This window comes from Paenibacillus sp. FSL R7-0204 (assembly GCF_038002225.1).
GTDB lineage: Bacteria > Bacillota > Bacilli > Paenibacillales > Paenibacillaceae > Paenibacillus_AQ.
The window spans coordinates 1,268,774-1,384,116 of the sequence record NZ_JBBOCA010000001.1; the positions used below are offsets into that span (position 1 = coordinate 1,268,774).

The following is a 115,343-nucleotide window of genomic DNA, read 5'->3' on the forward strand; positions in this document are numbered from 1 at the left end:
GCCTTACAGCCCATTACCGGGTCATTGCCCCGGATCTGCGCGGGCACGGGGCTTCGGATGCTCCGCTTGGAGCCTATACCATCGAGCAGATGGCTGATGATGTGCTGTCGCTGCTGAATGCCTTGGAGATTCCGGAATGTTATCTGCTGGGACATTCGCTCGGAGGCTATATTACCCTGTCGTTTGCCCAGCGCCATGCCTCCCGGTTGAAGGGCTTCGGGCTGATTCATTCCTCCGGTTATCCGGACAGTGAAGAAGCCAAGGAGAACCGGCTGAAGAGCGTCACCATGATCCAGAGCGAAGGCATTTTTGCTTTTGTGGATCAGCTGGTGCCTGGACTCTTTGCCCCTGGAGCGGACCCCCGGCTGCTGGAACGTGCCAAGGAGATTGGCTATAAGACTCCGCCGCAAGGCGCGGTTGGCGCATCCTTGGCGATGCGGGAGCGCCCGGACCGCCGCGATGTGATCTCGGCAACGGCGCTGCCGGTGCTGCTGGTTGCGGGAGCAGAGGATTCGAAGGTGACACCGGAGCGTACCTTCACCTCAGACAACCGGAACATCACCAAGGTGACGTTGCCGGGTGTAGGCCACATGGGCATGTTCGAAGCACCGGAGCAACTGGCGAAGATTATTAAGGATTTCGTTCAGGCCCCTGTGCAGAAGTAAATTATATCAGGCAATAGGGACAGAAGGCAGCACTTCCGCTCTCCGGCGGGTGCTGCCTTCTGTTTGCTGTGCAAATTTATATATTTTATTGAAACTTACGGATAGCCGGAACGCACAGCACCAGGGCAACACAGGAGAGGCCCAGGCCGGAAAAAATAATAATGGTCGGCACTCCTCCGATCCGGTCGGCCAGCCAGCCGACTAAGATATATCCGACCGGCAGCAGGGCGAAGGACCCGAACATATCCAGACTGGCTACCCGTCCGAAGGCTTCCTTCGGAACAAGCTCCTGCAGGCTGATCTCCCAGATCAGCCCGAAGATCATTAGTCCGAAGCCTTCTACGGCAAATAAGGTGACAGCTGCTGCCGGAGTGCCTGCGAACGGGAGCAGCAGCAGAGCAGCCCCACTGATCATGGCGCCGCCGTAAGCCAGGATGCCGCGGTGATACCATTTCGCCCGCAGGCCGTACAGCAGGCCGGCCGCTATGGCCCCGACACCGGAGAACGTAACGGCCAGGCCATAGAGATAAGGAGGCCAGCCGTGATGGACCTTGAACAGCCAGGGAAGAAGGACGCTGATTACGCCCGTATAACATATATTGACGAAGCAGAAGGCGAGAATTGTAATCCAGAGCCAGGGCTGGCTGCGCAGAACATGTATTCCTTCGGCGAAATCCTGCCTCCAGTGCGGAGCGGGAGAGGTCCCGGCAGCAGGCTTAGCCGGGATGTCAGTCTCAGTGGCAGCAGACTGCAGCCGGGTCATCATCATCCTGCGCAGATAGACCAGGCAGATGAGGGAGATAAGATAGGTGAAGGCATCAATTCCGAAGCCGAAGCCCGCGGACAGGTGGGTAATCAGCAGTCCCCCTAACGCGGGACCGATCAGCCGCACGGACTGGGTTGTGATCTGAGTTAAAGAATTCGCTGCTACGCGGATATCCGGAGTGAATACGGTAGCGCGGACGGCAGCGTAGGCGGGCTGGAATAAGCCGTCCAGCAGGCCGTAGCAGGCAACAAGTCCATAGAGCAACGGAATGCTCAGCACTCCGGTCAAGGACAGCACAGCAGTCGTAATCATAACGATGAACCGGGCAATATCGGCCAGCATCATAATCCGTACACGGTCGTAGCGGTCGACAATATGTCCGGATACCGGCAGCATGATTACATTAGGCAGCATGTAGGCGGCCATGACCATCCCCATAATGGTGGTGGAGCCGGTCAGGGAATAGACCAGGACAGGCAGGATAACCATGGTTACCGAGCTGCCCAAAAAAGAAACTAAATGTCCCAGCCACAGGTAAGGAAAGGCGCGGGATTGCCGGAAAGGGGCGGCGAAGCCCTCAAGCGGATGATGCTTCGGTTGTCCGGAAGGGCCAGCGGTGCTCATCTATTAATGTGCCTCCTCTTCCGGCTGCGCAGCAGCATCGGCAGACTGCAGACGGCCCAGCATCACTTCCACACCGTATTCGTCCCCTTCCGTTACCTTGGACTCCCAGGCGGTAATCAGCTCCAGCAGCTCCTGGTGGAATTCCGCAAGCTCCTGAGGAGAGAGAGTAAGTCTGGTATTGAAATGCCGGGTCTGGTCTTCTTCGCGGAAGTGAAGGCTGCGAAGCGCCTCCGAGTGGAACATCGTACCTTTGGAACGGTAAAATTTCTGGATGATTCCTCCTGCGGCTTCTGTACGGACAAGCTCCAGCAGACCGCCCTCATAGAGCTTGACGATATGGTAATGAATATTACCCGGAGTCTTGTTCAGCTTCTCCGCAACCTGCTTGGATGTAAGCGGCTCTGCCGACAGCGTGTGCATAATCTTAATCCGTAAGGCGCTCTCCAGCAGCTTATCCTGTTCCGGCGTAACGTTCAAAATCCGGTTGCTTGACTGCAGATCCGGTTGACCTGAAACGGCTGCTGTGATGGAGTCTTGCGTGTTGCCGGTTGGCTTGGTCATCAATAAACCTCCTATGTAGGGTCCGTATTAACATGTATACAGTCTGTATCCAATTCGGATCTGCTAAATAGTTCAATCTGCAATACAGATTGGGTAACTGAATTATAGTTCATCATTATAGTGTGGTCAAGACTTAACTCCGCACAGTGGCGCCGGAGAGACGAGTGGTTTAACCCTCAGTTGACAGAATTCTCCCATCTTCTTTAAGTGGGGGATGAATGGAAACGGTCTAATCTACATGGATTCTAACCGCCTAAGATGCTATAATTAAAGTATTCAGTCGTATCTTGGAAAGGTCAGTGAAGTTAATGAAATTAGATTCAAATAACCATTCAGTGTTCTCCCTTCACTTTCACCTTATTCTAGTCATCAAGTATCGTAGGAAAGTCATTACAGATCCCATATCCGAACGTCTGAAAGAGATATTTGCATCCATTCAGCCTACTTACAATGTGACTTTGCAGGAATGGAATCATGACAGGGATCACGTTCATATCCTAATGAAAGCTCATCCTAATACCGACATTTCTAAATTTCTCAACGCTTATAAAAGTGCATCATCTAGGTTGATCAAGAAGGAGTTTCCTACCCTCCGAACATCACTTTGGAAAGAGGCCTTTTGGTCACGCTCCTATTGCTTGCTTACCACGGGTGAAGCGCCAATAGACGTCATTCAAAAATACATCGAAACCCAAGGGGTGAAAGGGTGATCGCCATTGCTGAAAGCCTACAAATACCGTATCTATCCAAGCCATGGGCAACAACACTACTTCGCTAAAGTGTTCGGATGCGTTCGCTTCATCTACAACAGAATGCTTGCAGATAAAATTGAACATTACAAGCAAACGGAAACGATGCTGAGGAATACACCCGCACAATACAAAAAGGAATTCGACTGGCTGAAAGAAGTCGATAGCCTTGCCTTAGCGAATGCACAACTGAATTTAGACAAGGCTTATCAGAATTTTTTTCGGGACCAGAAAACGGGATTTCCTAAATTCAAGAGCAAGAAGACGAGTAATCATCGCTTCACAACGAATAACCAAAATGGAACCGTGGCTATAGAGGATGGATATCTTAAGATTCCAAAGCTAAAAACGGGTATTAAAATCAAGCTGCACCGCCCATTCGTGGGACTGATCAAATCATGCACGATTTCAAAAACACCAACGGGAAAGTATTATGCTTCCGTATTGGTTGAAACGGATATCGTCCAGTTGCCCAAAATGCATACGAAGATTGGCGTTGATCTTGGGCTGAAAGACTTTGCTGTGACTTCAAATGGCGAAATCATATCCAATCCTAAATACTTGCGTACGTCTGAAAAGCGATTAGCGAAGCTGCAAAAGGATGTATCGCGGAAGAAGAAGGGAAGCCATAACCGTCATAAGGCTAGGCTGAAAGCTGCCAAGTTACATGAAAAAATAGCGAATCAGCGTAAAGACTTCTTGCATAAAACGTCTGCCAAAATGATAAACGAAAACCAAGTTATCGTGATGGAAGACTTACGTGTAAAGAATATGATGCAGAATCACAAACTTGCAAAAGCGATTAGCGAGGTATCTTGGCGTATGTTCCGTTCGATGCTTGAATATAAGGCTCAATGGTATGGCAGAGAGCTTATTATTGCCCCTAAGCACTATGCAAGCAGTCAGCTTTGCTCCTGTTGCGGTTATAAGAACGCAGAGGTGAAGAACCTCGCCTTGCGGGAGTGGACTTGTCCAGAATGTAACGTGCATCATGATCGCGATGTAAACGCTGCTCAAAACCTACTCAAACTAGCCATGTGATATGGCAATGATTGGGCTAGGGACTAGCCTTTGAGCTTGGGTAAACTTGGAGCAGTAGCTTCATTGACCAAGAAGCCGCCACCTCTTAGGTGGATGGTAGTTCACGATGAGTCCAACAGCAAGCAGAGGATACAGAAGAGAAGCAACTGCGTAACGAAAGGAGCACGGGTATGTTCCGGAGGGATTATATTGTACGGATGATTGAGGATATGACAGCTATGGTCGCCAAAGTAATGACCCTGAAGCAGGATAAAAAAACAACGGAAGCCCTGTGGGAAGTGGATGAGCTGCTGATGCGGAATTTTCGCCTGAATTCGCGTCTGCTTAATTCGTTGTCCGTAGAGGATATTATTGATATGTTTCGTCTTGGAGGGGTGCTTGAGGCTGACAAGCTGCAAGGGGTAGCCCGGCTGCTGAAGGAGGAAGGCGGGATTTACGCGGCCAAAGGAGACCGGGATGCAGCCCTGTTCAGGGCGATGCGTTCCCTGCATTTATTCATCTATGCCGGTCTTCATGGTGCGGACCGTGAGCTGCTGAACATGACGGAAGAGGTCAATGAGCTGCTGGAGGAAGTGGAGCCGTACCGCCTTCCCGCCAAGACCGAACGCCTCTTGATGGCTTACCACGAATCCCGGGGACATTACGCTAAGGCGGAGAACAGTCTCTACCGGCTCTGGGAGCAGGGGGAGAATGTAGCGGAGGAAGGCCGGGAGCTGTACGGACGGCTGCTGCTTTTAAAGCCGGAGCAGTTAGCCCAGGGCAGTCTTCCGCTAGAGGAAGTGCAGCAGGGCATGGAAGAATGGAGCAAGCTTAAGGTTAATGCTATAATGTAACGATATTCGGGAGACAACGTGCTCTATTTTATAAACCGGAAAGTGAGATGTACCCATTTGGAAGCTTTGAAGGAATTGATCGAGCAAGTGATGAGCGGCCGCACTCTGATTACGGCTACACTAAGCCAGCTGCGCAGCAAGGGCGATGCCCCCTACAATAAAGTGCAGGTCAAGCCTGTTGAGTTAAAAGGGAAGCTGCATTATCAGTTTGCCTATTATATCGGCCCTAAGGTGGAGCACCGCAACATTCCCGCAGAGGATGCCGCTGAAGAGATGCTCTCTTTGCTGAGGGACACCTTCCGCCAAGGTCTGCTGTGTACTGCCAGTGCCGACTATCAGGTGCTGATCAGCAAGAAATACAAGGTATCGATTCTGACCAAATCAGCCAGCAAGCAGGAAGTGCCGGATCTGGCCCATAACCGCCGGAAGCAGTATGTACTGGATGAGGGCGAGCCGGTGCCGTTCCTGGTCGAGCTTGGCATTATGAACAGCGAGGGCAAGGTGCTGGCCAAGAAATATGATAAGTTCCGCCAGATCAACCGGTTCCTGGAGATGGTTCAGGATGTGCTGGGCGATCTGCCGGCAGGCCGGCCGCTGACGATTGTGGATTTTGGCTGCGGCAAGTCTTATTTGACCTTCGCCTTGTACCATTATCTCGCCGTCCGCGAGCAGCGGGAGCTGAATATTGTCGGCCTTGACCTTAAGGCGGATGTCATTGCGCACTGCGATGCGCTGGCTGCTAAGCTGGGCTATGACCGGCTGAAGTTCCTGGTGGGCGATATCGCCGACTATAATGAGCTGGATCAGGTGGATATGGTAGTCACGCTGCATGCTTGTGATACCGCCACCGATGCTGCACTGGAGAAGGCCGTGCGCTGGGGCGCATCGGTAATCCTCTCGGTGCCCTGCTGCCAGCATGAGCTGTTCGCACAGGTAGAGAGTGAGGTGCTGAATCCGCTGCTGTCACACGGCATCCTGAAGGAGCGGTTCTCGGCGCTCGCCACCGATGCAATCCGGGCGAAGCTGCTGGACCTGATGGGCTACCGCAGCCAGCTGCTGGAATTCATCGATATGGAGCACACCCCGAAGAACATCCTGATCCGCGCCGTCCGCAGCGACAGCGGTGACCAGGCCGCCAAATGGCGCGAATACACCGCATTCCGCGATTTCCTCGGTGCCAAGCCTTACCTGGAACGCGTCTGCTCCGACCTGCTGCCCGCCGGCAGTACAGAAGTTTAATTCATGTGTTGAATAGTTTAGGGTATGACAGACCGGCCGCTTCCTGATGGGGGCGGCTGTTTTTTGTGGTTTCTGCGTTTGGTGGAATCAGGTGCACAAGTGCTCTTCATTTGTGCATTTGAGCTAACTCGGGTGGATTAGCCGCCTCTTCTGTTTTCCGGTAAATATGGGCAGACTGTTAAGCATCATGAGCAATAGGAGATTTAGGATGCGGGTGAACAGGTATGGACGGCAAAGTGATTGGTTGGTTACTTTGGTTTGCGGGTTGGCGTTATTAGCAGCGGGGACGGCGGCCTGTGTGCTGAGAGGGTTCTTTTTCACCGGAGAGATGTATTTGTTCCTGACGGTGTGGTTTGGCTTGTGCGGAGTCTTGCTGGGATTGGTAGTTATCTATATGGCGACTGGTAGAGGGGCGCAAGTAGAGGAGCAGCCTGAACGTAGAAAGCATATTCGGGAGTTGGCTGGCAGTATAGGTGGAGGGAGGGGGCTGGCTGTCTGGGGGTTACTCAGCGCTTGTGTGCTACTCTGTCTCTTATATGCTATCCAGGCATTAGGCAGACCCGTATCCGCTCAAGGAACTGTGAATGAAATGCTGCGCTCAGGCTTCTACACTAGCTTTATTGCTCTCGCTTTGCTGGCGGCGCGAACCCGCCGGGGAGTAACTCTTCTTGCAGCAGTGTGGCATCTGCTTGGAATCACTATTAGTTTGTCGGCCCTTTTGGCGGTCTGCGGAGGTCTGCCAATTCCTTATGCGGTGGCGTATACCCAATCGCCGGGAGTCAGTGCCACTGGTGCTAGGCTGGCCGGGCTGCTTCAGTATCCGAATGCCTTTGGTGCGGTGATGGCCGTGTATTTACTGGAACGGCTGTTTGCAGCCGCTTATAGCTTCGGGTCTGGAGATTCTGGGAAAGCAGCGGATGGGGAGAAGAACGGTGCGTTTGGAGGCGTGGCTGTAGGCGGAGTAGATAAGGGAGGTGCAGGCAGCAGTGCGGTGCGTGCGAGTGTCAGTGGAGCGGGTGAGGTAGGGGCAGGAGGTGTGGGTGTGGACAATAATGCTGAGCGTATGGGCGTCAGGGGAGCGGGTGAGATAGATGCAGAAGATACGGGTGCGGGCAAAAGTTCGGAGCGAACGGGGGGCAGCAGAGCGGGGGAAGAAGGTACAGGAGATGCCGGCATCAATTGGAAGCGGACCGGAACCAGGTCCGCTTTGCACTGGCTAAGAGCGGCGCGCCTGCTGCCGCTCTTCCCGTACGCCGCCGCGCTGCTGCTCAGCGAGTCGCGCGGCGCATGGCTGGCTGCGGCTGCCGCCGGTGCCGCAGCCCTTCTCCTGAAGCGGCAACTGTTCGTGCCGCTACTAATCACCGGCGCCGCCCCCGTTGCCGCGGCGGCGCTGCTCTACCGCCAGCTGGCCCGCTCCGGGCTGGCGGCAGAGCCCTTGCCCGGCCTGCTGCTGCTGGCCGGGCTCTGGGCCGGCGCGTGGCTGGCCGGCCTATGGCTGCACCGCCGCAGCTGCCATGCGGCGGGCGGGGACCGCGCCGCCCTGCTGGCGCTGGCGGCGGCGGGCTGGACGGCGGCGGCCAGCGCCGTCCTGCTGCTGGTACGCGCGCGGATCACCGGGCCGTCACCGACGGCCGCCGCGCGCGGGCTGTTCTACCGCGACGCCTGGAAGCTCGCGGCAGAAGCGCCCTGGCTGGGGCGCGGGGGCGAGACCTGGCGGCATATGTATCTTGCCGCCCAGTCCCGCCCCTACGTGGGCAGCCAGGTGCACAGCGGTTACCTCGACATCCTGCTGAACCTCGGGATGGCGGGTCTGGCTGCGGTTCTCCTGCTGCTCCTGGCCGCAGGAGGGCTGGTATTCAAGGCGTCACCAAGGCTGCTTCCGCCCTTGCTCGTGATCATGCTGCATAGCGCAGCCGATTTCGACTTGAGCTATGGACTGGTCTGGTTGCTGCTGCTCCTGTTGCCCGCCTGGGCATTTGCCGAAGCAAATAGCCTGACTATTAGGAAGGTTGACTCTCCAGCTCTGCATGACTCCCGTTGGCAGCGCAGCAAGCTGACTGACCAGTGAAGGAAGCGGCCGCGCCGATTATGGGTTTATGCAGGCATAACTGTTGTCTGCGGGCTGACCCTCCTGTGCAGCGTTTTTTCCTTCCAGGCCATGAAAGGGGCTGCCCTATTCAAGCAGGCGGTCAGAGAGAAAGATCCTGCCGTACGAATTACACTGCTGCAGCAATCACTGAGATGGAATCCGAGAGAGCCGCAGACTGCGGTTGCTTTATCGCGACTGCTTTCACAGAAGCAGGGGGTTGATCTGTTGTTGCGAAGCCTGTCATTCTCTCCGGGGGATGTTGCTCTGCATGGGGAGCTTGCGGCAAGTTATCTGCGGGGCGGTAATCCTGGAGAAGCGCTGTACTGGGTCCGCCGCAGTCAACAGACGGATCACTTTAATGCTGCGGGGCGGCTTACTGCCTTAAGAGGAATGCTTGAGATGGGGCAACGCAGCTTGGCAGAGGGAGACAGACGTATAGCGGCGGACAGCGCGGCGGCGGGACTAGAGTTACTGCGGCAGTACAGCCTGCTGACCACCAAGGAGCAGGACAGAGGACCGCAGCATAATGACCGTAACTTCACCCTACTTCCGCAGAGCGAAGGGATCTACTTTCAGTTAATCCATTTACAGTCCCAGGCGGTGCTTAGCTCCAACGACACCAACGACAGATAAGACGCACCTCAGAGTGGAATTCGGGGCTTGGTAGCCGCTGGGGTGAACATATCAGCATAATAACCGCAACTTTACCCTAATACGGTCCATCACTGGAATCTCTCTTATTAGCCTGCCTCCCGACTAATCTCAGGCTTTAACACGCCTCGAGATCAGCCATGAGTACACAATAGGGAGAATAATCATGATTACCAGAGCGGTGATGATCATGCTGATCGACAGCGTAACGGGCATGAAGGCCGCAAGCACAATTAGCAGACCGCCGCTCACCCACATCCTTCCGGAGAAGCGGTGGGTTCTCCGCCATACGGCAGGGTCATGCAGCGTCCAAGGCGTGCGGACTCCCGTGAAATAATTATCCCTGATCTGCGGCAGGAAATTTCCGATTACAGCCAGCAGCAGCCCTATGCTTACAGTAGCCCATTTTCCGGCAGGAAATTGCACATCCAGCCCATAACTGACCGACAGGACAAGGGCGGCATCACAGATGACGGCAACGGTGAGACGGACCATTTTGTAAGCGCCCGGGAACTTATTGTAATTCTCTCCCTTGGGGTCAACATTGCGAATGAACTGCGTAGCGAGCGGAAAAATCAAGCCCATAAAAGAGAACAAGGCAATAACCGAACCCTTGCTCCAGTAAGTATTGACCTTGCCGGTTATACTGAATTGGGCGGGCAGCTGATCCGGCAGCCTGCCGTAATTCACCAGCGCATAGCCCAGTGAGAGAAACCCAAGAATGACAACCAGCGTATCCTGCCATTTCCATGTGAAATTCTTCATCAAGATTCATCCTCCGTATGTTTAATAGTGCCCGGACCACTTTTCCCCTTGGCCCGCAAGCCCTTTGGGTTAGCATCCGCCTGAACCTCCGGTTTGCTGTCCGTACTGCCCTTGCCTTTACCCGTCAATTCGAGGAACCAGCCAAGCACCTCTTCAAGTACCGTGGAGTCCAGAGAATAGACGATGAATTGCCCGTTACGTTCGTCCTGCACCAGCCCCGCGTGCTTCAGCGCATTGAGGTGGTGAGAGATGCTGGGCTTCGTCATATTGAAAAAATCGGCGATTTCCCCGGCCGTCCGGTCCTTTTCACGCAGCAGCCGGAGAATTTGTCTCCGGGTCGGGTCGGCGAGCGCTTTGAACGATTCATTCAACTCTATATCCTCCTTTCGATATTTAAATAATTATCTAAATATATAATATGACTCGATTCCAATCTTTGTCAATACAGAAACTCACATCTGTTTCAGGAGGGGGTTGTTCATATTCCTTAAGTAGAAGTCGTAAGCCTGCATATGCTAGAATAGGCTAGGAGAAGCTGGATACATAGAGCGGTTAAGCAGATGGGTTCTGCCAGCAGAATACCAGGCTATTACGCCATACGGGAGGAGACCTGCAGTGCACTTTATATCTGATGTCATTTCACAATTGTTTGAATGGATTCAGTCTTTGGGCTACTTCGGGATTATGATCGGGCTCATGATTGAAGTCATTCCAAGTGAGATTGTCCTGGCTTTTGGCGGCTATTTGGTCTCACAAGGCGATATTAACTTTTTTGGCGCGGTGCTGTTCGGTACCGTCGGGGGAGTGATCGCCCAGATCTTTGTTTATTGGATTGGCCGTTATGGCGGCAGACCTGTGCTGGAGAAGTACGGCAAGTACATTTTTATCTCCAAAAAGCATATTGACCACTCCGAAGAATGGTTTCAAAAGTATGGGACCGGTGTGATTTTCACAGCCCGCTTTATCCCGGTTGTCCGTCATGCCATCTCGGTTCCGGCTGGTATTTCCCGCATGCCGCTGGGCAAATTCACTTTACTGACAACCCTTGCAGTCATTCCGTGGAGCGCGTTGTTTGTCTATCTGGGATATACGCTTGGGGACAAGTGGAAGACCATTGATGAGGTCGCAGCCAAGTACACTCATGAGATTCTTCTTGGCGCTATTGCGGTAATTATTCTGTATTTCCTGTTCAAGTGGTACAAATCCAAAAAGAAGGGTAGTGCAGTATGAAGCAGAATGTAGCATCCAAATTTGGCCAAGGCCTGACTCCGCGCCAGTTCGTGGAAGCCATGACGAAGAATCAGCAGGCTTTTGAATCCTGGTATGAGAAGTTCGCCTGGGAAGACGAGAGTGACCGCGAATATTTCGAGAGCCTGAATCACCGTGATGATCTGCGTGTGCTGATTCTGGCTGCGGACTGGTGCGGAGATGTGGTCCGCAATGTCCCGGTGGTCTTCCGGATTCTGGAGACTGCGGGCATCAAGACGGAAGTGCTGATTCTCGAAGAGAACCAGGAGCTGATGGACAACTTCCTGACCATGGGCGGCCGTTCCGTTCCCATCGTGATTTTTGCGGATACCGGAGGTTATGTACTGGGGCAGTGGGGACCGCGTCCGGAGCATGTCCAGACCCTGATGAGAGAATTCAAACGGGAGAACCCGGACCGCGAAGCAGCGGACTATGACAGCAAAATTACCGAAGTGCGCAAAGCAATGGGGCAAGCCTACGGAGAAGGAACGGAATCACACGCAGTTATCGCCAAAGAGCTGCGCAGTCTGATCTCCGGATTCTAATGCCGATGCTTAATATTCGTTCTTATAATCTGGGGGCACTCCAGACCAATGCCTATCTTCTGACGGGGGCAGACCCTAAGCGCGGTGTCATCATTGATCCGGGTGCTAATCCAGCGGGTCTTCTCCGGGCTGCTGAGGGTATGGAGATTGAAGCGATTCTGCTGACGCATGCCCATTTCGACCATATTGCCGGGCTGCACGAGGTCCGCAAAGCCAAGAAGTGCCCGGTCTATATCCATCCGCTGGAGAGCGAATGGCTGGGCAGCCCGAAGCTGAACGGCTCCTTAATGTGGCCTGATACTACGCCTCCCATCAGCACAGATCCGGCAGAATACGATTTGGCGGAAGGCCAGATTCTCAAGCTGCTCGGCCTTTCTTTCCGTGTGCTGCATACGCCGGGACATTCGCCGGGCAGCGTCAGCTTTTTATGCGGGAATGATTTGTTCGCCGGCGATGTCTTGTTCAAAATGGGAGTAGGACGTACCGATCTTCCGGGCGGCAGAGAAGGGGATCTGATTGACTCGATCCGCGGTAAGCTTTACCGGCTGGATGAGGAAGTGAGAGTGTTCCCCGGACATGGTCCGCGAACCTCAATCGGCTATGAGAAGCTTCACAACCCTTATGTCCCGATGTAAGAGGACGCCAAAGCCGTTCCGTTTGCCGTGTAACGACATCCTCTGGCCGGATTTGACACAAACCGGGAAATTAGAGGTAGACAAGCCCAGGCCAGATTGTTACAATATGGTTAATTAAATGTAACATTTACCTCGCGAAGCACGCAGACTGTGGAATAATCCCGGTTTGCGTTCTTTTTTTTGCCTATAGATATGAATTTTTAGGGGGAAGCAGAATGAAGGATAATATGCGTTGCCAGTTGGATTATGGGGAATTGGAAGCGAAAGATTCATTGATAGCGGAGCGGAATGAAGTGAATGATCTGGACGGGAAGAGTGATACTAAGTATACGCTGTTCTGGAGCTTTCCCGGAGGCAAGGGGGCAATTCAGCCATGGAGACGCAGACTGTGGGAGCTGCAGAATAATTCTGACTCGGAATGAACGATAACTATTACATAGACGTATTACAGGTGTGACAAAAGAGATAAGGGGAGGGGCTATGGGCGACAGGACGCTGGAGATGATCAGCCAGGCACAGCAGGGTGACGCTGCTGCACTGGCCGTGCTGCTGCGGGAGCATTATCCCTTCCTGTACAAGTATCTGATCAAAGCGACGCTTGACCCTTTGCTTGCGGAAGAGATTGCTCAGGATACGATGGTCAGATGCATGGAAAAGATCGGGAGCTATAACGGGACCTCGGCATTCTCTTCATGGCTGATTACCATTGGCAGCCGGTTGTACATTGACCGTAAGCGGCGCTGGAGCCGGGAGGCACAGTGGCGGGAGAGACAGATGCAGGAGCAGGGTAACCGCAGTTTACGCTGGAGCTTTGAGAGCCGGAATATGGAGTGGAGTGAAGTGCTTGATGCCTTGTCGCGTCTATCCTCTGCGCACAGAATGGCTGTACTGCTGAAGCATTATTACGGATACAGCTACGATGAGATCGGGGAGATGCTGGAGATCCCTTCCGGAACGGTCAAATCACGGGTAGCTGCCGGACTGGGTCAACTGCGAAAGGAGCTGAATGAGGATGAGGTTTAAGAGTGACGAGGAGCTGCTGGGTAAGCTGTCCGCAGAGCTGGATCATCTGGATATGCTCTATGCCGATATTACTCCGCCCTCCCTGCCGGAGCTGGAGCAGCTAATTGCCGGGGAAGCTGTGCGCCGGAGGAAGCGGCGCCGTAAGGAACTGCTGCTATTCCTTTTGGTGGCTCTTGTAATGGTTACCATAGTGATTTCTATTCTAAGCACGGCGCCGGTGCTGTACTGGAGTCTGCAGGCGGTGTTCATCCTGAGTGCACTCGGCAGCCTGGGAGCAGCGCGGATCAGACACGGGCGGGAGGAATCATAAGCGTGAAGAAGCTGCAGGAGATACCTATTTGGCTTTGGATGATTCTTGCAGCCGTACTGCTGCTGCAGGGAACCTGGTTGTTCCGTGATGCCAGGGACAGGGGTCAGGGGATGAAGGCCTGGTTCTGGGGAATCTGGGGACTTACAGGGGCACCTTCACCGGCAGTGTGTTACCTGCTGTTTGTAGTTCTTCCAGATAAGCGCAAACGGAAGGCCGGAAGGAGCCGCTGAGACAATTGTCCATTGCCCGGGAGATAAGGAGGATAAGGTTATGAAGGATTTGAATTGGGGATTGATTGCTCCGCTGCTTGCACTGCAGGTAGTGCTGGCAATAATCGGTCTGATTTCACTGAGCAAGACAGAGCAGGTACGCGGACCGAAATGGATGTGGGTTCTGTTCTTGATATGTGGCAACCTGCTGGGCAGCGTGGCTTATTTCACACTGGGAAGGAAAGAATTCTAATGCCGCTGCTTGAGGTCAAGGATCTTCACAAGAGCTTTAAGGGGCATCCCTCGGTGAATGGCATCAGCTTTGGAATTGAAGCAGGACGCTGTGTCGCGCTGCTCGGACCCAATGGAGCCGGGAAGACTACAACGCTGCGTATGCTTGCCGGTCTTCTGCCGCAGACTGCCGGAACGATTACTTTTGACGGGTTTCCGGGGACGGATTACCGCCGGCAACTGGGTTATCTGCCGCAAGCCCCGGCTTTTTACAACTGGATGAGCGGGCACGAATATATCCTATTTTCCGCCAGGATGAGCGGCATGAGTGCACGGGAAGCGGCGGTGGCATCGGGCGTTGTGCTGGAGCGTGTGGGACTAGGCTCTGCTGCACGGCGGCGGATTGGCGGATATTCCGGGGGGATGAAGCAGCGCCTCGGGCTGGGCCAGGCCCTGGTACACCGACCGCGCCTGCTTCTGCTGGATGAGCCTGTCTCCGCGCTTGATCCTATCGGACGCCGGGAAGTCATGGAGCTGCTTAGGGACATCCGGGAGGAGACAACCGTTATTTTCTCCACGCATGTGCTGCATGATGCGGAAGAGATATGCGATGATGTCGTATTAATGAACCAGGGGACTATAGCCGTTCAAGGAACCTTGTCCAGTCTCCGCGCAGAATACAGTCTGCCGGTAATCCGACTCACTACAGGGAAGGAAGATTCGGCTATCCGCTGGTTAGAAGGGCTTAGACACAGGGATTTTATCGAAGAAGCGCTAATTTCGGATGGCAAGGCCGTGTTCAATGTCACAGATGTAGCACTCGCCCGCCGGATGCTTTTGCAGGAAGCTGTGGAGCTGGATATTCCGCTGCTGCAATTTGAAGCAGGCTCATCGACGCTGGAGGACCTGTTTATGAAGGTGGTGGGAACATGAGGAAGCTTTGGGCTCTATATTTGAAGGAGATGCTGGAGAATGTGCGCAGCTATAAGCTGATATGGGTTCCCGTGGTATTTATTGTTCTGGGAATTATGCAGCCGCTGGTCAGCTTTTATATGGCGGATATCCTGGCGTTCTCTTCCAATGTTCCGGCTGGATTGATGGAGAATATGGAGAGACCGGCCGCGTCCTCTGTAATGGCTCAGGCCTTGGGCCAGTATGGAACAATTGGAATGCTGATTCTGGTGCTGGGAACGATGAACAGCCTGGCAGGAGAGCGCAGCAGCGGCACCTCCGAGCTGTTAATGGCGAAGCCGGTCTCCTCTATATCCGTTGTTGCGGCCAAATGGACCGCGAACTTCACGGTGCTGGTTATTGCCACTGGGCTGGGGGCAGCGGGAGCGGCTTATTATACAGTACAGCTTATGGGAGCTTTATCCTGGCAGGATGTGATTGTAGCGTCCGGACTGTATGCGCTGTGGCTGCTTTGTGCGGTGTCGCTTACGCTGCTTTTCAGTGCCTGGCTGCGCGGTCCTGCTGCTGCCGGCCTAACTCTCCTGCTGGCAGCGGTCATGAGTCTCGTCCATGGCCTGTTGCCAGTTAAGCTGAACTGGATGCCTGCTGCTTTGCCCGGAATGTCTGCCGGTGTACTTGCAGATGGAGGCACCGGAGTGAGCTTGGCACCGATTGTCTCCGCCGTGCTCCTGATTATGATTTGTATTGTCGGTGCCTCACTACTGGCTGGAAGGAATAAATTGCCAGTCTAGCAAGCTTTGCAATAAGAAAGCGATCTTTCATGAATTTTCAGAGTGTTTTCTGCGGAAATTCATCGTACAATCATCCTGCTGCTGGACAGCTCTATCTTTTTTTAGTAGACTGTTGAAACAAGCAGAACCATGATAGATTTTGGTCAGGAGGTAGGATGATGCTGCGTTTAGGAGAGAAGATTGTCATTGTCGCAGACGCTTTTGAGCAGAGTCTTCCTATCGGAGACTATGGCTACCTGATTGCTTACGACCGCAATCCTGATAATGCGTTTGATTATGTCATTCGTGTTCCCGAAGCTAATCGCAATTTCTATGTTACGGCAGAGGATATTGAGGCCGAAGAGCAATTGCTGGTAGCAGAAGCCGAGAGGGCCACGCACGAAGCACTGATAGATTATGCACTGTCAACGTACAACGAGAAGCTGTTCCATCACCTGATGAACGGCGAAGAAGTTGAAGTGGAAGAGATAGAGACAACCTCCCAAGAAAGTTTGTCCCAGGCGGATTTCATCAAGCAGGTGAATCTTCGCGCTTGGATTTAAGTAAGAGCCGGCGAATGCCGGCTTTTTTGTTTAGGAAATTATGATTTTCTTATGTTGTGGACAAGGGTGTGTCTAAATCCTGCCCAACGTACAACAATCTAGAGTGCCGCCCCGCCAACACAGGAATTCTACATACTTACTCTCCATATATCCCCCTCAATCGACAAGCGCATTGAATTGTAAGGCCGTCTACCCTATAATTAAAAACGTTATCCGGGCGCTTTAGCCCTTTAAACAGGAGGGATATCCATTATGAGCATCACCGTCAAAGATGTGCAGCATGTGGCCAAGCTGGCCCGCCTGCAATTAAGCCCGGAAGAAGAGGCTACCTTCACCGAACAAATGAATGCTATTTTACAATATGCCGAGAAGTTGAATGAGCTGGATACTGAGAATGTTCCGCCGACCACCCATGTGCTGCAGGTCAGCAATGTGATGCGTGACGATGTGGTGAAGGAGAGCTTGACCCAGGAGGCGGCTCTGCTTAACGCACCGGAAGACGAAGAAGGACATTTCAAGGTTCCCGCTGTTCTGGAATAACCCCTATACCTGAGAGGAGGAAGCAAGTTGAGCCTGTTTCAATACCGATTACCTGAAGTACATAACATGCTGAACACCAAAGCGGTCTCGGTCAGTGAGTTGACCGAAGATTCGTTGTCCGTCATTGCGGAGCGTGACAGTAAGGTTCATGCTTTTTTGACACTAAATGAAGAGGGAGCCCGTGCCAAGGCGCGCGAGCTTGATGACAAGCTGGCATCCGGGACTGCCCGCGGTCTGCTCTTCGGACTGCCCGCCGGTATTAAGGATAATATCGTGACCCAAGGTCTGCGCACCACCTGTGCCAGCCAATTTCTCACCAATTTCCAGCCTGTCTATGATGCGACCGTAGTCTCCAAGCTGCGTCAGGCCGATGCCGTCACTATAGGCAAGCTGAACATGGACGAGTTCGCCATGGGCGGGTCCAATGAGAATTCCAGCTTCGGCGCTGTACGCAATCCATGGGATCTGGAGCGTGTTCCAGGCGGTTCGAGCGGCGGTTCGGCAGCAGCGGTTGCAGCCGGGGAAGTCTTCTTCACCCTCGGCTCAGACACAGGCGGCTCCATCCGCCAGCCAGCCTCCTATTGCGGAGTAGTCGGCCTCAAGCCTACGTATGGCCTGGTCTCCCGTTACGGCCTGGTCGCTTTTGCTTCCTCCCTGGATCAGATCGGTCCGATTACCCGTACCGTGGAGGATTCCGCATATGTCCTGCAGGCAATTGCCGGTTACGATGCCCAGGATTCCACTTCAGCTAAGGTTAACATACCTGATTATCTGAACTCGCTGACCGGCGACATCTCGGGTCTGCGGATTGCCGTACCTAAGGAATATCTGGGTGAAGGTGTGGATGCCCAGGTCCGTGAATCGGTGCTCTCAGCGCTCAAAGTGCTGGAAGGCCTTGGCGCAGTGTGGGAAGAGGTTTCACTTCCGCATACAGAATATGCTGTAGCCGCGTATTATCTGCTCTCCTCCTCGGAGGCTTCCTCCAATCTGGCCCGTTTTGACGGTGTCCGTTACGGAGTGCGAGTGGATGATGGGGGCGGATTACTGGATCTGTACCATAACTCCCGCAGCCAGGGCTTCGGCCCTGAAGTCAAACGCCGGATCATGCTTGGCACCTACGCGCTCAGCTCCGGATATTATGATGCCTATTATTTGAAGGCACAGAAGGTCCGCACCTTGATTAAGCAGGATTTCGACGAAGTATTCCGCAAGTACGATGTTGTCATCGGGCCGACTGCGCCAACCACAGCCTTCAAGCTGGGCTCGCAGACCGAAGATCCGCTGACCATGTATCTGAATGATATCCTTACCATTCCTGTCAGCCTGGCCGGTATTCCTGCCATCAGCATTCCTTGCGGCTTCGCGGAAGGCCTGCCTGTCGGCCTGCAGATTATCGGCAAGGAGTTTGATGAGAGTACGGTGCTGCGCGTTGCGCATGCCTTTGAACAACATACAGAGCATCACAAGGCCCGCCCGCAACTGTAGCTTGAAGTAGTTGACCATAAACTTTTAAGGGATGAGATTATCTATGTCTAAATATGAAACGGTCATCGGGCTGGAAGTTCATGTGGAGCTTCATACCAAGTCCAAAATCTTCTGCGGCTGCTCGACTGAATTCGGCGCGCCGCCTAATACGCACACCTGTCCGGTCTGTCTTGGTCACCCCGGTGTACTGCCGGTGCTGAACCGCCAAGCGGTGGAGTATGCCATGAAAGCGGCAATGGCCCTGAACTGTACGATCGGCGATGTCAGCAAGTTCGACCGCAAAAACTATTTTTACCCAGATTCCCCGAAGGCCTACCAGATCTCGCAATATGATCAGCCTATCGGCCTCGGCGGCTGGATTGATATTGAAGTGAACGGCGAGACCAAGCGGATCGGGATCACCCGTCTTCATCTGGAAGAGGATGCCGGTAAGCTGACTCATGTGGATGGAGGCTTCGCTTCGCTCGTTGACTTCAACCGTGTGGGGACGCCGCTGATTGAGATTGTCTCTGAGCCTGATCTGCGTTCACCGGAGGAAGCGCGTGCTTACCTGGAGAAGATCCGCGCCATTATGCAGTACTGCGATGTGTCCGATGTGAAGATGGAGGAAGGCTCCATGCGTTGTGATGCTAACATCAGTCTGCGGCCAGTAGGCCAGGAAGAATTCGGTATCCGTGCGGAGCTGAAGAACATGAACTCCTTCCGCGGGGTGCTGCGCGGGCTGGAGTACGAGCAGTTCCGCCAGGGAGAGATCCTGGATGACGGAGGAGTCGTTGTACAAGAGACCCGCCGCTGGGATGAAGCCGGAGGCAAGACCTTGTCCATGCGCGGCAAGGAGGAAGCCCATGATTACCGTTATTTCCCGGACCCGGATCTGATTGTGCTGCACATTGGAGAAGACTGGAAGGAAGCGATCCGCTCTACGATCCCTGAGTTGCCGGATGCCCGGCAGGCCCGGTACAGCGAGGAGTTTGGTCTGACTGCCTATGATGCCGGAGTGCTCACCTCCTCCAAGCCGCTTGCGGACTTCTTCGAAGGCAGTCTTGCCTTCACGCAGGATGCCAAGGCTGTCGCCAACTGGATGATGGGCGATCTGCTGGGGTATTTGAACAGCAATAATCTGGAGTTATCCCAGCTGAAGATTACGCCGCAGGGACTGGGCGAGATGATCGGCCTGATCGCAGGCGGAACCATCAGCAGCAAAATCGCCAAAACAGTATTCAAAGAAATGCTGGAGAGCGGGAAGCTGCCGGCGGTAATTGTGGAAGAGCAAGGCCTCGTTCAGATCAGTGATGAAGGGGCAATCAAGCGAATCGTTGAGGAAGTGGTCGCGGCCAATCCGCAATCGGTCGAGGACTACAAGGCAGGTAAGCAAAAAGCCATCGGCTTCCTTGTAGGACAGGTCATGAAGGCGAGCAAAGGGAAGGCTAACCCGGGTCTTGCGAACACTCTGCTCGCAGAAGTGCTGAACAGATAGACTGCTTTTGGGTAATAGATCATAGAATCTTGGGCACAGGGCTTGTCGGCAACGGCAGGCTCTGTGCAGTATATAAGGGGAATGTACGGATGGATACAATCGTTAAGCTGAATCTGCAGGATGAGTTCCTACTTGATGAGCTGTGGAGCCTTCAGCATAAGGCGTACCGCCTGGAGGCAGAGATCATAGGGTTTCGGGACATACCGCCGCTGCTGGAGACGAGGGACATGCTCAGCCGGGTTACAGAGGAGTTCTACGGCTGCTTTAATGAGACGGAGGAGCTGCTCGGCGCTGTTGCAGTCATAGAGGAGTCTCCCGGCAAGCTAACGGTTACCCGGATGATGGTCAGCCCGGACCATTTCCGCCAAGGCGTGGCCGGAAGACTGTTGGAATTTATCTTTGCCCGTTATGCGGAGATGGAGCAGTTTATCGTATCTACGGGGAAGCTGAATCTTCCGGCAGTGACGCTCTATACCAAGCACGGGTTCATTCCTGCCGGGTCCGAAGAGGTGGTTCCGGGAGTTGAGCTGCTGGAGCTCCACCGGACAGGCAGGCTGAAATGACAAGTGCATACCACTTTAGAAAGGAGGAGTACCGAGAATGAATTCCGGTCATCAGAATCATGAGGAGCTTCCCGTGCGGGAGGAAGAGAACGAGGCAGGCATGCCGCTGTCTGAAGCAGACGGAGAAATGAAAACCCCCTACATCCCTCCCCGTCCCAAGCGCCGTCCGCGTAAACGTAAATTTATAGCCGGCCTGCTTGCTGCAGTGCTTCCCGGCACGGGACATCTCTACCTCGGGCTGCTCCGCAAAGGGATTTCAGTCATTTTCCTTATTGTGTTGGATATAGTGGCACTGCTGTATTTCTCATCTATCGGGATGCAAATTAATGTACCGCTGCTGATTTTGCTGGGGCTGCTGATCCCGGTACTATACTTCTATAATGTGTTTGACGCGCTACAGACCGCAGACCGGATTCTGCGTTTTCCTGAAGAGCAGGATCCTGAAGAGCTGGAGACCATGAGTGCCGGTACAACCTCAAGACGCCGGCTAAGGATCAGCGAGCCGGGGATTTCCTTTGGCCTGCTGCTGCTTATCGGCGGGGCGCTGCTCTTTCTTTTCCAGCAAAAGCCGCCTTGGCTTCGCGTATTCATTGAGACCTCTGCCGGTGCTGCCGCCTCCGTGGTGCTGATAGGTCTTGGCCTGCTTATGGGAATCAGAGAGATGGCCAGGGACTCCATAGCGCGTCAGGACAAGGATCGGAAGAAGCGGCGGATCGGCAGATATACGGCCTCAGTAACACTGGCTGCTGTCGGAATCCTGCTTCTCCTGGACTGGCGCGATGGAACAGATTATATGATGCTGCTGCTCAAATGGTGGCCCATCATTCCGGTATTATGGGGAGTAGAGTATCTGCTGATCTATATTCTTTTCCGCCGTCTGAAGCAGAACGGTACTGCCGGAAGGGCGCGGATGGATCTGCGGGGATTGTTCTCTGCGGTAATACTGGCTGCATGTGTGTTTATCGTAACCGAGCAGGAGCACTATCTGCATTTGTGGAATAAGGTGAGTCTTAACCTGACCGTGGCGGCGGTCGATTACGGGGAAGCGGAAGGAAGCTCTTATCAGAAGGCTCCGCTGATGGTTCCGGTCGAACTGAACACCTCCAAGGTCAATATTGACGCTATTAATGGAGACATTCTCATTCACCGGGCTGCTGTGGAGGATATCGAGATTACGGCAACCGTATGGGTAGACCAGTTGGACGGGGTACTGGCTGAATCCATAGCCGATCAGTCTTTTGTCGAGGTGACAGAGGGCACAACGATCAAGATTACACCCCAGAGTAAGGCGTACGGTGAATCCGGCAAACGCCAGCCGCGGATCAACCTCGATATCTCCCTGCCGGAAGACCGGCGGTTTGACTTGAGTGTCCGTACAATGAATGGCGGAATTACCCTGCAGAATGTGGAAGCCATTGCCGACATCTCGCTGGAGACCGGGAACGGGGAGTTGATCCTGCACCGCATTTATGGAAATGTAAAAGGTAAAACCTTGAACGGAGCGGTGCGTGCCAGAGATGTCCTGGGCAACGTGGAGCTGGGGACAAGCGGAGGAGATATGGGGGCATGGGACGTCAGAGGAGCCCTGAAGCTGTCAACGGCGGTCGGCAACATCACGGCATACGACAGCGGGGATGCGCTGGATCTGTCCACAAAGAACGGCAATGTGGAGGTCTCCGGAGCGAGAGCCAAGCTGCATGCCGAATCGCTGAACGGCCGGATCAGCATCCGCTCCGGGGATTTCGGGGGAGACTGGGATATTTACAGTGCAGTGGGGGATATTGAATTGTTTCTGCCGCTAACGGGTAATTATACGGTGGAGGGCTCCAGCGGCTATGGAGATATCGTAACAGACATGCCAGGACTCGTGATTGATAAAAAAGTGCTTTCCGGCCAGATCGGAACCGGCGAATTCAAGCTGCGAGTAGACGGAAACAGCAATTTAAATGTGAGCAAATATTGAAATAACGAATTTTTATTATATAATAATCAATATAATGTAATGACTTCATTGACAACGCTGAAAGCACAGTCATACAATTAGATTAGAATTATTATTAAGTTGTATAATCAAAGGCGGTGGCATGGATGGGTAGTGGCGTACAGCATGCATTGGAGCAACTCAAGACAACCGGTGTCCGTATTACGCCTCAGCGTCATGCGATTCTAACGTATCTGATGGAAGCGATGAATCATCCTACGGCAGACGATATTTACCGGGCACTTGAGCCTCAGTTTCCGAGTATGAGTGTGGCAACTGTGTATAACAATCTTAAGATGTTCATGGAAGCAGGTATGGTCCGTGAGCTGACCTACGGTGATAATTCCAGCCGTTTCGACGCCAATGTATCTGATCATTATCATGTTATCTGCCAGGAATGCGGCAAGATTGAGGATTTCAGCTATTCTACTCTTCATGAGGTAGAGCTGCAGGCCGAACAGGCCACAGGCTTCAAGATTCATGGATTGCGAATGGAGCTGTACGGTGTGTGCAAAGGCTGCGGCGAGAAGCAGCACTGAATGGAATAATACTTATAAGCGTGTATGGTCCGAAGCGGATTCTGCACGCTTTTTTGTATAGATAGAGAATCGAGCTGTTACAAAAATACAAACCTTCCAAGAGATTCGCGCAACCAAGCTCGCCTGCATGGCGTATACTTAACAGAAGTGTTGCCTGCTTTTAAAATTCAACGAATGGTTTGGAGGACCTATTTTGGACAGAAGACAGAGACAAAGACGCGTCACGAAGCGTGGAAGTCTTACTCGCCGCTTATTGGGACTTGTCATCATAGCCGCCGCAGCCTTTTGGGTTGTTTATTATGTACTGCCGAACCGCCAGCATCTGGACCCGGACTGGAAGGGGCTGGACAAGCCGATTTTTGTGAAGGGACAGCTTACCGGCTATTCAGCATCGGGTACGGGGGACGGACTGCTTTTACCGCTGCCTTTTTTGCAGGAATATGTAGATCCTTCTATCCGTTATGAAAAAGAGAGCAAATCAGTTATCCTCTCAACGGACAGCAGTCTGTTGTACATGCAGGAGGAATCCAAGGCCGCAGCTCTGAACAATGAACCTCTGCAGCTTCGCCTTGCTCCCGAGGTTAAAGATAAAGTGACCTATCTTCCGGCTGATACACTGGAGAATCTGTACGGCTTCGAGATCGAAGAGGATACAGCTAGTGGTGCGGTGCTGCTTATGACTGCGGGAGAATCGGTGCCGCTTGGCAAGGTAAAGGGCAAAGAAGGCGGGAAAACGAAAGCCCTGCGCAGTGAACCTTCAGTGCATGCACCGATTTTTGCCGATATGAATCCTGGCGATGTTGTACGGATCTGGAAAACGGACACCAAGGACTGGGTATACGCTCAGCTTGATAATGGTTATTCGGGCTACGTCCAGGCAGATGATATTACCGAAGATGGTACCCGAACTGTAGAGAAAAAGCCCGAAACGCCTACACGTGCGCAGCGCAGCTGGAAGGACAAGCCGGTTAATATGTTCTGGGAAGCTGTGTACGAACGTAAGCCGAATCCGGCCAAATTTGCAGCCTTGCCTGGAATTAATGTGGTTAGCCCCACCTGGTTCAGCATTATTGATGTGAAGGGGAATGTGCGCAGCCAGGCGGACCGCTCTTATGTGGATTGGGCGCATAATCGGGGGATAGAGGTATGGGGGCTGCTTAGCAACAGCTTTGAACCCGACTTGACTACTGGAGCCTTATCTACGTATGACAATCGGATGAATGCCATTGTGCAGATGCTTAAGTATGCAGACCTCTATAACTTAGATGGGATTAATATCGATTTCGAGAATGTGTACACCAAGGATGGACCGAACGTAACGCAGTTCATGCGGGAACTGAAGCCGATGGCCCAGAGCCGGAATCTGATTGTCTCTATTGACGTAACACCGAAGTCCAAAAGCGAGATGTGGTCCCTGTTCCTCGACCGCCCGGCGCTTGCCGCCGTATCCGACTTCCTGGTTGTAATGGCCTATGACGAGCACTGGGCAGCCAGTCCGGTTGCAGGATCAGTAGCCTCTCTACCATGGGTTAAGACCTCTATGAACCGGATTATCGAGGAGGATAAGGTGCCGTCAGAGAAGCTGATTCTGGGAGTGCCGCTCTATACGCGGATCTGGACGGAAGCCACCGAGAAGGGCAAGACCAAAGTAAGCTCCAAGGCCGTCAGCATGAATGCGGTTAAGGAGATCATTGCCGAGAAGAAGCTGACACCGGTATTCGATAAGGAAGCCGGACAGAACTACGTGGAGTATAAGGAAGATGATGTTCTCCGCAAAATCTGGATCGAGGACAGCACCTCGCTCACAGCCAGGGTAGAGCTGGCCCAGTCCTTGAAGCTGGGCGGAGTAGCCGCCTGGAACCGGAGCTTCGCCAGTCCGGAGGCATGGGAAGCATTGAAGGGAATTGCGGAATAGCGATATTTGGTACTTCTGAATAATTATAAAAAGGTGTTGTCCTATTAGGACAACACCTTTTTATGTACAGAAGGCAAGAGTGCTTGTATCTTTACATGTGTTTCATGCTGCTGCATATTAATCGAAGTTAGATGATTGCAGTAAACGCTACTAAGATAGGGTTATTGCTTAAGCTGATGGGCTTCAAGCTCTTCGGCAGAAATGGTAGCTTGTGCAGGGTCCATGGTGAGGATGGTGTGGCAGAACATGCAGCGGTCAGTTTTGCCCAGCATTTTGGTCAGCTTATGGCACTCCGGACATTCCACCTGAACCGCACTGGTTGAGAGCATGCCCGCCCAGAAATAAATAGCCAGACTGGCCATCATGGAGACGAGTCCAATGACAAGACCGACAGCAGCAACGACTTTGCCGGCAGATCCCCAGAATACAATACCTGCAGTTCCCATAATCATGAGACCCATACCAAGCATGGTCAGAAGCAGTCCCCAGGTGCGAAAAGCATTGATTTTGGCCGATTTAAATTTCATGAGTATGATCTCCTAACTGAAATATAGTTCGGTTGTTCAGGAGGAACTGGCATGAATATGTAGAATAAGCTTATGTATAGAGATTATAACTGAAGGATGCAAAATCGCCAAATTTGATGGAGGGAAGTATGGAACTGTCCAATTTGACCCTATTAAGCGGGGAGACATTTGAGGAGAATGTTCTGGGAGCCGTTGCTTGGCGGCAAAGAGGGGATGCCACGTTTCAAAGTGCGCTGTTGCATGATTTTGATATGGTGGTCCTTCTGCTGCACGAGGAACAGGAGACGGAACGAATCATAACCCATAGCATTGCCGGTGATAAGCGGACACAATCGGTGCATGTAGGTCTGTCTGCACTGGAACGTGCTGTCATGGCCGGGGATAACAACGAGCTTCTGAGCAGCCTGATATCTGGAGAGGTACTCTGGGACCCGAAGGGGATCTTGGCGGAGATGCGCAAGCAGCTCATTCAGTTTGAGGGCCCGCTCAAAGAACGGGTGCTGTTTATGGAATTCGCCCGTTTTTTACATATGTATATTAAGTCCAAGCGGTATATTGAAGCAGGCTGTACCATGGATGCCTATAATTGCGTACTCATTGCCTTGTATCATTGGGCGCGCATTGAAGTGAGTGAAGCGGGGTATTTCCCGGAACCGGCAGTATGGGGGCAGGTGAAAAATCTGAACTCACCGGTCCATAAGCTATATGAAGAATTGACTATCAGCACAGAGACGCTGGACCAGAGGATCGAGCTTATCCTGCTTGCCTGTGAATTTGCCCTCATGTCAAAAATGGAGGATTGCTGTACCATGCTGCTTCATATCCTGGGCAGCCGTAAGGAGGCGTGGAGTATTAAAGAGCTTCTGCAGCATTCGGGGCTCAGCCCGCTCCAGGCAGAATTGCCGCTTGTGCTTCGCAAGCTGGTGTCCCGTTCATTAATTCGGGAGATCGCCTCGTGGGCAGTTGAAGCCGGGGATGGTCATGCCATTCGTTATACCCTTTAAAGGGCCCCCGCAAAGTACCTGAGTCATCACCTACGCTAAAGCCTCACTTTGTGGGGTTATTTTATTTGTCCAGGTTTGCAGAAGAGCTGAAAGGGAACTGAATATTTAGGGTTGACTAGGGTGCAGTTCTTATGATAAATTATAACTCGTCCCTCTGACATAACGATGCGCAGCAATGCAGTCGTAAATCAGCCGAAAAAAGAAATTAAAAAAAAGGTTGACTAAAACGAGGGCGCTGTGATATATTATAAAGGTCGCTGCTGAGACAAAAAACGGCGACGAAAGATGAACTTGATCTTTGAAAACTGAACAACGAGTGAGTACCTGGAAATCACTTCGGTGAGATCCAAATTAGAGAATGTAACAATTCTCGTCAGATGTTTCAAAATGAGCAATCGCTCTTTCTAAATACCAATTTGGAGAGTTTGATCCTGGCTCAGGACGAACGCTGGCGGCATGCCTAATACATGCAAGTCGAGCGGAGTCTGAGAGGAAGCTTGCTTCCTTTCAGATTTAGCGGCGGACGGGTGAGTAACACGTAGGCAACCTGCCCTCAAGCCTGGGATAACTACCGGAAACGGTAGCTAATACCGGATAATTTCTTTTTTCTCCTGAGGAGAGAATGAAAGGCGGAGCAATCTGCTGCTTGGGGATGGGCCTGCGGCGCATTAGCTAGTTGGTGGGGTAACGGCCCACCAAGGCGACGATGCGTAGCCGACCTGAGAGGGTGAACGGCCACACTGGGACTGAGACACGGCCCAGACTCCTACGGGAGGCAGCAGTAGGGAATCTTCCGCAATGGGCGCAAGCCTGACGGAGCAATGCCGCGTGAGTGATGAAGGTTTTCGGATCGTAAAGCTCTGTTGCCAGGGAAGAACGTCCGGTAGAGTAACTGCTGCCGGAGTGACGGTACCTGAGAAGAAAGCCCCGGCTAACTACGTGCCAGCAGCCGCGGTAATACGTAGGGGGCAAGCGTTGTCCGGAATTATTGGGCGTAAAGCGCGCGCAGGCGGTTATTTAAGTCTGGTGTTTAAACCTTGGGCTCAACCTGAGGTCGCACTGGAAACTGGGTGACTTGAGTACAGAAGAGGAAAGTGGAATTCCACGTGTAGCGGTGAAATGCGTAGATATGTGGAGGAACACCAGTGGCGAAGGCGACTTTCTGGGCTGTAACTGACGCTGAGGCGCGAAAGCGTGGGGAGCAAACAGGATTAGATACCCTGGTAGTCCACGCCGTAAACGATGAGTGCTAGGTGTTAGGGGTTTCGATACCCTTGGTGCCGAAGTTAACACAGTAAGCACTCCGCCTGGGGAGTACGGTCGCAAGACTGAAACTCAAAGGAATTGACGGGGACCCGCACAAGCAGTGGAGTATGTGGTTTAATTCGAAGCAACGCGAAGAACCTTACCAGGTCTTGACATCCAACTAACGAAGCAGAGATGCATCAGGTGCCCTTCGGGGAAAGTTGAGACAGGTGGTGCATGGTTGTCGTCAGCTCGTGTCGTGAGATGTTGGGTTAAGTCCCGCAACGAGCGCAACCCTTGACTTTAGTTGCCAGCAGGTTGAGCTGGGCACTCTAGAGTGACTGCCGGTGACAAACCGGAGGAAGGTGGGGATGACGTCAAATCATCATGCCCCTTATGACCTGGGCTACACACGTACTACAATGGCCGGTACAACGGGAAGCGAAGCCGCGAGGTGGAGCCAATCCCAGCAAAGCCGGTCTCAGTTCGGATTGCAGGCTGCAACTCGCCTGCATGAAGTCGGAATTGCTAGTAATCGCGGATCAGCATGCCGCGGTGAATACGTTCCCGGGTCTTGTACACACCGCCCGTCACACCACGAGAGTTTACAACACCCGAAGTCGGTGGGGTAACCCGCAAGGGAGCCAGCCGCCGAAGGTGGGGTAGATGATTGGGGTGAAGTCGTAACAAGGTAGCCGTATCGGAAGGTGCGGCTGGATCACCTCCTTTCTATGGAGAATCGTCTTCTGCAATGAAGACATTCAAATCTTAAATCTAGCCTGTCGGCTAGTTACTCACTCGTTGGTCAGTTTTGAGAGCTCAAACTCTCAACCGGCTGTAACTTCGATCGTCACTGTTGTGATCGACCCGAACTTACAGCAACTTGATCCTTGAAAACTGGATACCGAAACGAATTTGCGTTTTAGAACATTCCTTTAAGCTGAACTTGTGTAAACAAGTTTCAATATTTTAGTGATGCTAAGTGAAGGTTTTTGATTGTGCAAACAAGCAAAACACCGGAACGTTGGTTAAGCTATTAAGAGCACACGGAGGATGCCTAGGCGCCAGGAGCCGACGAAGGACGTGGCGAACAACGAAACTGCCTCGGGGAGCTGTAAGCAAGCTTTGATCCGGGGGTGTCCGAATGGGGAAACCCAGCTGTGGTAATTCGCAGTTACTCGTATCTGAATACATAGGATACGCAGAGGCAGACCAGGGGAACTGAAACATCTAAGTACCCTGAGGAAGAGAAAACAATAGTGATTCCGTCAGTAGCGGCGAGCGAACGCGGAACAGCCTAAACCAAGGGGCTTGCCTCTTGGGGTTGTGGGACGTCTCACATGGAGTTACAAAGGAATATGGTAGGCGAAGAGGTCTGGAAAGGCCCGCGATAGAGGTAAAAGCCCTGTAGCCTAAACTGTGTTCTCTCCGAGACGGATCCCGAGTAGTGCGGGGCACGTGAAACCCCGTATGAATCCAGCAGGACCATCTGCTAAGGCTAAATACTACCTGGCGACCGATAGTGAAACAGTACCGTGAGGGAAAGGTGAAAAGCACCCCGGAAGGGGAGTGAAATAGAACCTGAAACCGTGTGCTTACAAAAAGTCAGAGCCCTCTTTATGGGTGATGGCGTGCCTTTTGTAGAATGAACCGGCGAGTTACGTTTAACATGCAAGGTTAAGGTGAGAAGCCGGAGCCGCAGCGAAAGCGAGTCTGAATAGGGCGACTAAGTATGTGGACGTAGACCCGAAACCGTGTGATCTACCCCTGTCCAGGGTGAAGGTGCGGTAACACGCACTGGAGGCCCGAACCCACGCATGTTGAAAAATGCGGGGATGAGGTGGGGGTAGCGGAGAAATTCCAATCGAACTCGGAGATAGCTGGTTCTCCCCGAAATAGCTTTAGGGCTAGCCTCGGTGAATGGAGTGGTGGAGGTAGAGCACTGATTGGGTGCGGGGCCCGCAAGGGTTACCAAGCTCAGTCAAACTCCGAATGCCATTAACTTCTTGCCGGGAGTCAGACAGTGAGTGCTAAGATCCATTGTCAAAAGGGAAACAGCCCAGACCATCAGCTAAGGTCCCCAAGTGTGTGTTAAGTGGGAAAGGATGTGGAGTTGCACAGACAACCAGGATGTTGGCTTAGAAGCAGCCACCATTGAAAGAGTGCGTAATAGCTCACTGGTCGAGTGACTCTGCGCCGAAAATGTAACGGGGCTAAACACACCACCGAAGCTATGGCTAGATGCGTTGCATCTGGGGTAGGGGAGCGTTGTGTAGGGGTTGAAGGTGTACCGTAAGGAGCGCTGGACACTACACAAGTGAGAATGCCGGTATGAGTAACGAAAAGATCAGTGAGAATCTGATCCGCCGAAAGCCCAAGGTTTCCTGAGGAAGGCTCGTCCGCTCAGGGTAAGTCGGGACCTAAGGCGAGGCCGAAAGGCGTAGTCGAAGGACAACAGTTTGAAATTACTGTACCACCGTAATCCGCTATGAGCGATGGGGTGACGCAGGAGGGTAGTGACGCGGACTGATGGATGTCCGTCTAAGCAGTGAGGCTGGTGTGTAGGCAAATCCGCACATCATAAGGCTGGGCTGTGATGGGGAGCGAAAATTACAGTAGCGAAGGTCATGATCTCACACTGCCAAGAAAAGCCTCTAGTCAGGAGAAGGTGCCCGTACCGCAAACCGACACAGGTAGGCGAGAAGAGAATTCTAAGGCGCGCGGAAGAACTCTCGTTAAGGAACTCGGCAAAATGACCCCGTAACTTCGGGAGAAGGGGTGCCTCGGTAGGGTGAATAGCCCGAGGGGGCCGCAGTGAAAAGGCCCAAGCGACTGTTTAGCAAAAACACAGGTCTGTGCGAAGCCGCAAGGCGAAGTATACGGGCTGACGCCTGCCCGGTGCTGGAAGGTTAAGGGGAGCGGTTAGGAGCAATCCGAAGCTGTGAACCGAAGCCCCAGTAAACGGCGGCCGTAACTATAACGGTCCTAAGGTAGCGAAATTCCTTGTCAGGTAAATTCTGACCCGCACGAATGGCGTAACGACTTGGGCGCTGTCTCAACGAGAGATCCGGTGAAATTTTAATACCTGTGAAGATGCAGGTTACCCGCGACAAGACGGAAAGACCCCATGGAGCTTTACTGCAGCTTGATATTGAATTTGGGTACGATCTGTACAGGATAGGTGGGAGCCGTGGAGGCAGGAGCGCAAGCTTCTGCGGAGGCGCCGTTGGGATACCACCCTGATCGTATCTAGGTTCTAACCTAGTGCCCTCATCGGGTACGGGGACCGTGTCAGGCGGGCAGTTTGACTGGGGCGGTCGCCTCCTAAAGAGTAACGGAGGCGTTCAAAGGTTCCCTCAGAATGGTTGGAAATCATTCGCAGAGTGCAAAGGCATAAGGGAGCTTGACTGCGAGACCTACAAGTCGAGCAGGGACGAAAGTCGGACTTAGTGATCCGGTGGTACCGCATGGAAGGGCCATCGCTCAACGGATAAAAGCTACCCTGGGGATAACAGGCTTATCTCCCCCAAGAGTCCACATCGACGGGGAGGTTTGGCACCTCGATGTCGGCTCATCGCATCCTGGGGCTGAAGTAGGTCCCAAGGGTTGGGCTGTTCGCCCATTAAAGCGGTACGCGAGCTGGGTTCAGAACGTCGTGAGACAGTTCGGTCCCTATCTGTCGTGGGCGCAGGAAATTTGAGAGGAGCTGTCCTTAGTACGAGAGGACCGGGATGGACGTACCGCTGGTGCATCAGTTGTTCCGCCAGGAGCATGGCTGAGTAGCTACGTACGGACGGGATAAGCGCTGAAAGCATCTAAGCGTGAAGCCCCCCTCAAGATGAGATTTCCCAATTAGTAAGACCCCTTGAAGACGACGAGGTAGATAGGTTGGAGGTGGAAGTGCAGCAATGCATGGAGCTGACCAATACTAATCGGTCGAGGGCTTATCCAAACTCTACAACGCAGATTCGTTTCGGATTCAGTTTTCAGGCGATCAAGCCTGGCATGTATATTCCCTGATAGCTCAGTTGGTAGAGCACTCGACTGTTAATCGAGTTGTCACAGGTTCGAGTCCTGTTCGGGGAGCCATATGGAGAGGTGTCCGAGTTTGGCCGAAGGAGCACGATTGGAAATCGTGTAGGCGCCACAAGCGTCTCGAGGGTTCGAATCCCTCTCTCTCCGTAGCATTACTTCTCTGCAAAGGGATGAGAACCCTCAGTGGTTCGTTGGAGCATAGGCTTCGTTAGCACTGCTTCGCAATCTCGTAACGAAGTGAAGAGTATCCCTCTCTCTCCGTAGCATTACTTCTCACTGAAGTTTTTACACAGCATGGCTCGTTGGTCAAGGGGTTAAGACACCTCCCTTTCACGGAGGTAACATGGGTTCGAATCCCATACGAGTCATATATGGAGGCTTAGCTCAGCTGGGAGAGCATCTGCCTTACAAGCAGAGGGTCGGGGGTTCGAACCCCTCAGCCTCCACCATCTATCTTAACCGAATAGATTTTGTACAATGACGCGGGGTGGAGCAGCCCGGTAGCTCGTCGGGCTCATAACCCGAAGGCCGCAGGTTCAAATCCTGCCCCCGCAATTTATCCCCACAAAGTGAAGAGATGCTCTGTAGCATATTCCGAATACTTTCCGGGGACCCCAAAGTGCCAAACATGGAACCGTGGTGTAGTTGGCCTAACATGCCTGCCTGTCACGCAGGAGATCGCGGGTTCGAATCCCGTCGGTTCCGCCATTTTTACCAAAACATTTATATGGCTCGGTAGCTCAGTCGGTAGAGCAAAGGACTGAAAATCCTTGTGTCGGGGGTTCGATTCCCTCCCGCGCCACCATATACAACTTAATATGCCGGTGTAGCTCAATTGGTAGAGCAACTGACTTGTAATCAGTAGGTTGGGGGTTCAAGTCCTCTCGCCGGCACCATCCGTGGAGGCTTAGCGAAGTGGCCAAACGCATCAGACTGTAAATCTGCTCACGTACGTGTTCGGTGGTTCGAATCCATCAGCCTCCACCATTTTTTAGGGGCATAGTTTAAAGGTAGAACAACGGTCTCCAAAACCGTTGGTGTGGGTTCAATTCCTGCTGCCCCTGCCAAGTAATTTCATATAAAAGAATCATATGGCGACCGTGGCGAAGGGGTTAACGCACCGGATTGTGGTTCCGGCATTCGTGGGTTCGAGACCCATCGGTCGCCCCATTTTCTTTTATAAGAATTACATAGGAATACAACTTAAAAGCTTCACATGGCGACCGTGGCGAAGGGGTTAACGCACCGGATTGTGGTTCCGGCATTCGTGGGTTCGAGACCCATCGGTCGCCCCATTTTCTTTTAAAAAATATATTGGGGATTAGCCAAGCGGTAAGGCAACGGACTTTGACTCCGTCATTCATAGGTTCGATTCCTATATCCCCAGCCATTATATGCGGACGTGGCTCAGCGGTAGAGCATCGCCTTGCCAAGGCGAGGGTCGCGGGTTCGATTCCCGTCGTCCGCTCCATTTCATGTGGTGCCATAGCCAAGTGGTAAGGCAAAGCTCTGCAAAAGCTTTATCCCCAGTTCAAATCTGGGTGGCACCTCCATTATTTTTCTGGAAATTATATATGTATACGCCGGCGTGGCGGAATGGCAGACGCGCTCGACTCAAAATCGAGTGGGAAACCGTGGAGGTTCGAGTCCTCTCGCCGGTATAATTTTAGTAAGAACAGCCCATTAGATGAAAAGTCTAATGGGCTGTTCTTATTTTTCCGAATCATTTCCGCTACCGCAAAAATTCCTCCAGTCGCCAGTTCCGCCGGCCGGTCAAGGATAACGAGCGCCACCGGGAGTTCCTTGGCTTCGACCCTAGCAAGACAACACTGCGTGATTTTAGTTTATCCAGACGCCCCCAAATACAAGTTCACCCAATGGGAAGGCAGTTACACACCCCAAACGAATTACTACACGGTAATGTCTCCACACCAGCGAATGATTCCTTCTTTTATGATTTGAATTGGATTGGGATCGGATAGAGAAATCGCCCAGGCAATATGTCCATCCGGCCGAATAAGCGCCGTGTGGACGTCGTTCCAATCCGCATCAGCCTCAGCTAAAGAGGCATGTACAACTTGAAGGTTGCTATACGTTTCCCATTGACCGCTATTCTGTTCATTAGAATGGAAATGCAACAGAAGAAAAGTACCTTTGTGCAGGAGTGGATAGGAGTTAATTAATTGCCCGTCTTTCAGCTTTAAGCTTAGATCTTTGAAACGTTTCCCGTTTAAAGGATGGGAACGCGCTTCAGCGCCGGGTGCATAATGTACGTCCAGGGCGGAAATTTGTGCAGCGATTTGATAATTAGCCTCCGGTATTTGAATCAGATTAGCCAGCATGCTTCGCAGTTCCGTGATGAGAGGCGTCACGTCCAGAAGCAGGGTTTGGACCTCGGTATTCCGGAGCAAGGCCGTATTCCATGGAAAACGTTCGGCATGATAACTGTCTAATAGCCAGTCTGGAGCCCAGCCTTTGATTGCTCCTGCAAGCTTCCAGCCTAGGTTCATCGCTTCTTGTAAGCCGACGTTCATTCCCTGTCCACCAGCGGGAAAATGAATATGCGCCGAATCTCCCGCCAAGAACAATCGACCATTCCGATAGCGTCCCGCTTGCCGTGTAGCATTTCCAAATCGGGACATCCATTTCACATCGTTCAATCCCAGGTCGCTTCCAGTCGTACGGATGAGCGATGAACGAAACTCTTCCAATGTAACGCTCTCATCCTTGGAGACGTTTCGTCTCTCCATATCGATCATCAAGACTCGATAGATATGATCATCTATTGGAATGATGCTGACCAATCCTTGTTCTGTAATTCGGGATATGACACTCATAGGAGCCAAATCAGATAGAACGGCATCCCCCAGAATAGCCGTGAAGGTGGCATCTGTACCTTCAAAGGATATATTTGCGTGTTTGCGAACCAAGCTTCTGGCTCCATCCGTACCTACCACATAAGCTGATCTTAACGTTGTTTCTCCGTGCGGTCCCGCGATCTTAACGTTGACCCCATTCTCATCCTGATGCACAGACAGAGCCTCAACCTCTCTCAAGACCTCCGCGCCAAGACTAAGAGTCCAGTCCTCCAGCACCTTCTCAGTCTCACTCTGCGGTAAAAAGACGGTATGATTGGAAGAAGAATCCAACACCGAGAAATTCAAAGGAGTTTCTAATCCTGCGAAATGTCCTCTCGAAAGTAAGCGGCCTTGCTTGATTAATTTTGATTTCACTCCACGCATATCTAATATTTCAAGCGTGCGTGGATGTACGGTAAGCGCACGTGAATATGGGGTTGTCTCCTTTAGTCGCTCAATGACGCATACCTTTACACCGGCTAAGGCCAATTCTCCAGCCAACATCATGCCGACAGGACCGCCACCGATCAGGATGACTTCATATTTCATATTTATAACCTCTTTTCTTATACATTATGGGAAGATCACGATAGCGTCTATTTCGATAAGCCATTCAGGATCGGCTAGTGCTTGAACGCCTATATAGGTACTTGCTGTCTTCGGCCAGTTAGGGCCAAACACATGAAATCCGGCGTCAAAAATAATCGAAATCAAATCCGGGCAGTGGTTAACGACAAAAATATTCATTTTTGCAATGCACAAGGGATCCGCTTGCACGGCTTCCAATGCATACTTAAGATTGGTGAACACTTGAATCGCTTGCGCGTAATAGTCCCCTGAACCGATCAATGCTCCTGATTCATCTACAGAAACCTGACCTGAGATGAAAGCCAGTTTGGAGGCAGTAGTTACCACGACATGAGAAATTACAGATGTAACCTTGTCCGTCAATATCTTCGGATTCACAATTTCCATAGGCAGGTAGGCTCCATTCCCATATTTATAAATCTTCTCTTGAAAAGTGGTCAAGTATTTCCAGTAAACCTCCTTCATCAATTATTGTTTCGTTGGAACCTTTTTTACTGCCTGTTAAAACAAGTGTGATGAAAATTATATTCTACTTTTGTTTCATATGAAACAATATAAGTTTACTTTGTTGCTATTTGTCCTGTCAACCCTAATATCAATAAGTGTATGAATATTGTTTCACAGAGAACAATCTATGATATAATAAAAAAAACAAATTGAGGAGCCAGTATAATCATGGATACTGCCAGTAAGAACAAAACCGCCATTCATGAATTTTTCGTTCAGTTTCTTGAGCAAAAAGAGCAATATGAAGCCCGAATAACTGCCACATACCTGGAGGATATCCGGAAACATATTGAATCGGAATTCAGCTTGAATATGACGGAACTGCACATCATTGCGTGCATCGGTGAGCAGGAGCCGATCAATCTCACTTCCATCGCGGAGAGAATAAATTTAAGCAAAGGAAATACCTCCAAGATCGCAAATAAATTACTAAAGGCAGGTTGGGTTCGAAAAGCCCAGCTCAACGACAACAAAAAGGAAGTGTATTTTCGGCTAACGTCTGTCGGCAAAAAGCTATTTGCTGCTCATGATGAGCTTCATGCGAAGGAAAAGCAAAGAATGTACGAATTTTTGGGGAAATATAACGAAAGCGAGCTTGAATTTATTAAACGCTTGTTTGGAGATATGGTTGACTTCTATCGCTAACGTACTTCTCATCTGAGCATAAAGGGGTTAACTTTCCGGGTACAAGAGCTCAATAATCATAAAGCAGCTTAGTATTCATTCGATTTGAAAAAAAACGAGTCTATGCTACTATCAGAAAGCGAGATTGCAGTAAACCTGGGTGGTACCGCGAAACAATCCCCTTTCGTCCCTGTATGAGCTGACCGCTGTCAGTTCGATGTCTACAGCCATGAATGCCCCTCCAGCCTAATAGATGGGGGAATGGTACGACAATCTTTTAATTTTTTGCGCGCTGGTCATTCGCCAAACCCACAAATTGATTTCTGGCCGCACCTAGACCAATGATACCGAGTAGGGCAGAAGCGCCAAGCAAAATCAGGAGTGGAGTACTCCAACTATGAGTGGCGTCATGCAAGTATCCAATCAGCGCTGGGCCAATGGCTGCCAGCAGATATCCTATGGATTGGGCCATGCCCGATAATTCTGCCGCTTGATGAGCACTTTGGGTGCGCAAGCCGAAGAACATCATAGACAAGCCAAAGGCAAAGCCCGCTCCAATTCCCAGAATAATCACCCACAACAGAAGCAGTTGGATACTGCTATAGAGCAGCCCAAGTGTTCCGATCAAAAGCAGGATTGTTGTAATGATCACTAATGAACGTTGGTTAGACATACGCCCTGCCATAACAGGAACGATAAATGCAAAGGGGAGGGAAGCCATAATCAGAACCGAGAGAAACCAGCCGGATTGACTCGAACTGATGCCTTGTTCTTTTAGGATTTCAGGGAGCCAGGCTACCAGCACATAGAAAATAGCTGATTGTATTCCCATAAACAGAGTCACCTGCCAAGCTAATGGGGAACGCCATATTTTAACCTGATGGTTCTTACCTGTGCTGTTACCACTAATGGCGGGTTTCGTTGGAGTCTTGAGCAGCGGTATCCAAAATAGAATGGAGATGAAGCTAAGTATTCCCCATACTCCCAGGGCACCTTGCCAGTTCATACCTGCTCCCACAGCTAAGGGAATACTAATACCGGAAGCAATTGCCCCGCATAGATTCATGGAAACCGAATAGACCCCTGTCATAGTCCCCATTTGCTGTGGAAATTCGCGTTTAATCAGGCTGGGAAGTAATACATTACATATAGTAATAGCAAATCCTAGAATTGCGGTTCCAACATATAAAGTTGCTGCACCGGATAAGGACCGAACAGCAATACCGATGACTAAAAAAATAAGAGAAATCAGGATAATTCGTTCTACACCATATTTCCGTCCTAATTTGGGTACAAAAGGTGATAATGAGGCAAATGCAATTAGTGGAACTGTTGTAATCAGGCCTGCTAAAGTATTAGAAATGTGCACGTTGTCCCGAATAAGACTGACCAATGGTCCCACCGATGTGAGGGGGGCGCGCAAATTCGCTGCGATGAAAATAATTCCTACGACCATGAACCAGAGTGTCGCTTGCTTCCGAATACCGGTATTGGATATTCCATCTTGCTTGTTTAACAATTGTTCCGGTGAACTCATAGATGTTCCTCCTGTGTACGGGCTTTGTCAATGTATAAACGAACAGCCTCCTCCGCTTGATGACCATTCTGATCAGCAATGGCTTGATAGAGCAGGGCGTGAGAGTCGAGATAAAAATCCACGTTTTTGAGATCCTTCATTTCCAAAATCATGTTTTGCAGCGCCTCGGAAATGTGATTGTACAAATTCGCCATTAGTTGGTTATGTGAAGCGGCTATCACCATTTTGTGAAACTCCACATCCCAGTGGGCGTAAGCTTCAAAATCTTGCTGAACGGCTGCTTGTCTGCACTGGTCAAGGCATGTGCGAAGTGCCGCCAGATCTTCTTCGTCTCTCCTGAGCGCAGCCAGGGCAGCCGCCTCTCTTTCTAATGCATACCGGACCTCCAGGCTCTCGAACTTATCGGTATGCTCAATTACTTTTCTAATCACTGACCCCAAAACACTGGAGGAGCAGACATAAGTCCCATCCCCTTGTCTGGTCTTGAGCAGACCCGCATAGGTTAGAGCCCGAATCGCTTCCCTTAGGGAGATGTGATTTGGAGTTTCAAAATCATTCTAAAGGTCACCTTTACGAGCAATATATCCGAATGCTGCATTTGAACGAATTATATACAGAACATGAAATTAACGTGTTTCGGGAGCAAGCCCAAAAGCTTCAGATTGATATACTCTCCAATAATATTACCAGTGTACACGTCATTGATTGCATTGGTGATCATGAGCCAATCAATCATACCGGAATTACCAAAAGAATGAATTTGTCCAAAGCAAGTATTACAAATATTAGTTCAAAGTTATTGGAGATGGGTTTCATTGTGAGAAGTCAAATGAACAACAACCGGAAGGAAAGTTATTTCAGTCTAACAGATAAGGGAAGACAGGTTTATCAACTGCACCAAAAGATGCATCAAGAGAAAGAAGAGGGCTTCTACCAATTCATTGATTCTTATTCAGAGGCTGAGTTACAGACGATCGGAAAATTCATGAGTGATTTGTTAGCACGTGCTGAAAAACACTATGGAAAGGGAGCTAGCGAGAATGACGACACGACAGATTGAGATGGAAGGAAGCATAGGCCGATGAAGAAGAAAAATCCGGACCTATCAGAGTTAGATCAGATTGCCAGGGAAAAAAGGAAGGTTCAATTTTACCTCAGATTGATGTTGGGATTGGGCTCAAGCTGTGGTGTGATGGTACCTATTGAACCTTTTTTTACGACTTTAAATGAGCTTTCCGCTAAAGAGGCCGCACTTTTACAAGCAGCAAAAGATCAACCGGATCATTCAGAATGAAAATGAATGTTGGCAAAAGAGCAGAGAAGCGGCCCGCAAAAAAGAGGGACCGCTTCATTTTTTATGATTTATAATTCCTCGGAGTAAAATGCTTTGGATACTGCCTCTGTGGCTTTATCAATAAAAGCTGCAACTTTACTGGGGCTTTCCTTCAGGCCACTGCTCACCCACTTTTTAATAATGGCTATAGTGCCATGAGCGGTAAACGTATACCAGGACTCAAATAATTGTGGATCAAAATATTTTAATTCCTGCTTCCATCGCTCAATCGTTAAATCGTGACTGATATACAGGATCCTTTCTAATAATTCTTTATCACCATGCTCGGAGAACAGAACCTCACATATCGTTTTATTCGCTTTTATATACTTACATAATTCATAAGATAGCTTTTGAGGGTTGGAAGAATTAATCCCAAGCTGCTTAATTTCTTCGTAAAGATCATTTTCGATCGTTGCAAGAAGCTCAAACTGATTCGCATAGTGTGAATAAAAGGTGTTGCGGTTAATCCCTGCTTCTCTGCAAATGTCGGTCACTGTAACTTTATTGATAGACCGTTCTGTCAACAGCTTCAACAGGCTTTCTTTGATCACCATTTTTGTATATCTCACTCTGTGATCTGTTTTTTTGTCTTCCATATTATCCTCCCAATTTAAAATAATAAAATAGTAAATGAACAAATCTAATGTGATTTGTATGATAACTAACATATCTCAATCGAACAGCCTGTTGTTTAAGTAACACAGTGAAATTATAATTTACTTGAACGTTCAATTCAAATTCAACTTAAATGGAGGTAAAATATGGGTGATATAACTGTCGTACCTGTATGGATAATTCAAGATATTAGCGTCTTGATTGCTGCTGTTCTAATGGTTTTTTATATCCTTGATAAGGAAACGCATCCCAAAACAGTTCTGCTGCAATTTCTTGGTTTTGTATTTTTTTACGCCGCTGTTTTTGAAATTACTGCTTCATCGCTTGGGGAAGGGTTCTACGCCTACGGGCGGAGTATTTTGATGTTATTTAATATACCGATTACTGTTCCTATTATTGAGTTTCTGATTATTTATTCCACTTTACGTGTTCTGAAGTCTGTAAATATACCTTCCTGGACGAAACCGTTTATTACGGGATTGAGCGCTATGGTGTTTGACTTTTCACTCGACCCGGTGGCCGTTAAACAGATTTATGAGACCTTGGATGGAACCATTGCCAGATGGACGTATTATCCGCTGGCCGGTGAACCTCAAATCTATGGGGAACCGGTGATGAATTTTACAGGATGGATTTATATAGCGGGGTATTGGACCGTCTTTATTCTGATAGGGGAATGGTGGCATAAAAAGAAAGGCTACAGTAAAACCGTTGGTTACATCTATCCGTTTCTGGCGGCCCTTGCATCATTGGCTTGTATGTTCTCACCGTTATCTAACTTCTTTAATTATATGGGGCCGTTCTTTGAAAGAACCTCTAATATGCAATGGGTGATGTTGATTGCACTTTCTGTAATTACAGTCGGAGTTTTAGCATTAACGTTTACAAAGTTCTGGGACCGGAAGATTAATTATTCAATCACTCCGAAAAAAGACTTTCCGATCATGTTTACCTTCCTGGGATTCCCCCTGGTTAACACTATATTTTGCCTTATAGGAGGTTTCACGGAAGTCTTGTGGCTGGTCGTTCTGGCTCAGATCATATTAATGGTAGCCTGGATCGGAATTTATAGGATGGGTAAAAAAGCAAGACCAATCGCGAGGTAGTTAAAGAAAACAGAAAACACCGCCAGACTTTAGACCTCTTTTGGTCTGAAGCTGGCGGTGTTTTTTGAAATTCTGTAAATAACGGTCGCAGAGAAGGAAGGACAATAATTTAATAAACAGCAATTACATAATTATTGGGACTAGTCGGGTAGGTTGCGGCGGTTATATCAATGTTACAAGTCGAACCCGGCTGTATTATAATGTCATATACATAGAGTCCGGGTTGCTGTGACATAGGGTGTATTCTCCCTGAACCAGTAAAATTAATGTACGAAGGATAATGATTTGCCCCCGAGCTGTTAACAGTTAGTTGATATCCCCGGGCGTACGGACTACTATTAGTAATTTTGAATGACTCTGTTGCTCCAGGAGCTAATGTACGATAAGAGCTATAGCCCGAATCTATTTGAGTAAAGGACGCGGCGGCAACAATCTCAGCCGATGTATCCGCAGATTCAGTAGCAGCATTAACATTTGACGGGATCAACAGTGAACCAAAAATAATAGAAGCGCTTAATAATGCGATATAACTTTTCTTTAGCTTGTTAATAACCATTATTATGTTCCTCCCAAGTATTTATAGTAGACTGGCCAGTCTCTACTAATACCATACCATAATTTACAAAATTTTGAAACTGGATATCAAATTCAAATTGTGACAAAATAACATGTAATGTAATAAATAAGCACCAAATAAAGATTCTTAGAATTAATGAATACAAAAAACTCGCAAGAACCTTGAATTTACAAGGATTTTTGCGAGTTTTAGCATTTTTCATTTTATAGTGAGTCTAGTTTCCAATCTCTATTACTATTCAGGCCATACCTTAAGGCAGCACATTCCCTGCTGCGCGGTAAATCTCGTACCATTCCTCACGGCTGAGGGTGATGCTTGAGGCCTTGGCGATGTCGAGCAGGCGTGCGGTGTTGGTGGTGCCGACAATCGGCTGCATTTTGGCCGGATGGCGAAGCAGCCAGGCGGTCGCGATGGCGGTATCGGTTACCTCTTTTTCTGCGGCAAGGCGGTTAATCACTTCATTCACCTTAGGGAATTTCTCGTTGCCGAGGAATACGCCCTCGAAGAAGCCATATTGGAATGGCGACCAGGGCTGGATGGTCATATCATGCAGGCGGCTGTATTCCAGGATTCCGCCATCGTGGACTACAGAACCCGCATTGGTCATGTTGACGTTGAAGCCGGCATCTATCATGCCGGTAACCATGATGCTGAGCTGAAGCTGATTGAACAGGAGGGGCTGCTTAACGTTCTTTTTCAATAGTTCAATCTGTAGCGGGTTCTGGTTGCTGACACCGAAATGCTTGACCAGCCCTCTGCGTTCAAGATCATCGAAGGCTTCCGCCACTTCTTCCGGCTCCATCAGGGTGTCGGGGCGGTGGAGGAGAAGGACATCTACATAATCAGTCTGCAACCGCTTCAGGCTGTTCTCTACTGAACTCACAATATGCTCTTTGGAGAAGTCGAAGAAGCCGTTACGGATGCCGCATTTGGCCTGAATCATCAGCCGGTCGCGCATGCCGGGATTTGCTGCCAGTACGTTACCGAATACTTCCTCTGCCTGACCGCCGGCATAAATATCTGCATGGTCGAAAAAGTCTATGCCCACCTCAAGGGCGCTGTGGATATGGACTTCAGCCTCTTTGGGGGACAGATCCGCGATCCGCATACAGCCGAGTGAAATCTCGGATACCTCAAGAGCACCGTTAGCGACATTAATTCTTTTTACCATTAATTATTCACTCCTTAAATGAAGGTATAGTGTAAGCTTAGACCTTAGAGTTAGGTGTAAGTCAATAGAATCATAGAGTGGCTGTTCATAGAAACGGATTGGTGTTACCTTTACATATAGGTGAAGCCAGCCATGGTTGGCAGAAAGGAGCTGCACGATGGGATACAGTATCAAAACCATAGCACAAAAAAGCGGACTGAGCCAATATACGCTGCGTTACTATGAACGGGAAGGGGTATTGCCGGTTGTGGGCAGGGATGCCAATGGCAACCGTTGCTTCAATGACGAGGATCTGGAACTGATCTCGTTAATCTGCTGCCTGAAGGATACCGGCATGGCTATCGCTGATATTAAGCAATTCATCGCGCTCTCTCAGGAAGGCAGAGAAGCCTTGCCTGACCAGCGCAGGCTGCTGCAGGAGCATAAACAGCATATTGATGAGAAGATCAAGTTCTTTCAGAGTTTTGCCCGGAAGATTGACCATAAGATCTCTTATTTTGCATCATTGGAGAATGAAGCGAAAGCCTCCGGAAATCACAAAACCACCTGAAAAGTAAGTTATCTGCACCGAAGTTGTGATCCTGCTCTGGGAGCCCGGGCAAACTTTGGGTAGAATAAGGAACAGATTCACTTCAAGAAGATGAAGGAGGACACTATAATGTCAGGCAATGAACCAAGTCTGGATTGGCTAAGTGATGTATCTGTATTTAAGGTGAACCGGTTGGAAGCGCATTCGGATCACCGCTATTATAAAACGATGGAGGAAGCGGAGAGACAAGCTCCCATGGCGCTGCGCCACTCTCTGAACGGAGACTGGAAATTCAGTTATGCGGTGAATGCGGCAGCCCGTGTGCAGGATTTCTATAAGACGGAATATGATACGAGCGGCTGGGGGGACATCCAGGTGCCCGGTCATATCCAGCTTCAGGGGTACGGCAGGCCGCAATATGCCAATACGATGTACCCATGGGACGGTCTGGATGCTGTAAGGCCGCCGGAGATTCCGGTGAGCAGTAATACAGTGGGCAGCTATGTGAAGGTGTTTGAGGTTCCGGCGGCTATGGAGCAGGGGCCGGTCTTTATTTCTTTTCAGGGGGTAGAGGCGGCTTGTTATGTCTGGTTGAACGGGCACTTCGTCGGCTACAGTGAAGACAGCTTCACCCCTGCGGAATTCGAATTGACACCCTATCTGCAGGAAGGAGCCAATAAGCTGGCGGTTGAGGTGTATCAGCGTTGTACGGGGAGTTGGCTGGAGGATCAGGATTTCTGGCGGTTCTCGGGGATTTTTCGTGAGGTGTATCTGTATACGGTTCCTGAGATGCACGTACAGGATCTGCGGATTCAGGCGGGGCTGGATGCTTCCTATCAGAAAGGCAAGGTAACGGCTGAACTTCGTATGGCAACTGAGGCTGAGGCTGTGATTCGGGTGGAGCTGAAGGATGCAGCAGGCGTTGTAGTTGCGAATACAGAAGGACGGGCTGTGGCGGGTAAGGTGACTCTAAGCTTGGATGCGGGCAAGGTATTCCTGTGGAGCGCGGAGAATCCTTACCTGTACAACGTCTGTATCTCTGTGTGTAATGGCGAAGGGGAGCTGATGGAGGCTATTGTGCAGCGGGCGGGCTTCCGAACCTTCGAGCTGAAGGACAAGCTGATGCTGCTGAACGGCAAACGGATCATGTTCAAAGGCGTCAACCGCCACGAGTTCAACCCCCGTACAGGACGGAACATCTCCAGGGAAGATATGATCCAGGATATCATCATCCTGAAGCAGAATAATATCAACGCGGTACGGACCTCGCATTATCCGAACCAGACGCTCTGGTATGAGCTGTGCGATGAATACGGGGTGTATGTCATTGATGAGATGAACCTGGAGTCCCATGGCTCGTGGCAGAAGATGGGCGCCGTTGAGCCGTCCTGGAACATTCCCGGGGATAAGCCGGAGTGGGAGGGGATTGTCATGGACCGGGCGGTCTCGATGCTGGAGCGCGATAAAAATCATCCGTCGATCCTGATCTGGTCCTGCGGCAATGAATCGTATGCGGGTGAGGTTATCCTGAAGGTGTCCCATTACTTCCGCAAGGCTGATCCGGGACGGCTGGTCCATTATGAAGGAGTCTTCCATAACCGCAAATATAATGACAGCAGTGATATGGAGAGCCGGATGTATGCCAAGCCCGCCGACATTGTAGAATACCTGGAGAATCAGCCTGATAAGCCGTATATCAGCTGTGAATACATGCATGCTATGGGGAATTCAGTAGGGGGACTCCATAAATATATCGAGCTGGAGAGCCGTTATCCCCTGTATCAGGGCGGCTTCATCTGGGATTACATCGATCAGGCGCTGGTAGCCAAGAACCGTTACGGTGAAGAGTATCTGGCGTATGGCGGGGATTTCGATGACCGGCCAACGGACTACAGCTTCTGCGGAAATGGGATTGTGTTCGCTGACCGGACGATCACGCCGAAGATGCAAGAGGTGAAGTTCCTCTACCAGAATATCCGGCTTGTTCCTGAACGGGACGCGGTGACAGTGGTCAACGGGAATCTGTTCGAGGGGACGGAGCGGCTGCTGCTGGAGTTCCGGTTATTGAGAGAGGGACGGGAGATCTTCAAGGGGCAGCAGGAGATCCATGTGGCTGCGCAGGAGGAGGCGCGGATTGCGCTGGAACTGCCGGATGTGTCAGCAGCTCCTGGGGAGTACACTCTGGCTGTAGGTCTTACGCTGAAGGAAGCCGAGCTATGGGCGGAGCCGGGGTTCGAGACGGCTTATGGAGAGCATGTCTTCCGCGTCGAAGCAGCTCGCGTCGAAGCGGGCGGGGCAAAAGCAGGCCGAGAAACGGCGCTGTTGCCTGCGGCAGCGGAGTTCGGCGTCATTGAAGGGGATGTGAACATTGGGGTCACCGGACGCGGCTTCTCCGCCCTGTTCTCTAAACAGGCGGGCTCCCTGGTGTCGCTCTGCCATGGGGGGCGTGAGATGATTGCGACTCCTCCGGTTCCGCTGTTCTGGCGGGCAACGACCGACAATGATAAGGGGACTGCAATGGGGTACCATGCCGGCGGCTGGTTCGCGGCCAGTCTGGCCCGCCAGTGCACGGCGGTCAGCCTGCACACCGAAGCAGACCGGGCTACGGTCAGCTTCGACTATGCCTTCAGCATCAGCAGTGAGCTGAAGGCAAGCATTGAGTACACGGTCCATGCCGATGGCAGCGTCCGTGTCCGCATGGTCTATGCCGGGGCAGACGGCTTGCCGGATGTGCCGATGGTGGCGGTATCCTTCCGTATGTCGGCAGACTACGAGGCCTCCGAGTGGTATGCCTGCGGACCGGAAGAGAACTACAGCGACCGCGCGTATGGAGCGCGGCTCACCCGCTTCCGGCGGAAGGTGGCGGAGCTGCCGTCGCCGTATCTGGTGCCGCAGGAATCCGGCAACCGGACGGGCGTCCGTGAGGTGAGCATCACGGACAGCCGGGGTTATGGGCTGCGGGTTCAGGCGGCTGCAGGCCAGCCGCTGGAATGTACGCTGTCACCGTATACAGCGTTCGAGCTGGAGCAGGCAGCACATGCTTATGAGCTGCCTAAGGTGCACTATACGGTTGTCACCCTCGCGGCACAGCAGATGGGTGTGGGCGGGGATGACAGCTGGGGAGCGCCGGTGCATCCGGAGTACCGGATCGCAGCGGATCAGCCGCTGGAATTCGAATTCACGCTGACGGCGGCATTGCCGGAAGCGTAATAATCACGAAGTAAACAGGCCATCAGCGTATGTTTCGCTGATGGCCTGTTTTATGAGAAGCGTTGCCGGTACTCTCGCGGCGAAAGTCCCTCTAGCTTCATGAAGCTGGAGCTGAAGTAGGAGGATTGGTTGAAGCCGACCTCTTCGGCAATCCGGGCGATCGGGAAGCTGGTCTGCATCAGCAGCAGCTTGCTCTGCCCGATCCGGTAGCGCAGCAGATATTCCATCGGCGAACAGCCATACACCTTGTTCATGCAGCGGGCAATATAGACCGGATGAAAGTTAAGGCTGTCGCCCAGCATGGCGGTTGTAATCTCTTCCCGGTAGTGGGTGCGGAGATAGGCGGCGGCCTGCTCGGCACATAGGGTGGTCTGGGAGCTACGGTGCTCCGGGTTGACAGAAGCGGCCAGTTGCTGCAGAAGATCCTGGAAGAGGAGCTGTTGCCGGAAGCGGACGGCTTCGAGGTGGGCGGTGGCCTGCAATTGCGTGAGCTGCTCCAATACCTCGTAAGCTCTGTCCGGCAGAAGTAAGTTAACAAACTGGGATAATACCAGATTGAAGGAGCTGATATCGAATAGAGAAACGGGAAGCTCTCCTGTAGTCTCGTTCGGGTTGCCGGAAGCGGGCCTTATCACGGATGAAGCAGGCAGGTCATGGAAGGTCTGAAAGTGAAGCCAATGGTAGGCCGTCTCTTCCTTGCAGCCTTCGGTTCCAAAGTGGTGGCAGTCGGGGCGCAGGATCAAGGCATCTCCTGCCTTCACGGTGAACTGCTGCTCCTCCTCGCCGATATACAGGCATCCCTGTTGGACAATGAGCAAATCAAATACCTTGATCTGCTGGCGGCTCCGGTGCTTATAACCGGGCTGGCAGTGATTGAGGCCGCTGGCTATATAATGCGGCAGGGGAGGGATGCGGAACAGAAGCGGGTTCATAGGCTGGCCTCCTGAAGAAAAGTTTGGATATTGAAAGTTTAGGTTGGAGAATTAGTACATTTTCCAGAGTATATCACCTATAATTTATTACAGGCAAGTTTAAATCATAGAGCTATGATAGGTCCTGCGCGACCACCCGAATTCCCCCGGATTCTGCTCCTTAAGGAGTATTCCGGGGGCTTATTTGCGTTGAACTTGCGATTACTGCACAAATGTATGATAAGTGCACAGTGCGGTTAGCCGTAAAGTACAGGAATATCCCGAAGATTCACTGTTCAGCCGCAGGAGGCTTCTTCTATACTCAGGTCATACATTGGATTTCACGAAGCCGCAGGGTCCATCAAGGGCGGAGGCTTCGTACCCAGTGACGCGGCAACTTATCTATAGGCATAGGAGAGTGAAGGCTTTGAGACACCGCAAACGCAAGACCGGAATGCCGCTTGTCACCCACCTTCCCATGAAGGGAACAAGCAGGCTGTCCCCGCAGCTTGAGTCCGGCACCCGGAAGAAAAGGAAGAAGGGCTTCGTGCATGAGCTGGTCCATAACCGGATTTTGTTCCTGATGCTGCTGCCTACGCTGTTGTTCTTTCTAATTAACTCGTATTTTCCGATGGTCGGGGTCTATTATGCATTCACGCAGTTTGATTTCAATTTCGGGCTGTTCGACGCTCCCTTCGTAGGGCTGAAGAACTTTGAATTCCTCTGGAAGTCCGGCACGCTGGTGAAGCTGACGCTCAATACGATCGGCTACAATCTGGCTTTTATTTTACTGGGGAATGTGCTGGCGATTATCTGTGCGATTCTGCTCAGCGAGCTGCGGGTGAAGTGGTTCAAGAAGCTGACCCAGTCGGTCATGTTCCTGCCGTACTTCGTATCGTTCGTTATCTTAAGCGTTATCGTCTACAATGTGTTCAATTATGATAACGGTTTCTTGAATACGCTGCTGACGCAATTCGGGGCGAATCCGGTGGATGTCTATAATAATCCGGTCATCTGGATTTTCCTGATCATTCTCTTTTATCTCTGGAAAAATCTCGGCTACAGCATGGTTATCTACCTGGCCTCCATCACGGGCATCAGCGAGGAATATTATGAAGCGGCCAAAATTGACGGTGCCCACATTTTCCAGCGGATCTGGTATATCACGGTGCCGATGCTGAAATCGACCTTCGTCATGCTGCTGCTGTTCTCGCTGGGGAGTATTATGAAGGGGCAGTTTGACCTCTTTTACCAGCTGATTGGCAATAACGGGGTGCTGTACAATACAACGGATATTCTGGATACGTACGTGTTCCGCTCGCTCAAGGTGACCTTCGATGTCGGGATGGCAACGGCGGCCGGCCTGTATCAATCGCTGTTCGGCTTCATCCTGATTATGACGGTCAACTATATCATCCGTAAAATAAATGACGATTACGCCTTGTTCTAGATTGTGCGGAACCTGCTGCGGAAGGAGAGAAAGAGCATGCAAATCAAAGACGACTCATACACCAGGCTATTGCAGGGAGTAGCTTATACGGTAATTATACTGGGCTCCTTAGCCTGTCTGATTCCGTTCCTGCTGATTATTTCGGCTTCCTTGACGGCTAATGAGTCCATCATCAAGGACGGGTATCATTTCATCCCGGCGCAGTTCTCGCTGGAGGGCTATAAGACGGTATTTACTTTTCCTGATGAGGTGCTGCGGGCGTATGGGGTGACGCTGTTCACTACGGTGACGGGGACGACGCTGGGATTGTTCTTCATGACAATGGCCGGTTATGTGCTGGCCCGCAAGGATTTCAAATACCGCAATACCTTCTCGTTCTATATTTACTTCACGACCCTGTTCGGCGGGGGGCTGGTGCCCTGGTACATTATGATTACTAAGTATCTGCATCTGACCGATTCTTATGGGGCGTTGATTTTTCCCGGATTGATGACGCCGTTCCTGATTATTCTGATGAAGAATTTCATCCGCTCGGCGGTGCCGGAGGAGCTGTTCGAATCGGCCAAGATTGACGGGGCGGGGGATTTTAAAATATACTGGCGCATTGTGCTGCAGCTCTCGATGCCCGGGATCGCTACGGTAGGCCTGTTCCTTGCTCTGGCTTATTGGAACGACTGGTTCTCCTCGTCGCTGTTCATCAATGATCCGCATAAGTATCAGCTGCAGTTCCATTTGTACAATGTCATCAACTCGGCCTCCTTCATCGCCAATATGGGCGCGGGTACCGGGGTCAGCTTAGGCAGTGATCTGCCTACAGAATCCACGAAGATGGCGATGGCGATTGTGGTCACGGGGCCGATTCTGTTCCTGTATCCGTTCATTCAGCGTTATTTCGTGAAGGGGCTGACGATCGGAGCGGTCAAAGGTTAGAACCGTGTGGCAGATTGTACCTTTACCGTACAGCTGCTATATCGGCTAACATAGAGTCACACACAAGGGCGGTATGCTTCCGGGAGAGAACTGCACGAGGAGCATCAGGGAAGCGCGGGCTTACAACAAATTCTAGGAGGGTTCATTCATGAGAAAGAAAGCAGGCAGACGATCTTTGGTTACGCTTACAACGGGGTTGCTCGCTCTATCGCTCCTGGCCGGCTGCGGCGGGGGGAACAGCAATGGCAACACCGGCAGCGCCGGAAAGGACGGCAACGCAGGCACGGCGGCTGTTACAGAGGGGGCCGCAGCTCCCGCAACGGATACCGGGATCGACACCTCGAAGAAGGTGGAGCTGCAATTCTATATGCTCGGCGATGCTCCTAAGGATCTTCCGGCCATCCAGGCGGAGGTCAACAAAATGGCTGAGGCAGACCTGAACGCCACGGTGAAGTTCAACTTCACCAGCTGGACGGACTGGGATCAGAAGTATAAGCTGCTGCTGTCCTCCGGGCAGGCCATTGATCTGATCTTCACGGCAGACTGGACTCAATATCAATCCTATGCGAAGCGCGGTGCCTTCCTGGCACTGGATGATCTGCTGCCGAAGGCGGCTCCCGAGCTGCAGAAGTTCGTTCCTGAGAAGATGTGGGAGGATGTTAAGGTTGACGGTAAAATCTACACGGTTCCGGCGACCTTCAAGGAGTATGTAACTAACGGGTTCGTCTACCGCGAGGATCTGCGCAAGAAATACAATCTCCCCGAGCCCAAGGACTTGGCCAGCTATGAGGCGTACATGGACGGCATTGTCAAAAACGAGCCGGATATGATGCCGATGTCCCTCAACAGCGATGTGGGCAACAATCTCCATTATATCTACACAGAGCTGCATAAAATGGTCGGAGCGCTGCCGTACGGCATGGGTGTGAAGTATGATTCTCCGTCCACGGTCTACTCCTACTGGGGCTCCGATGAGCAAAAAGAAGAGCTGAAGATGATGAAGCGCTGGGCGGACAAGGGCTTCATACCGAAGAACGTGCTAAACATTAAGGATACGATGCAGGACCCGGTCACTTCAGGTAAAGCGGCCAGTATGTTCGGGGACAACCCTAACCGGTTCAACGATATGAAGATGAAGATCAGTACGACTCATCCGGATTGGGAGCTGGCGTATTCTCCTTTCGGCCTGACAACTGGCTATGCCACCCCTGTACATCCGATTCACAACGGGTTCGCTATTCCGAAGAGCAGCAAGAACCCGGAGCGGGCGCTTGCCTTCTATCAGAAGATGGTGCTGGACAAACGGTATAATCAGCTGACGCAATACGGCATTGAAGGTAAGAACTACACGGTAGAAGACGGCTACTATAAGCTTGTTGGCACCAGTACTTCCAATGGCTTCACTCGTGAGGGCATGAACGGCTGGGCGTGGAGAAATCCGGAGTTCATGCTGTTCGACAAGGGTTTTGACGGGGTTAAGGCGATCTTTGATGAGCTGGATAAAATCCAGAAGCCGGACCTGTTCCTCGGCTTCGCTGAGGACTACAGCTCCTATCAGGCGGAGAAGGCTGCGCTTGAGCAGGTAGAGAAGCAGTACCTGTTCCCGCTGGAGGCCGGACTGGTGGATGATGTGGATAAGGGCCTGGAGACCTTCATGCAGAAGGCCAAGCAGGCGGGCCTGGAGAAGATTCAGGCGGAGTGGACGAAGCAGTGGGAGGCTTATGTTGCTGAGAAGGGTCTAAAATAAAGAGGGGAGCCCCGGGAGCCGAATGGCTTTTGGGGCTTTTTGTGTGCCCGAGGGTGCTGGGGTGGGGCTGGAGCCGAAGTTGGTGCTGGAGTGGCGATGGCGCTTGGGTGGACGCTCCGAAAACGGAACGATGTTCCGATCGCTGTTGTGTCCGGATTTATATTTATTCTACCTTAGCGGTGAAAATCCGGACACAAAGGCGAACGCTCCGCTTCTCCACATTCATTCCGTTTTCTCCGCTGTTTAAGCGCTGGGCACACCTGCGCTAACCCCGGCCCTCTTGCCGCGTCAGCCCCCGGCTTCCGGGGCAGGTGGGGAGAGCAGAAGAGCCCGTCTCCACGAATCTGGAGACGGGCTTGAGGTGAAGCGTACCCTAGCTTCTCCGTGCACACGGAGAAGGGCTTGGTGTTCCACCAAAGCGAATAAAAGAAAGCTTGGTGTTCCACCAAAGCGTTACTGTACCATGGATGATGAAGTGTGCTATCTAGTCAATTCTATGAAAAATTGCTGTAAGTCCAGTTCTGATTTTATATTTTCAATTACGTTTTTCAGTCCAGGGACCCACAGCAGAGTGTCTTGCCGAATATAGTTTAATACTATGGCACAACTCCGTTCAAACTTTTCAATATGCGGACTGTGTTCATTTGTCAAAACATTTCTGACCTCTTCTGCTAAATTCATATAATCTGAGTTAATGTGATCCTGCTTACTAATTTCAGCAGGTTTTAATTTGGACCAAACATAAGCTCCTCCTTCAACAACTGCTTCTGATCCCTCTAAATATTCCAGGAATGAATCCTCATTAATAAATTCATCGATCCGCTTCTCCAGACCTTTGAAAGCTTGAACAAAATTAATAACGTCTTCCAAAAAAGACACCTCCCGGATAAATAAGAAGATATGATTTTTGCTTGCTGCACAATTTCCTCAGTTAGCAAACCAATCTTATGTGATTTTAGTATATCGTGTTATTTAACATTGTTTCAATTGTGAAAATTTTAACAAGTTGAATCTAAACTGGGGCCACGGCCCCAGATCGAAAACTTACAAATGCGATTTATATAGTCCGCAAGCTCTTCAAACGCCGGTAGTCGGTAGGCGTTGTACCGAAGCTGCGCTTGAACATCCGGTGCAGGTAGGAGCTGCTGGTGAAGCCGCAGCGCTCGGCGATGGCGGTGACGGGCAGGTCGGTGTTCTCCAGCAGGGCGCACACTTCGCGCATCCGCACCTCCAGAATGACATCGACGATGCTGTTCATGGTCTGCTGCTTGTAGAGGCGGCTGATATAGATGGGTGACATGTCCAGTTCATCGGCGATCTGGTTCAGGCTCAGATGAGGCTTCATGTAATCCTCATTAATCTTGGCGTTGATCTGGCAGATGAGGTCGTGCTGCTTAGTGTTCTTTTTGCCGGCCAGCTGCTCCTGCAGGGTATGGAAGAGAGCGGCGAAGGCCTCCTCCAGCTCCTCTATCGTCTCGATGGCATCCAGGCTGGGCAGCTCGGCCAACCCATCAATTTGTAAGCGGTTACGTTTTTGGATCGTATTTACGATCTCTCTGACAGTGACACTGAGCCTGGACACGGTTAACTGTGCGGTCTGATAAGGGAAGGCTCCGGTCTCGCGGATCATCGCGCTGAACTGTTCAGCAGCATCGTCGAGCTTGCCGCTTAGCAGCGCATCCGCCAGTTTTTTCTCCTTGTCCGCCGGATAATGATAAGTACTTGAATCTAGCGCACAGATGTCCCGGGCATTCAGGATGCAGCCATGCCCATAGAACAGGCGGTGATTCGACGCCTCGCGGACCTGCTGATAGAGCTGATGCAGCTGGCTGGCATTACGGTCAATATGGCTGTAGGTCAGGGTGAGGCTGATCTTCAGATAGTCGGAGCAGGCTTGCTGAATCTGCCGGAGCAGGGCTTCGATTAGGCCGGTATCCGTATATTCCACGGGATCGATAATGTTCAGCAGCACCAGGATTCCGTCATCGTTCATATCTACGGTCTCCACGCGGTAGGTCTGGCCGCAGATCTCGGAGGCGATGTTCATGATGGCGAACTTGGAGGCCAGCAGATACGAGGAGCGGGCTTCCCGGAATTCCCGGTAACGGTCAATCCGCAGCAGGATCAGCCGGTAATCATCATTGAAGGTGAAATGAATGCCGAGCTGGCGCAGCTTCTCGACCTGCTGCATGGACTGCAGCGGCTTCAGGCCGAGGATCAGGTCCCGCAGTGTATTTTGCCGGATCATGAACATGCTGTCGCGCTTCTCGGTCTCCAGGATATGCATCTCGCTGACAATCCGGTTCATCGGCAGGTAGAGGCTTCTGGACATGATCCAGGAGAGACCTATGCCGGCCACCAGTACAAGACCTGCAATCAGCAGGGTGGTGTTGCGGATGTTGTTGGTCTGCTTCGTAATGATCTCATATGGCGTAATTCGTACATACTGCCAGCTTAGATCGTCCGGTGCTGTATATGAGATCAGTGAGTTCACGCCCCCGAAGGGAGCGATGAAATATCCGGCCTCCCGGCCCTTGATCCGCTGCTCGATGAATCCCGCTTCCTCCGGGGTAAGCTCCTGCTGCTTCAGGCTGTTGCTGGAGCGGAAGGCACCCTGATCATCCAGAATATAGGTCGCGCTGGTGGAATCCGCCGGGCTGGCGATCTCTTTGTTAATCCACGGAGCCGAAATGTTGACAATCACCGCTGAATTAATCGCCCGGTCCCAGCCGATGGCATCCAGACACAGGAAGGTATAGGCACGGACCTGATCGTTCTCCTGGGCGCCGTTGGAATAGACCCTGGGAATTGGGGTGAACGCCTTATAGTTCTGATAGTGGCTCAGGATATCCAGAATGGAGGTATCGACCAGCTCCTTTTCGGTGTACACGCCGTTCTGGCCATGGGAGGAGGCAACATACAGCTGCCCGCCCTTGGGATTATATACATAGATGGATTCGATATAAGGCATGGAGCTTAGATAGTTGCCCAACTCTGACATGGCGGCGGTGACATCATAGATGTCCGGCTTATCGTAGAACACGATTTTGGAGATGGTACTGTTGCGGTAGATTTGAAAAGAAAGCGATTGCGCAGCATCCGTCATGTTCACGACCTCCCGGCTGGTCTGTGTGAGGTTGCCGAGGTCGGACTGGAAGGTCTGTTTCTTTTCTACGCCGATATAGTAATTGTAATAAATGATGGTGGAGACCAGAAAGGTTAAGGATACGCAAAGCGTTATGCTCACTAGCAGTCTGCTGTACAGTGCCCGTTGATTGCCGATCTTGTTCAGTCTCATCCAAGTAGCCCCCCTGACTCACTGTGTATTTTTGCGGGTACCGTCCTTTGTCTTAAATGTTCATAGTACGATTATAAGCTCCAGCCTATGAACAGGACAGTGGAACAAGCTTACAACAGTGAACAGGCCGGACCCCTGCACAGTGAACAAATACAAGATTCGTGTACAAAAGCTACTTGTTAGTCGGGATGGGACTATTCCCTATATCACTCTGCTCTGTATGCGGAAGGTGCGCGGGGAGAGGCCAATCTCCCTTTTGAACATATTGCAGAACTGGGCGTCGTTGACGAATCCGGCTGCAGCCGAGACCTCGGAAATATGCATTTGGCTGTGCAGGAGGAGCGACTTGGCATAATCCAGGCGTTTTAGTAAAAGATAACGGTGGGGAGAGTGCATGAACCGCTCCTTGAACAGATGCCGGAAGCGGTCGTAGCTGTAGCCGGACATCTCTGCCAGCGAAGCCACCGAGAGCTTGTGGCGGTAATGCTCGTCCATATAATTGAGCACATACTGCATCTGATCCTCTGCCGGGGAATGGAAACCGGAGGCGCTGAGCAGTCGCTGGAGATAGACGGTAATTTCACTCATCTGCAGATTCAGCAGCTCGCTGAACCCGTCGCGCTTGCGCTTGAACTCGGCGCTCATCCGCTGCAGGGTCTGTAGTACTGTGTGCTCTTTATCGTCGTCAAACACACCGGACAGCGAATTAATCACCGGATTGCCGCAGTGAAAGCCGACGAACAGCACCTCCGGGCTGGGCTGATGATTCTCGTCATGCTTGAAGCCTGCCGGAATGAGGGCGAAGGTAGAGGGCCGGAAGTGATAGCTGCGCTGGCCGATGCTGCAAGTACCCTGGCCATGGATATAATAGACAAGCTCGAAGCACTCATGCTGGTGCGGAGGGATGTAGGTACCCGCTTCATGTTCTGCATTTACAATATATAGGACACGATCCATGATGAGCCTCCTTTGAACGTCATTTAGCCGAATCGTACAAAAACATGACCGAAAATATATAAATATTTATGTTTTCATTTGATATGATCTTATCAATAAAACCGAAGATTCTCAACTGGACTGGCCATCTTGTTCGGATATTTTACGGTTTTTTAGCGAAATGTAACATGAAATGTTTGGTTTTCAGAGTAAATCGCTTATTTTCAGAATTTCAACAGTCGCTTATTCATGCTGCCCGATTCGAAGGGACCAACAAAACGTGTAATTGGGATTTTATGCTATTCAGCAGGGTGGATCTATTACAAATAGGGGTGTGAACTTAGAAAATGAAAAAGAAAATGCTCACTTTAATGTTACTGGCAGTTATGGTACTGGTCGCTGCATGCGGGAACAACAAGTCCGGGAACGGGAATGGTGCGACAGCAACTCCGGGAACGGATGCGGAAGGCGGCGGCGCGGCTGCGGGGGACAAGCTCAAGGTAGTGCTGCTAATTCCGGGGACGCTGGGGGACAAGTCGTTTTTTGATGCGGCGAACAATGGTCTGCAGAAGGTGAAAAGCGAGCTTGGCGCAGAAACGAAGGTTGTGGAAATGGGCGCTGACAAGACGAAATGGGAGCCGACTTTTAATGATATCGCTGCTGAGGATTGGGATGTTGTCATCTCCGGCGGCTCGGAAATTACAGAAATGTTCAATGCAACGGCTGAAGCGAATCCTGATAAAAAATTCATCAACTATGATACTGACATCGAGGAAGCGCCTGCCAATATGTACAATATGTCTTACTCGACCAATGAGGTCTCCTTCCTGGCCGGAGCGGCTGCGGCGCTTGCTACCCAGTCCGATATGCCTAATGCCAATAAGGACAATGTGATCGGATTCCTGGGCGGAATGGACATTCCCGGCATCAATGCCTTCCTGGTTGGTTACATTCAGGGAGCGCAGTATGTGGATCCGGAAGTGAAGGTAGCTGTCTCTTATGCCGGAGATTTCGTAAACCCTGCCAAGGGCAAGGAATTGTCGCTGATCCAGTATAACTCGGGCGTGGATATTATCTTCAACGTGGCGGGCGGTACGGGCCTTGGTATCTTCGATGCAGCGAAGGAAAAGAACAAATATGCAATCGGCGTCGATTCTGACCAGGCGATGCTGTTGAAGGATACGGATAGTGCGAAGGCCAACCTGATCGTTACTTCCGCGATTAAAAAGATCGATTCCGCCATCCTTGGTGCAGTGAAGAAACTGCAGGACGGCACGCTTGAAATGGGTAAACGCGATGTGCTTGGCTTTGTCGAAGACGGCGTAGGCATTGCCGAGAACGAGATCTACAAGGCGGCATTCCCGGCGGAATTGCAGACCAAGATTGAAGAAGTGAAGCAGAAGCTGATCAATAAGGAAATTAAGGTGGATAACGCAATGGGTATGGAGACTTCTGAAGTGGAAGCCATCCGTAATGCCGTTAAACCTTAAGGACATGAATAAAACTTTGGTTGAAAGGCGTTGATGACCCATGGCAAATGCTCTGCTGGAAATGCGGGGAATCACCAAAGTGTATCCGAACGGTGTGGTTGCCAACAAGGATGTTGAGTTCTCTCTGCGCGAAGGCGAGATCCATGCGATTGCGGGGGAGAACGGAGCCGGTAAATCGACTCTGATGAAAATTATGTTCGGAATGGAGAGCCCGAGCGAAGGCGGGCTCTATATCCGGGGAGAGCAAGTGAAGCTGCAGTCCCCGCAGGACGCAATTGACCGCGGCATTGGTATGGTGCATCAGCATTTCATGCTGGTGCCTTCTTTTACGGTGGCGGAGAATATGGTGCTGGGAATGGAGCCGAAGAAGGGCGTGGGCTTCAATTATGCAGAGGCTGTACGTCTGACGGAAGCAACTGCACGTAAATATAATCTCTCGGTGAATGCCAAGGCGAAGGTGGAGGACCTGAGCGTCGGCATGAAGCAGAAGGTGGAAATTCTGAAGGCACTGGTGCGCGGGGCCAAGATACTCATCCTCGATGAGCCGACAGCGGTGCTGACTCCGCAGGAGACGGAGGAACTGTTCCATGAACTGCAGCAGCTCAAGGAGCAGGGACACACAATTGTGTTCATCTCGCACAAGCTGAAGGAGGTCAAGGCCATCTGTGACCGGATTACCATCATGCGCGGCGGCCGGAGTGAAGGCGTCTTCGAGACCAAGGAAGTAACGGAGCAGGAGATTTCGCGGCTGATGGTGGGCCGGGATGTGGTGCTGAAGTATGACAAAAGCGATCTTCCCTACGGCAAGCCGGTGCTTGCGGTGGAAGGGCTGAGCGTCTCAGACAGCCAGGGCAAAGCGCTGCTCTCCGAGATCAGCTTCTCGGTCCGTGAAGGCCAGATTGTCGGCATCGCCGGCGTTGAAGGGAACGGACAGACGCAGCTGATCGAGGCGCTGACCGGCGGCCTGCGCGGGGTTGGCGGCAGCGGGTCGGTACAGGTGAAGGGGAAGGATATCCGTGAGCTGGATATTCTGGACATCCGCAACCTGGGAGTATCCTATATCCCTGAGGACCGGATGCGCCAGGGCTCTGCCGGAGAAGCCAGCATTGCCGACAACCTGATCTCCACGCGCTACCGCCAGAAGGATATGAATAAAGGGCCATTTCTGCACGGGTCCAGAATTGCTGCGCTGGCCTCTGCGCTGGTGGAGGAATTCAAGGTGCGGTGCTCCGGTCCGCAGCAGCCAATCGGCATGCTGTCCGGCGGTAACATGCAGAAGGTGGTCGTAGCCAGGGAGTGCTCCACGAATCCGCAGCTGCTGATCGCTGAGCAGCCGACCCGGGGTGTTGATATCGGGGCTGCCCAGTTCATTCACCAGAAGCTGCTGGAGCTGCGTTCGGCGAACTGTGCGACGCTGCTGGTATCGGCAGATCTGAATGAAATTCTGGAGCTGAGCGACAGTCTTCTCGTGATGTATGAGGGCCAGATTGTTGCCTATTTCGAACATCCGTCAGCAGTCGGTGAGGAAGAGCTGGGGCTCTACATGCTGGGAATTAACCGGCAGGACAAAGAGCAGACCGGGAGGGCCGCAAATCATGTTTAAAGTCAAATATTTCGAGGCGATCCGCACAGCGGCGGTCATCGTCATTGCACTTATTATCGCGTTCCTGATCATCTCGCTGGTCAGTGACCACCCGGTGAAGACGATCGGAATCTTCCTCTGGGAGCCGTTGTCCACGAAGGGCCATATCGGCAACGTCATTGAAATGGCGATCCCGCTGATGTTCACCGGTCTTGCGGTCTCTCTGCTGTTCCGGGCCAATATGTTCAACCTGGGGGCAGAAGGAATCTTTTATTTCTCCGGAGTGGTGACTACTGCACTGGCGATTCATCTCAGCCTGAACAGCTGGTTCCATCCGGTAGTGGCGATTCTTGCAGGCTCCATCGTGGGGGCGCTGCTCTCGGCCATCCCCGGTATTCTCAAGGCCAAGTGGAATGCGAATGAGCTGGTGACCTCTCTGATGTTCAATAACATCCTGTTCGGGGTGGGGCTGTACCTGCTGAACTATCATCTGCGGGATGCTAAGGCGTTTGCCAACGTTTCTTTTAAATTTGAGAAAACGGCCCAGCTCAGCAAGCTGTTTGCAGGGACGCGGATTCACACCGGACTTATTATTGTGCTGGTGCTTATCGTACTGGCCCATCTGTTCCTCTACAAGACCAAATGGGGCTACGAGCTGCGGATGACCGGGGTTAACCGGGATTTCGCCCGTTATTCGGGGATGAAGACGGCCAAGGTGATCATTCTGGTCCATCTGATCGCCGGGTTCATTGCCGGTATGGGCGGCTCGGTGGAGGTGCTCGGGATGTACAGCCGGTTTCAGTGGACCTCCTTGCCGGGCTACGGTATGGATGGTGCTCTGGTGGCCATGCTGGCCAAGAATAATCCGTTCTCCGTCATTGTCTCGGCGCTCTTCCTGGCCTATATCCGCATTGGCGCCGATATGATGTCACGCCTTTCCGATGTGCCGTCCGAGATGATCTCAATTATCCAGGCTGTCATTATTCTGCTGATATCCGCTGAGCAGTTCCTCAAGTTCTGGAAGAACCGCATGCTGCTGAAGGAGGCGAAGGAAGCATGAACAGTCTGCTGAATGTCATACTGACCACGGATTTTGCCTTCTCTGTCCTGCGTGTAACCACGCCTATACTGTTCGCTGCACTGGGGGCGCTGATCTCGAACCGTGCCGGAATTATCAACATCGGAATGGAAGGGATCATGCTGGTCTCGGCGCTGGCCGGGGTTATCGTGAGTGCCTACACGCAGAGTGCCTGGGTGGGGCTGCTTGGGGCGGTGCTGTCGGGAACGCTGATTGCGGGGATTCTGGCTTTTTTCACCTTAAAATTCAAGACCCATATTATTCTCGGCGGGGTGGCGATCAATATGTTCGCTTCCGGCGGTACGGTCTTTATTCTGTATCTGCTGAGCGGGGACAAAGGATCTTCCACCTCCTTAGCGAGTAAAGTGCTGCCGAGTATAGATATTCCGCTCCTGCAGGATATTCCGGTACTGGGCCCGATTCTGTCGGGGCACCACATTCTGACGTATTTCTCTATACTGTCAGTGCTCGTAGTCTACTATCTGCTCAACCGTACACCGCTGGGACTGCGAATCCGCTCTGTGGGCGAGAATCCGCATGCTGCCCAGTCAGTAGGTGTCAGTGTGGTCCGCATTCAGTACAGCGCGCTGCTGCTCAGCGGCTTCTTCGCCAGTCTGGGCGGAGCCTATATGTCGATGGGCTACCTGTCGCTGTTCACCCGTGATATGATCGCCGGCCGGGGGTGGATTGCCATTGCCGCTGAATCCATGGGCCGCAGCACCACCGTGGGCACAGCGCTAACCTCACTGCTCTTCGGCGCAGCTGACGCGCTCTCCAATGCTCTGCAGGTGCTGAAGATTCCGGCGGAGCTGATCGCTACGCTGCCTTATGTGGCAACGGTGATCGGTCTGATTATCTACGCCATCTCGGAGACACGGAAGAAGAATAAGAAGCTGAAGGCTACTATTACGAAATAAACCAGGTAGATAAGACGCACGAAAGAAATTAACGAAAAGCAAAAAGAAGCGGTCTGGTGACAACAGCGGCCGGAAGTCCAAATGTTCACCGCAGTGACGACCAAGCTTGGAGTTCAACTCTTAAGTGCGTCTTATCTAGCCACTCACAACTAATACAAGGGAGCGACAACGATGCCAACACCTATCATTATTGATTGCGATCCGGGGCATGACGACGCGATTGCCATTCTGCTTGCGCTGGCACATCCGGGAGAGCTGGATATCCGGGGGATTACGACCGTTGGCGGTAACCAGGTTCTGGATAAAATTACCGACAACGCACTCAAGATTCTCAGCTTTGTAAATGCAGATATTCCAGTAGCCAAGGGCGCGGCGGCGCCGCTGCTGGGCAAGCTTGTGACCGGGGAAGAAGCCCACGGGGAGTCCGGCATGGACGGCCCGGCGCTGCCGGCGAGCAAGTTCAAGCCCGTAGAGCAAGGGGCAGTGGAATTCATGCTGGAGATTATCCGCGCTTCGGAAGAGAAGATCACCCTGGTGCCTACCGCTCCGCTGACGAATATCGCCCTGCTGATTACCGCTTACCCGGAAGTGAAGGAGCGGATCGAGAAGATCTCTCTTATGGGCGGCGGACTGGCTTACGGCAACGTGACCCGTACAGCGGAGTTCAATATTTATGTGGACCCGGAGGCGGCGCGGATCGTTTTTGAATCCGGTATTCCAATTGTTATGAGCGGACTGGATGTGACGGATAAGGCAGCGATCTTCGAAGAGGAAATTCAGGAGCTTAAGACGCGTGGCCCCGTGTCCGTTATGGTCGGCGAGCTGCTGGATTTCTATTCGATCTACGGGAAGAAAATGGGCTTTGTCGGCAATGCACTGCATGACCCTTGCGCCATTGTCTGGTTGCTGCACCCGGAGCTGTTCGAATCCGAGCACCTGTATGTAACGGTAGAGACCGAAGGCAAGCTTACCCGCGGCATGACCGTGGCCGACCGCCGCAAGAAGCCGGACCAGCCTGCGAATACGGAGGTGCTGCTTGGGGTGGACCGCGAAGCCTTCATCAAGCTGCTATTTGATTCGTTGGACCGGTTAGACCGGCAGCTGGAGTCACCGGCTGGAGAATCTTAGCAGATGGCCGGCTGGGAACGTCTGCAGGAGACGGTAAGGTTCGAGCTGCAGCAGCGGATCGAGGAAGGCTGCCAGCCGGGCAGCCTGGCGGAGAAGCTGGATGCAGCCGGGAGCGATGAAGACAAGCTGATGGAGATATACCGGGAGCTGATGGCACTTCCCGTGGACGGGGGCTTCCCTTACCAGGAGCCGTCGGATCTGGAAGCGATCAGACGGCTTCGCCCGGAGGGTCCGCGCAAGCTTGCGGTGGACTGGACGCCGGACCAGTGGCGGGACCGGTTCTACGGCGCGTGGCTCGGCCGCAGTGTCGGCTGTGCGCTGGGCAAGCCGCTGGAATACTGGGATTACCTGTATGGGAAGGATGGCCGGACCGGCTGGGAGAATATCGAGCTATGGTTCCGCGGTGCGGATGCTTGGCCGATTACAGGCTATACTCCTGAGTATTCCACGGCACGCGAGGAATATGGCCTCGGCTTAAGCGATTGGTCATTCACCAGCACGCGTGAGAAAATCAGCTACATGGAGAGCGATGATGATATCCGTTATACCGTGCTTGGCCTGATCCTGCTGGAGCAAAAAGGACTGAACTGGGATTCCTGGGATATCGGCAAGCTGTGGCACGGGCACCTGACCTACAGTCAGGTCTGCACGGCGGAAACGCAGAGCTATATGAACTTTGCTCAGGAGACCTCCCATCTGCACGGGGAGAAGCCGGCGGATTGGCCGGTGCGGCAAGAACGGGTACGGATGCATCTGAATCCGTACCGGGAATGGATCGGTGCCGCAATCCGCGCGGATGCCCTCGCTTATGGAGCGGCCGGACATCCCGAGCTGGCTGCAGAGCTGGGCTGGCGGGATGCTTCCTTCTCGCATGTGAAGAATGGAATCTACGGCGAGATGTTCAATGCCGCGATGATTTCAGCGGCGTTCGCAGGCCTCAGCAATCAAGAGATTGTGCAGATCGGCCTGAGTGAGATTCCGCAGACGAGCAGATTGGCTAAGGATGTGCTGCGGGGCGTAGAAATTGCACAGCAGGCAGGCAGTGAGCGTGAACTGGTCAGCACCCTCTGGAACGAGTTCAGCCATTACGACCCGGTGCATACGAACAACAACGCTGCCATTGTGGCCGCCTCGCTGATCTACGGCGGTGACGACTTCGAGAAAACGGTGGTGACCTCCGTATCAGCCGGAATGGATACCGACTGCAACGGGGCCACCGTCGGCTCCATCATGGGAGCGAAGCTGGGTGCTGCCAAGCTGCCGGTCCAATGGACCGCACCGCTGAACGATTTGCTGTATGCGGATCTGCCGGGCTTCCACCCGATCGCCATTTCTGAGGTCGCGGAGCGGAGCTATCAGGTGTTTTTGAAGCTGCGGGCGGAGCTTGGGGAAGAGAAACAGGGATAATACAGCTACTAATTATATTTGAGCGCTTTTTATGAAGTCGCCTCGCACCGGATGTTTCCAAGGGGAAACATCCGGTGTGATTGGGCGGCTTTTTTGTTGTTTTTTAGTATTCAAAGGCTGCAATCTTGCCATCCTATCAGTAGTTTTTTCTTAATAGATTCTGCCTAAATATATTTATTTCCAAATGTTGATTTTTGTTGTATCATGCGAAAATAAAGACTTTTATTAAAATAATATTAAATTAAGATTAAAATTTACTTAAAAAAGGGGGCCTGTTAAATGCGAAATAAGTTGAGGATGTACATATTTACTTTATTAACAATTCTGTTGAGTATGGGTACTGCAAATTCTATTGCAGAGGCTGTGAGTTTTAGCTCATCAGGTACATATGTTTATGATGTCAACGGAAGAATTGTTACTTTTATGTCGAAAGATGACACAACTATTTCTTATCAATATGATCGAAACGGCAATTTGCTCAAAAAGGTTCCTGTACAGATTCTCGGCTATATGGATTCTCCATCTACCATCTACCATCGAAATAAGCTCCCCTTATGTGCATGTGAAAGGATGGTACCTTAGTGACAATGGAGTGGAGAGTATCAAAGTGTTCGTTAACAATGAATACAAAGGGATGGCAACTTACGGAGATAGCAGAGAAGATGTTTACAATGCATATCCGAAATTTAATAATCACAATTCAGGCTATCATTTCGATACCGTGCTTTCTAACATAACACAGTCATTTAATATTAAGGTTGTTATTAGGGACACACGTGGAGTCGAGACCTATTATGAAAAAACGGTTAATTACAAAAAATTGTCCCCAATAGGGTACTTAGATTCACCGACAGAAGGACAGAATTTGGTCTTTTATGGCGCTGAACCCAGCACAAGTCCTGATAATCAAATTACAATTTCGGGATGGTATTTGGATATGGCATCTGTTAAGAGCCTTTCTGTTTATATAGATAACTCGTTAAAATACTCAGGAACAATAAATCGTAATTCCAGATTGGATGTGTACAATGTCTATCCTCAGTATGGCGATAAGAACTCTGGCTTTCAGGTCACTGTGCCTAAACCAACGGTCACTTCAAAGTACTATGGAAAGACAGTAAATTACACGCTCAAAGTGGTCATTGAGAACAGTATGGGAGAGCAAATGGTCTGGGTTCGAAATATCAAAATATTCTATGAAAATCCTAACGATCCGAGTACTTGGACTTAAATGATCATCTCGTTGAGGTGAAAGAGAAAGGCGACAGCTTTTATATATGTATCGAATGTATGTTGGCTTTGATCTTATATGAACAGGGGAGTTTTAGAGTGAGGTCTAATCAAAAAGCAAAATCATTATTCATTTATGTCCTATCCTTGGCTATACTATTTAGCGGTTTTCCTAACCTCATGGGGAGAGCGTCAGCTAACCCTGCTATGACAACTGCATCCAGAAGCACAGCAGAATTAGCCAAAAGCAGTCCTTCTCCTTCACCAGTACCCTCAGGACCCTCCGATCTATTACTGCCCCAAAATCCTGAGCCGACCATAACACCAGGAGCCCAAAGGAATGCACCCTCCCAGCCCTTGATTGCAGACGAGGTTGTTTCTGTAACTCAAGATGCTTATGATATCAACCTGCTGCCTGTAACTCAATTGAAGAAGAAGATTCTTCAGAAGAAAGAACGGTTGCAACCGGCCCTGACAGGTATGAAGGCTAAGGGGATCTTGTCGAGTGTACCTGATAATGAGGATCTAGAATTGAAACAAGCAGATATTGAACAACTTGTTCAAGCGGGAGCCTCCAAGATTGATGTGTACTGGCTGAACCTGCTGGTGATGGGGCAGACGAAGTGGACGGCCATCGAACTGTTGAGATGGAAGCAGGATAAACAAGCATCCTGGGAAGACATTCAAGCCACACTGGATCACGAAATGCAGACGCTCCATGTTCCTACAGTTGGAGAAGATGTATACGACCCGAATTCACTGCAGCAGGAAGCGATTGGAAGATTCACAGTGCGTTCCTCGGTCTATGAGCCAGCAAAGACGGAGATGAATTTCAGTGCAGATCCGTTATCGGTGATGTCGATTACCGCATTTGATGCGGCAGTCTCGGGTGTGATTGATAGAGGAGCCATAGAGGCGCAAATCAATCAGGTCCAAAAACCACAATTCAGTGACCGGAATAACTCCAGTGAAACTATTGATCCTGTGGCGGGAAGTGTGACGAGGAAAGAAAGTCTGCTTCATTTGCCAGGCGTGGATGGACTGGATTTGAATGTGGGACTGATGTACAACTCTAATCAGGGGACTCCTTTTATCTATAGAACCTATTATAGCGAATACTGGCAGATGAATGAGTCTGTATATGAATACGCGACCCCTGAGTTAGCGAATGGGTGGTCCTTCCAGTTTCCATACGTTCAAATGGGAGAGAATCAAAGCTTCTATCATGACGGAAATGGCAGTGTCTATGCCATCGGGCAACAGGGCGATGAACTCTCCAATTACAGCTACTTAATTAACTACAAAGGAAAAGATAGACGGATTATCTTTGAATCCAGGTACTCCGGCCAGTTCAATAACGGACAAGACGAATCAAGTTATTACATGGAATATTCGGATATGAAACGGGAGTATTTCTCTTCTAGAGGCAAGTTGCTTGGCATTAAAGACAGGTTCGGCAACACGATCACTTTTAGGTATTCGAATGCTGATAATGGTCGCTTGTCTTCGATTACCGATACGCTGGGTCGTATGGTTCTCTTCAGCTATGAGTATAATCTTCACGAAGAACCCTTTAACGGTGAACGGGTTACTCTCCGGGTGATGAACGGGACGAATGAAATTCAGAAGGTCATTCTCACCAAAGGCAGAGTAGCTGTGGATGTCCCGAAAAATTTTGCGCCAGCGATTAAAGTGTATCAGCCGGTTCTCTCTAGCATTACAAATTCAATAGGAGAAAGCACGTACTTTAACTATGAGAATCAACTGACGCTAATCCCGAATAACGGATTTAACTTTGAGGCACTGTTAAGTGAAGTCAACTATCCGCATTCCAGCACGAAGTATAATTATGAATATGTGAGCCGGCATATGAGTAACTCCGATTCGTTTGGAGAATACCGGGCGACGTCTAGAAGTGACTATATGGGAGGAAAGGCCTATCAGCAACTCCGGTATACTTACACGGGAGATTATACGGGGAATACCCCAGAGCAGTATCCAGGTCATTTGCCGGATGATTTCCGTTACAGTACCACATCCGCGGTGATGAGTAGTACACCAAGTAACGGGCTAAGTACGACCCATACATTTGACAAAGAAGGCAGAGTCCTTCGTTCAGAGACGGTTGCCGGTAACGGAGAGAGGAAAATAACCGAAAATACAGCGTTCCACGGGTTGTTTACCCAGTCTCCCACACGGACAACGATTTCGGAATATGCCGCGCAGGACAGTGACGCCACGGCGAAACATCTGTATACCGAGACAACCTATACAAATTGGGGCCAGGTTCAGAGCCAAACGGAGCCGCTAACGGCCGAGCAATGGAATAATCCGAATCTGAAGCAGCACTATACCACTAGCTATCAGTATGAACCTACCTATCGGTTTCCGGCTTCTGTATCCAAATACCAGAATGAAACAGATAGCGCGCCTTATACAGAGTCGTATACTTACACTGCGGAAGGCCGTCCGGCAACGATTACGAATGCCAAGGGTGAACAAACTAAGTATGACTACACCTATGTGAATGGGGATGGACAAAATAAGCTGGAACAGGCCGTTATCCAGACGTGGGCAAATAATCAGCGGGTGGCAAAATCGGTAGTGCGGTATGGCAGTGAGAACAACTATGCTTACCCTACGGAGCAACAGCAGTGGTTCAATATCGGGACTGCTGACGAAAAAGTTGTCACCACCAAAATGCTCTACAATAAAGACAATGGCCAGGTCATTCAGAAAACTGAGGCCAACAACCAGATCGTTACCTATGAATACGATGCTATAGGGCGATTAAAAAAAGAAACCTATCCTGAAATAAACAACGCCAAGAGTGAACGTGTTCAGAAAGTCGTAGATTACAACTACTATAACCAGAGCTCTCCTAATTTCGATGCGACAAATGCAGACACACAGGTCTTAAAGGTCGATTCCATTACCACGGTCAACAACATCACCCGTGGTACGAGCATGAAAACCTATGCGAATGTACTGTATAACGGATTAGGTCTCGCCTTACTGGAAGAGCATTATGATGAGAACGTGAGCAATTGGGTGTTTACCCAATATCATTATGACGACCAGGGACGTCCGGTCTATTCCATCGATCCCGCAGGAAATACACTGACTGCCAGCTACGATGTCTGGGGCCGGCAGAATCGGGCCACAACGCCGAGTGGGGATGTGATGGTCAGCGACTATGATTCGGGGTCTCGCACGGCGACCAGCTATATTCAGGATCAGGCCACTGGCCAGTCCCTGAACTATATCCAGGAGAGCTATGACCCTTGGGGGAATAAGCTATCTGCTTCTACCTATAAAGACTGGCCGACGAAGCAGCAGCCCATCAGCGAATCCTATCGCTACAACATTGCCGGACAGGTGACGGGATACACCGATCCTAACCGTAATCTGAATGAGGATGGGGTGACCACCAGTTATCAGTACGATGCCTTAGGCCGGTTAATTGCCTTGAAGGATGCGTTAAATCAGACGACCCGCTATAGCTATGATGGTCATGGGCAATTGTCACTGGTGACAATCCAAGCTAAAAATGGGACTCCCCAGGTGCTGAACAGCAAAACGTATAACGAACTGGGTCTACTCAGCGTGAAGCAGGATGCAGCCTCCCAAAACGAAAGCTACACGTATAACAGCTCAGGGCAGTTAGCCGCTAAAACCGACCGCAATGGCAGCAGCTTCGCGTATCTTTACGATGAAGCGGGTCAACTGAAGAAGAGCACGATACAAGGGAAGATCAACAACGTAGCCCAAACGTTGGAGACCGTCATGATTACGGGGGATGGAAGTCCGAAGAAGCAGACGATCCAAACTCTGCTCAATCAAGGGGAGACGGCCTACCACTCGTTAACGAGGGATAGCTTGGGTCAAAAGCGTTCGATCTATGGGCGCTCCGGAAGCCACTACGTGTCGATAAACAACCAATTGGATGCGCTGGGACGGATGAAGCAGATTAGTGATTATTACATGGGATTTTACACCAACTATTCGTACCAAAAGCAGCGATTGACCCAGGTACAAACAAATGGGAACACATCTGTGACTGGGGCTGCAGCGGCTAACGTGCAGTATACTTATTTCGGCAATGACCAGGTGAAGTCGATCACCTACCCTACCCTGACAAATGGCGGTACGCTGAAGACGGACTATACGTATAATAAGGCGCTGGGTTGGACAGAAAATATGACCAACAAGAACGGGGATTTCGTGTTCTCCAGTTATACCTACAGCTATGACAATAACGGAAACCGAATCACGGTTAGCGAATCACGTAACGGCGGCACTGCCCAAACGACGAGTTACAGCTACGACGCGCTGAATCGGCTGGTATCCACCACCCGAGCGGATGGCCGTCAATCCACATATACGTACGATGTGCGGGGTAACCGTCTGACGCTGTCAAGTACCGGTGTGGTTAACCTGGATTCCACGGATACCAGCTACACCTATGATCTGCAGAATACCCTAACGAGTATCGCTAAAGGTGGGAGTAGCACTACCTTCCAGTACTATGCCGACGGAATGCGGTCGATGAAGACCAAGGGCAATACCCAGACCCAGGTGAACTACAACTTCCAGGGCCAAGTGATCTCGGAAGAGAAAATTGTGGATGGTCAGTTTGTCGAGCAAGCGAATTTTGTTCGCGGTGACCGGGTGTTAGTGAAGAAGGATAAAAAAGCGGCTAAGGATTATTACTACTTGTACAACGGCCATGGTGACGTGGTGCAGATTGTCGATACTAGCGGAACAGTAGTGAACAACTACGCCTATGATGAGTGGGGCAACATCACCAGCCAGGACGAGAAAATTTCTAACTCCTTCAAGTATACGGGAGAGGTGTATGACGAGGAGACTGGACTGTATTACCTGCGGGCACGATACTATGACCCGAGCATGGGACGGTTTTTAAATGAGGATACGTATGAGGGGCAGATTGATAATCCGCTGAGTTTGAATCTGTATACGTATGTTAGCAATAATCCTTTAATTTATACAGATCCATCAGGTCATGCAGCTAAAGCATATGATTTTGGGGGAGGTGGAGGCGGATTAATGGATGGTGCTGCCCCAAAAGCCACTTGGGTAAAAGCAGGTGAAGGGGTTTATAGTGCTGTTGATTGGTATACAGGAGGGGCGCTAACCAATTATATTAATTCTAACGACCAGCCATGGAGTGCAGAACATCTCTTAAATGCAGCGAATTTAGCAATTAACTTTATTCCAATATCAGCAGCTGAAGCGAAAGCTTTACAAATTGGTAAGGCTGCTGAAAAAGCCGGTGTAAGCCTGATTCAAAAAGCAGGGCAATGGATAAAGGTTGTATTTAAAGGCGAGGCGAATATTGTTAAAGCTATTCCTAAACTGGAGGACCTGACGAGTAAGGCACTTAGTAGTAATAGACCAATAATCGGTATTTTAAGAGAAAATGGTAAAATTGATGCTTTTGTTCAACCAGAGAATTATGGTGCATTCTTAAGTCACGAACAGTTAGGATTAACGAAATCAGATCTGGGCTTTACATTGTTTTACACTGATGGAGAATGGGGGGTTAGAGGCTCGGGCTATGCGGCAGGAAAGAACTGGGCACAGCCTTCACTTGAACAGCAAATCATGATAAAAAAATTATTTGGTGTAGGTGATTGATATGAAATTAAAAGACTTGATTAGAAAGCATTACGGTGTGTTTTGTCCGAACTGTGGCTATGAACTTTCAATTTATACTACATTCTCAATAAAAAAATTTGCTTTGAAGTGTAATAAATGTGATAAAGGCTATATGTATGAAAGAGAATTTAATAGATTAACACCTTCATCAGTCCCAGATGACATTGAGAAGGCATTCGACTGGGATGAATACAACAAATATTACAAAGGCATTCCAACGAGTGTTTCATTTATGCCTAAAATTCTAAGAAAACATTTCAAAAATTAGAATTCTGCTATGATTTAAGAAAACGTCAAAATACTTGTTATCTGTCTAACTTTACGGCAAGCAGTATTATAGAATGGTTGGTAATTGGGATTGTTTATTAAAAATAAATTAGCCACATGTGATGATATACTGCATGTGGTTTCTTTGTACTTAAAATGTTTGGTATAGGAGGATAGAATGAACATAAAACAATTAATTTCCAAACATTATGCAGTAAATTGTCCTAATTGCAAACATGAACTATCTGTTTATGCAATATATTCAATTAATGAATTTGCTGTAAAGTGTAACAACTGTAAGAAGGGATACATTTTACAACGAAGCAAAGGTATAAAACTAACTCCTTCGGATACTGTAGATAAGATTAATACGGATTTACAGCAATATGATGAATATCATAAGTATTATTTAGGCACTCCCAGCAGCCAAATGCTAATGCCTCAATGGATTAGGAGATTTATTAAGTAAAAGTAATATCAAACCAAGCTGCCACATGCGAGCGTGATAACTGCATGTGGTTTTTCTTTTTTGAAAAAGCATTTGACATTCCGAGTATGGCGATATACAATGAATCTCGTAAGGCATACTAAGTATGGCGGTGATTGAGATAATCGGTTTACAATTTATAGCTGACACGTTCCACATGGAGTACAAATCGGTAGCAGAAGCCATCGGGGTTTCCAAACAAACATTTCAGGACTGGATCAAAGAAAGAAGGAAGATACCTGAACCACGTATTGAGCAATTGTCTGAGTTATTTGGGATTGAGGATCGAACCTTGTTCCAAAAGGAGTTGCTTCCATCCGAAAAGTCGGAAATTCTTATGGTTTACTTAACCAAAACAGATGAACATGAGGAAATCGAAATTACCAACTTTGATGATGACGGAAACGAGTACACTACAACACAGCACTATTCACAGCATTTTAACCTTCTTGAGTATGTTCAAGCAGGACAAAAAAGAGAAAGATTGATCGAACAGGTAAGTTCCTTGCTGAATGCTGATCCAATCAACGAAGGCGCAAATTTCAACCTTTTAGAAGATGCAGTTGCGGTAATTCAAGAACAGAATCGTAATAAAAAGACAGCGTTGGAACTGGTCTTATATTATCTCGTCCATAGAGATAACGAATGGGGAGTACATCCAGATTACGCAAAATACGAACAGAAACAGTTCTTTGAGAAGCTAGACAAGCTGTTTGAGGAAACTGGAATTAAGCCTTAATAGGTGGTGAGCACGATGAAAAAGATAGACACGAGTTGAACAATAGCCCGACTCCAGCCGTGGGTTCTCATTCTTATAACATCTCCAATCCCATCCAATATATTAGACTACTAGAAATGAAAGAAGGTTTCATATGTTTGACACTATAATACTGAAAGCAAGACCTATTCCTATTGATCCAGCTATATTGAATCAATACAACGAACAATCAACTACATTCTTAAGCAAAGAAACAGGTACATTGAACACAAGATATACGTTAAAAGATGAAAAGTTGCCATACATGAAGTATATCGAGAATAGCCAAACACTCACAGTACAAGTATCCATGCCGAAGTTTCTATATGGAGACAACGTTACGATGCTCACAGAAGCAGATATCCCCTTGTTCTTTGAACAATTGCAAGACAGGCTGCTCCAACTCTTTGATGTGTATGTTCCACACTCTGAATGGATAATAAGCCGATGTGATGTCTGTTGCAATTTTCAAGTAGGTAAAAAGGTCAGTGAATATGTGCGGATGCTAAGTGGGCAGCAGCTTGCTTATAAGAATACAATAGCATACAACCAAGAACAGACCGTTGAATACCGGAACAAGAGCAGCAGAATTATGTTTTATGATAAGCATAAGCAGACTCGAAAGGAAGAAGAATCAAACGAGATTATTGAACGTTCTAAAGGTATCCTTCGATTAGAAGTCAGACCTAGCGACAATGATCTGAGAAGGTTCTCGCCAACGAGGAAGGCAGTAGAATTACTCCAAAAACCATTCTTTGACTATACGATGGAGAGGATACTTGCGCAGATTGAGTATCCAGAGGAAGTTAGCGATATGGATTTGTCTTGGCTAATGGAGAACAGAGAAAACATATCCAAGATCGAAACTGTTCTTGGTTTCCGACTGCTGCAAAGCATGTTTGATGAATCCGTATTAAGGCAGCTTTATACATCATCTACTTATGCCAATCGCAAAAACTTGCCAAAAAAAATAGCAATCCCCCAAGGGAACTGCTTAGATCGTCTTGCAATAAATAGCTAGAAGACACATCCTCACCGACGGACACGTTATTTTGCCGATAACGATAAAAAGTCCAACATGTTGGATGAAAGAAAAATAACATAGTCTCTATTGTACTTGAAAATAAAGAGATTTCAACCCCTACCTTCCGGGAAATGTTCGCCATTACGATAGGAAAACACCCGGGGGTGGTTTACATCAAAAAGCATGATTCTTGTTGAGGAATAGGGCGTAGCACATCCAGCGCCCGACCCGACTTACATTTAGACACCTTAAGCTTCCGAATCTTCAACAATCAGTTCATGGATGGAGATGTCTAGAGCTTCACAAATCGCTTCCAGCGTTCGGATATAGACTCTGTCTACTGAATCGGAACAGAGATGATTAATGGTACTTGGACGTAAGTTCATTTGTCGGGCAAGCTGTCTTTGTGACATTCCACGCTGATCTAATATATCTTTTAATCGAATCTTTATCTTCATGTCTTCCTCCATCATTCCAGCAGCTAAATATAGAAAGATTATATCATGAACTTGTCTGGAAAATCATTGAATGTAACTCTTAAAGGTTATATAATTATAAAGTGGAACTGTTAAGAGTTACACTAATTACAATTTCCGTAACGATGGAGGATTATACATGAATGTCATAGGCTATGTACGGGTCAGTACGCAAGGTCAGGTGAAGGATGGCTACAGCTTGTCCTACCAGCAAGACGAGATTCGGTCGTACTGTGAGCAGCAGGGATGGCATCTAGTTCAGGTTTTTACAGACGAGGGCATTAGTGGGGCGAAAGTGGACGAGGAAGCCTTAGAAGTCGAACGAGAGGGCTTCCAAGACATGCTGACCTATGTATCGAGTCACAAGGTGGATTACGTTGTTGTCCTGAACACAAGCAGATTATGGAGAAGTGATATTGTCAAAGTCCTAGTCCATCGGGAGCTGAAAAAGCGCAATATCGACATTCGGAGTATTGAACAACCGACCTATAGCATTTTTAAGAAAGACCCGTCTGACTTCCTGATTAACGGTTTGATGGAATTGCTGGATGCTTATCAGCGGCTGGAGATTGCTATGAAGCTGGGACGTGGACGAAACAAAAAGGCTTCCGAAGGCAAGTTTGCTGGTGGAGGCATTCCTTTTGGTTACAAAGGAAAACGGGGATCAAAGCAAATGTTCATTGACGAACAGAAGGCATCCACGGTTCAGCGGCTCTTTCAATTGAAAAAGCAATACCCTATATGGTCATTGGCGGCTTTAGCTGAGAAGTTAAATGAAGAAGGATTTACAACAGAACAAGGGAAGAGGTTTACCAAAGTACAGGTGAAACGAATCCTAGACCGTAAAGCATTTTACCAAGGAACGTATCGTTATGGACAGATCGAAGTAGACGGTAAACATCAAGCAATCCTACAGTCTGGAGGAATGTGCTTGTGACGATATTACAAGAGAAGTATGAATCGCTGGTTGAGCAAGAAGATCAGCTTCTAACAAGTCTCCGAACCACTGCCGCTTATGAAAATGCCATGTTTCAAATTACACATGAACAAGCTGCGGAGATTCACTTGCCGACAGCGGAGAAAATCATAGATAAGATTCACGAGTACACAGAAGAACTGCGGCTAGACCTGCTTTATGTACGTCTGGAGAAGTCACACGTTGCTGGGATGTTGAAACTTACAGCTATCTAAGCATTATCGAAAACAAGAGATTGCTAACGTATCTTTGCGGCATCGACCGCTCGAACTGAGGATGCAAACTTGTTTATCCCTAATGTTTTCGCCACTCGTTTGAGTGGTTACTAATGGGCTGGATACATACAGATCAAGCGATAGAGACAGCAAAGATTCTTGAATGAAACGAATCGAATCCATTAGTAACAATTCAAATACAGAGGGAGCAAAAGAGCATGATTGAACAGCAGAATCTAATCTATGTAGGAGTTGACCTGCATAAACAACATCATACAGCCGTCATTATTGACTGCTGGAGCAAGAAGCTAGGGGAACTAAAATTCGATAACAAGCCGTCTGCCTTTCCCTTGCTGCTCAAGGAACTGAACAAGTACACCAAGAAGGGCTTGTCAGTAGTCTATGGACTGGAAGATGTCGGAGGCTACGGCAGAGGACTCGCCGTCTATCTGAAGGACAATCGTTGCTGGGTGAAGGAAGTGAACGCAAAGCTCGCTAACGCCAGACGAAAAAGCCATGTGACCGTTCAGAAGTCGGATAGCTGGGATGCGGAATGCGTTGCCAAGGTGCTCAGGGACGAGTTAGAGCGTCTGCCAGATGCTCAACCCGTTGACCTGTTCTGGGCGATTAGCCAACTTGTGACACAGCGCAAATGGTTGGCTAAGATTTTAACAGAAGCGGTAAAAAAGATGCATCAGCAGATTAGCTATTCCTATCCCAGTTACAAAAAGTTCTTCTCTGAAGTAGAGGGGAAAACGGCGCTTGCCTTCTGGGAAACCTACCCCTCACCGTACACCTTGAAGGACATGTCTGAGGAAGCCCTTGCTGCTTTCTTGCGAAAGCACAGCAACAATGGATTGTCTCATAAGAAGGCAAATCAAATTCTTACTCTGATCGACGCAGATGGAGAAACGTATCGGGATTTTCAGGATTCAAGAGATTCAGTTGTAGTGAGTCAGGTGGAATCCGCTCGGTTTTTTCAAGAACAATTGGTCAGTATCGAGGGTAAGATTGAGCATTTGATGCAGCAGCTTGGCTTTCAGCTTGAATCCATGACAGGGATCAATGTGGTGACAGCAGCGCAGCTTGTGGCAGAGATTGGTGATATTCACCGATTCGCTTCCTCTGATAAGCTTGCCCGATTTGCTGGAATAGCACCTGTAGCGGTTGGTTCAGGAAATAAGTCACGAAATTTTAAGAGTAAGCAAGGCAATCGGGAATTGCATGATATTATCAAGAGTCTTGCAATTCGTCAGATTGGTGTCACCCGTACCAAGAGGGAGCCAAAGAATGCCTATTTTCATGCTTATTATGAGCGAAAGATAGCAGAGGGGAAGACGAAACAGCAAGCGATTGTGTGCTTAATGAGGAAGCTGGTAAACATCATCTACGTCATGATGAAGAAAAAGTCAGCCTACGTGATGCCGAATACACCAGTACAGCAGGCAGGATGATAGAATGGGTGGTAGCTGAGAGTGATTTCTCAGTTGCCACCTTCTTTATTCAAAGCTCCGCTTTATAAACTAGGATACGTATGAGGGGCAGATTGATAATCCGCTGAGTTTGAATCTGTATACGTATGTTAGCAATAATCCTTTAATTTATACAGATCCATCAGGTCATGCAGCTAAAGCATATGATTTTGGGGGAGGTGGAGGCGGATTAATGGATGGTGCTGCCCCAAAAGCCACTTGGGTAAAAGCAGGTGAAGGGGTTTATAGTGCTGTTGATTGGTATACAGGAGGGGCGCTAACCAATTATATTAATTCTAACGACCAGCCATGGAGTGCAGAACATCTCTTAAATGCAGCGAATTTAGCAATTAACTTTATTCCAATATCAGCAGCTGAAGCGAAAGCTTTACAAATTGGTAAGGCTGCTGAAAAAGCCGGTGTAAGCCTTATTCAAAAAGCAGGGCAATGGATTAAGGTTGTTTTTAAGGGTGAAGCTAGAGTTGTCCAGATAAATAACCCAGTACTTGAAAGTGTCCGTACGGGCAGTGCTCTGAAGTTAGATGCTCAACATGCATTTAATGATATTATTGATAATTATGCTACTTGGGCTCAAGAGTTTGATTTAGTAGGTAATGATAAAGTCGTAAGACAACTATACCAAGTGAAAGGTTCTCTTAATGGAAAAGAAGGTATTTTTGAGTGGATCATTGACCCCGATCCCTTAAAAGGAGTAACTCATAGAAGATTTATTGAAGGTGTAGAAATAACGGGCAAGCCAAATGCATTTCCTAAGAGGTGAAATACTTTGTACAATATTGATTTTTTTGAACAATTTTCAATTCCATTTAGTTGGTCTACTCTATTGGCTGGATTAAGACTCAAATTTTTGGCTATTGAGCAGGTTGATGATTATGCAGTGAAGTATATTTCTGAGAATCCAGAAATGGAAAGTGAATTCTTGTTAGAACTTGCATGGGAAAAGAAGAATTATGAAGAAGTTTTTCGTCTTATAGAAAATTTTCTAATTGAAAATGGTATTACCAATGATCCTAATATTGAGGAGCAAAAGTGGAGGTTCTGTATCCTACAAAACATCCGCAATGAAACAAGGGATCATAATCTGCTTTTTGAGAAAATCGCAGAAGTGTATAGTACTTTTAATTATCCTGAGGATATGGAGGAACTTATATACTACAATGAGCCCAAAGATGGTTATAATGTTTTATTACACACGAAAGAGGAAAATATCAACCGATTGCTTTTTAAAATTGATACATTTTTAACGTCAGAAAAGAAAAAATTATCTTTCTGTTAATCGTGAACCACATGTGAGTCACTTCACTCCATGTGGTTTTTCTTTTGGAAAAGCAGTTGACATTCTGAGTATGTCAATATATAATCGACTTTGCAAGGCATACTAAGTATGGCGGTGATTGAGATGATCGGATTACAATTTATAGCTGACACGTTTCACATGGAGTACAAATCGGTAGCAGAAGCCATAGGCGTTTCCAAACAAACTTTTCAGGACTGGATCAAAGAAAGACGGAAGATACCCGAACCACGTCTGGAGCAGTTGTCTGAGTTATTCGGGATCAAGGATCAGGCATTATTCCAAAAGGAGTTACTTCCATCCGAAAAGTCGGAGATTCATATGGTTTACTTAACCAAAACGGATGAACATGAGGAAATCGAAATTACCAACTTTGATGATGACGGAAACGAGTACACTACAACACAGCACTATTCGCAGAATTTTAACCTTCTTGAGTATGTTCAAGCAGGACAAAAAAGAGAAAGATTGATCGAACAGGTAAGTTCCTTGCTGAATGCTGATCCAATCAACGAAGGCTCAAATTTCAATCTTTTAGAAGATGCAGTTGAGGTAATCCAAGAACAGAATCGTAATAAAAAGACAGCGTTGGAATTGGTCTTATATTATCTCGTTCACCGAGATAACGAATGGGGAGTACATCCAGATTATGCAAAATACGAACAGAAACAGTTCTTTGAGAAGCTTGACAAGCTGTTTGAGGAAACTGGAATTAAGCCTTAATAGGTGGTGAACACGATGAACAAGTATGACACGAGTTGAACAATAGCCCGACTCGAGCCGTTGGTTCCCGTTCTTATAACATCTCCAATCACATCCAATATATTAGACTACTAGAAATGAAAGAAGGTTCCTTGTGTTTGACACTATCATACTGAAAGCAAGACCTATTCCTATTGATCCAGATATATTGAATCAACATAGCTCTAATTTAACTACATTCTATAGCGAAGAAACAGGTGCATTGAACACAAGCTATACGTTAAAAGGTGAAAAGTTGCCATACATGAAGTATATCGAGGGTAGCCAAACACTCACAGTACAAGTATCCATGCCAAAGTTTCTATATGGAGACAACGTTACGATGCTCACAGAAGCAGATATTCCCTTGTTTTTTGAACAGTTGCAAGAGAGGCTGCTCCAGTTCTTTGATGTGTATATTCCACACTCTGAATGGATAATAAGCCGATGTGATGTCTGTTGCAATTTTCAAGTAGGTAAGAAGGTCAGTGAATATGTGCGGATGCTAAGTAGGCAGCAGTTTGCTTACAAGAATACAATAGCATACAACCAAGAACAGACCGTTGAATACCGGAACAAGAGCAGCAGAATTATGTTTTATGATAAGTATAAGCAAACTCGAAAGGAAGAAGAATCAAACGAGATTATTGAACGTTCTAAAGGTATCCTTCGACTAGAAGTCCGACCTAGTGACAATGATCTGGTAAGATTCTCGCCAACGAAAAAGGCAGTAGAATTACTCCAAAAACTATTCTTTGACTATACGATGGAGAGGACACTTGCGCAGATTGAGTATCCAGAGGAAGTCAGCGATATGGATTTGTCTTGGCTAATGGAGAACAGAGAAAACATATCCAAGATCGAAACTGTTCTTGGTTTCCGACTGCTGCAAAGCATGTTTGATGAATCCGTATTAAGGCAACTTTATACATCATCTACGTATGCCAATCGCAAAAACTTGCCAAAAAAAATAGCAATCCCCCAAGGGAACTGCTTAGATCGTCTTGCTATAAATAGCTAGAAGACACATCCTCACCGACGGACACGTTATTTTGCCGATAACGATAAAAAGTCCAACATGCTGGATGAAATAAAAATAACATAGTTTCTATTGTACTTGAAAATAATGAGATTACAACCCCTACCTTCTGGGAAATGTTCACCATTACGATAGGAAAACACCCGGGGGTGGTTTACATCAAAAAGCATAATTCTTGTTGAGGAATAGGGCGTAGCACATCCAGCGCTCGACCCAACTTACATTTAAGCACCTTAAGCTTCCGAATCTTCAACAATCAGTTCATGGATGGAGATGTCTAGGGCTTCACATATCGCTTCCAGCGTTCGGATATAGACTCTGTCTACTGAATCGGAACAGAGATGATTGATCGTACTTGGACGTAGGTTCATTTGTCGGGCAAGTTGTCTTTGTGACATTCTTCGCTGATCTAATATATCTTTCAATCGAATCTTTAACTTCATGTTTTCCTCCATCATTCCAATAGCTAAATATAGATAAGGTTCTTGGGGCGCTTTTGTTGTGATTTGTCAGAGGATTAAAAAGCTAGAAATATGATATTTTACTTAATTAGACATATATTAATGAAATTAGACAAAATACCACCATTTTAAAAAGTTTGATTTTGTCTTATGATGCAAATTAGAGACTTAGCACATAGTTACTTAAAACTAGCACCAGATTAAGAAAGTAAAGGAGTTACAGCAATGAAAAGAGAAAAACAGAATTGGAAAATCTGCGGTGTTATGACAATTCAGTCGAAATGAAGCCGAATTAAGCCGAATAGGAGAGAACTCTTAGGACATAAGATGTACTTTTATCGGACATAAAAATCCATTGAAAAGGGGAGTTTGCGTGAAGAGACTTTTTTCATTAGTCGTATGTTTATTCATTTTTAGTTCTTTAATAATTCAAAATTATTCGTTTGCAGAAAAGAACTCAAGTGTAATAACGGAGTTTAAAGAAGAGAGAACCCAAAATAAGAAATTGTTTATTAATCCGAAAACTAAAACATATACCGAAAAGATTTTCAATCATTCGGTACATTATAAGGGCAAAAATGGTGAGTGGGAGGATATTGATAATACGATTTTACCAAGTCTTGAAAAGAATGACCAATACACAAATGATGTTGTGAAAAATAACTATAAACTCCATTTGAATAAACGAAGTGATAAAGCTCTGAAAATAAGTTATAAAGATATGTCAGTTAAATATTTAGCATTAAAGACAAATAAAAAAGAAGCTATTATCCAAAAAAATGAAGTTATTTATTTAGATGCTTGGAAAGCCTCTGATTTGCAATATATTGTTCAGAATGACGGTATAAAAATGAACATCATTCTTAAAAATCAATCAGCCCCTAAAAGATTTGAATTTGAAATTTCATCAAAGAATTTGAAAATGGTCAAAGACTCACAGGGCATCAGCTTTAAAGATGAGAAAACTGATGAATTTGTTTTTCAAATTCCTAAAATGTGGGTTTCGGATAGTTCTGATCCAGATAGACTAAGGTATGAAAATATAAAAGAGGAAGTATACTCGAAAAATGGAAAAACTATTTTATCTATCTCTGTTGATGATACAAATCTAAAATATCCTTTACTTATTGATCCTACGACTAATCTATCCTCCTATGGAAAAGTATCAGATGATGCTCCTGGTTCTCTGGTGGCTGAGAATTTAATTAATCCTATAAAAGTAGCTAATATCAGTAATATCAGCGTGTATGCAGATTACGTTGATCCCATACACGGACCTCAGGATGTGAATTTCGAATTATATGCAAATAAAAATACAATCCCGCAAACTTTTGTATGTTACAATTCCTGCTCATCACCCGCACAAAATCCGAATTTGGGCGCTGTAAAGATCAGCAATACAAATCAAACCAATATTAGCTATAGTCAATTGGTTAGTACACTAGGGTCTGATTTTATTGTTAGGGGCTTAACGATGTACGGTTATCCATTGGCAATGTATAACATCTCTATAACTTATACCGTTTCAGAATTGCCTCCTGAAAAACCGGCGATTCCTAAAAACGTAAAAATAGAGAAAGTTAATGACTATCAACTTAAGATTTCCTGGGATATCGTACAATCCAACAAAAGTTATCGAATTTGGGATATGTCAAAAAGCATTGTAATAAAAACTACAAGCCAAAATTTTATTGTAATAGATAAAACGCCCCAGGATAAGTATGCATTAACAGCCTATGACCCCACAACTCTAGCTGAATCGGATAAGGTTAGTTTTACCTTTGATCCATCCAATAACATTATATACTACTATATAAATAACAGATTGGAAAAAGTAACTGATCAAAAGAAAAATGAAACTATCAGATATGAATATGATGCGAATGGTAATTTGACAAAAAAGTATAAAGTAGCTTCTTAGTTTGAACTTATAGCTGAATGGTCAGACCCCCATGACTTTAACTAATAATTCATAATTAGTCCCAGCATCTCGGGGGAAGTCCGCAGCAATGCCACATAAGCTGCAGACTTCCCTTTTTCTGCTGCACAGACTACTAGAGTGGTCTATGGTCCGCTTAAGTTAACATTCACAGGATTAAACTTGTATGTTAGCATTACTTGTAATTCTATTACTTACCAAATTTAGATGGTTGAGAGGGGAGCGGAGCTCATGCTGAAAGTCATGATTGTGGACGATGAACCTTGGGTTCTGGAAGGACTCAGGACGATGGTGGACTGGGAGAAATCCGGATTCGAGGTATGTGCCGAAGCGCTTAGCGCCGGGGATGCGCTGCGGCTGATCCGGGAGCATAGGCCGGATCTGCTGCTGACAGATATCAATCTTCCGGTGATGAGCGGCCTGGAGCTGATTGCGGCGGTGAAGGAGACGGTGGACCCGCCGCCCCGGTTCGTGATCCTGAGCGGGTATGACGATTTCAACTATGCCCGGATCGCGCTGCGTCATAAGGTGGACGGCTATCTGCTGAAGCCGGTGGATGATGAGGAGATTGAGGAACTGCTGGGGAAGATCCGAGCTATTATCCAACATGAAACCGCTTCCATATTAGAGAGGCAGAAGAAGCACAATATCCTGGTACATAATCTGATCAGCCGTTGTGTCCAGGGGGATTGGAGTGAGGAGCTGGAACATGCCGCCTGCGGTCTGCTGGAGCTTCAGCCTGATACAGAGCTGCAATGCATTCTTGCTGCTGCTATTTCAGGTTCAAATACGGTGAGCCTGAATGAAGGGGATACCGGAGGCTTCCCGGATCACCTGGGCTATGTGTTCCAGGACCCGGCCGGAAGGGCCGGGCTTCTGATTCGCTCAGCCGGACTATCCACGGAAGCGCTGGAGGCGGCGGCCACCCAGGTGCAGAAGGTGCAGTCAGCGAAGCTTGGGGTGCCGGTGGCTGTAATGATCAGCGGCCGGGGGAACGGCCTGCGCTCCATCCAGGAGCTGTACACCCAGACGCTTGAGGTCTGGGGGCTCAAGTACCGGAAGGAGCGGGGCGGGATTTTCTATTACAACGATCTGCGTACGGCCAGCTTGTCTCCTGAATTCATTGACGGGCACTTTACACGTGTGCTGAATGAGGTGAAGGAAGGCATGCCGGAGAGAATCCGGGCTGCTGCCAGGGAAGCCTTCGAAGCTATGACTGCCAAGAGGGTGAGCATTGAAGCTGCACAGGCCGAGGTAGCCCATCTGGAGATGACCTTATGCCGGAGCATTACCGAGATGCAGGGAGATCCCGACCAGATCATGTGTGCGATGCACAATGAATATGGCAACCTGGGCGGACTCACGGATTACTACAAGCTCAGTCTGTATGTGGACCGGCTCTGTCTGGAGACAGCGGCGTACCTCACCGAGCTACGGGCTAACAACGAGGGGAACACCATCTATAATGTGATCCAATACGTGGATCTGGAATTCCGCAGCAAGCTGCAGCTCCAGGACCTCGCCCGGCAGTTTCATATGAATTCGGCTTATCTGGGCCAGCTGTTCCGCAAGGAGACGGGGCGCAGCTTCAGCGATTATCTGAATGAGAAGCGGATCGAAGCAGCCAAGAGCTTGCTCAAGCGCACACAGCTCAAGATATCGGATATCGCGGTACAGGTAGGCTTTTCCAATACTGATTATTTCATCGACAAGTTCAAGAATAAGGTGGGTTCATCACCTTCGGTGTATAAGAATGCCCACAAGAATAAACAGCTCTAAAATACCCCCACAAAGTGGGGCTGTGGCTTCGAAGGTTACTCAGATACTTTGCGGGGACCCCGAAAACTAATAAATTCTATAATGATAGGAAAGCCGGGTGTGTGTGTGGGATGGCGACAAAACGGTTTAAATTCGGCACCATCGTCAATGATATTCCGCTAAGCTACAAGTTCTATCTCATCTACATTGTAGGTGTGCTCCTGCCGATCATGGTGCTGAATCTGGTATTCCTGGAGCGGATTACAGATCTCATTAAATCGAGGGAGCAGCAGAATCTGGAGATTTCCATGGAACGGGCGCGGAAGGACATTCATGATTTTATTGAAGGGGGGGTCTCTGTCGGCTACACGCTGGCTGCGGATAAGAACCTGTACGAGATGCTGGACCGGACCTATACGGACTCTATCGAATTCTACAGCATGTTCAACGAACAGCTCAGAGACCGGATGAACAGTTATATGCCTGTTAATAATCAGCTGGAACGAATCAGTATATACACGAACAACCAGACGGTTGTATCCGGGGGCAATTACCAGGTAATGAACGATAAAGTATGGTTAAGTGACTGGTACCAGCAGGCGAAGAAAGCCACCACCCAGATATATGTTGCGGCTTACCGGACGACGGAGAACAAGAATCTGGCCTCATCCACCCCTACGCTCAGCATTATCGAGACCATGGACAATTACCGTAATCTGAACAACTATGAGAAGGTACTGCGGATTGATCTGGATATCAGTGAGATCTATGACATTATCGTCCGGGAACGGGATTACCTGAGCCTGTATCTGATCAATGGGGAGAACAAGATTGTGATGTCAGCGGACAGCGGGTATCAGCACGTTACGGATAATCCCTATCCGGTATTCGATCAGTGGGGCGAGAGCCAGGACGAGAGCGAGGGGGTGCGGGTGATGGCTGTAGGGACGGCGAATTATCTCAAAGGCTGGCGGATTGTCGGAATTACACAGGGGGAGCGGATCTCCCAGGCGGTTCTCGATATCCGGCTGTACGCAGCGGGCCTGGCGACAACGCTTACTGTGTTGACCAGCATATTCATATACATCATGCTGCGCTCCTATAATTACCGGGTGAAACGTCTGGCCCGGCACATGCAGAAGGTGACGAACGAGAAGTTCGAGCTGATTGCCATCGATGAGGGCCGGGATGAGATCGGCGGGCTAATCCACAATTTTAACCGGATGACTTCCAGAATCCACTCCCTGATCAATGACGTGTACAAGCTGGAGATCCAGAGCAAGAACCTGGAGATGGAGCGCGTCAGGGCGGAGCTGAATTTCCTGCAGAGCCAGATGAACCCCCACTTCCTGTTCAACACGCTGAATGCGATTCTGGTGGTCTGCACCAAGAACAAATATAACGATGTCACTGATATTATAAAAAGCTTGTCGAAGCTGCTGCGCAGACTGCTCAGCTGGAAGGAGGATCTGGTGTCGGTGCGCGAGGAGATCGCATTTATCGACATGTATCTGAGGATTGAGAAATTCAGGTTCAGGGATAAATTCGATTATACCTTTGAGATCGATGAGCAGTCCCTGGATTATAAAATACCGAAGCTGAGTATGCAGCCGCTGGTCGAGAATTCCTGCAAGCACGGCCTGCAGACGATTGAGGGGCTGGGGGTAATCAAGGTGGCTGCGGCCGTGCTGGATAACAGGCTGCAGATTACAGTATCCGACAATGGTAAGGGCATGGAGCCGGAGAAGCTGAAGGAGCTGATGTTCGCGGTCCGCAAGGAGGATTACTCGGGCACCCACATCGGGATTCGCAATGTATACCGCAGGCTGGAGCTGAATTACGCAGATCAGGTGCGCTTCGAGATATCCAGTACGCCGGATCAGGGAACCGTAGTGACCTTTGGCATTCCCCTGAAGCTGCTTGAACAGAATTATTCCCTGGAAAGAGAGGTATAGACGATGAAATACAAAGTGCTATTAATCGACGACGAGCCGAGTGCTCTGGAAGGTATGGAGATGTGGATTGATTGGCAGGAGCTGGGCTTCGAGCTGTGCGGAACCTGCGGCAACGGCCGGGAGGGTCTGCAGATGATGAAGCAGCTTGAGCCGGATCTGGTCATTACCGATATCCATATGCCGCTGATGAATGGTCTGGAGATGATCGGGGAGTGGCGGCAGGAGGGGAAGGATTCGACGAAGTTCGTCATTCTGAGCGGCTATAGTGAGTTCGAATATGCCCGCACGGCCATCAGCTACGGAATCAATCACTATCTGCTGAAGCCGGTCTTCCCGGAGGAGGCTACCGAGGAGCTGCGGGAGATCCGCCTGGAGCTGGAGCAGGAGGCGAACCGCAGAAGAATCCATGAGACAGCTTCCGGGGAAGAGGCGGCAACCTTAATCAAGGGGCTATTATATGGCAAAAAGGGAGAACCCGAGCTTAGGGAATGGCTGGAGACTCTGCCCGGCTTCAAGGAGAGCCCTTCCTGGAATGTTTGCCTGATCCGGACGGTCCCGGAGCTGTATACAGAGGTGAGGAGCCGCACACTCTCCCTGCTGGCCGGATATAAATCATTGGTAACGATTGATCTGGAGGCGGGAATGCTCGGGATCGTGTACGGGATGACGGCAGGCGGCGGGGACGCTGGCGGAATAGCTGAAGTGCTGGATACCCTGCTGGGCGAGTACGGAGGAGGGAATGTCCATATCGCGCTGGGAACCCCGGAGGACTCCTTGTTGTCCATAGAGGGCAGTTATGGCCGGGCCAAAGAGACATTACTGCATTTCTTTTACGAGCCGGAGCAGGCAGGAGTGCTGGCTTACAGCGGGGTGCAGGACAAGCCCTTCAGTTATCACTATGACCATATCGGGCTGATGGATGCCTTGCTGAATTGCGTGAATCTTCTGGACGCGGACGGCTACCGCGAGGCACTGGAGGCGGCAGCCCGCAGCTTCCGGGAGCAGCAGGTGGCGCCGGAGGTAGTACGCAAATTCGTAATCCACCTCATGTACCGGATATTCGCACTCTCACCCGGGGCAGAAGCCGCAGGCGAAGAGGGCGGAGTGGCCTCGGGCGTTGGGGTATCAGAGATTCAGCAGGCGATGACTCCGCTGAGCGGGCTGCTCAGCCGCCTATTGTCCTACGGCGGGAAGGCCATAGATCTGCTGGTGCGTGAGCAGAACTATAAGTCGCACGGGATTGTCCGGGAGATCAACCAGTACATCGGGGAGCATTATCAGGAGAGCCTGAGCATTCAGAAGCTGGCCGAGATCTTCTTCCTGCATCCGGTATACCTGGGACAGCTATTGATTAAGAAGAACGGGATGACCTTCAATGAGCAGCTGCATCATCTGCGTATTCAGGCTGCAGCTGAGCTCCTGCGCGGGAGCAGGCTGAAGCTATCAGAGATTGCTGAACGTGTCGGTTATGCCAATTACGGACAGTTTCTGAAACGGTTCGAGAAAGAGCTGCACATGGGCCCGAATGAGTACCGGCATGCCAAGTTCTAAAATTTTCGGGGGTACACCTTTAGTTCGGTCGTATTTTAGCGGTCAGTTCACCTCTATAATTTATTTATGTAAGTGCTTACAAAATAAAGACAATACACTATGGAGGTGCTTTATGGGGGGCAAGTCGAAAGTGACGTTCAAGTATTCCCTGGTTGCTTTATTAACCCTTAGCTTCGCGTTGTCAGGCTGCGGCGGAGGCAACAACAACAAGAATGCTGCTACAACTGACAAAGCTAAGGAGACAACTGCAACGGATTCTGCTTCAGCTAACAATGGAGGAAAGATTGAACCGTTCAAGGTTAGCGCATTTATCGGTGTAGCCGGGCAACAGCCGACACCGGACAACAAGATCTATAAGAAAATCAAAGAGGAGACCGGTGCCAGCTTCGATATGGAGTTCTTAGCAGGCGACATTAACCAGAAGCTGGGCGTTATGATTGCCGGTCAGGATTATCCGGACCTTATGACCGGAAGCACCAAGCTTACAGCAGCAGGGGCTTATATCCCGCTTGAAGACCTGATCGAAGAGCATGCGCCGAATTTGAAAGCGCATTATGCAGACTATTGGAACATGATGAAGGACCCGAATGACGGACATATTTATATCCTGCCTAACTTCGGTGTATATAACGGGAAGGTCAACAGCTCATGGTATTCGGGACCGGCCTTCTGGATTCAAAAAGCAGTGCTTAAGGAATTCAACTATCCGAAGGTTAAGACACTGGATCAGTATTTTGACCTGATTGAGCAATATAAAGCAAAGTATCCCAAAATTGACGGTACCCCGACCGTCGGGTTCGAAATTCTGAACTATGACTGGAAAAACTGGGGTCTGTTCAACGCTCCGCAGCATCTGATCGGACATCCGAATGATGGCGGCGTAGTCGTGAAGGACGGCGTAGCCGAGGTGTTTGCCAACAAGGATTATGCCAAGAAGTACTATCAGAAGCTGAATGAGATGAACGAGAAGGGCATTATCGACAAAGAAACCTTCGTGCAGAACTACGACCAGTATATGGCAAAGCTGTCCAGCGGAACCGTTCTGGGGATGTTCGACCAGCACTGGAACTTCAACGCTGCTGAGGATTCACTGACGACTCAGAATAAAATTGAACGCACTTATGTAGGTCTTCCGCTGGTATACGACGAGTCAACCAAAGACCACTACCGCGATCTTGCGGTACTCAACCTTAACAACGGCTTCGGCATCAGCATTAATGCCAAAGATCCGGTGAAGATTATCAAGCTGCTCGACACCCTGATGGATGAGAAGTGGCAGAAGCTGTTCACCTGGGGTGTGGAAGGTGAGGATTATATCGTTGAGAACGGCAGATTCATGAGAACCCAGAAGCAGCGTGATGATGCAGCCGATGCCAGCTGGCAGCTGGCCAACAAGGCCAAAGCATTGTTCGAATATCTGCCTAAGACCGAAGGAAGCTACAGCGACGGTAACTCCACGGATGCTGCTGCGCAGCCGGAAGAATATAAAGCAGGCCTGAAGCCGTACGATAAGGAAATTCTGGATGCTTATGGATTCAACTCCTACGTGGACTTCTTCAGCGATCCGCCGCCAAACCCTGTCTATTATCCTGCCTGGTCCATCGACCTGATTGAAGGCTCGGATGCCAAAATTGCCAATACCAAGCTAAATGAGCTGCAGACTAAGTTCCTGCCGAAAGCTATTCTTGCCAAGCCGGCTGAGTTCGATTCCGTATGGAACGATTATACGGAACAGATCGAGAAAGCCAATGTGAAGGCTTACGAAGACAAGATCAATGAGCAGATTAAGTGGAGAATCGAGAACTGGAGTAAATAACGTAAGGTCTGGTACCGGGTTTTAGAAGGTGGAAGGCCGGGTGACGGCCTTCCACCTTACATTAATTTGATGGAGTAGGAGACAACGAATATGGATGAGACCTTAGAAATAGATACTGGCGTCCGGCGTCCGAAGAAGAACAAGAGGAAAAAGCAGCCGATTACCTGGCGCCTAATTAAGAATCAGAATCAGCTGATCTGGATGTCTGTGCCTTTAATGCTCTACATTATCCTTTTTGCCTACGTTCCTGTATGGGGCTGGACCATGGCGTTCCAGAACTATAGACCGGCCAAGTCCTTCGGCGAGCAGGAATGGGTGGGACTGAAGCAGTTCAAGTTTTTGTTCACCGATGATAACTTCATTCGCGTCCTGCGTAATACGCTGGCCATGGGGGTTATCAATCTGATCCTCGGCTTCGTTACAGCCATCGTGCTGGCGTTGCTGCTTAACGAGATTAAAAAAGTATTCTGGAAAAGAACCGTGCAGACGATTTCCTATCTGCCCCATTTCCTATCGTGGATTATCGTTACCGGTATTGTGGCTACCTCGCTGTCCATCAATGACGGGATTGTAAATATCGTTCTAATGAAGCTGCATCTGATTAAAGAGCCGATTCTGTGGCTCAGCGAAGGCAAGTATTTCTGGGGAATCGTAGGGGCTTCGCATGTGTGGAAGGAAGTGGGCTGGAATACTATTATCTATCTGGCTGCCATCGCTTCCATTGACCCTGCCCTGTATGAGGCTGCGGAGATTGACGGTGCGAACCGTTACAAGAAAATGATGCACGTAACCCTGCCTGGGATCAAGGCAACCATTGTTATTCTGATGATTATGTCCATAGGACATGTGCTGGAAGCAGGCTTTGAAGTACAGTACCTGCTCGGCAACGGACTGGTAGTAGACTGGGCTGAAACGATAGATATTTTCGTGCTTAAATACGGACTTGCACAAGGGAATTATTCACTCGCAACCGCTGGCGGGATTTTCAAAACGGTGGTCAGCGTGACATTGCTGCTTATGGCTAACGGGATTTCCAAGCGGCTTGGGGAAGAGAGGTTGTTATAATGGCGGATAACCGGCAGATTAGCCCTGGGCAACAAGCAGGCTTTACGGCGAAAAGAAACCTGGGCACCGGCAGACTTGAACCGTTTTTGTTCACTTCCTTCAATACGGTCTTCATGGTCTGTCTGGTGGTTGTGACTTTATATCCATTCATCAATACGATTGCTGTTTCATTTAATGAAGGAAATGATACGATCCGCGGCGGCATTTACTTATGGCCACGACAGTGGACCTTTCAGAATTACAAGGCGATTTTTGCCACTGGAACGATTTTTGATGCTTTCCAGATATCAGTAGCACGTACAGTGGTTTCTACATTGCTTAATATTTTTCTGACTACCATGCTGGCATATACCTTAAGCCGCAGGGAGTATGTATTCCGTAAGATTATTACTGTAGTCTTCGTGCTGACGATGTATTTCAGCGCTGGCCTGATCCCGAACTACTTCCTGATTAAGGACCTGGGCCTGCTGAACAGCTTCTGGGTCTACGTTATTCCATCGATGATCAGCGCGTTCAACATGATCGTCATCCGGACTTACATCGGTACGATACCTGAGAGTCTGATGGAATCGGCCAGAATCGACGGCGCTGGTGATTTCAAAATCTTCATGCGGGTCGTCTTCCCGCTTTGTAAGCCGGTTCTCGCGACGATTGCACTGTTTGTGGCGGTCGGAGCCTGGAATGCCTGGTTTGACGCTTTCATCTACACCTCCTCCAAGCAGCATCTCAGTACACTGCAGTACGAGCTGATGAAGCTGCTGTCTTCAACGATGAACTCCAACGGAAACCCTAACGTGTCGAACGGGGTAGGAATGGACCAGAATTCAGCCCGGGCGATGGTCACGCCGATCTCGATCCGGGCAGCTATCACAGTGGTCGCCTCCGTACCCATACTGCTGGTGTATCCGTTCATGCAGAAGTATTTCGTAGTGGGTCTCAATGTCGGCAGTGTGAAAGAATAAGCATTCAGAGCGAATAGACTTGTCCATGCAAAATAGCAAAAGGGGTGCAGTCCTATCAGGAGCCGCACCCCTTTTTGTGCTTCCATTGAATAATCCCATAGAGCCACGAGCATCCTTATAATGCTCTGCTCTTCCGAGGACTTAGCAATCATTTTGAAATAAATGATGACACAGCGGAAGAAATACCTTATTATTTAAAGAGATTTTTAATGAAACAGATTTTAAATAATTATAGTACAATAAGTCCTGAGGTTCAGGGAGCATGTCCAGGCAGTCTGTAGGGGAGGGCTTCATATTCTTTCGCTGAGTCAGGTTAGCAAGAGCTTCACTCTGAAGGACGGCCCTTATACGGCTGTCGATCAGGTATCGCTTGAAGTTCAGGCGGGTGCCATTCACGGTATTATTGGCGCCAGCGGCGCGGGCAAATCCACGCTACTGCGGCTGATCAATCTGCTGGAGCGGCCCGATGAAGGAACAGTTATGGTTGACGGGCAGCGGCTTACGGAGCTGCCGGATAAGGAGCTGCGCCGGCAGCGGCAGAGAATCGGTATGATCTTTCAGCATTTCAATCTGATCGGCAATGCCACTGTCAGCCGGAATGTGGCGGTCTCTCTAGAGCTTGCGGGAGTGCCGCGTGCAGGGCGGATGAAGCGGGTGGAGGAATGTCTGGAATTCGTAGGCCTGGCGGACAAAGCCGGGCAATATCCGGCCCAGCTCAGCGGCGGACAGCGCCAGCGGGTAGCGATTGCCCGCGCACTGGCGAACAGTCCGAAGCTGCTGCTGTGCGATGAGCCGACATCTGCGCTTGATCCGGGCACCACGGCAGATATTCTGGAGGTGCTGCGCCATATCAATGCTTCCTTGGGTGTAACGATTGTGATCGTTACCCATGAACTGGATGTCGTGCGTAGCATCTGTTCCGAGGTATCTGTCATGGAGGGCGGACGGATCGTAGATTCCTTCTCCCGCGGGGAAGGCGGCTTCCTCCCGCCGGGAACGCATTCAGGCTCCTTCCGGGAGCGGATCACGGGCAGAACGGGGGTCTCCCATGTTTGAGAGCATGCTGAAATACCAGGATCAGATGTGGCAGTCTATCGGAGAGACCTTTGTCATGGTCGGCATTGCCATAGGCGCTGCGCTGCTGGTGGGGCTTCCGCTGGGGACACTGCTGTATTTTTGCCGCAAAGGCCAGTTGTATGAGAATAGAGGGCTGTCTCTGGTGCTGAACAGCATCGTCAATGTCATCCGTTCGTTTCCGTTCCTGCTGCTGGTGGTGGCGCTGATTCCGTTCACCCGGCTGGTCGTAGGTACGTCGATTGGCACACTGGCGGCCACGGTGCCGCTATCCATCGTTGCCATTGCTTATTACTCACGGCTGGTAGAGCAATCACTGCTGGAGATTCCGCGGGGAACGATTGAAGCGGCATTGTCGATGGGAGCATCCAAGCTGGGAATCATCTTCAAATTTCTGTATGTGGAGGCCCGTTCAGGACTGGTGCTGGGACTCACGGCGTCTACGATTAGCTTCATTTCTTTTTCAACCGTAATGGGGATTGTCGGGGGCGGCGGGGTTGGCGATTTCGCCATCCGTTACGGCTACCAGCGCTTCGAGACCGAGGTGATGATCTACGCCATTCTCGTGATGATTGTACTGGTGCAGCTCATTCAATTCACGGGAAGCACGATAGCCAGACTGCTCGACAAACGCTAGAATACTATACAATAATGGGGGCTTAAGAGAGATCATGAAAAGAACAGGAAGAAGAATGACCACCACGTTTGCACTGGTACTGCTTGTATTGACGCTTGCACTTGCAGGCTGCGGCAACAGCAAAGAAGCGGACAAGACACCGGCGGCAACCAGCACCGGGCCTGTGAAGATCAAGGTAGCCTCGCTGATTCCGCCAATGACGGATATCCTCGATATTGTGAAGCCGATTCTGAAGGAAGAAGGCGTGGATATGGAGGTTGTCGTGCTGTCTGATAATGTGCAGCCGAACGAAGCACTGGCGAATAAAGAGGTGGATGCGAACTTCTTCCAGCATGTACCGTACATGGAACAGTTCAATGCAAGCAAAGGGGCAAAGCTGGTGCCGGTTCAGCCTGTATATGATGCCATCTACGGCGGGTACTCCAAACGCTTCAAGAATATTGCTGATCTGCCCGAGGGAGCAACCCTTGTGATGGCGAATGATCCTTCCAATATTGGACGCTCGCTGCAAATGTTCGCAGATGCCGGGTTGATCACGCTGAAGGATGGGGTAGGAATTCAGGCTACCCAAGCTGACATTACTGCCAATCCGAAGAACTATAAGTTCGAGGAGGTCGACCTGCTGATGCTGGCCCGGATGCTGGATGATGCGGATCTGGTAGCGATGACGCCAGCCTACGCAAGCCCGCTGGGTCTGACTCCGAAGAAGGATGCGCTGATCACCGAGCGTGAAGATTCAGCCTTCACCATTACCCTCGTTGCCCGTGAGGACAACAAGGATTCCGAGTCCATCCAGAAGCTGGCGAAGGCGATCAGCGGCCCGGAAGTGAAGAAGTTCCTGGAGGATAATTACGCGGACATCGCGTTGCCTGCTTTTAAATAGTAGATAAACGGGTTACATCCTATACCGAAGTAAACGAAAAACGGCCTTCTCTTGGGAGAGAGCCGTTTTTTGTTGCGCAGGTAGCACATTGCTCCTGCTTGATACATCAATGATTCCCTAATTTACCGTAGAGTGTTACCGGATACGCCACCTCATATTGCGCCGCTTCAATCCAGGTCCCCGTAGTGAAGTCCCGTCCCCGTACTAGCACTTTATCAGCGTAGACTTCTATATAATAGCCTTGGCTGCCGCTCTTGTGTTCATCTGCATCCGTCCAGAGGTAGGCCACCGAAGCAGCGTTGAACATCGTAGCCGTCTGTCCGTTGCCGGGAACCATCGTGTTACTGACCTCCAGCTCCCAGTGGGTATGCCCGGTGAACAGCAGGGTCTGCGGGTGCCGCGACAGAATAGTACGCAACTCCTGATCCTGAGTGACCCCGTACCATTCCTGAGATTCCAGCGAACCGGCTACCGTATCCTTCAGCGGCTGGTGCAGGAAGAGGAAGGCGGGCTGATCCGGCAGGTAAGTCTGTTCCTGGTCAGGCTGCAGTTGCCCGTTAGACTTCGGTTTGTCCGGTGCGTGTTCACCAAGCTTGCGGTCCAGCCACTGCAGCTGTTCAGCGGATAGACTGCAGAACGTAGGCAGCCCTTCCTCCGTGCCGAGGAAGATGAAATGATACCCGTCAATCCAGTGGTCATGATAGGGGCCCGGCATGCCCATCCGGGAAGTATACATCGCAAGGCGGGATTCCCAGTGGCCCAGGCCGACATCATGGTTACCCAAAGTGTAACGAAGTTGCGGAAGTGATGCCTGATGCAGTCCAAGAATACGCTGAACCTCCTTGTACTCCCCAGGGAAGCCATGGTCTGTTATATCTCCTATATGCATGATCCCGCTGCTGCCTCGGCCATGTTCCCCTATATCCTCAAGCGCCCGTCCGAAGTTCTGATTGTACTCGTGCTCGGGATCGGCCGTGACATGGGTATCGGTGATAACCTGGAACGTCAGCAGCGGTTCAGTAACGCCCGGTGTGGCAGATGTATTCATAGGCAAGTGAAGCCTCCTTGAAATATTTTTTATTCGTTAGGCTAATGCCCCTTGGCACTAATGTTCAAGCCAACAATCCCGGCTACAATCACAGTCACCCACAGTAGGGAGGGGCCCGACAGCCGCTCTTCGAACAACAATGCCCCTGCCAGAGAAATCAAGAGGATACCCGCCCCGGACAGCTCGAAGACAATAGCCAAGGCAAGAAATACCCAGGCCAAAGCCCCTTCGGCCTTCATCGTGCAATCCTTCCTACACCAAGCTCCGCATAAGAAGACACGATACAATCTGCATCCGGCAAAAGAGTCCCGGCAGCCTGCGTGTCTGCCGCCAGCCCACATCGGCCCGCATCAGATGCTCCGTGCGCATCACTTGACCCGCCTGCGGCAGCATCTGCCGCCGCAGTAACCCGGCTTGCCGCCGCCTGCCCGCTCCCGCCCGCATTTGCCTCCGGTCCTTCCGCCGCAGCTGAAGCCGCCAGCCCGGCGGTGATTCCGCCGGCAATCCCAATGGCTACGGCAGCGCCCGCAGCCGCAGCCATCCGCATATCTCCGTTCGTATCGCCGATCACGGCGGCTTCAGCCGGAGATACCCCCAGCCGCCCGCAGGCCAGCAGCGCCATGTCGGGGAAGGGCTTGCCCCGCTCGACCTGATCGGTGCCGATCACGGCGGTGAAATACTGGCGGATGCCCAGCCAGCGCAGATGACTCTCGGCTGCCGAAGTTTCATCGGCAGTCACTACGGCCATAGGTATGCCCTGGGCTGCGCACGCGTCCAGAAAGGGCACCAGTCCGGGGAGCGGGCGGACCGGACGGCTCTGCTCCAGCATCGTATCCGCTGCATTCCGGCAGGAGTCCACCAGTTCGACCGCTTCCGCCCAGGATAGGCCGAGAGAATAACCCTGCCAGGACGCAATGGCATACAGATCGCTCATTGTGCCCATGGCGAGCGGGCCGTTACGGTCGTAATCGGTGATCTTCCCTGCGGCATCATGAACCGTTCCCAGCAGGGAGGCCCGGTGCTGTTCAGGGAAGCTCAGGCCGCGCTGTTCAAGCTTCCGGGCGAACTGGTCCAGGAAGCACTCGCCCCAGCTTCCCCAGAGGGATACGAACTGCAGCAATGTTCCATCCTTGTCGAACAGGATGGCCGCTACGGGATAGTTCCCTTGCGGAGTATTAAGCTCGATCATGCAGCGTCCCCCTTCATCATTAGAAATTTGTTCAGCCGTTCTATTTCAGCTTATCCAGTGCTGCCTGAGCCGTCTGCTGCGCTTCCTTCAGCGCCTCGGCTGCCGGAATATTCTCAATCTGCACCTTATCCGCAGCGATGGTCAGCGCATCGTTGATCTTGCCGCCTGTCGGGTCCTGAAACGGAGGGGAAGCATGAGCCGCCTGCTGCAATGGAATCTTGATCTGCGGATTGCTCTCACTGAAGGCGACGAATGCCGGATCTTCCAGCGCAGACTGGCGGACGCTAATATATCCGGTGTGGATGGACCAGAACGCGGTATTCTCGGAGCTTGTGAAGTAGGTCAGCCATTTCATCGCTGCCTGCTTCTCGGCGTCTCCGGCTTTGGCAGGAATACCGGCCATACTCGCCCCGGCGACAGGTTTGCCTTCGCCGGCTCCGGCCCAGCCCGGTTGCTCCATAGCGGAGACGACGCTGAAATCGAGGTCGCCCTGGTCGCCGCTGGAGCCGGTGTATCCGGCCGCCTGGCCTTTCATCACATCGTCAATCGTCTTGTACCAGTACTCCCAGCCTTGCCCGCCCGAATGAATGCGCATCGTCTTGTCCTCATGAATAGCTTTGCGGAAGAACTCCCAGGCGTCGATCCACTCCTGGGAATCAATCGTGACCTTGGTGCCGTCCTCACTAAGAATACTGCCTCCTTTGCTGAGAGCGGCATCAATCATATTGCCGGAGCCCCACATCGGTTCCCAGCCGTAGAAGGTGGTCTTGCCGCCTTCGGAGACAGTCATCTTTTTCGCGGCCGCAGCGAGGTCTTCCCAGGTCTTAATCTGGCTGGCGTCTATGCCGCTTTTCGCAAAAGCATCCTTACGGTAGTACATCACCTGGGTCGATCCATACATCGGGAGGAAATACTGCTGGCCGTCAACCTGGCCCTGATTTAGGAAGGTCTGAACGAAATCCTCTTTATTGAAGTCCGGCTGCCCGGCAATCAGCTCATCCATCGCGGCGTAATAACCCTTGCGCGCCCAATCGATATTGGAGGAGAGGACCACCGCCGGGACCTGCCCGGCAGCAATCGCTGCCTGAAGCTTCTGTTCGGTCTCTGTATAATCCCCCTGCACGATCCCCTTGACGATGACCTCCTGCTGGGAGGCATTGAATTTTTGAATGAGCGATTCCATATTTTCACCCAGCTTGCCGCCGAGCCCATACCAGAATTCAATCGTGACCGGTGCGCCTCCAGCCGGAGCGGCATTGGCAGCAGGGACTGCGGCGGCTGCGCCGTCCGTAGTGGATGCATTGCCGGGAGCGGCATTTCCGCCGCAAGCGGTGAGCACGGAGAGTCCGGCGATCAGGGATAATGCAGACACTTTTTTAACTACGTTCATCATCATTCTCCTCTTGGGTATTGAAGTTTAGGGTTTAGCCTTTGCTTGAGCCTGCGGTCATGTTGACACTTTGCATTATCGTTTTCTGCGCCAGCAGGAAGACTAGCAGCAGCGGGGCAATTGTGAAGGCGCTGGCGGCCATGATGAGCGGCCATTTCAGTCCGTAAGCACCTCCTTCCACGAAGAAGCTGCGCAGCCCGGCCGAGACCAGCTGCAGGCTGGGGTCCTTCGTAATGAGCATCGGCCAGAAGTAATTGTTGTACTGGTCAATGAAGGTAATCAGCGCCAGTACGGCGAATGAGGATCTTGTGACCGGCACAAGGATCGTCCAGAGAATCCGCATATGCGAAGCACCGTCCACTTCACCGGCCTCCACCAGCTCATGCGAGACTTGAAGGAAGGCCTGCCTGATCAGGAAGATCGAGAAGATACTGACACAGTTGGAGAGAATCAGGCCCGCATAGGAGTTCAGCAAGTGTAATTCGGAGAGGACCAGGTAGCCGGGCAAGTAGACTGCTGTTGCAGGAACCATATAACCGAACAGAATCACTCCGGCAAAAACGCCCTTCAGGCGGAATTTCATATGCGTCAGCGCATAAGCCATCATCCCGGAATTGATCGATTGCAGGAGGACAATGGAGACAGCAACGAAGATACTGTTACCCATATATCTGGCGAACGGCGCCTCGTTCCAGGCAGCGGCGAAGTTGCCCCACAGCGGTACCTCAGGCCATAGCGTGGGCGGGGAACGCCAGATTTCATCATTGGTCTTGAGGGCACTCGTAACCATCCAATAGAACGGGAAGGCCATCAGAAGAGCAAGCGCGGCGAAAAAAATCTGGCGGACCAGCCCGCTGATACGTGTGAATATAGGCAAGCGGTGAGACCTCCTTAGGGGTGGATGGTATAGCTTCTATTGATAATGCGTAGTCCGTTTGCTGATCCCGAAAGAGAGGACCGACAGCAGCATGCAGATCAAGACCAGGACGACAGCTACCGAAGAAGCCTCTCCGATCTGGAAGGATTCGAAGGCGGACTGATAATATAGATAGAGCAGAGTGCGGGTGGAGCCGGACGGGCCGCCCTGGGTCAGCACATTAATCTGGTCATAGGCCTGAATTGCCGAGACTAGCTGCACCACGAATAAGAAAAGAGTAGTCGGCGAGATCAGCGGCCATGTAATCCGCAGGAACTTCTGCGCCGGGCTTGCTCCGTCCAGCTCTCCGGCTTCCAGCAGGTCGGAAGGCACATTGCGCAGCGCCACCAGATAAAAGATCATTGCCCAGCCTACCGACTTCCAGATCGTGACCAGCAGGACGCCGGTTAATGCCCATTTGGGGTCTTGCAGCCAGCCGATGGAGTCCAGGCCGAAGAAGCCCAGCACGGTATTCGCAAGTCCCGCTTCAGGCTGATAGATCCAGGACCAGACGATAGACACAGCGACGGTTGGCGTTACCCAAGGCGAGAACAGCAGGATCTGATAGAGGGCTGAACCTTTTAACTTGTGATTCATCAGGAGGGCGAGACCCAGTCCGAGCAGGATCACCGGCAGCACACTGCCGAGGCAGAAGAGTACGGTCACCTTCAGTGCTTTGTAAAAAGCCGGGTTGCTTAGCAGATCGGTATAATTCTGCCAGCCGACAAAGGTTTTCTCCGGGCTCATGAAGTCCCATTCCGTGAAGCTGAGATACAGCACATACAGCAGCGGTGCGAGCCAGAACACGGCGAACGGGATCATGGCCGGCAGAGTGAACAGCACGGGCTTCAGGCCGCCGATTAACTTTGAGCGTGTCATTTTCGTCCATATTCTCCATTTCATCCACATTGGTTGATGCGGTATAATGCAGAGGACAGCTCCTCTGTTCAAAAAAAATTGTACACTCATGAGGCAGGCTTGTGGTCAAGCGGGGGTAAAACCCGTTCGGATTTTGTGTAAAATTTGTAGGATAATTGCCGAAAAGCTGCGGTATTGTGTAAGGTAGAGAGAACGATTCTATGTGAAAATGAGGTGCCACCTGATGAAGCAGGCCGCATTCGGCGAAGAGCATCCGCACCGTTCGCCCCGGGAGCAGCTGCTCGGCCCGGTGATCGATGCCATAGCACAGACCATGGATTTATATGGAGCGAATTATTCCTTCGGGCAGCTGTACGGGGTGATGTTCTTCGAGGACAAGCCTATGACGCTGGAGGAAATGAAGCAGGTCATGAATATGAGTAAAAGCAATATGAGCTACGGGGTCCGCTCCCTGATCGCCTCCCGGATGGTTACGAAGCTTCCGGAGAAGCGTGAGCGGAAGGAGCTGTACGCAGCGGAGACAGACTTCTTCGAGGCCTTCCGGAACTTCTTCACCCTGAAGCTTCAGCGGGAGATCGATGTGATGCAGGAAGCGATGGCAGCCGCGGTCCCGGGCCTCCAGGCACTGCTCCATGCAGCAGACACACCTGAAGAGGAACGGCAGGCCTGCCTCCGAGATCTGGAGAAGCTGGAGCATGCGGCCGAGTACTATGCCTGGCTGCAGCGGTTCGTGTCGGGGCTTGCGGAGGGAGCGATATTCGGCGGGGAACGGGGAAGTACTGGCGAGGAAGGCGGAGTATGAGTTATGAATAATCAAATTCTTATTGTTGATGATGAGGCGGATATAGTTAATCTGCTGAAAGATTATTTTGAGATAAATGGTTATAAGGTCTTAACCGCGCGGAGCGGCGGGGAGGCATTACGCAAAGTAGTGTATAATCCAGACATTATTTTACTGGATATTAATATGCCGGAGATTGATGGTCTTGAGGTGTGCACTCGTATACGGGATTTCGTATCCTGCCCTATTATATTCCTGACTGCGCAAGTGGAAGAGTCAGATAAAATTAATGGCTTTCGTGTGGGCGGGGATGATTATATTGTGAAGCCATTCAGCATTGATGAGCTTGGAGCTAGGGTAGAGGCACATCTGCGCCGTGAACGAAGACAATCTGTTAAGACACAAACCAGATTTTCAGATGATTTAGTGATCGACTACTCCGCCAGAGGAGTGTATTACAAAGGACGGCCACTTTCTTTTGCCAAGAAAGAATTTGGTATTATTGAGTTGTTGTCAATGAATATCGGTCAGGTCTTTGATAAGGACCATATTTATGAAAAAGTCTGGGGCCTGGACCATGAAGGGGATAGCATCGTTGTTGCAGAGCATATCAGAAGAATTCGGTCTAAATTTAATGAGGTTAGTGATCACATATACATTTCAACAGTATGGGGTGTGGGCTATAAATGGGTAGGGTAATAAAAGGTTGGCGTAACTTATCCATTAGGGTGACATTTATGATCTATATGCTTGTATTTGTCCTTCTTGCCGGACTCCTTAGTATGATCACCATTACTGGGGCAGGCCAGATACGTAATAATATGTTTTTAAAGTATAATCCTTCTTACACCTCAGCGGATATTGAGAATCCAGCCATTGTCTTTAACATGAAGGACTTTAATACAGACTATTCTTATACAGACGAACAAATCATTAAGTTTTGTGGTTTTTTGGATTCCTGGTCCATTTTGATATTTTTTGGGCTAGCTACCCTGGCGGCTTCTTTGTTGTTTTACAATAATAAGCTCAAACAACCAATTAGGATTTTGCGCGAAGCATCTACTAAAATATCCAATAATGACTTGGATTTTCATATTCCGCAATATAGCGAAGATGAAATGGGGCAGCTGTGCAGGTCTTTTGAGAGCATGAGAGCTGCTTTGGAGGATAACAACCGTCAGATGTGGCGTTCTATAGAGGACAGAAAACAGTTGAATGCAGCTTTTTCACATGATCTCCGGACACCGCTGACAGTATTAAGAGGTTACGCGGATTTTTTAAATAGATATCTGCCAGAAGATAAAATAAGCAAGGAGAAGCTGCTGGATACGATAACAACTATGAGTATACATATATTACGGCTGGAGAATTATGTGCAAATTATGGGCGAGGCGCAAAAACTCGAAGATATATCGGTAGCCCTGACGAAAGTAGAGGTTTCCGTTTTTTTGAAACAACTAAGCAGTTTGGCTGAATTTCTGGCACGGGAACATTCATTGGAATTATCATTTGAAAATCAAATCGCTGAACAATCGTTGAACATTGATACAGGAATGGTTACCAGGATATACGAAAATATGATTGCCAATTCGCTTCGTTATGCAAGTCAGACGATTTCTGTACGTTTTGAATTTGTTAAAGGATTCTTTTCGATTACAGTTAATGATGATGGCAAAGGGTTCTCAAGTCAGGATCTGAAGCTTGCTACCACGCCATTTTATACAAGCAAGGCGGAAGCTGAGGAGAGCAATTATGGCATGGGGTTGAATATTTGCAAGGTACTGGCTGAGAAGCAAGGGGGCAGTATTCAGCTAACGAACAATAAATCAGGTGGCGCCTGTGTGAAAGTTTCGGTTTTGCTGCACCAAAGTTGATAAATAATAGATAACTATTGGATATCCTTTCCTAGAGAACCACTTAGGGGAGGATATTTTTGTATCCACGTATAAAGGGAGGCTTTAATTTGATTTTAGAAGGAAAGAAGTTATGTAAATATTATGGCAGTGGAGAAGGTCAAGTGAAGGCAATCCACAATGTTGATTTCTCAGTGGCGAAAGGTGAGTTTATCTCTATTGTTGGACAGTCTGGTGCAGGCAAAAGTACATTAATGCACATCATTGGGGGGTTGGATGCTCCTACAAGCGGTGAGGTCATCATAAATGGGACTTCCATTTATACATTGCCTATGAGTCAACTAGCAGTGTTTCGCCGCCGCCAAATCGGATTTGTGTTTCAGGCTTTTAATTTGGTACCCTCACTTAATGTGTGGGAGAACATCATTTTACCCATTGGGCTGGATGGGAAGAAAGCAGATGTTAGCTATATTGAAGATATTTTAAATACTTTGGGGATCTATGAAAAGCGGGCCAGTCTGCCCACAGTATTGTCTGGCGGCCAGCAGCAAAGGGTGGCAATTGCCCGTGCATTGGCAGCTAGACCGGCTATTGTGCTCGCAGATGAACCCACAGGAAATCTCGATAGCCGTTCTAGCAATAACGTTTTGGATTTGCTGCGTTTATCCGTAGAGAAATATAATCAGACTTTGATTGTTGTAACGCATAATGACGAAGTGGCTAAGCTTGCAGGTCGGACTGTTCGGGTGGTGGACGGTTCCATAGCAGTAGAGGTAGAAGGATGAAAAATACGATTACTGTCCACAATGTATCCCTGAAAAATCTACGTCATCACCAAAGCCGGACATTATTGACTGTAGGTACAGTGGCTTTAGCCGTAGCCTTAATTTTTGTAGTGCTGACTTATTTTTACTCTGACGACCAGAGGAGCAAGCGAGAAGCGATTAATGAGTTAGGTGCCTATCATGTGCAGTATGAGCATTTGTTGCCGGAGCAGCAACAAGCTATTGAGAATAATCCGAAGATAAAAAAGCACTATGTTTCCTATATCAGTAAAAATGTTAAGTCGGACACGTTTGAAAAATTGAATATTAATATGGCTATAAGTTATATAGAGGGAATTAATGAAGGACTGATTCAATTAATGCAAGGGAGGGCTCCGGTCACTGACGACGAAATTGTATTGGATAAATGGGTAATTGAGGAACTTGGCTTTTCTCCTAACATAGGAGTAGTAATTCCATTGAATTTGCAAGTTATGAATGCAGGGGAAACAGAACATATAACAAAAAAATTTAAGCTAGTTGGCATTATTGATGATATCGCCGTACGTAAAACGGTTAGAGCTGGTCTGATGTTTATTTCTCAAAACCTTTCCAGGCAATATAGTCCTAACCCGGATGTTGTTTTATTTGCTCTTTTGAATTCAGACTTTAATGCTTCATCTACGGCTCACAAAATTGGTGAGGGCTCTCAGCTAAAAGATGATCAAATACAATTAAATGAACGTTACAATGGCGCATATGAGCAGAATCCGTTATCTATTCTGAAAGTAACCATTGTTGTTTTTGTAATTATAATTAGTGCAGCCATGGTTATTTATAACATATTCAATATATATATATCAGAACAGATCCGTTTATTTGGGATGATGAAAGCAATAGGAATGACTCCTAATCAACTGCGAAAGATGATTCTTACGGAAGGACTTATAATTTCGCTGGTTGGGAGTTCTATGGGGCTTTTGCTGGGTGTAGGGGGGAGCGCGGCATTTATCCCCTTCTTAGGACATATGGCTAGTGGTGGCTCCGAATTATATGTTCAACTGTCTCCTAACATTGCTTGTATTGCTTTAATTACAGGTCTGATTCTCGTTGTATTTTCTGTTTATATTCCTGCTAAAAAAGTAGGAGGAATTACGGAGATTGCAGCTATTCGTTACAATCCCGCTGAAGATTTAGGAAAGAAAAGGCATAAGACCAAAAAAAAATTCAAAAATTCATTTAGCGGGTTCACCTTGGTATTGGCACAATTGATCCGATACCGTAAACGCACTTGGGTTACCATAACATCGATTACCCTGACAGGACTTATTTTTGTGGTCACTGGGAGTATTCTTAGTAGTATTAATATTAATAATATGGCTGGAAGTATGGTGCCTGGTGATTATAAATTAAGTACTGCTGCTTACCGTGGAACTGATGTAAACCTAGATCTGTTAAATAACAAAGTTATAAACCAAGTAGATGCTATTACTGGTGTCAAGACAGTATTAACAGAAATGTATGATGTCTTGATTTATAACAAGCAGGATGCACAACTTCACCTCAAAGACTTGGCGGGTATAAGGAACCCGGAAATTCAAACGGATATTTATGCTTATGATGATGCCTTAATGACAAATACAATTAAAAGACTTGGGAAAGATGATTCTATGCTTATGGAACTGAGAAATGGTGATAATCTCATCGCAATTGCAGAAGATGGAAGCTACCATGTGGGAGATAAAATTCGGATGGCTCAGTACGGAGAAGGAAAGAAAGAACGTGAATTCACTATTGTTGGTGTTTTGCCTAACTATGTTACTTATAAAGGTGATTCTTCAGAAGGTGGAGTTCTTATTGCTCATCAGGATTTGTTCAAACGATTGGGTTTAGATCAACGTATAAAACAGATTAGTGTTTTAGTTGATCAAGGACAACAAGGGAAGGTAGAGCAAACTCTCAAAGGGATTGCAAATACTGATAGAAGAATAACATTCACTTCTTTTCAAGAAATATATCAAGAGTTCAATGGAATGAAAAAAGTGCTTCAATTGGCGGCTAATGGTCTTATTTCAGCATTAATGATTATTAGCATATTTAATTTAATAAATTCAAATTTAACGAGTATGAATTCTAGAAAGCGGGAAATTAGCTTAATTGAAGCTATTGGACTGTCGCGGAGTCAGCTGATTTTACAATTAGGCAGTGAAGGCTTAATGGTGATCTTAATCAGTCTGTTGTTCACTTTTTCACTGGGCATTCCAGCAGGATATTTTGGCGTTGAAATTTTCAAGCAATCCGCCGCCTATGTCCAATATCAACTGCCAATGACAGCCATGCTAACCCTATTGTTCGCCTATTTCACAGTTCAAATAGGGACTACCTTCTACATGCAGTGGCGCTTAAGCAAGGAGAGCTTGATGGAACGAATCCGGTTTAGTGAATGAGCGAGGGAAAGCAAATAGCTGAATATATTATTTAAGGGGGAAATAATAGTGTTTCAATCTAAAGTGAATTCTACAAAACCCGTTTTCAGTATATTAGTTTTGGTAATTGTTATTGTTACTGCATTATCGTTAACAGCATGCGGAAGTAAAAAGGGGGATGGGATTTCTCCTGAGTATCATGGCGTAAAATACACAGGTCAAGGAGATGTGGAAACAAACGTTAATGTAGTTATTTATAATGAAGATGATATTTTGTTTCTTCAGACCGTTAAGATTATTGATGATAACCCCACAGTCTGGAAAGCACTTCAGGCCATTTCAGACAATGCTGAACAGGGGATGCTAATCGAAAAAGATCAGAAAGGACAAATAATTAAGGTAGATGATATAAAAAATGATAAAGAGAAGCACTGGAAACTTTTTATTAATAATACTATTGAAGAGGGAGATGTGGAGAAAGTAGGGCTTGACGAGAACCAGCCGCTAACATTGAGATACTCTAACGATTAGTCAATGTACAGGGAGGGATCATGCTATAATATTGCCCAGGGGATATTCTTATAAATGATAGAACGGGAGACCCCTCATAAACCTGTTTTTAGGGAAAAGGGATGACGCGGCTTGAAGCATAAGGGGAAAATGAATCAGTTATATGTGGTGGGAATAGCACTCTTATTTGTGTATTTATTTTGGGGAGGCACCTATGTCGGCATGAAGATTGCCATCGAGTCGATACCGCCTTTTCTGATGGCGGGGGTCCGCTTTTTTGCGGCAGGTGTGGTCCTGTACCTCATTGCCAGAGTAAGCGGAGCGAAACGTCCGGTAAAGCGTGAATGGCGTGCCTCTGCGATTGTCGGCGCCTTGCTGCTGCTTGGGGGCAACGGGGTTGTGGCCTGGGCAGAGCAAAGAGTCTCTTCCTCCATCGCTTCGCTAATCGTGGCGGCAGTGCCTGTCTGGATGATGCTGATGGGCTGGCTTGGACGCGGCGGCAAACGGCCGAATACCGGAGTCATCGCAGGAATCGTTCTTGGACTGCTCGGCATCGCCGTACTGGTCTTCCAGCCGGGGAAGGGGGAGACGGGGACCGCTACCGATCTGATCGGAATTATTACCGTGCTGGCAGCTTCCATAAGCTGGGCAGTAGGGTCCATGTACTCCCGAAGCGCGACCATGCCGGGTTCACCCTTGATGGCGACAGCGGCGCAGATGCTAACAGGAGGCGCGCTGCTGGTGATTTTCTCTTATTTTACCGGCGACTGGTCCAGACTTGAACTCTCCGGCATTTCTATGCGCTCGTACCTGGCTCTGGCCTACCTGATCACCTTCGGCTCCATTGTCGGCTACACAGCCTATATCTGGCTGCTTAAGAATGCTGACGCTACCCTCGTCTCCACGTATGCCTTCGTTAATCCGGTTGTCGCTGTGCTGCTTGGCTGGCTGCTGGTAGGCGAACAGCTTACCCTGAACACCCTGATCGCAGCCGTGATCATTATCGGGGCTGTGGTTTTGGTGACTCTTTTCCGTAGTAAGCCACAGCCGGCGGCTACTCAAGCAACACTTGATACACAACCGCAGCAGCAGTCGGTACACTGAGAGCGAATAACCACATTCTGCTGACTGTTCAGGTACGCTATTATTAAGCTATATTTCATATCTTATAACAGCAACAGCCGGTACTCTATTAGAGCATCCGGCTGTTTCAGCATGTCTTTATTCCATTTCACGGAGCCTTTCGACGATCGGGCTGCGGGCGAGCGGCTTATAGGCGCTTAAGGTGATGAGATAAGAGAGGACTGCCAGGATCGGGATGATCAGAATAAACGGCAGCCACATCATCCGGAATTCCATGTAGGCCATCCCTGCGGCAATACCCCTGGCGGTGCAGTAAGTCAGCAGCACGCCTATAGTAGAGGTAAGCAGCGCAGTGAGAAGCACGGTGTACATGCCTTCGTAGACGAGCATACGCTTGAGCTGCTGTTTGGTCATTCCAATGCTCTCTAGAACGGCAAATTCATGCCTGCGTGCGATCACTCCGGTCAGGACAGAATTAATGTAATTAAGCAGGCCAATAAGTGCAATTACGAGGCTAAGTCCATACCCTATAATCTGAAAAATACGGATATTATCACTTAGCTCCTCCCTGTAGTCTTCTCTTGATTTCAGCTGCAGAGCATCCAGCGGGCGGATAGCCTCCCTGATATGTTGCCCCGTTTCATTAAGCTTGCCGGGGGCTGCATTCAGGGTAAGCGAGAGGATGTCTGCCGGAGTCCCGCTCTCCAAGGTGGCTTGCCGGAGTTCGGCTGCAGGCAAAAAGGCATTGTAGCCGTTACCGAAATACGTTTGACTGGTTGCTGCATAGAAAGCATTATATTTCAGCACGGCCATCACTTCGTATCTCCTCTTCAATCCGGAATAGCTGATAGTATCCCCGGGATGATAGTAGCTTGTATAAGCACCTGGCCCTGTAAGAGTCTCCGCTACCAGTATGTAATCTCCGGAATCAAATTGTTCCCTGTTAAAGTGACCTTCGAGTACATCCTGATCTGCGAGATCGTACCAGCCGGAATCTAGCCCGTAGAGTTGGGTATGAACTTTGGCGGGAATGGCGGAGGGAGTGGCTGAAGACTCTGCTGAAGCACGGACGGAATCATCCGGAGGATAAGAGAAGAGGGTATAATATACTTTATCGATACTTTCCACACCGTCCAGATGCTTCAGCTTCGCACACAGTTCCTCGGACAGCTCGGTTTCATTGACTGAGCGTTCCCCCTCCTGCTGGATAATTCCCTTGTTGTGAATCATATAATCTCCATGAATATATGCACTGAGATATTTATTGACATCCATAGAGGAGATCACCGTAAATATCGTGTTAAATAGCAGAATGCTTAAGAAGAGCGAGGATAACATCAGGCTCAGCTTCTTCTTGCTCCGGAACAGGTTGGAGAACGACATCCGGTATAGTCTGGCTCCATGCTTGGATGGCTTGAGGGTTCTTTTTCCGCTATTCTGAACGCCTGAGAATTTAACGGCTTCCACCGGGGTGATGTCCGCTGCCAGCCGGCCCGGCTTATGCGCTGCGATCCACACGGTCAGGAAGGAGAAGAGGGCAGCCCCTGCAAATATCCATGGACTGGATGAAAGAGAATTTCCTTTTAACTCCCCGGATAGCGAAGTGGTCAGAGGTGTAACCCATCTGCCGGTCATATAGCCGGAGCCAAGGCCGAACGGCAGGGCAATGAGGTACAGCAGCCTGGCTTGAATAGCGATGATTCTCCTCAGTTGTCTCGGGGTGGTGCCAATCATTTTCAGCAGGCCGTAGAACTTCACATCCCGGACCACCGAAATATAAAAAATATTGTAAATAAGCAGGTAGCCGCTAAGCATAATGATAAAGATAACTGCGGCATATGGAAGGATATTCTCAACATTGTCCGCCAAAGATACGCTGGAGTAGGCCCAATTGATCCCGATAGGAGCTGTAATTCTCGTATCAGCTAGAATCCTGTTCATTTTTTTCTCAATATGAAATGAATTGTTGAACATGACACTCAGTTCTGAGGTGTTTACGTAGGATCCGCTTTCCTTCGATTGTACGGGATCAATGTCTGAGAGGTTTTTATCGGTAAAGGCCTTGGAGACAAAAGCCAGACCCGCCATCGCCAATTGTTTGTCCGCTTCATAATAGCCCGACAAGGTGAATTTGCGGTTAATGATCCGTTCTCCGGTATCGATCTGCAGTGTGATTTCCTTCCCGAGCTCCGGCTGCACCCCTAGCTTGCCCAGAACCCAGGTATTCAGGGCAACCTCATTCTCTCCGGCAGGCAATCCCCCTTCAACAAATTCTATGAAGCCGTGATCAGCGTAATTCTGGTCAACCTGCAGCACCTCAACCCGGTCCTGGTCGAACACTTTATTATGTAATATGCCTGAATTAAGGGAGAGAGAGGATTGTTTAATGGAAGGGTGCTTCAGCAGCGTCTCCACTTGTTCCGGGCTAAGATATTTAAATCCTCCGTGAAAGTCACTTCCGACTGTCTTCATCTGTGCGTATTGCATGGATTGGTTAATGCTTAGAGCCATGGTGAAAATGGAGGTGATGAGCAGTGTAGTCAGTATAATGGCGCAGATGGCAGCCAGATTCCGCAGCCGGTTGGCTCTCAGGCTAGTCATCGCCAGATTTAATATGGTCTTCCGGTTGTTCGTCGCGATCATAACCGGCTCTCCCCGTGGGCCTGCGCCGATCCCACGGCAAGCCTGCCGTCCTCAATGCGGATGATCCGGTCCGCCATCTGTGCAATGCTCTCGTTATGTGTGATCATTACAATGGTCTGGTCGAATTTGACACTGAGCTGTTTCAGCAGGATAAGTACCTCCTGGCTGGTCCTGCTGTCCAGATTGCCGGTGGGCTCATCGGCCAGAATAATGGAAGGTTTGGTGGCAAGCGCTCTTGCGATAGCTACACGCTGCTGCTGGCCTCCGGAGAGCGCAGAAGGCAGGTTACCAACTTTATCCTGCAGCCCCAGACTTGTGATAATCAGGTTCAGATATTCCTGGTCAATCTGGCCACCGTCAAGCTCAATGGGCAGGACGATATTTGCCAGCACACTCAGGATCGGCACCAGGTTATAACTCTGGAAGACAAATCCTACAGAACGGCGTCTGAAGATGGTCAGCTTCTCATCACTCATCTGAAAAATATCATGCCCGTTGACATAAACCTTACCCTCTGTAGCCCGGTCCAGACCGCCAAGCATGTGAAGCAGCGTGCTTTTTCCGCTGCCGCTCGTGCCGACGATTGCCACGAACTCCCCTTTTTCTACATTTATAGACACGTCATCCAGGGCTTTGACCGTATGCTCTCCTTTTCCATAATATTTCTTGAGATTCTCTATTCGTAGAATAGACATGTTATATTCCTCCTGTGCGTATGTTCGTATCCACCTCTACAAGGTATCAGACAAATCTAACAGGAGAGTGTCTGAAATCTGACGGAATGGACATATTCAGAATAGCGGCAGGAAGATCGAGAACACAGTGCCTTGTCCGGGCACAGAAGCAGCTTTCATATGTCCGCCTTGAGCGGTGATGATCTCCCGTGCCAGGAATAGCCCAATTCCCACTCCTTCTGCATCGCGCACATTCTTTCCCCGGTAGAACCTCCTGAAGATTTGGGGCAGCTCTTCCTGGGAGATTCCACGGCCGGTATCTGCGATATCCAGGCATATAAACATCTCATTTGCTTCCGCAGTGATATGGATACTGCCCCCTGGTTCTGAATATTTCACAGCATTCTCCAGCAGATTGAATAACACTTCGGTTGTCCATTTGGGGTCGTAGCACGCTGTGATGTGAGGTTCACAGTTTATACTGATAGTGATGCGGCTGTTCTCTGCCTGGATGAGGATATGGGAGACTGCTTCAGAAACCGCACGGATCACAGGACAAGGCTCCATGCGCAAAGAGATCATGCCCGTCTCCAGCCTGGACAGTTTGATCAGGGATTGGATCAGCCAGTCGAGTTTTTCCGACTGTTTTTTAACTTGTACAGCAAGCTGAAGCGCATGTTCATCCTTCACCAGACTTTCCTCAAGCAACTGGCTGTAGATCATAATATTGGATAAGGGTGTTTTGGTCTGGTGGGAGATGTCCGAGATCAGTTCTTTAATTTTGTTCTTTTCCGTTTCCAGATTCTGTCCGTTCACTCTTGCAATCTCTATGTACCGCATTAATTTATGTTCTATGGAGGAGAGCAGGGTTTCTTCATAATTATAAGTGGGCTTACGCCCGTGAGTAGCATTGTCTACCAATGTCTCTACCTTTCCCATGAAAGAAGTAACCATATTCCGGAGCGACCGGGACCAGGCACCTCCAAGGATCAGCATGCAGATTATGAATAGAAGAGAGAGTCCTAGCAGCGATGAACCAGTGATCTCCAGTAATATAATACAAGTCACATATACCAGCACCAGAATGATAAAAGCTGCAGCAAATGCCAGATTCACCAATTGGTTAAGCGGCAGCCGTTCTTGTCTCTTCATAGAACAGGACCTTCTGTCCATGTATACCCTAAACCATATACAGTTTTGATATATTGAGGCGAAGAGGGATCCTCTTCGATCTTGGCCCGCAATCTTTTGATGGCTACCGTTAGTGCATTCTCATCCACGAATACCGCCTCCTGGCTCCACGTTTTGTCGATCAGCTGCTCACGGGTCAGAATGTTTCCCCTATTCGTTACCAGTATGCGCAGCAGTTTCTGTTCGGATTTGCTCAGCAGCAGCGGCCGGCCGTTCTTGAAGTACTCCATTTTGCCAAAATCAAATTCAAGCAGGCCTACAACGATCCTCTCACTGGTAAGCGCATCACTTCTTCTCAGGACGGCCATTACCCTGGCCCGCAGAATCATCAGACTGAACGGTTTGGTAATATAATCATCAGCCCCCAGAGCAAATCCGGTTACAATATCCGGTTCCATGTCGTTGGCCGTCAGGAAGATAATCGGCACCTGCGAGGTTCCGCGGATTCTTTCGCAGTAATCCAGTCCGCTTCCGTCCGGAAGGTTCACATCCAGCAGAATGAGATCGATTGGGGTTGAGGAGATAATCTGATCAGCCATTGCCAGTGAATAGGCTTGTTCAATATGCAATTCATTATGGGCAAGTGACAGGGCTATCCCCTTGTTCAAGCTTTGATCGTCTTCAACGATGAGTAGTGTCTTCATGGGCATGACTCCTTTAGTAATCAGGCATTCTCCCAATATTATGGCCAACCCTGGAATATCCTGCAAGTGGGGCGGGACAGTCTTGATTTGTCGGACAATAAAAAGGCATCTCCATGGTAGAAATCTACCTGGGAAATGCCTTTAGTTAAAGCATCCAATCAATCAATTAAGACAGTTAATTCATCGTAATATTAACGCCGCTGCTCATGTAACCCTCAATGTTGTTTGTAAGAGTAATGCCTGCTGCTGTTGCCGAGTAAACCATCATTAGCCGTGTTTCGGCAGTGACAGGGATGTACAAGCCTGTAGTTATACCTCTGCTGATCGTACCCACGGATGTTATTCCTGTTAGTGGAGGTGTTAATGTCACTTCAGCACCCGGAATTGGAGTGAAATTGTTATCTCCATTGCTGGAGTACAATTGTGCTGTAATGGTTATAGTGGTTCCAACTAAGTTTAATGGAGTTGTAGATGAGAAGTATCCGCTTAAAGAAGTAATGATTCCATTGCCTGGTAGAGAGAACCCATAATTAATGTTTAAATTAGATGCGCCCGTCAGATCAATAAATCCTCCCGAACTTGTTACATTTCCTGCATTGCCGAAACCTAGAAGTGCAAGTTGACCGGAATATCCACCTGATGTAGTTGTAATTTGGGTTGTACTACCTGAAGTGAACGGGATATAGACTGCAGAATTCTGTCCTGTAGCGCCAGTAGTTCCCGTAGCACCGGTAGTTCCAGTAACACCAGTGGCACCAGTGGCACCAGTGGCACCAGTCGCGCCAGTAGCGCCAGTGTCGCCAGTCGCGCCAGTAACGCCAGTGGCACCAGTCGCCCCAGTGTCGCCAGTGGTACCAGTCGTACCAGTCGTGCCAGTGGCACCAGTGGCCCCAGTCGCCCCAGTGTCGCCAGTCGCGCCAGTAACGCCAGTCGCCCCAGTCGCTCCAGTGTCGCCAGTAACGCCAGTGGCACCAGTCGTGCCAGTAACGCCAGTGGCACCAGTGGCACCAGTCGCGCCAGTAGCGCCAGTGTCGCCAGTCGCGCCAGTAACGCCAGTGGCACCAGTCGCGCCAGTGTCGCCAGTCGCGCCAGTAACGCCAGTGGCACCAGTGGCACCAGTCGCGCCAGTCGCGCCAGTGTCGCCAGTCGCGCCAGTAACGCCAGTGGCACCAGTGGCACCAGTCGCGCCAGTGTCGCCAGTCGCGCCAGTAACGCCAGTGGCACCAGTCGCCCCAGTGTCGCCAGTGGCACCAGTCGCGCCAGTCGTGCCAGTAACGCCAGTGGCACCAGTGGCACCAGTAGCGCCAGTGTCGCCAGTCGCGCCAGTAACGCCAGTGGCACCAGTCGCGCCAGTCGTGCCAGTAACGCCAGTGGCACCAGTCGTGCCAGTAACGCCAGTGGCACCAGTCGCCCCAGTAACGCCAGTGGCACCAGTCGTGCCAGTAACGCCAGTGGCACCAGTAGCGCCAGTGGCTCCGGTTACACCGGCCTCACCCGCAGGTCCCGTAGAACCAATTTCACCGACAGGTCCTGCAGCCCCAGTTGCCCCGATTGCTCCTTGATTTCCTGAGGCACCGGCATTGCCTGTTGCCCCGGTTGTACCCGTTGCTCCAGTGGCTCCAGTAGCACCCACCAGGCCTGCTGCACCCGTCGCCCCGGTTTCGCCTTTTGGAGCCGGCAGCGTAATTTCTGCTTTGGTAATATCAGCGATTTCAATATAAGAAGCTGTACCGTTACTGTGGATTGCCGTGATCGGCTGCCCGACTGCTATATCGGAAGTGGAAGCTCCGCCAGTGGCGAAGAGCAGTGTCGTGCTGTCAATCTTCAGATTGACGACTTGACCTGCTTCTGTCAGTACACCAATCTTGCTGCCAGTCAGGCTGACGATGGTGCCGCGGGCAACTGTACCGGATTCGGCAGGAGCGTATCTTTCTGCCAAACTGAAAATAGCTGCCGCTTGGGCACGGGTCACATCAGCGGTTGGTCTGAACGTTTTATCCTCAAAGCCTTGGACTACTTTTAACTGGGAAGCTGCATTGATATAGCCAGTAGCCCAAGCGGAAATTTGATTCTCATCATTGAAGGGGAGTGGTTCGCTGGCCAGGGCGAGTGCTTCATTCTCCTTGTCGATTAGACGGATTACGAGTTTAGTCAGCCATTCACGGCTGGCATTCTGGGTTCCCCAGCCCGAAGAAGTTTCCTCTTCTGGTTTAATTAAACCTTCATTAATAGCTGTCTGCACCCAGATGCTTGCCCAATCACTGACCTCAAGCGAAGAACTGGCCGAAGAGGTAGAAGGCTCCTCGGTGCCCAGGAAACGGACTGCCATAATTGCGGCCTCCTGATGAGTAAGCGGCGCCTTTGGATTGAAATTCCCGGCATTATCTCCCTCGGCAAACCCCAGTGCAGCGATCTTCATTACATATTTGTACATCCATGAGCTGCTGCTTACATCGCTGAAGCCTTTCTTTTCAGCTGCTGATGCAATGCTTGTACCGCCGAATCCGGCACTTGGCAGTACGGCGGCCGCTTGGCTAAGCACCATAACCGCCATGGAGGTTTTCATTAGGACGGGTTTGATATCCTTTTTGGAGTTTCCAGTATCACAGGTAATTTCGGTGTAGCTGATTTTTGTTTTTGTCATTAAGTAGTTCCCCCTAAAGTATATGTTTGTCTTGCCACGCCAAGCCCGTTAAAGTAGGCTCTGTTCGCCAGTACTTTGCTGTCAAATGGAATGTGTTCTGCAGCCATTTCATTATGAGCACTAGCCCGTTCGTACTGGCCGATGCGATCATAACAGACACAGAGCTGCAGATGCGGCAGCCAGCTCCAGCAGGCATGCTGAAGAATGGCGTAATTGTCCAGCGGCCTGGTTAACTCGCTCGCCATTTTGTACCAGAAGATGGCCTTGCTGAAGTCGTTCTCAAGCATGTATAAGCTTCCAATTCGGCAGCAATTCTCTGCGCGGGGCAGATCATAAGAGAAAGACTGGAGCGCTTTTGCCTTGGCCTGCTGTTCATTGCCCAGCTCCCGGTAGCAATCAGAGAGGCTTCCGCAGGCATTGATCCGGTCCTCGATCCAGCTGTCTACCTGCTGCAGGAACATTTCATAGAAGGAAATCGCTTTAATCCATTGCTTATGTTCCCTCAGCTCATTGGCGAAGTAGTATAAATCCCTTGTGGAGAAGATTTCGCCTGCCGCATGGCGGCTCTCGTAGATATTCAGGTTGCGGTCAGAATTTCCGTGGACTCTGCCATGGGTGATAGAGATGTCCGAACGCTGCACCTTGCCGCTAACCTCCAGGTACTCATGGACAATGCCGATCCAGCGGAAGCCGTTCTCCCGCTTAACCAGACGGTTGCGTGTAAGACTAGAGGATACGTTGCCATGCTCGTCAAAGGCAAGGTTGTAATTCATGGATACAGCATCTGTATCCCATTCTAAAGCGCTCTTCAGTATGCTGAACTTCTCCGCATCTGCAGGAAGCAGAATATCATCGGCATCCAACCAGAGCAGGTATTCCTGGGTTGCCAGGCTGAAGGCATAGTTTCGTGCCTTGGCAAAATCGTTGACCCAGATGAAATCGGCTACCTTATCCGTGTAACGGAGGGCAATTTCCTTGGTTCGGTCTGTCGACCCGGTATCTACAATGATGATCTCATCCACCAGTCCCGAGACACTGTCCAGACAGCGTTCAAGAGTGGATTCCTCGTTCTTGACGATCATACAGAGACTCACCGTGACACTGCGTTTCATTTCATAAAGAGCACTTGTGATGTCGAGGCCCCATTTCTTGCGGGCTTTCTCTTTGTTGGTTATCAGCTGCTCGTTGTACCAGCCGGGATGTTCCGGGAACAGTGGAGGAGGCTGGATAAAGCGCACGAAGCAGTCAAGGGCAATATGTAAACTGTATCCTGCCTGGAGCGCACGGTAGCTTAGGTCGTCATCCTCGTAGCACTCCAGTCCGAATTGTTCATCGAAGCCTCGAAGTTGATCGAAGGCATCATGGCGCATCAGAAGCAGATGGCTCAGCAGCCGGGTTGTAGTCTTGGCTTGTCCTGCTTTGGAGAGGGAGAATGATCTGGCGATATGATCCAGGTGCTCCATCTCCATGCATACCACCGGAAGCCGTTGCGGACCGCTTACATCATTGCTAACGGGGCCGATCATCGCTGCTTGGGGGTGCCGACGGGCACAGCCGATTAAGCTGGACAGCCATTCTTCAGACACGATCATATGGTCACGCATGAATACAAGGAATTCACCGCCGGCGAAGGAAGCGCCCAGGTTGTATCCTG

At 49.6% G+C, this 115,343-nt stretch carries 101 protein-coding genes, 16 tRNA genes, 2 rRNA genes and 1 pseudogene (2 of these 120 running past the window's edge); 90 read left to right on the plus strand and 30 right to left on the minus strand.

All coding sequences use genetic code 11. The features are described 5' to 3' along the window. Positions 1 to 665 carry the 3' portion of an alpha/beta fold hydrolase gene (locus MKX42_RS05675; RefSeq protein ID WP_340751660.1) on the plus strand. Its footprint begins 121 nt before the window's first position, so 665 of the gene's 786 nt are visible here — the last part of the coding sequence; its start codon lies off the left edge, out of view; it ends in the stop codon at positions 663 to 665. 85 nt (positions 666 to 750) lie between these two features. Here MKX42_RS05675 and MKX42_RS05680 read toward each other — a convergent pair whose 3' ends face one another. Next, positions 751 to 2,055: an MFS transporter gene (locus tag MKX42_RS05680; protein ID WP_340751661.1), complete on the minus strand. Its 1,305-nt coding sequence runs from the start codon at positions 2,053 to 2,055 to the stop codon at positions 751 to 753. Between the two features lie 3 nt (positions 2,056 to 2,058). Beyond that, positions 2,059 to 2,616, minus strand: coding sequence for an ArsR/SmtB family transcription factor (locus MKX42_RS05685; protein WP_076080465.1), 558 nt, complete (start codon positions 2,614 to 2,616; stop codon positions 2,059 to 2,061). Between the two features lie 308 nt (positions 2,617 to 2,924). Here MKX42_RS05685 and tnpA point away from each other — a divergent pair, with 308 nt between their 5' ends. From tnpA to MKX42_RS05715, 6 genes are all read left to right on the plus strand, one after another. Further along, positions 2,925 to 3,326 carry an IS200/IS605 family transposase gene (gene tnpA / locus MKX42_RS05690; RefSeq protein ID WP_339314980.1) on the plus strand — a complete coding sequence of 134 codons (402 nt, stop codon included), beginning with the start codon at positions 2,925 to 2,927 and terminating at the stop codon, positions 3,324 to 3,326. Positions 3,327 to 3,332: 6 nt separating this feature from the next. Then, positions 3,333 to 4,406, plus strand: a complete 1,074-nt coding sequence (gene tnpB, locus MKX42_RS05695) for an IS200/IS605 family element RNA-guided endonuclease TnpB (protein ID WP_339251287.1) — start codon at positions 3,333 to 3,335, stop codon at positions 4,404 to 4,406. A 170-nt stretch (positions 4,407 to 4,576) separates the two neighbouring features. Continuing rightward, positions 4,577 to 5,239: a DUF6483 family protein gene (locus MKX42_RS05700; protein ID WP_340751662.1), complete on the plus strand. Its 663-nt coding sequence runs from the start codon at positions 4,577 to 4,579 to the stop codon at positions 5,237 to 5,239. A 57-nt stretch (positions 5,240 to 5,296) separates the two neighbouring features. Beyond that, on the plus strand, positions 5,297 to 6,478 hold the full coding sequence (locus MKX42_RS05705; RefSeq protein ID WP_445669299.1) for a class I SAM-dependent methyltransferase: 1,182 nt from the start codon (positions 5,297 to 5,299) through the stop codon (positions 6,476 to 6,478). Between the two features lie 208 nt (positions 6,479 to 6,686). Further along, positions 6,687 to 8,546, plus strand: a complete 1,860-nt coding sequence (locus MKX42_RS05710; RefSeq protein ID WP_340751663.1) for an O-antigen ligase family protein — start codon at positions 6,687 to 6,689, stop codon at positions 8,544 to 8,546. 246 nt (positions 8,547 to 8,792) lie between these two features. Further along, positions 8,793 to 9,200, plus strand: coding sequence for a hypothetical protein (locus tag MKX42_RS05715; RefSeq protein ID WP_340751664.1), 408 nt, complete (start codon positions 8,793 to 8,795; stop codon positions 9,198 to 9,200). A gap of 129 nt (positions 9,201 to 9,329) precedes the next feature. Here the strand turns inward: MKX42_RS05715 and MKX42_RS05720 are convergent, their stop codons facing one another. Beyond that, on the minus strand, positions 9,330 to 9,983 hold the full coding sequence (locus MKX42_RS05720) for an SdpI family protein (protein WP_340751665.1): 654 nt from the start codon (positions 9,981 to 9,983) through the stop codon (positions 9,330 to 9,332). 110 nt (positions 9,984 to 10,093) lie between these two features. Then, a pseudogene (locus tag MKX42_RS05725) lies at positions 10,094 to 10,354 on the minus strand (autorepressor SdpR family transcription factor); the annotation flags it as partial. A gap of 244 nt (positions 10,355 to 10,598) precedes the next feature. Here MKX42_RS05725 and MKX42_RS05730 point away from each other — a divergent pair. The 18 genes from MKX42_RS05730 (at position 10,599) to MKX42_RS05815 (ending at position 24,929) form a co-directional block, all read left to right on the plus strand. Continuing rightward, positions 10,599 to 11,213, plus strand: coding sequence for a DedA family protein (locus tag MKX42_RS05730; protein WP_340751666.1), 615 nt, complete (start codon positions 10,599 to 10,601; stop codon positions 11,211 to 11,213). After that, positions 11,210 to 11,776: a thioredoxin family protein gene (locus MKX42_RS05735; protein WP_340751667.1), complete on the plus strand. Its 567-nt coding sequence runs from the start codon at positions 11,210 to 11,212 to the stop codon at positions 11,774 to 11,776. Before MKX42_RS05730 ends, MKX42_RS05735 begins: the two co-directional genes overlap by 4 nt. Before the next feature lie 5 nt (positions 11,777 to 11,781). Further along, entirely contained in the window at positions 11,782 to 12,411 is a 630-nt protein-coding gene (locus MKX42_RS05740) for an MBL fold metallo-hydrolase (RefSeq protein WP_340751668.1), read from the plus strand. Between the two features lie 215 nt (positions 12,412 to 12,626). Continuing rightward, positions 12,627 to 12,833 (plus strand): hypothetical protein, encoded by a 207-nt coding sequence (locus MKX42_RS05745; RefSeq protein ID WP_340751669.1) that lies wholly within the window; start codon positions 12,627 to 12,629, stop codon positions 12,831 to 12,833. Between the two features lie 58 nt (positions 12,834 to 12,891). After that, a complete protein-coding gene (gene sigY / locus MKX42_RS05750; RefSeq protein WP_340751670.1) occupies positions 12,892 to 13,434 on the plus strand; it encodes an RNA polymerase sigma factor SigY in 543 nt (180 codons plus the stop codon). Further along, complete coding sequence (locus MKX42_RS05755; protein WP_340751671.1) at positions 13,424 to 13,744, plus strand: DUF5345 family protein; 321 nt, start codon at positions 13,424 to 13,426, stop codon at positions 13,742 to 13,744. Before sigY ends, MKX42_RS05755 begins: the two co-directional genes overlap by 11 nt. Before the next feature lie 2 nt (positions 13,745 to 13,746). After that, a complete protein-coding gene (locus MKX42_RS05760) occupies positions 13,747 to 13,974 on the plus strand; it encodes a hypothetical protein (protein WP_340751672.1) in 228 nt (75 codons plus the stop codon). A gap of 40 nt (positions 13,975 to 14,014) precedes the next feature. Then, positions 14,015 to 14,206: a PLD nuclease N-terminal domain-containing protein gene (locus tag MKX42_RS05765; protein ID WP_340751673.1), complete on the plus strand. Its 192-nt coding sequence runs from the start codon at positions 14,015 to 14,017 to the stop codon at positions 14,204 to 14,206. Continuing rightward, positions 14,206 to 15,117 carry an ABC transporter ATP-binding protein gene (locus MKX42_RS05770; RefSeq protein WP_340751674.1) on the plus strand — a complete coding sequence of 304 codons (912 nt, stop codon included), beginning with the start codon at positions 14,206 to 14,208 and terminating at the stop codon, positions 15,115 to 15,117. Before MKX42_RS05765 ends, MKX42_RS05770 begins: the two co-directional genes overlap by 1 nt. Further along, the gene (locus tag MKX42_RS05775; RefSeq protein ID WP_340751675.1) at positions 15,114 to 15,887 is read left to right on the plus strand and encodes an ABC transporter permease subunit; all 774 of its coding nucleotides are present in this window, start codon (positions 15,114 to 15,116) and stop codon (positions 15,885 to 15,887) included. Before MKX42_RS05770 ends, MKX42_RS05775 begins: the two co-directional genes overlap by 4 nt. A gap of 158 nt (positions 15,888 to 16,045) precedes the next feature. Next, the gene (locus MKX42_RS05780) at positions 16,046 to 16,429 is read left to right on the plus strand and encodes a hypothetical protein (RefSeq protein ID WP_036726210.1); all 384 of its coding nucleotides are present in this window, start codon (positions 16,046 to 16,048) and stop codon (positions 16,427 to 16,429) included. Positions 16,430 to 16,681: 252 nt separating this feature from the next. Continuing rightward, a complete protein-coding gene (gene gatC, locus MKX42_RS05785) occupies positions 16,682 to 16,969 on the plus strand; it encodes an Asp-tRNA(Asn)/Glu-tRNA(Gln) amidotransferase subunit GatC (protein ID WP_340751676.1) in 288 nt (95 codons plus the stop codon). A 27-nt stretch (positions 16,970 to 16,996) separates the two neighbouring features. Beyond that, positions 16,997 to 18,454 (plus strand): Asp-tRNA(Asn)/Glu-tRNA(Gln) amidotransferase subunit GatA, encoded by a 1,458-nt coding sequence (gene gatA / locus MKX42_RS05790; RefSeq protein WP_340751677.1) that lies wholly within the window; start codon positions 16,997 to 16,999, stop codon positions 18,452 to 18,454. 31 nt (positions 18,455 to 18,485) lie between these two features. Next, entirely contained in the window at positions 18,486 to 19,931 is a 1,446-nt protein-coding gene (gene gatB / locus MKX42_RS05795) for an Asp-tRNA(Asn)/Glu-tRNA(Gln) amidotransferase subunit GatB (RefSeq protein ID WP_340751678.1), read from the plus strand. A gap of 89 nt (positions 19,932 to 20,020) precedes the next feature. Continuing rightward, a complete protein-coding gene (locus MKX42_RS05800) occupies positions 20,021 to 20,494 on the plus strand; it encodes a GNAT family N-acetyltransferase (protein WP_340751679.1) in 474 nt (157 codons plus the stop codon). A 37-nt stretch (positions 20,495 to 20,531) separates the two neighbouring features. Further along, on the plus strand, positions 20,532 to 22,457 hold the full coding sequence (locus MKX42_RS05805; protein WP_340751680.1) for a DUF4097 family beta strand repeat-containing protein: 1,926 nt from the start codon (positions 20,532 to 20,534) through the stop codon (positions 22,455 to 22,457). Positions 22,458 to 22,582: 125 nt separating this feature from the next. After that, positions 22,583 to 23,014: a Fur family transcriptional regulator gene (locus tag MKX42_RS05810; protein ID WP_036696300.1), complete on the plus strand. Its 432-nt coding sequence runs from the start codon at positions 22,583 to 22,585 to the stop codon at positions 23,012 to 23,014. A 193-nt stretch (positions 23,015 to 23,207) separates the two neighbouring features. Next, positions 23,208 to 24,929 (plus strand): glycosyl hydrolase family 18 protein, encoded by a 1,722-nt coding sequence (locus tag MKX42_RS05815; RefSeq protein WP_340751681.1) that lies wholly within the window; start codon positions 23,208 to 23,210, stop codon positions 24,927 to 24,929. A gap of 161 nt (positions 24,930 to 25,090) precedes the next feature. On the opposite strand, the gene MKX42_RS05820 is transcribed toward MKX42_RS05815, so the two are convergent. Continuing rightward, on the minus strand, positions 25,091 to 25,456 hold the full coding sequence (locus tag MKX42_RS05820; RefSeq protein WP_340751682.1) for a DUF2614 family zinc ribbon-containing protein: 366 nt from the start codon (positions 25,454 to 25,456) through the stop codon (positions 25,091 to 25,093). 128 nt (positions 25,457 to 25,584) lie between these two features. On the opposite strand from MKX42_RS05820, the gene MKX42_RS05825 reads away from it, so the two are divergent. From MKX42_RS05825 to MKX42_RS05915, 19 genes are all read left to right on the plus strand, one after another. Further along, positions 25,585 to 26,460: a nucleotidyltransferase-like protein gene (locus MKX42_RS05825; protein ID WP_340751683.1), complete on the plus strand. Its 876-nt coding sequence runs from the start codon at positions 25,585 to 25,587 to the stop codon at positions 26,458 to 26,460. 413 nt (positions 26,461 to 26,873) lie between these two features. Next, positions 26,874 to 28,434 (plus strand): 16S ribosomal RNA (locus MKX42_RS05830). 297 nt (positions 28,435 to 28,731) lie between these two features. Further along, positions 28,732 to 31,657 (plus strand): 23S ribosomal RNA (locus MKX42_RS05835). Together the 16S and 23S rRNA genes with 16 tRNA genes alongside form the textbook arrangement of a ribosomal RNA operon. 61 nt (positions 31,658 to 31,718) lie before the next feature. Next, positions 31,719 to 31,794: transfer RNA gene (locus MKX42_RS05840), tRNA-Asn, on the plus strand. A gap of 3 nt (positions 31,795 to 31,797) precedes the next feature. Beyond that, a tRNA-Ser gene (locus MKX42_RS05845) sits at positions 31,798 to 31,887 on the plus strand. Between the two features lie 149 nt (positions 31,888 to 32,036). Then, positions 32,037 to 32,108 (plus strand) — tRNA-Glu (locus tag MKX42_RS05850). 5 nt (positions 32,109 to 32,113) lie between these two features. Continuing rightward, positions 32,114 to 32,189 (plus strand) — tRNA-Val (locus MKX42_RS05855). 32 nt (positions 32,190 to 32,221) lie between these two features. Continuing rightward, positions 32,222 to 32,295, plus strand: a tRNA-Met gene (locus MKX42_RS05860). Between the two features lie 75 nt (positions 32,296 to 32,370). Next, positions 32,371 to 32,448: transfer RNA gene (locus tag MKX42_RS05865), tRNA-Asp, on the plus strand. Positions 32,449 to 32,469: 21 nt separating this feature from the next. Continuing rightward, a tRNA-Phe gene (locus MKX42_RS05870) sits at positions 32,470 to 32,545 on the plus strand. A gap of 15 nt (positions 32,546 to 32,560) precedes the next feature. Beyond that, positions 32,561 to 32,636, plus strand: a tRNA-Thr gene (locus tag MKX42_RS05875). A gap of 5 nt (positions 32,637 to 32,641) precedes the next feature. Further along, positions 32,642 to 32,727: transfer RNA gene (locus tag MKX42_RS05880), tRNA-Tyr, on the plus strand. A gap of 6 nt (positions 32,728 to 32,733) precedes the next feature. Continuing rightward, positions 32,734 to 32,807 (plus strand) — tRNA-Trp (locus MKX42_RS05885). Positions 32,808 to 32,834: 27 nt separating this feature from the next. Beyond that, positions 32,835 to 32,910 (plus strand) — tRNA-His (locus MKX42_RS05890). Positions 32,911 to 32,959: 49 nt separating this feature from the next. Further along, positions 32,960 to 33,035: transfer RNA gene (locus tag MKX42_RS05895), tRNA-His, on the plus strand. Between the two features lie 20 nt (positions 33,036 to 33,055). After that, a tRNA-Gln gene (locus MKX42_RS05900) sits at positions 33,056 to 33,130 on the plus strand. 6 nt (positions 33,131 to 33,136) lie between these two features. Then, positions 33,137 to 33,211 (plus strand) — tRNA-Gly (locus MKX42_RS05905). An 8-nt stretch (positions 33,212 to 33,219) separates the two neighbouring features. Further along, a tRNA-Cys gene (locus MKX42_RS05910) sits at positions 33,220 to 33,293 on the plus strand. A gap of 29 nt (positions 33,294 to 33,322) precedes the next feature. Then, positions 33,323 to 33,401, plus strand: a tRNA-Leu gene (locus MKX42_RS05915). 249 nt (positions 33,402 to 33,650) lie between these two features. Here MKX42_RS05915 and MKX42_RS05920 read toward each other — a convergent pair. Continuing rightward, a complete protein-coding gene (locus MKX42_RS05920; protein WP_340751684.1) occupies positions 33,651 to 35,147 on the minus strand; it encodes a monooxygenase in 1,497 nt (498 codons plus the stop codon). 24 nt (positions 35,148 to 35,171) lie between these two features. Further along, a complete protein-coding gene (locus tag MKX42_RS05925) occupies positions 35,172 to 35,627 on the minus strand; it encodes a RidA family protein (protein ID WP_340751685.1) in 456 nt (151 codons plus the stop codon). Between the two features lie 234 nt (positions 35,628 to 35,861). Between MKX42_RS05925 and MKX42_RS05930 the strand changes: the two genes are divergently transcribed. Continuing rightward, positions 35,862 to 36,338 (plus strand): MarR family transcriptional regulator, encoded by a 477-nt coding sequence (locus tag MKX42_RS05930; protein WP_340751686.1) that lies wholly within the window; start codon positions 35,862 to 35,864, stop codon positions 36,336 to 36,338. Between the two features lie 256 nt (positions 36,339 to 36,594). Here MKX42_RS05930 and MKX42_RS05935 read toward each other — a convergent pair whose 3' ends face one another. Beyond that, positions 36,595 to 37,854: a CynX/NimT family MFS transporter gene (locus MKX42_RS05935; protein ID WP_340751687.1), complete on the minus strand. Its 1,260-nt coding sequence runs from the start codon at positions 37,852 to 37,854 to the stop codon at positions 36,595 to 36,597. Next, the gene (locus MKX42_RS05940; protein WP_340751688.1) at positions 37,851 to 38,285 is read right to left on the minus strand and encodes a FadR/GntR family transcriptional regulator; all 435 of its coding nucleotides are present in this window, start codon (positions 38,283 to 38,285) and stop codon (positions 37,851 to 37,853) included. The genes MKX42_RS05935 and MKX42_RS05940 overlap by 4 nt, the downstream gene beginning before the upstream one ends. A 107-nt stretch (positions 38,286 to 38,392) precedes the next feature. Here MKX42_RS05940 and MKX42_RS05945 point away from each other — a divergent pair, with 107 nt between their 5' ends. Together MKX42_RS05945 and MKX42_RS05950 are read left to right on the plus strand one after the other, a co-directional pair. Continuing rightward, positions 38,393 to 38,914 (plus strand): MarR family transcriptional regulator, encoded by a 522-nt coding sequence (locus MKX42_RS05945; protein ID WP_340751689.1) that lies wholly within the window; start codon positions 38,393 to 38,395, stop codon positions 38,912 to 38,914. 21 nt (positions 38,915 to 38,935) lie between these two features. Then, positions 38,936 to 39,148, plus strand: coding sequence for a hypothetical protein (locus MKX42_RS05950; protein WP_340751690.1), 213 nt, complete (start codon positions 38,936 to 38,938; stop codon positions 39,146 to 39,148). A 68-nt stretch (positions 39,149 to 39,216) separates the two neighbouring features. On the opposite strand, the gene MKX42_RS05955 is transcribed toward MKX42_RS05950, so the two are convergent. Next, positions 39,217 to 39,786 (minus strand): TetR/AcrR family transcriptional regulator, encoded by a 570-nt coding sequence (locus MKX42_RS05955; protein WP_340751691.1) that lies wholly within the window; start codon positions 39,784 to 39,786, stop codon positions 39,217 to 39,219. Positions 39,787 to 39,951: 165 nt separating this feature from the next. Between MKX42_RS05955 and MKX42_RS05960 the strand changes: the two genes are divergently transcribed. After that, entirely contained in the window at positions 39,952 to 40,911 is a 960-nt protein-coding gene (locus tag MKX42_RS05960; protein ID WP_340751692.1) for a carotenoid biosynthesis protein, read from the plus strand. A gap of 109 nt (positions 40,912 to 41,020) precedes the next feature. Here MKX42_RS05960 and MKX42_RS05965 read toward each other — a convergent pair whose 3' ends face one another. Both MKX42_RS05965 and MKX42_RS05970 read right to left on the minus strand, forming a co-directional pair. After that, a complete protein-coding gene (locus MKX42_RS05965) occupies positions 41,021 to 41,467 on the minus strand; it encodes a hypothetical protein (RefSeq protein ID WP_340751693.1) in 447 nt (148 codons plus the stop codon). A 271-nt stretch (positions 41,468 to 41,738) separates the two neighbouring features. After that, positions 41,739 to 42,659, minus strand: coding sequence for an aldo/keto reductase (locus tag MKX42_RS05970; protein WP_340751694.1), 921 nt, complete (start codon positions 42,657 to 42,659; stop codon positions 41,739 to 41,741). A gap of 157 nt (positions 42,660 to 42,816) precedes the next feature. On the opposite strand from MKX42_RS05970, the gene MKX42_RS05975 reads away from it, so the two are divergent. Together MKX42_RS05975 and MKX42_RS05980 are read left to right on the plus strand one after the other, a co-directional pair. After that, the gene (locus MKX42_RS05975) at positions 42,817 to 43,209 is read left to right on the plus strand and encodes a MerR family transcriptional regulator (protein ID WP_340751695.1); all 393 of its coding nucleotides are present in this window, start codon (positions 42,817 to 42,819) and stop codon (positions 43,207 to 43,209) included. Between the two features lie 108 nt (positions 43,210 to 43,317). Continuing rightward, a complete protein-coding gene (locus MKX42_RS05980) occupies positions 43,318 to 46,398 on the plus strand; it encodes a glycoside hydrolase family 2 TIM barrel-domain containing protein (RefSeq protein ID WP_340751696.1) in 3,081 nt (1,026 codons plus the stop codon). A 50-nt stretch (positions 46,399 to 46,448) separates the two neighbouring features. Here MKX42_RS05980 and MKX42_RS05985 read toward each other — a convergent pair whose 3' ends face one another. Beyond that, positions 46,449 to 47,330, minus strand: a complete 882-nt coding sequence (locus MKX42_RS05985; RefSeq protein ID WP_340751697.1) for a helix-turn-helix transcriptional regulator — start codon at positions 47,328 to 47,330, stop codon at positions 46,449 to 46,451. A gap of 457 nt (positions 47,331 to 47,787) precedes the next feature. On the opposite strand from MKX42_RS05985, the gene MKX42_RS05990 reads away from it, so the two are divergent. From MKX42_RS05990 to MKX42_RS06000, 3 genes are all read left to right on the plus strand, one after another. Then, entirely contained in the window at positions 47,788 to 48,759 is a 972-nt protein-coding gene (locus MKX42_RS05990) for an ABC transporter permease (protein WP_340757626.1), read from the plus strand. 36 nt (positions 48,760 to 48,795) lie between these two features. Next, complete coding sequence (locus tag MKX42_RS05995) at positions 48,796 to 49,689, plus strand: carbohydrate ABC transporter permease (RefSeq protein ID WP_036700398.1); 894 nt, start codon at positions 48,796 to 48,798, stop codon at positions 49,687 to 49,689. Positions 49,690 to 49,837: 148 nt separating this feature from the next. After that, a complete protein-coding gene (locus tag MKX42_RS06000; protein ID WP_340751698.1) occupies positions 49,838 to 51,436 on the plus strand; it encodes an extracellular solute-binding protein in 1,599 nt (532 codons plus the stop codon). Positions 51,437 to 51,916: 480 nt separating this feature from the next. Here MKX42_RS06000 and MKX42_RS06005 read toward each other — a convergent pair whose 3' ends face one another. From MKX42_RS06005 to MKX42_RS06015, 3 genes are all read right to left on the minus strand, one after another. Next, a complete protein-coding gene (locus tag MKX42_RS06005) occupies positions 51,917 to 52,306 on the minus strand; it encodes a hypothetical protein (protein ID WP_340751699.1) in 390 nt (129 codons plus the stop codon). A 187-nt stretch (positions 52,307 to 52,493) separates the two neighbouring features. Continuing rightward, on the minus strand, positions 52,494 to 54,734 hold the full coding sequence (locus MKX42_RS06010; protein WP_340751700.1) for a helix-turn-helix domain-containing protein: 2,241 nt from the start codon (positions 54,732 to 54,734) through the stop codon (positions 52,494 to 52,496). 201 nt (positions 54,735 to 54,935) lie between these two features. Continuing rightward, on the minus strand, positions 54,936 to 55,691 hold the full coding sequence (locus MKX42_RS06015) for an AraC family transcriptional regulator (RefSeq protein ID WP_340751701.1): 756 nt from the start codon (positions 55,689 to 55,691) through the stop codon (positions 54,936 to 54,938). Positions 55,692 to 56,017: 326 nt separating this feature from the next. Between MKX42_RS06015 and MKX42_RS06020 the strand changes: the two genes are divergently transcribed. The 13 genes from MKX42_RS06020 (at position 56,018) to MKX42_RS06080 (ending at position 72,716) form a co-directional block, all read left to right on the plus strand. Then, positions 56,018 to 57,160, plus strand: coding sequence for a BMP family ABC transporter substrate-binding protein (locus tag MKX42_RS06020; RefSeq protein WP_340751702.1), 1,143 nt, complete (start codon positions 56,018 to 56,020; stop codon positions 57,158 to 57,160). 40 nt (positions 57,161 to 57,200) lie between these two features. Further along, complete coding sequence (locus MKX42_RS06025; RefSeq protein ID WP_340751703.1) at positions 57,201 to 58,763, plus strand: ABC transporter ATP-binding protein; 1,563 nt, start codon at positions 57,201 to 57,203, stop codon at positions 58,761 to 58,763. After that, positions 58,756 to 59,802 (plus strand): ABC transporter permease, encoded by a 1,047-nt coding sequence (locus MKX42_RS06030; protein WP_036700383.1) that lies wholly within the window; start codon positions 58,756 to 58,758, stop codon positions 59,800 to 59,802. Before MKX42_RS06025 ends, MKX42_RS06030 begins: the two co-directional genes overlap by 8 nt. Next, on the plus strand, positions 59,799 to 60,737 hold the full coding sequence (locus tag MKX42_RS06035; RefSeq protein WP_339251140.1) for an ABC transporter permease: 939 nt from the start codon (positions 59,799 to 59,801) through the stop codon (positions 60,735 to 60,737). Before MKX42_RS06030 ends, MKX42_RS06035 begins: the two co-directional genes overlap by 4 nt. A 171-nt stretch (positions 60,738 to 60,908) precedes the next feature. After that, entirely contained in the window at positions 60,909 to 61,865 is a 957-nt protein-coding gene (locus tag MKX42_RS06040; protein ID WP_340751704.1) for a nucleoside hydrolase, read from the plus strand. A gap of 3 nt (positions 61,866 to 61,868) precedes the next feature. After that, the gene (locus tag MKX42_RS06045) at positions 61,869 to 63,272 is read left to right on the plus strand and encodes an ADP-ribosylglycohydrolase family protein (RefSeq protein WP_340751705.1); all 1,404 of its coding nucleotides are present in this window, start codon (positions 61,869 to 61,871) and stop codon (positions 63,270 to 63,272) included. Between the two features lie 279 nt (positions 63,273 to 63,551). Then, positions 63,552 to 63,854, plus strand: a complete 303-nt coding sequence (locus MKX42_RS06050) for an RHS repeat domain-containing protein (RefSeq protein WP_340751706.1) — start codon at positions 63,552 to 63,554, stop codon at positions 63,852 to 63,854. A 25-nt stretch (positions 63,855 to 63,879) separates the two neighbouring features. After that, on the plus strand, positions 63,880 to 64,503 hold the full coding sequence (locus tag MKX42_RS06055) for a hypothetical protein (protein ID WP_340751707.1): 624 nt from the start codon (positions 63,880 to 63,882) through the stop codon (positions 64,501 to 64,503). A 530-nt stretch (positions 64,504 to 65,033) separates the two neighbouring features. After that, positions 65,034 to 70,163: an RHS repeat domain-containing protein gene (locus MKX42_RS06060; RefSeq protein WP_340751708.1), complete on the plus strand. Its 5,130-nt coding sequence runs from the start codon at positions 65,034 to 65,036 to the stop codon at positions 70,161 to 70,163. A gap of 1 nt (position 70,164) precedes the next feature. Then, entirely contained in the window at positions 70,165 to 70,452 is a 288-nt protein-coding gene (locus tag MKX42_RS06065; protein ID WP_340751709.1) for a hypothetical protein, read from the plus strand. 177 nt (positions 70,453 to 70,629) lie between these two features. Further along, complete coding sequence (locus MKX42_RS06070; protein ID WP_340751710.1) at positions 70,630 to 70,920, plus strand: hypothetical protein; 291 nt, start codon at positions 70,630 to 70,632, stop codon at positions 70,918 to 70,920. Positions 70,921 to 71,044: 124 nt separating this feature from the next. Then, positions 71,045 to 71,677: a hypothetical protein gene (locus MKX42_RS06075; protein WP_340751711.1), complete on the plus strand. Its 633-nt coding sequence runs from the start codon at positions 71,045 to 71,047 to the stop codon at positions 71,675 to 71,677. Between the two features lie 133 nt (positions 71,678 to 71,810). After that, entirely contained in the window at positions 71,811 to 72,716 is a 906-nt protein-coding gene (locus MKX42_RS06080) for a hypothetical protein (protein ID WP_340751712.1), read from the plus strand. Between the two features lie 251 nt (positions 72,717 to 72,967). Here MKX42_RS06080 and MKX42_RS06085 read toward each other — a convergent pair whose 3' ends face one another. After that, positions 72,968 to 73,177, minus strand: coding sequence for a helix-turn-helix domain-containing protein (locus tag MKX42_RS06085; protein WP_340751713.1), 210 nt, complete (start codon positions 73,175 to 73,177; stop codon positions 72,968 to 72,970). Between the two features lie 157 nt (positions 73,178 to 73,334). Between MKX42_RS06085 and MKX42_RS06090 the strand changes: the two genes are divergently transcribed. The 7 genes from MKX42_RS06090 (at position 73,335) to MKX42_RS06120 (ending at position 78,935) form a co-directional block, all read left to right on the plus strand. Continuing rightward, complete coding sequence (locus MKX42_RS06090; protein WP_340751714.1) at positions 73,335 to 74,132, plus strand: recombinase family protein; 798 nt, start codon at positions 73,335 to 73,337, stop codon at positions 74,130 to 74,132. Beyond that, positions 74,129 to 74,386, plus strand: a complete 258-nt coding sequence (locus MKX42_RS06095; protein ID WP_340751715.1) for a hypothetical protein — start codon at positions 74,129 to 74,131, stop codon at positions 74,384 to 74,386. Before MKX42_RS06090 ends, MKX42_RS06095 begins: the two co-directional genes overlap by 4 nt. Before the next feature lie 218 nt (positions 74,387 to 74,604). Beyond that, positions 74,605 to 75,840, plus strand: a complete 1,236-nt coding sequence (locus tag MKX42_RS06100) for an IS110 family transposase (protein WP_340751716.1) — start codon at positions 74,605 to 74,607, stop codon at positions 75,838 to 75,840. Positions 75,841 to 76,051: 211 nt separating this feature from the next. Further along, the gene (locus tag MKX42_RS06105) at positions 76,052 to 76,639 is read left to right on the plus strand and encodes a hypothetical protein (protein ID WP_340751717.1); all 588 of its coding nucleotides are present in this window, start codon (positions 76,052 to 76,054) and stop codon (positions 76,637 to 76,639) included. 6 nt (positions 76,640 to 76,645) lie between these two features. Beyond that, positions 76,646 to 77,155, plus strand: a complete 510-nt coding sequence (locus MKX42_RS06110; RefSeq protein WP_340751718.1) for a DUF2247 family protein — start codon at positions 76,646 to 76,648, stop codon at positions 77,153 to 77,155. Between the two features lie 123 nt (positions 77,156 to 77,278). Beyond that, positions 77,279 to 77,896, plus strand: coding sequence for a helix-turn-helix domain-containing protein (locus MKX42_RS06115; protein WP_340751719.1), 618 nt, complete (start codon positions 77,279 to 77,281; stop codon positions 77,894 to 77,896). Positions 77,897 to 78,029: 133 nt separating this feature from the next. Beyond that, complete coding sequence (locus MKX42_RS06120; RefSeq protein ID WP_340751720.1) at positions 78,030 to 78,935, plus strand: hypothetical protein; 906 nt, start codon at positions 78,030 to 78,032, stop codon at positions 78,933 to 78,935. 251 nt (positions 78,936 to 79,186) lie between these two features. Here the strand turns inward: MKX42_RS06120 and MKX42_RS06125 are convergent, their stop codons facing one another. After that, positions 79,187 to 79,396, minus strand: a complete 210-nt coding sequence (locus tag MKX42_RS06125) for a helix-turn-helix domain-containing protein (RefSeq protein WP_340751721.1) — start codon at positions 79,394 to 79,396, stop codon at positions 79,187 to 79,189. 391 nt (positions 79,397 to 79,787) lie between these two features. Between MKX42_RS06125 and MKX42_RS06130 the strand changes: the two genes are divergently transcribed. The 10 genes from MKX42_RS06130 (at position 79,788) to MKX42_RS06175 (ending at position 93,054) form a co-directional block, all read left to right on the plus strand. After that, entirely contained in the window at positions 79,788 to 81,335 is a 1,548-nt protein-coding gene (locus MKX42_RS06130; RefSeq protein ID WP_340751723.1) for a hypothetical protein, read from the plus strand. A 249-nt stretch (positions 81,336 to 81,584) separates the two neighbouring features. Continuing rightward, positions 81,585 to 83,132 carry a response regulator transcription factor gene (locus tag MKX42_RS06135; protein WP_340751725.1) on the plus strand — a complete coding sequence of 516 codons (1,548 nt, stop codon included), beginning with the start codon at positions 81,585 to 81,587 and terminating at the stop codon, positions 83,130 to 83,132. Between the two features lie 110 nt (positions 83,133 to 83,242). Beyond that, positions 83,243 to 85,066 (plus strand): sensor histidine kinase, encoded by a 1,824-nt coding sequence (locus tag MKX42_RS06140; RefSeq protein WP_340751726.1) that lies wholly within the window; start codon positions 83,243 to 83,245, stop codon positions 85,064 to 85,066. Positions 85,067 to 85,069: 3 nt separating this feature from the next. After that, positions 85,070 to 86,617, plus strand: coding sequence for a response regulator transcription factor (locus MKX42_RS06145; RefSeq protein WP_340751727.1), 1,548 nt, complete (start codon positions 85,070 to 85,072; stop codon positions 86,615 to 86,617). A 112-nt stretch (positions 86,618 to 86,729) separates the two neighbouring features. Further along, the gene (locus MKX42_RS06150; RefSeq protein WP_340751728.1) at positions 86,730 to 88,433 is read left to right on the plus strand and encodes a sugar ABC transporter substrate-binding protein; all 1,704 of its coding nucleotides are present in this window, start codon (positions 86,730 to 86,732) and stop codon (positions 88,431 to 88,433) included. Positions 88,434 to 88,523: 90 nt separating this feature from the next. Further along, positions 88,524 to 89,498 carry an ABC transporter permease gene (locus tag MKX42_RS06155; RefSeq protein ID WP_340751729.1) on the plus strand — a complete coding sequence of 325 codons (975 nt, stop codon included), beginning with the start codon at positions 88,524 to 88,526 and terminating at the stop codon, positions 89,496 to 89,498. Beyond that, positions 89,498 to 90,460 carry a carbohydrate ABC transporter permease gene (locus MKX42_RS06160; RefSeq protein ID WP_340751730.1) on the plus strand — a complete coding sequence of 321 codons (963 nt, stop codon included), beginning with the start codon at positions 89,498 to 89,500 and terminating at the stop codon, positions 90,458 to 90,460. Before MKX42_RS06155 ends, MKX42_RS06160 begins: the two co-directional genes overlap by 1 nt. Before the next feature lie 294 nt (positions 90,461 to 90,754). Further along, positions 90,755 to 91,516, plus strand: a complete 762-nt coding sequence (locus MKX42_RS06165) for a methionine ABC transporter ATP-binding protein (protein WP_340757627.1) — start codon at positions 90,755 to 90,757, stop codon at positions 91,514 to 91,516. Then, positions 91,509 to 92,171, plus strand: coding sequence for a methionine ABC transporter permease (locus tag MKX42_RS06170; RefSeq protein ID WP_340751731.1), 663 nt, complete (start codon positions 91,509 to 91,511; stop codon positions 92,169 to 92,171). The genes MKX42_RS06165 and MKX42_RS06170 overlap by 8 nt, the downstream gene beginning before the upstream one ends. 34 nt (positions 92,172 to 92,205) lie before the next feature. Beyond that, the gene (locus MKX42_RS06175) at positions 92,206 to 93,054 is read left to right on the plus strand and encodes a MetQ/NlpA family ABC transporter substrate-binding protein (RefSeq protein ID WP_340751732.1); all 849 of its coding nucleotides are present in this window, start codon (positions 92,206 to 92,208) and stop codon (positions 93,052 to 93,054) included. A 106-nt stretch (positions 93,055 to 93,160) separates the two neighbouring features. Here MKX42_RS06175 and MKX42_RS06180 read toward each other — a convergent pair whose 3' ends face one another. From MKX42_RS06180 to MKX42_RS06205, 6 genes are read right to left on the minus strand one after another with little or no spacing between them, the layout of a single operon-like run. Then, entirely contained in the window at positions 93,161 to 94,102 is a 942-nt protein-coding gene (locus tag MKX42_RS06180; protein WP_340751733.1) for a metallophosphoesterase family protein, read from the minus strand. A 41-nt stretch (positions 94,103 to 94,143) separates the two neighbouring features. After that, positions 94,144 to 94,341: a hypothetical protein gene (locus MKX42_RS06185; RefSeq protein WP_340751734.1), complete on the minus strand. Its 198-nt coding sequence runs from the start codon at positions 94,339 to 94,341 to the stop codon at positions 94,144 to 94,146. Further along, positions 94,338 to 95,291: an HAD family hydrolase gene (locus MKX42_RS06190; RefSeq protein ID WP_340751735.1), complete on the minus strand. Its 954-nt coding sequence runs from the start codon at positions 95,289 to 95,291 to the stop codon at positions 94,338 to 94,340. The genes MKX42_RS06185 and MKX42_RS06190 overlap by 4 nt, the downstream gene beginning before the upstream one ends. Positions 95,292 to 95,331: 40 nt before the next feature. Next, a complete protein-coding gene (locus MKX42_RS06195) occupies positions 95,332 to 96,681 on the minus strand; it encodes an ABC transporter substrate-binding protein (protein ID WP_340751736.1) in 1,350 nt (449 codons plus the stop codon). 34 nt (positions 96,682 to 96,715) lie between these two features. Beyond that, positions 96,716 to 97,558, minus strand: coding sequence for a carbohydrate ABC transporter permease (locus tag MKX42_RS06200; RefSeq protein ID WP_340751737.1), 843 nt, complete (start codon positions 97,556 to 97,558; stop codon positions 96,716 to 96,718). 36 nt (positions 97,559 to 97,594) lie between these two features. Next, a complete protein-coding gene (locus tag MKX42_RS06205; RefSeq protein WP_340751738.1) occupies positions 97,595 to 98,476 on the minus strand; it encodes a carbohydrate ABC transporter permease in 882 nt (293 codons plus the stop codon). Positions 98,477 to 98,699: 223 nt separating this feature from the next. On the opposite strand from MKX42_RS06205, the gene MKX42_RS06210 reads away from it, so the two are divergent. The 7 genes from MKX42_RS06210 to MKX42_RS06240 all read left to right on the plus strand — a co-directional run bounded on the left by MKX42_RS06210 (position 98,700) and on the right by MKX42_RS06240 (position 105,914). Then, complete coding sequence (locus MKX42_RS06210; RefSeq protein WP_340751739.1) at positions 98,700 to 99,278, plus strand: GbsR/MarR family transcriptional regulator; 579 nt, start codon at positions 98,700 to 98,702, stop codon at positions 99,276 to 99,278. Between the two features lie 3 nt (positions 99,279 to 99,281). Further along, on the plus strand, positions 99,282 to 99,956 hold the full coding sequence (locus tag MKX42_RS06215; protein ID WP_340751740.1) for a response regulator transcription factor: 675 nt from the start codon (positions 99,282 to 99,284) through the stop codon (positions 99,954 to 99,956). A 38-nt stretch (positions 99,957 to 99,994) separates the two neighbouring features. Then, a complete protein-coding gene (locus MKX42_RS06220) occupies positions 99,995 to 101,131 on the plus strand; it encodes a HAMP domain-containing sensor histidine kinase (RefSeq protein WP_340751741.1) in 1,137 nt (378 codons plus the stop codon). 89 nt (positions 101,132 to 101,220) lie between these two features. Beyond that, positions 101,221 to 101,895: an ABC transporter ATP-binding protein gene (locus MKX42_RS06225; protein WP_036731124.1), complete on the plus strand. Its 675-nt coding sequence runs from the start codon at positions 101,221 to 101,223 to the stop codon at positions 101,893 to 101,895. Continuing rightward, entirely contained in the window at positions 101,892 to 104,321 is a 2,430-nt protein-coding gene (locus MKX42_RS06230; RefSeq protein ID WP_340751742.1) for an ABC transporter permease, read from the plus strand. Before MKX42_RS06225 ends, MKX42_RS06230 begins: the two co-directional genes overlap by 4 nt. 48 nt (positions 104,322 to 104,369) lie before the next feature. After that, positions 104,370 to 104,831 carry a hypothetical protein gene (locus MKX42_RS06235; protein WP_340751743.1) on the plus strand — a complete coding sequence of 154 codons (462 nt, stop codon included), beginning with the start codon at positions 104,370 to 104,372 and terminating at the stop codon, positions 104,829 to 104,831. 129 nt (positions 104,832 to 104,960) lie between these two features. Further along, positions 104,961 to 105,914: an EamA family transporter gene (locus MKX42_RS06240; RefSeq protein ID WP_340757628.1), complete on the plus strand. Its 954-nt coding sequence runs from the start codon at positions 104,961 to 104,963 to the stop codon at positions 105,912 to 105,914. A 117-nt stretch (positions 105,915 to 106,031) separates the two neighbouring features. Here the strand turns inward: MKX42_RS06240 and MKX42_RS06245 are convergent, their stop codons facing one another. The 6 genes from MKX42_RS06245 to MKX42_RS06270 form a co-directional block, all read right to left on the minus strand. Then, the gene (locus MKX42_RS06245) at positions 106,032 to 108,536 is read right to left on the minus strand and encodes an ABC transporter permease (RefSeq protein WP_340751744.1); all 2,505 of its coding nucleotides are present in this window, start codon (positions 108,534 to 108,536) and stop codon (positions 106,032 to 106,034) included. Beyond that, entirely contained in the window at positions 108,533 to 109,231 is a 699-nt protein-coding gene (locus tag MKX42_RS06250) for an ABC transporter ATP-binding protein (protein WP_340751745.1), read from the minus strand. The genes MKX42_RS06245 and MKX42_RS06250 overlap by 4 nt, the downstream gene beginning before the upstream one ends. A gap of 96 nt (positions 109,232 to 109,327) precedes the next feature. Continuing rightward, positions 109,328 to 110,362, minus strand: a complete 1,035-nt coding sequence (locus MKX42_RS06255) for a sensor histidine kinase (RefSeq protein WP_340751746.1) — start codon at positions 110,360 to 110,362, stop codon at positions 109,328 to 109,330. Then, positions 110,359 to 111,045 carry a response regulator transcription factor gene (locus tag MKX42_RS06260; protein ID WP_339251096.1) on the minus strand — a complete coding sequence of 229 codons (687 nt, stop codon included), beginning with the start codon at positions 111,043 to 111,045 and terminating at the stop codon, positions 110,359 to 110,361. The genes MKX42_RS06255 and MKX42_RS06260 overlap by 4 nt, the downstream gene beginning before the upstream one ends. Before the next feature lie 175 nt (positions 111,046 to 111,220). Next, positions 111,221 to 113,689 carry an exosporium glycoprotein BclB-related protein gene (locus tag MKX42_RS06265; RefSeq protein WP_340751748.1) on the minus strand — a complete coding sequence of 823 codons (2,469 nt, stop codon included), beginning with the start codon at positions 113,687 to 113,689 and terminating at the stop codon, positions 111,221 to 111,223. Then, positions 113,689 to 115,343 carry the 3' portion of a glycosyltransferase gene (locus MKX42_RS06270; RefSeq protein ID WP_340751749.1) on the minus strand. Its footprint extends 196 nt past the window's final position, so the window shows 1,655 of its 1,851 coding nt (coding positions 197-1,851); its start codon lies off the right edge, out of view; it ends in the stop codon at positions 113,689 to 113,691. The genes MKX42_RS06265 and MKX42_RS06270 overlap by 1 nt, the downstream gene beginning before the upstream one ends.

Excerpts from the sequence above, each read along its gene's own strand:
- MKX42_RS06210 (WP_340751739.1), top strand. The coding sequence starts at position 98,700 with ATGAAGCAGGCCGCATTCGGCGAAGAGCATCCGCACCGTTCGCCCCGG.
- MKX42_RS06115 (WP_340751719.1), top strand. The coding sequence starts at position 77,279 with ATGATCGGATTACAATTTATAGCTGACACGTTTCACATGGAGTACAAA.
- MKX42_RS05740 (WP_340751668.1), top strand. The coding sequence starts at position 11,782 with ATGCTTAATATTCGTTCTTATAATCTGGGGGCACTCCAGACCAATGCC.
- MKX42_RS06135 (WP_340751725.1), top strand. The coding sequence starts at position 81,585 with ATGCTGAAAGTCATGATTGTGGACGATGAACCTTGGGTTCTGGAAGGA.
- MKX42_RS05680 (WP_340751661.1), bottom strand. The coding sequence starts at position 2,055 with ATGAGCACCGCTGGCCCTTCCGGACAACCGAAGCATCATCCGCTTGAG.
- MKX42_RS06190 (WP_340751735.1), bottom strand. The coding sequence starts at position 95,291 with ATGATCGAGCTTAATACTCCGCAAGGGAACTATCCCGTAGCGGCCATC.
- MKX42_RS06145 (WP_340751727.1), top strand. The coding sequence starts at position 85,070 with ATGAAATACAAAGTGCTATTAATCGACGACGAGCCGAGTGCTCTGGAA.
- MKX42_RS05995 (WP_036700398.1), top strand. The coding sequence starts at position 48,796 with ATGCAAATCAAAGACGACTCATACACCAGGCTATTGCAGGGAGTAGCT.
- MKX42_RS05710 (WP_340751663.1), top strand. The coding sequence starts at position 6,687 with ATGCGGGTGAACAGGTATGGACGGCAAAGTGATTGGTTGGTTACTTTG.
- MKX42_RS06150 (WP_340751728.1), top strand. The coding sequence starts at position 86,730 with ATGGGGGGCAAGTCGAAAGTGACGTTCAAGTATTCCCTGGTTGCTTTA.
- MKX42_RS05920 (WP_340751684.1), bottom strand. The coding sequence starts at position 35,147 with ATGAAATATGAAGTCATCCTGATCGGTGGCGGTCCTGTCGGCATGATG.
- MKX42_RS06045 (WP_340751705.1), top strand. The coding sequence starts at position 61,869 with ATGGCCGGCTGGGAACGTCTGCAGGAGACGGTAAGGTTCGAGCTGCAG.
- MKX42_RS05700 (WP_340751662.1), top strand. The coding sequence starts at position 4,577 with ATGTTCCGGAGGGATTATATTGTACGGATGATTGAGGATATGACAGCT.
- MKX42_RS06155 (WP_340751729.1), top strand. The coding sequence starts at position 88,524 with ATGGATGAGACCTTAGAAATAGATACTGGCGTCCGGCGTCCGAAGAAG.
- MKX42_RS06085 (WP_340751713.1), bottom strand. The coding sequence starts at position 73,177 with ATGAAGATAAAGATTCGATTAAAAGATATATTAGATCAGCGTGGAATG.
- gatB (WP_340751678.1), top strand. The coding sequence starts at position 18,486 with ATGAGATTATCTATGTCTAAATATGAAACGGTCATCGGGCTGGAAGTT.
- MKX42_RS05735 (WP_340751667.1), top strand. The coding sequence starts at position 11,210 with ATGAAGCAGAATGTAGCATCCAAATTTGGCCAAGGCCTGACTCCGCGC.
- MKX42_RS05745 (WP_340751669.1), top strand. The coding sequence starts at position 12,627 with ATGAAGGATAATATGCGTTGCCAGTTGGATTATGGGGAATTGGAAGCG.
- MKX42_RS06255 (WP_340751746.1), bottom strand. The coding sequence starts at position 110,362 with ATGAAGAGACAAGAACGGCTGCCGCTTAACCAATTGGTGAATCTGGCA.
- MKX42_RS05775 (WP_340751675.1), top strand. The coding sequence starts at position 15,114 with ATGAGGAAGCTTTGGGCTCTATATTTGAAGGAGATGCTGGAGAATGTG.
- MKX42_RS05765 (WP_340751673.1), top strand. The coding sequence starts at position 14,015 with ATGAAGGATTTGAATTGGGGATTGATTGCTCCGCTGCTTGCACTGCAG.
- MKX42_RS06050 (WP_340751706.1), top strand. The coding sequence starts at position 63,552 with ATGCGAAATAAGTTGAGGATGTACATATTTACTTTATTAACAATTCTG.
- MKX42_RS05990 (WP_340757626.1), top strand. The coding sequence starts at position 47,788 with ATGAAGGGAACAAGCAGGCTGTCCCCGCAGCTTGAGTCCGGCACCCGG.
- MKX42_RS05810 (WP_036696300.1), top strand. The coding sequence starts at position 22,583 with ATGGGTAGTGGCGTACAGCATGCATTGGAGCAACTCAAGACAACCGGT.
- MKX42_RS06100 (WP_340751716.1), top strand. The coding sequence starts at position 74,605 with ATGATTGAACAGCAGAATCTAATCTATGTAGGAGTTGACCTGCATAAA.
- MKX42_RS05720 (WP_340751665.1), bottom strand. The coding sequence starts at position 9,983 with ATGAAGAATTTCACATGGAAATGGCAGGATACGCTGGTTGTCATTCTT.
- MKX42_RS05770 (WP_340751674.1), top strand. The coding sequence starts at position 14,206 with ATGCCGCTGCTTGAGGTCAAGGATCTTCACAAGAGCTTTAAGGGGCAT.
- MKX42_RS06000 (WP_340751698.1), top strand. The coding sequence starts at position 49,838 with ATGAGAAAGAAAGCAGGCAGACGATCTTTGGTTACGCTTACAACGGGG.
- MKX42_RS06230 (WP_340751742.1), top strand. The coding sequence starts at position 101,892 with ATGAAAAATACGATTACTGTCCACAATGTATCCCTGAAAAATCTACGT.
- MKX42_RS06125 (WP_340751721.1), bottom strand. The coding sequence starts at position 79,396 with ATGAAGTTAAAGATTCGATTGAAAGATATATTAGATCAGCGAAGAATG.
- gatC (WP_340751676.1), top strand. The coding sequence starts at position 16,682 with ATGAGCATCACCGTCAAAGATGTGCAGCATGTGGCCAAGCTGGCCCGC.
- MKX42_RS05780 (WP_036726210.1), top strand. The coding sequence starts at position 16,046 with ATGCTGCGTTTAGGAGAGAAGATTGTCATTGTCGCAGACGCTTTTGAG.
- tnpA (WP_339314980.1), top strand. The coding sequence starts at position 2,925 with ATGAAATTAGATTCAAATAACCATTCAGTGTTCTCCCTTCACTTTCAC.
- MKX42_RS06250 (WP_340751745.1), bottom strand. The coding sequence starts at position 109,231 with ATGTCTATTCTACGAATAGAGAATCTCAAGAAATATTATGGAAAAGGA.
- MKX42_RS05935 (WP_340751687.1), bottom strand. The coding sequence starts at position 37,854 with ATGAGTTCACCGGAACAATTGTTAAACAAGCAAGATGGAATATCCAAT.
- MKX42_RS06240 (WP_340757628.1), top strand. The coding sequence starts at position 104,961 with ATGAATCAGTTATATGTGGTGGGAATAGCACTCTTATTTGTGTATTTA.
- MKX42_RS06025 (WP_340751703.1), top strand. The coding sequence starts at position 57,201 with ATGGCAAATGCTCTGCTGGAAATGCGGGGAATCACCAAAGTGTATCCG.
- MKX42_RS05805 (WP_340751680.1), top strand. The coding sequence starts at position 20,532 with ATGAATTCCGGTCATCAGAATCATGAGGAGCTTCCCGTGCGGGAGGAA.
- MKX42_RS06035 (WP_339251140.1), top strand. The coding sequence starts at position 59,799 with ATGAACAGTCTGCTGAATGTCATACTGACCACGGATTTTGCCTTCTCT.
- MKX42_RS06080 (WP_340751712.1), top strand. The coding sequence starts at position 71,811 with ATGTTTGACACTATAATACTGAAAGCAAGACCTATTCCTATTGATCCA.
- MKX42_RS06015 (WP_340751701.1), bottom strand. The coding sequence starts at position 55,691 with ATGGATCGTGTCCTATATATTGTAAATGCAGAACATGAAGCGGGTACC.
- MKX42_RS06030 (WP_036700383.1), top strand. The coding sequence starts at position 58,756 with ATGTTTAAAGTCAAATATTTCGAGGCGATCCGCACAGCGGCGGTCATC.
- MKX42_RS06170 (WP_340751731.1), top strand. The coding sequence starts at position 91,509 with ATGTTTGAGAGCATGCTGAAATACCAGGATCAGATGTGGCAGTCTATC.
- MKX42_RS05820 (WP_340751682.1), bottom strand. The coding sequence starts at position 25,456 with ATGAAATTTAAATCGGCCAAAATCAATGCTTTTCGCACCTGGGGACTG.
- MKX42_RS06175 (WP_340751732.1), top strand. The coding sequence starts at position 92,206 with ATGAAAAGAACAGGAAGAAGAATGACCACCACGTTTGCACTGGTACTG.
- MKX42_RS06075 (WP_340751711.1), top strand. The coding sequence starts at position 71,045 with ATGGCGGTGATTGAGATAATCGGTTTACAATTTATAGCTGACACGTTC.
- MKX42_RS05960 (WP_340751692.1), top strand. The coding sequence starts at position 39,952 with ATGGGTGATATAACTGTCGTACCTGTATGGATAATTCAAGATATTAGC.
- sigY (WP_340751670.1), top strand. The coding sequence starts at position 12,892 with ATGGGCGACAGGACGCTGGAGATGATCAGCCAGGCACAGCAGGGTGAC.
- MKX42_RS05685 (WP_076080465.1), bottom strand. The coding sequence starts at position 2,616 with ATGACCAAGCCAACCGGCAACACGCAAGACTCCATCACAGCAGCCGTT.
- MKX42_RS05930 (WP_340751686.1), top strand. The coding sequence starts at position 35,862 with ATGGATACTGCCAGTAAGAACAAAACCGCCATTCATGAATTTTTCGTT.
- MKX42_RS06105 (WP_340751717.1), top strand. The coding sequence starts at position 76,052 with ATGGATGGTGCTGCCCCAAAAGCCACTTGGGTAAAAGCAGGTGAAGGG.
- MKX42_RS06010 (WP_340751700.1), bottom strand. The coding sequence starts at position 54,734 with ATGAGACTGAACAAGATCGGCAATCAACGGGCACTGTACAGCAGACTG.
- MKX42_RS06065 (WP_340751709.1), top strand. The coding sequence starts at position 70,165 with ATGAAATTAAAAGACTTGATTAGAAAGCATTACGGTGTGTTTTGTCCG.
- MKX42_RS06090 (WP_340751714.1), top strand. The coding sequence starts at position 73,335 with ATGAATGTCATAGGCTATGTACGGGTCAGTACGCAAGGTCAGGTGAAG.
- MKX42_RS05955 (WP_340751691.1), bottom strand. The coding sequence starts at position 39,786 with ATGGAAGACAAAAAAACAGATCACAGAGTGAGATATACAAAAATGGTG.
- MKX42_RS05965 (WP_340751693.1), bottom strand. The coding sequence starts at position 41,467 with ATGGTTATTAACAAGCTAAAGAAAAGTTATATCGCATTATTAAGCGCT.
- MKX42_RS06220 (WP_340751741.1), top strand. The coding sequence starts at position 99,995 with ATGATCTATATGCTTGTATTTGTCCTTCTTGCCGGACTCCTTAGTATG.
- MKX42_RS06070 (WP_340751710.1), top strand. The coding sequence starts at position 70,630 with ATGAACATAAAACAATTAATTTCCAAACATTATGCAGTAAATTGTCCT.
- MKX42_RS05800 (WP_340751679.1), top strand. The coding sequence starts at position 20,021 with ATGGATACAATCGTTAAGCTGAATCTGCAGGATGAGTTCCTACTTGAT.
- MKX42_RS06265 (WP_340751748.1), bottom strand. The coding sequence starts at position 113,689 with ATGACAAAAACAAAAATCAGCTACACCGAAATTACCTGTGATACTGGA.
- MKX42_RS06040 (WP_340751704.1), top strand. The coding sequence starts at position 60,909 with ATGCCAACACCTATCATTATTGATTGCGATCCGGGGCATGACGACGCG.
- MKX42_RS06260 (WP_339251096.1), bottom strand. The coding sequence starts at position 111,045 with ATGAAGACACTACTCATCGTTGAAGACGATCAAAGCTTGAACAAGGGG.
- MKX42_RS05985 (WP_340751697.1), bottom strand. The coding sequence starts at position 47,330 with ATGAACCCGCTTCTGTTCCGCATCCCTCCCCTGCCGCATTATATAGCC.
- MKX42_RS05975 (WP_340751695.1), top strand. The coding sequence starts at position 42,817 with ATGGGATACAGTATCAAAACCATAGCACAAAAAAGCGGACTGAGCCAA.
- MKX42_RS05755 (WP_340751671.1), top strand. The coding sequence starts at position 13,424 with ATGAGGTTTAAGAGTGACGAGGAGCTGCTGGGTAAGCTGTCCGCAGAG.
- MKX42_RS05970 (WP_340751694.1), bottom strand. The coding sequence starts at position 42,659 with ATGGTAAAAAGAATTAATGTCGCTAACGGTGCTCTTGAGGTATCCGAG.
- MKX42_RS05825 (WP_340751683.1), top strand. The coding sequence starts at position 25,585 with ATGGAACTGTCCAATTTGACCCTATTAAGCGGGGAGACATTTGAGGAG.
- MKX42_RS06245 (WP_340751744.1), bottom strand. The coding sequence starts at position 108,536 with ATGATCGCGACGAACAACCGGAAGACCATATTAAATCTGGCGATGACT.
- MKX42_RS06180 (WP_340751733.1), bottom strand. The coding sequence starts at position 94,102 with ATGAATACATCTGCCACACCGGGCGTTACTGAACCGCTGCTGACGTTC.
- MKX42_RS06215 (WP_340751740.1), top strand. The coding sequence starts at position 99,282 with ATGAATAATCAAATTCTTATTGTTGATGATGAGGCGGATATAGTTAAT.
- MKX42_RS06205 (WP_340751738.1), bottom strand. The coding sequence starts at position 98,476 with ATGACACGCTCAAAGTTAATCGGCGGCCTGAAGCCCGTGCTGTTCACT.
- MKX42_RS06185 (WP_340751734.1), bottom strand. The coding sequence starts at position 94,341 with ATGAAGGCCGAAGGGGCTTTGGCCTGGGTATTTCTTGCCTTGGCTATT.
- MKX42_RS06140 (WP_340751726.1), top strand. The coding sequence starts at position 83,243 with ATGGCGACAAAACGGTTTAAATTCGGCACCATCGTCAATGATATTCCG.
- MKX42_RS05950 (WP_340751690.1), top strand. The coding sequence starts at position 38,936 with ATGAAGAAGAAAAATCCGGACCTATCAGAGTTAGATCAGATTGCCAGG.
- MKX42_RS06160 (WP_340751730.1), top strand. The coding sequence starts at position 89,498 with ATGGCGGATAACCGGCAGATTAGCCCTGGGCAACAAGCAGGCTTTACG.
- MKX42_RS05980 (WP_340751696.1), top strand. The coding sequence starts at position 43,318 with ATGTCAGGCAATGAACCAAGTCTGGATTGGCTAAGTGATGTATCTGTA.
- MKX42_RS06020 (WP_340751702.1), top strand. The coding sequence starts at position 56,018 with ATGAAAAAGAAAATGCTCACTTTAATGTTACTGGCAGTTATGGTACTG.
- MKX42_RS06195 (WP_340751736.1), bottom strand. The coding sequence starts at position 96,681 with ATGAACGTAGTTAAAAAAGTGTCTGCATTATCCCTGATCGCCGGACTC.